Source organism: Nocardia sp. NPDC059240 (assembly GCF_042753865.1).
In the GTDB taxonomy this organism is placed as follows: domain Bacteria; phylum Actinomycetota; class Actinomycetes; order Mycobacteriales; family Mycobacteriaceae; genus Nocardia.
This window is the reverse complement of sequence record NZ_JBHZAC010000019.1, coordinates 1-112,848: the sequence shown is the minus strand read 5'-3', so window position 1 is coordinate 112,848 and position 112,848 is coordinate 1. Positions and strand designations below refer to the sequence as shown.

Sequence of the window (112,848 nt, the reverse complement as noted above, 5' to 3'; positions counted from 1 at the left end):
AAGCGCGGCCTTCGGGCCACTGTCGGCAGGGTGGCCGGATCACGAGACTTACAGCCATGACGAACACGATCGATGCCGCGGCCACCACCCTCGAAGTCCTCCACATCGGCGGGCCCACTGTGCGATTCGAGTACGGGGACCTCACCTGGCTGACCGATCCCACGTTCGACGAGCCGGGCGACTACCCCGGGCCGGTGACGCTGTACAAGCTGACCGGGCCCGCTGTGCCGGTGGTCGAGATCGGGGCGATCGATGTGGTGTTGCTGTCGCACGATCAGCATGCGGACAATCTCGATGCCGCCGGGCGGGCGCTGCTGCCGTCCGTCGAGCACGTGCTCTCGACACCCGACGCCGCCGGGCGTCTGGAAGGGGTTCGGGGGCTGGCGAACTGGGAGTCGGTGCGGATCGGGGCGGTGACCGTGACCGGGGTGCCCGCGTTGCACGGGCCGGAGGGGTGTGAGCGGTTCACCGGTGTGGTCACCGGGTTCGTGTTGCAGGCCGACGGGCTGCCGACGGTGTACGTGTCGGGTGACAATGCCTCGGTCGAATACGTGCAGCAGATCGCGGAGCGCATCGGTCGCATCGATATCGCCATCCTCAATGTCGGTGCGGCCAACACCGACCGTTTCGGTGACCACGACCTGACTCTCAACGGCCGCACCGCCGTCCACGCCTCCGAGGCGCTCGGCAACGCCGTGATAGTGCCCGTGCACGCCGAGGGGTGGGCGCACTTCTCCGAGCACCTCGACTACCTGACCCACCGCTTCTCGGTCGCCGACCGCACCCACCTGCTGCGCATTCCGGCTCCGGGGCAGGTGCTGGCGATCACCGTGGCGTCTTGAGCGTCGTCGCCGGGGCAGTTGCTATGGGATAGCGTGATTCGAAAACGCGTCGTGGCGGTCGTGGCGGCGCGGGCCGCCCAGGACGACGATGGCGGTATGAGAATCGGGGTTCCACGGGAGGTCAAGGAACAGGAGTATCGGGTCGCGCTCACCCCGGCCGGTGCCGGGGAGCTGGTGCGGCACGGGCACGAGGTGCTGATCGAGGTGGGTGCGGGGATCGGGTCTGGGTTCGCCGATGCCGACTTCGTCGCCGCCGGGGCCCGGATCGCGGCCACGCCGGAGGAGGTGTGGGGTACCGGCGAGCTGGTGTTGAAGGTGAAAGAACCCATTGCGGAGGAGTATTCGCGGATGCGGGCGGGGCAGGTGCTGTTCACCTTCCTGCACCTGGCCGCGTCCCGGGAATGCACGGACGCGATCTTGGGCTCCGGGATCACAGCGATCGCCTACGAGACTGTGCGCGCGGTCGACGGCTCGCTGCCGTTGCTCGCGCCCATGAGCGAGGTGGCGGGCAAGCTCGGCAGCCAGGTGGGCGCGTACCACCTGATGTCGCCGCAGGGCGGTGCCGGACTGTTGCTGGGCGGGGTGCCGGGAGTGCGGCCCGCCGATGTCACGGTGCTCGGCGGTGGGGTCGCGGGCAGCAATGCGGCGGCGGTCGCGGCGGGTATGGGGGCGCGAGTCACCGTGCTGGACACCAATATCGCGCGACTGCGTCAACTCGACGAACGGTTCGGCGGGCGGGTCACGACGCTGGGCTCCAATGCCGCCGAGGTCGAGAAGGCGGTGCTGGCAGCGGATCTGGTGATCGGGTCGGTCCTGGTGCCGGGTGCGCGCGCACCGAAGCTGGTGTCCGATGCGCTGGTCGCCCATATGCGGCCGGGCTCGGTGCTGGTCGACATCGCCATCGACCAGGGCGGGTGCTTCCAGGGGTCGCATCCCACCACGCACGCGAATCCGACGTTCCGCGTGGCGGATTCACTGTTCTACTGCGTGGCCAATATGCCCGGGGCGGTGCCGCACACCTCCACTGTGGCGCTCACCAATGTCACGCTGCCGTACGCCCGCGCCATCGCGGATCTCGGCTGGGCGGGTGCCTGCGCGGCGGATCCGGGACTGGCGCAAGGGCTCACGGCCGACGGTGGGCGGCTGTACTCGGCCGAGGTGGCCGCCGCGCACGGGCTGCGGCCGGTCACCCGCGTCGCCTCCTGACCGTTCGAATACCGCGGGCCCGCAACCGAGAGTGGTTGCGGGCCCGCTACCGAAGGCGGTCGAGTGCTCAGCTTTCTGTGCTCAGGCGTCGGGCTGGGTCTCGCCCAGCGCCCAGTCCGGATCGGCGTCGTCGGGCAGGTGGATCTTGTCCGGATTGCGGACCACGTCGATCTTGGTGATGCGGCCGTCGTCGATGGTGAAGGAGAAGACACCGGTGTTCTTGCCGTCGAACACCACGAGTCCGGGCTGCCCGTTGACCAGCACCGAACGGCCCCAACCGCCACCGACCTTCGAGGAGTACGCGAGGAAGCCGAGCAGGGTCCGGGCCACCGTGTCCGCGCCGTGCATCGGATGGCGGAAGGCGTTGACCTTGCCGCCGCCGTCGGCGGTGAAGGTGACATTCGAATCGAGCAGGCCGAGCAGGGCGCTCATATCACCGGAACGCCAGGCGACGGCGAAGGCGGACACCACCTTCTCGTGCTCGTCGGCGCTGGCCGGGAAACGGGGCGTGCCGTTCTCCACGTGTTTGCGGGCGCGTGAGGCCAATTGGCGCACGGCGGCCGGGGTGCGGCCGACCACCTCGGCGACCTCCGGTCCGGTCATGCCGAATACGTCCTGCAGTACGAAGGCGGTGCGCTCGGCCGGGGACAGCGATTCCAGCACCACCAGCAGGGCGGTGGTGACGCGCTCGTCCTGGGAGATGCGGTCGGCCGGATCGTCCCAGGTGGTGATCTCCGGCTCCGGAAGCCATTCGCCCACATACTGTTCCCGCCGCGCCCGCGCCGACCCGAGATGATCGAGCGCGAGGCGGCCGGTGACGGTGGTCAGCCAGGCGCGCAGATTCTCGATATCCGCACCCTCCGGACTGGTCTCGTAGTACCTGACCAGCCGCAGCCACGCCTCCTGCACCACATCGTCGGCATCGCTGAGACTCCCGAGCGTGCTGTAGGCGACCCGCCGCAGATAGCCCCGATGCTCCTCGAACCGCCGGGCCAGCTCGGCCTGATCGGGCTGGTTCCGCTCGTCACCACTCATCGCACCCTCGCTGCTCATCAATCCCGCCCGTGCTGGGCAAGCCACCTACCACCCCGACGAAATACCTCGCCGGACTGTGACATCCCGCCCCGAATCTATCGAAAACGACCGTCCAGTCGCGCAATATGTCCACCCGCAACGCGCCACGAACTCGACCTACCAGCCGCCGAGGAGGCCGGGGCGGAGCCACTGGAGGTCAGTCGGATCCTGCGGTGGGCGGCAAGATCCGGAAGGTGTCGGGGTGCGCGGAGGCCAGGGTGGTCAGCGGCGACGCAGGTAGGCGGCTATCGCCGCGGCGAGGGCGGTGGCGGCTTGGACGGCTTCCGAGAGGCGTACTGCGCGGCGCAGATCCGCTACTCGGGGCACCGGGCCGTCGCCGAGCGTGGGGCGCATCTCGACGCCGTGGCGGTACTCGGTCTTGCCGCCGAGCGTCACGCCGAGGGCGCCCGCCATGGATGCTTCCGCCACACCGGCATTCGGGCTCGGATGTTTGCCGGCATCCCGCCGCCACGCTCGCCAGGCGTCGGTGGGGCGGCCGCCGATCACGGGAGCCAGTGCGGTGGTGATGATTCCGCTGACCCGCGCGGGAGCCAGATTCGCCACATCATCGGTGCGCGCTGCCGCCCAGCCGAATCGGGTGTACCGCTCGTTGCGGTATCCGATCATCGCGTCGAGCGTGTTGATCGCCCGATACGCCAGCAGGCCGGGTACACCGGCGACCGCACCCCAGAACAGCGGCGCGACAGTCGCATCGGAGGTGTTCTCGGCGATCGACTCCAACGCGGCTCTGGCCAACCCGTCGGCGTCGAGTAGGTCAGGATCCCGCCCGCACAGCGAGGGCAGCAGCTCCCGCGCCCCGTCGAGATCCCCGGACTCCAGCCGATCCGCCATCTCCCGCCCGGTCTTGGCCAAAGTGGTGCCGCCCAGGACGGTCCAGGTGGTCGCGGCCGTCAGCAATACCTCCCCGAACGTGCGCGCCGACCCGCCGCCGGTGCCCCGGTCGATGCGGTTGCCGATGCGCCGCTCCCGAATTCGCCGAACCGTGCCAGGACGGCCCACCACCAGGCGGTGCAGGCCGAGCCCCAGCCCGACCGTCGCGCCGACCAGCACGACCTCGTGGATCACGCCCGCGACACGATCATCGCGATAGGTGAACTCCTCCACCCGCATGGCGGCCATCCCGAACCCGGCTACGGGGTGCCCGCGCCGCGGATCGCCGAGCACCCGGTCCATACCGAATCCGATCAGCAGCCCGGCCGCAGTAGCAGTCCCCATTCGCACCCGCCGAGGCTATCCGAGCCGCCCACGGCGACCCCGCCCCGCCACCATGCACTCACGTACACGCGTTCTCGCGAAATGCCTCCGCGAATGCATGTTCGTGGGCATCGGGCGCGGTCTGGCCGACCGTCAGAGGAGGTCGGTCGCGCGATCCCGCGACTGGGTGCACGACTCCTGGGATTCGACTCCGCCGATGCGTGCTCGCCGGAGGGCAAGCGAGCGCGGGGGGTCAGCGGCGGGTGCCGCCGTAGCGGTCGGCGAGGCGGGCCTCGTTGGTGGTCTGCTGCGGCTGGGGGGCTGGGTCGTTGGGCTTGGTTGCCGCGGCGGGTGCGGGTGTGGTGGTGGAGGGGGTCGGGGATTCGGGTTCGGCTGGGGTGGCGGGTTGGGCTGTGGCTTCGGCTTTTTCGCGGCGGCGGGCGCGGATTTCGGCCCAGACGAAGTACCCGAGGCCGAGGGGAGCCATCACACCGAAGGCCAGCCATTGCAGGCCGTAGGAGAGGTAGGGGCCGGCGTCGAGTTGGGGGAGGGGGTCGGGGGTGAAGGCGCCGGGCTGGCCGGCGTCGAGCTGCAGGTAGCCGCCGCGGCCGTCGGTGGGGATGGGGGTGAGGGGGACGCCGAGGACGGTGGCTTCCTGCTCGGTGTCGGTCGAATAGACCTGGCGGTAGCCCTCTTCCGTGGTGGGCGGCTTCTTCTCGATGATGCCCTCGGAGGCGCGGACCCGGGCCGCCACCTGCTGGGTGCCCGCGGGCGGGTCGGCGATGGTGGCGGGCGGGCGGGTGCCACCCTGGGCGGCGGCGAGTTGACCGCGATCGACCAGCAGGGTGCGTCCGTCATCGAGGCGGAAGGCGGCGAGCACGGTGTAGGCGGGCTGCCCGTCGAGGTGACGCAGCCGCACCAGCACGGTCGAATCCGGCACGTACGTACCGGTCGCGGTGACGCGCCGCCATTCGGTGTTCTTGCCGTTGCCCGACAGCATGGAGGTGATGTCGACCGGGTCGGCGTGCACCGAATTCGCGATGCGGTCATTGCGTTCGGAGGTGCGGGTGTTCTTACCCAGCTGCCACGGGGCCAGCACGGAGAAACACAGATACGCGAATCCGGCGACCACCACCGCGAGAATCAGCCAGCTGGGTCGAAACAGGAAGGTGAGACGCCGCAACAGTGCGGTGATCGAGCTCATGCGTCGCGGCCTCCGGCCTGTTCGTCGCCCGGTTCACCGAGCTGTTCGCGCACCCAGTCCAGCATGCCGGGCACGGCCGCCTCGATCTGCTCGCGCACCAATGCGAAATCGGACTGGTCGCCGTAATACGGATCGGGCACCGACCGCCCGTCGGACAGCGGATCGAAACTGCGCAGCAGCCGCCGCCGATCCGACGGCACCCCCATCCGGGCCAGCTCCCGCTCATGCCCGGTATCCAACGCCACCAGCAGATCCGCCGACCGATGCTCCGCCCCGATCACCGCCGCCGCATGCCCGGTCGGATACCCGTGCGCCCGCAACTCCCGATTCGTCCGTGAGTCCGCCTCGTCCCCCACATGCCAGCTCCCCGTCCCGGCACTGCTCACCCGCACCCGATCCGCCAGCCCGGCGCGCTCCAGATGCGCGGCGAAAATCTTCTCGGCCATCGGGGACCGGCAGATATTGCCGGTGCAGATGAAGGTCACATGCAGCTCGCCCACGACAGCCATTCTGTCCGGTGGGTGTCGGTGGCGGCCACGTAGGGTGGACGGCTGTGCCGGACGACACCGAATATCAGGATTTCGACGCTGCTGGGCTGCGGCATCACGGGGACGTGGATGCGCTGCCGGGCATGGTCGATTTCGCGGTGAACGTGCAGGGGAGTGCGCCGCCGGAGTGGTTGCGGGAGCGGTTGGCGGCGCGGCTGGGGGAGCTCGGGCGGTATCCGAGTGCGAGCGATGAGTGGGCGGCGCGGGTGGCCGTTGCGGCACGGCACGGGCGTTCGGCCGACGAGGTGCTGCTGCTGGCCGGGGTGGCGGAGGGGTTCGCCATGCTGCCGCGGCTGGGGTCCAGGCTGGCTGCGGTGATCCATCCTTCCTTCACCGAGCCGGAGTTGGCGTTGCGGGAGGGTGGGGTGCCGGTGACCCGCGTGGTGCTGGCGGCGCCGTACACGCTGGCGGGGGTCGTGGTACCCGAGGACGCGGATCTGGTCGTGGTCGGCAATCCCACCAATCCGACCTCGGTATTGCATGCGGCGGAGGATCTTCGGGCGTTGCGGCGACCCGGGCGGATCGTGGTCGTCGACGAGGCGTTCGCAGACGCGGTGCCTGGGGAGTCGGAATCCCTTGCTGGAGAGAGCTATCCGGACGTGCTGGTGTTCCGGAGTCTCACCAAGACGTGGGCGCTGGCCGGGCTGCGGTGCGGATACGTGCTCGGTGCGCCCGAACTGCTGGCGCGCTTGAATCAGGGGCGCGCGCACTGGCCGCTGGGCACCCTGCAGCTGGAAGCCATTGCGGCAGTGAGTGAACCGGCTGCCGTTGCCGACGCGCGGCGCAAGGCCGAGCGGATCTCGGTGGACCGGGCCGCCATGATTCCCCGGCTGCGGGCCCTCGGCATCGAGGTGCACGAGCCCGCGCACGGGCCGTTCCTGCTGATCCGGGTGCCGGATGCGGAATTGTTGCGAAAGCAGCTCGCGGACAAGGGGATCGCGGTGCGGCGCGGTGATACGTTCCCGGGACTGGATACCGGATACCTACGGCTGGCGGTGCGACCGGCGGCGGAGGTGGATGTGCTGGTCGCGGCCGTCCGCGACGTCGGTTTGTGAAACGCGGACCCGGGCGGGTGGGGGCGAGGGCGTGAGTCGGTGAGCGAGAAGGAGGTTCGATTGTGACGACGGTGCGGTTGGCGGATCTCATCGCGGCGCTGGATGCGGCGTACCCGCCCCGGCTGGCCGAATCGTGGGATTCGGTGGGGCTGGTGGCCGGTGACCCGGACGAACCGCTGTCGCGGGTGCTGTTCGCGGTCGACGCGACCGCGGCGGTGGTGGACGAGGCCGTCGAATGGGGCGCGCAGGCGCTGGTCGTGCACCATCCGCTGCTGCTGCGCGGCGTGGACACGGTGGCGGCGAGCACGCCGAAGGGTGCGCTGCTGCACAAGCTCATCCGCTCCGGCTGTGCCCTGTTCACCGCGCACACCAATGCCGATTCCGCCGATCCCGGCGTCTCGGATGCGCTGGCGCACGCCATCGGACTGACCGTCACCGGGCCGCTGGACCCGAAACCGCAGACCGCACTGGACAAATGGACGGTGGCGGTGCCGCTCACGCATTCCGGCGAGGTGCTCGACGCACTGTTCGCCGCGGGGGCCGGGGCGGGCCCGAAGTATTCCGATGCCGCCTGGACGGTCGCGGGCACCTCGCAGTTCCGGCCGCTGGACGGGGCGAACCCGGCGTCGGGCGCGATCGGTGAGCTGCACGAGGTCACCGAGGACCGGCTCGAAGTGGTGGCACCGCCGTCGCGTCGCGCGGCCGTGCTGGCGGCCCTGCACGCCGCGCATCCGTACGAGGAACCCGCCTATCACGTCACCGAGCGGGCCGGGCTGCCGTCGAGTCTGGGCATCGGCCGCATCGGTGAGCTGGCGGTCCCGGAAACCTTGCGCGAGTTCACCGCCCGGGTGCGGGCCGGACTGCCGGTCACCACCTGGGGTGTGCGGGCCGCGGGCGACCCGGACCGGATCGTCCGCACCGTCGCCGTGTGTGGTGGGGCGGGAGATTCGTTCCTGGGCAAGGTGTCTCGCCTCGGCGTCGACGCCTATGTCACCTCCGACCTGCGTCATCATCCCGCCGACGAGCATCTGCGCGCGGGCGGTCCGGCGCTGATCGACGCCGCGCACTGGGCCACCGAGTTCCCCTGGTGCGGACAGGCCGAAGGTGTGGTGCGCGCCGCACTTCCCGGCGTGGAAACCCGCGTCTCGACCGTCCGCACCGACCCGTGGACGCTCGGGGCGGCCGACGACTGCTGACTGTCGCGAGCGAATGTCCAGCTTGACGCCGGGTTGGCAAATTGGGTCCGCCGATGCGGGTACGGTGGGAGTCTTGAGTGCTCTCCCTGCCCCTCGGGGTTTCAGGGGCTTGCCCCTGAGAGTCTCGAGAGTTGAACCGTCCATAGCGTCCAGGAGACCTTCGCGTTGAATGCCGAACCATCGATCCAGGCCAAGCTGCTCGACCTCGCCGCCGTCGACGCCGAGCTGACGCGGATCGGGCATCGCCGCAAGGTGCTGCCCGAGCAGCAGGAAGTGGAGCGGCTCGAGGGTGAGCGCACCACTCGCAAGGACGCGGCGGTGAAGGTCGAGATCCAGATGGACGACCTGGACCGCGACATCCGCAAACTCGAAGGCGAGATCGAGGCCGTTCGCAAGCGTGAGGAACGCGACCGCGGCATGCTGACCGCCGGTTCGGTCGGCGCCAAGCAGCTCTCGGAGCTGCAGCACGAGCTGGGCAGCTTGGAACGCCGCCGCAAGGTTCTCGAAGACGACCTGCTCGAGGTGATGGAGCGGCGCGAAGCCGCGGCCGACAACCACTCCCACGCCGGCGCCAACCTGGATCAGGCCGAGACCGACCTGGTCGACGCCGAACGTCGTCGTGACGAGGCGCTCGCCGACCTGGCCGTCGCCCAGCAGCGCTGCGAGTCCGACCGCATCGCCCTCTCCGGCGGCTTCCCCGCCGACCTGCTCGCCGCCTACGACAAGCAGCGCACCTCCTACGGTGTCGGCGCGGCCCTGCTGCAGGCCCGCCGCTGCGGCGCCTGCCGCATCGAACTCGACCGCGGCGAGATCTCCCGCATCTCCCAGACCGCTCCGAACGTGGTCGTCCGCTGCCCCGAATGCAGCGCGATCCTGGTGCGCACCAAGCACTCCGGGCTCTGAGCCCCGCGCCGCACGATGGACGCGGCCACTCGACGAACCGCCGCCACGAATCCGGCGTGCGGCGGCGACGGAAGATCTACGCCGAGGGCGGAATGCTCGCGGTGGCGGAACACGATGATGCGATCGCTGTCCGGCGCAGCGGGCCGGATGCGGTTCGCTGTGGCATTCCGGACCGGCACGGAAGGTGAACAGCGTTGGTGGACATGGTGATCGTGGAGGCCGATGGTGGGTCGCGCGGGAATCCCGGGCCCGCCGGGTACGGGGCGGTGGTGTTCGACGCGGATCATGCGCGGGTGCTGGCCGAGCGGCGGGAGTTTCTGGGTGTCGCCACCAACAATGTTGCCGAATATCGCGGGCTGATCGCGGGTTTGGAGGCGGCGGCCGAGCTCGGGGCGCGTGAGGTGGCCGTGCGGATGGACTCCAAGCTGGTCGTCGAGCAGATGTCCGGGCGCTGGCAGGTCAAGCACGAGGCCATGATTCCGCTCGCCGACCGCGCCCGGCGGCTGGTCGCGGGCTTCGACCGCGTCAGCTTCACCTGGATTCCGCGCAAGGAGAACAAGCACGCGGACAAGCTCGCCAACGAGGCCATGGACGACGCGGGCACGGTCGGCGAAGTCCGCACCGCGCTGGCGGACGAACGCGCCGCTGCGACGGAGTCCGGTGCGTCGTCGGTGGCGAGCATCGAAAGCCGTTCGTCCGTCGGGGAGATCGCGGCCGCAGTTGCCGGTGGCGTGGTGGACAGCTCGGCGGCCGGGGGAGCGCAGGCGAGTGCTGTGCCCTCGCCGGGGTGGACCGGGGCGGTCGGGCGGCCGACGCGGCTGCTGTTGCTACGCCACGGGCAGACGGAACTCTCTGTACAGCGGCGGTATTCGGGGCGGGGTAATCCGCCGTTGACCGAGTTGGGGCGGGAGCAGGCGGGGAAGGCCGCGGAAATGCTTGCGGCCAAGGGCGGGATCGATGTGATCGTGTGTTCGCCGTTGGGGCGGGCGAAGGAGACGGCCGAGGCGGCGGGGCGGGCGCTCGGGCTGCCGGTGCGGGAGCTGCCCGGGTTGATCGAGACGGATTTCGGTGCCTGGGAAGGGATGTCGTTCCAGGAAGCCCGGGAACAGGATCCGGAGCTGCATGCGCGGTGGCTGGGCGACCCGTCGGTGCCCGCGCCCGGTGGCGAGAGTTTCGATCAGGTGCGGGAGCGGGTGGAGGCCACCCGCCGTGACCTGGTGGCGCTGCATCCGGGCGCGAATGTGCTTGTGGTCAGCCATGTCACGCCGATCAAGACGCTGCTGCAGCTCGCGCTGGGTGTGGGCCCGTCGCTGCTGTACCGGCTGCATCTGGATCTGGCGTCGCTGTCCATCGCGGAGTTCTATCCGGACGGCGGTTCTTCTGTCCGGCTCGCGAACGACACGTCGTACCTCTGACCGGGCAGGGGGCCGAAACCCCCTGCGCCCGAGGCTGCCCGGCTCAGGGGCGCAGCGTCGCCATCAAGAATTCGGTCTGGTCGTAGACGGCCTTCTCGAACCAGTCGTCGAAGTAGATGTCGAAGTGACCGATCGGGTAGCGCTTCACGGTCGCGTGCTTGGTGCGCTCGGCCGCCTTCAATGTCGGCCCGGCGGGTGCCACCGAGTCGTTGTCGCAGATCGCGTACAGCACAGGGGCTTTGATGTCCTTGACGTGCCGGGTGGGATTGTCGAACAGGGTCGACAAGCCGACGCGTGCGGCCACCTTGGGCCGGTACTGTGTGCTCTCCTCGGCGAGCCGCCCGAATCCGGCGGGCACGTCGGCGGCGCTCATGAGGGCGGCGGAGTGCTTCTTACCGGCCAGCCGGGCGGTGATGGGACGCCGAATGATCGGCCCCACAACCTGATCGGTGAGTGCGAGGGTGCCGGTGCGCAGCAGGCTGATCGGCCCCTTCGCCATGGCCGACGCCCGGCCGCTGGTGAACGGGCACTGCGCCACCACGGCGGCGATGTAGTGATCTTCCGGTGCGACGGCCAGCACGTGCCCGCCGCCGAAGGAACTGCCCCACAGTGCGATTCGAGTGGCGTCGATGCCGCGGATGGTGCGCGCGAACGCGATCGCCGCATGCCAGTCCTCGCGCTGCTTGGCGATATCGATCCGCTGCCGCGGCTCACCGCCGCTCGCCCCGAAATATCGATAGTCGAAGGCCAGACCCGCGATTCCCGCCGACGCGAAGCGCCGCGCATACCGGTCCAACCCCATTTCCCGGTCCGCCCCCAGCCCGTGACCCATGACCACCAGCGGGCGCGGTTTGGGCGGTCCATCGGGGAGATACAGCCATGCCGCGCACTGCTCGCCACCCGAAGGGAACCCCACCTCCACACGCTCCATAGGGGCCTACCGTACCCTGGTGGCCGCGGACGAGTCGGTCGGGCGGCCGCGGCGACGGGAACGGGCACGCTTGTGCCGCTGCCAGTCGCCGAGGAAAGTCCGGACTCCGGAGAGCAGGGCGGTTGCTAACGGCAACCCGGGGCAACCCGCGGGACAGTGCCACAGAGAAGAGACCGCCGGTGGGCCGCACTTCGCGAGAAGTGCACCGCCGGTAAGGGTGAAACGGTGCGGTAAGAGCGCACCAGCGTGCCGGGTGACCGGTGCGGCTCGGTAAACCCCGCCCGGAGCAAGGTCGAAGGTCGGACTCGCGAGAGTGCGACTGCGCAGGTGTCTGAGGGCTGCTCGCCCGAGCCTGCGGGTGGACCGCTCGAGGCACCCGGCAACGGTGTGTCCAGATGGATGGTCGCCACCCGGTGCTCGCACCGGGGACAGGATCCGGCTTACAGACCGACTCGTCCGCCTCGGGTCGTGTTGCGGGTTTGTTATGTCGTCGCCCGGGAGATCGTCCGGTGCCATGATGGAGGCACACCATCGGGTTTCCGGTGGCGCGGAAATACTTTCGCGGAGCGAACAATGGATGTTCTGTATCTGTTGATTGGGTGGTTGGCCGCCATCGTCGTCATAGCCGGGATCGCGTTGGCCTCGGGGGTTCGCGTTATCGCGCAGTACGAGCGGGGCGTGCTGTTGCGGCTGGGTCGGGTGCGGGCGGTGAAGGAGCCGGGGATGCGGCTCTTGATACCCGGGGTGGACAAGTTGCAGAAGGTTTCCATGCGGGTGGTCACCATGCCGGTGCCCGCGCAGGAGGGAATCACTCGCGACAATGTGACGGTCCGGGTGGACGCGGTCGTGTACTTCCGGGTGGTCGATCCGTTGCGCGCGATTATCGAGGTGCAGGACTATCTGTTCGCGGTGGCGCAGGTGGCGCAGACTTCGCTGCGGTCCATCATCGGCAAGAGCGAGCTGGATGATCTGCTGTCCAATCGGGAGCAGCTCAACAAGGGTCTCGAGATGATGATCGACAATCCGGCGCTGAGCTGGGGCGTGCACATCGATCGCGTGGAGATCAAGGATGTGGCGCTGCCGGATGCGTTGAAGCGCTCCATGTCTCGCCAGGCCGAGGCCGAACGCGAACGCCGCGCCCGCATCATCTCCGCCGAGGGCGAATTGCAGGCTTCCACCAAGCTGGCCGAGGCGGCAGCGAACATGGCCAAGGCGCCGGCCGCGCTGCAACTGCGCTTCCTGGAGACCGTGGTTCAGGTTGCGGCGGAGAAGAATTCGACCCTGGTGTTGCCGTTTCCCGTGGAGCTTCTCCGATTTCTGGAGCGTTCCACGCCGGCGCAGCCTGTCGAGGTCGAGCAGGAACAAGAGCAGGAACAGCAGCAGCAACAGCTCCCGGCCCCGCCGGTCGCCGCCCCGGCGGCCCTCGGCCCCGCCGAGTTGATGGCGCTGCTCGGCCGCCCCGGCGTCCAGGAGGCCCTGGCCGCCCTGGAACACCCGGTGGCACAGGCGAAGACGAACGCGTCCGGTGAGCCGGTCGCGGGCAAGGAGTCGGCGTAGCGCGGGCACCGGGTCCGGGCGCGGTCGGCGTTTGAGGATGAGGAAGTAAGTCATGGCGGGTGTGATTCAGCCGGCGGCCATCGTGATCTTTTTCGGGATCGCGTACGGATTCAAGTACTTCACGGCCAAGTTCCCGGGTGGACTGCGCGGTGAATAACGCGGCGGTTCGCCAGTAGAACCACTGCGGCGGGAGGGCGGCGTGAGCAACGCCGCTCTCCCGTTCGTGTGCACAGACCCCTCGGTTGGATGAGAATTGCGGTGCGCCATCCGGCGCGTGTCGGCGTGGCTCGGCGTGTCGAGCGGGTTATCTGCTCTGAACTAGCACCGAACGTGATCGACGTCATAAAGTGTTGCGCGTTGGAAAGTTCCGTTGCGGTCCGCAACGGGCGAAGGGCTCAACAAACGTCGGAAAGCAGGTCTCGTCTAAATGCGAATTGCTCGCAAACTGGCAGTCGGTGCGCTTCTTGCCGCTGCCGCTTCCGTTTCGGTTGTGCTGGGTTCCGGGTCCGCCTCCGCGGTCGCGGTGACCCCGCTGCCGGGTGGGGTGCAGGTCGATCTCACCCCGGCGGATACGCAGTGGGTTGCGCAGAACCATTTCGGGCAGGTTCTCGCCGGCCTGCCGCACCCCTCGGCCGCTTCGTTCGGTGAGGCGCTGGATTCGGCGGCGGCGTTGTCGTCGCAGTACCCGGATGGCCGGGTTGTTTTCACCGTGTACGGTCCGTTCAACGAGCTGAACGGCACCATGCTGGCCCTGCAGTAGGGTCAGCGGAACGCAGTGGAACTGCATCAGCGGATCGTCTCGGCGCCGGTGGATTTCGGCGCCGTTCGAACCGAATTCGGATTGGCCTCGGAGTATCCGCCCGGGGCCGTCTCGGAGGCCCGCGACGCGGCCGACGCGTTCGCGGGTTCCCGGGCCGATCGGCGGGAGATTCCGCTGGTCACCATCGATCCCCCCGGTGCCATGGATCTGGACCAGGCGCTGTACCTGGAACGCACCGCGACGGGATTCCTCCTCTATTACGCGATCGCCGACGTGGCCGCGCTGGTCGTTCCCGGCGGAGTGCTCGCGCGCGAATCCCTGGCCCGCGGCCAGACCTTCTACTTTCCCGACGGCACCGTGCCGCTGCACCCGACCGTGCTGTCGGAGGATCGCGCCAGCCTGCTGCCCGACGTGGACCGCCCGGCCGCCCTGTGGACCATCGAATGCGATGAGAATGCCGCGCCACTGCGCGCTTCGGTGACCCGCGCCCTGGTGCGTTCGCGCGCCCGCCTCGATTACACGACCGTGCAGGCCGACGCCGACGCCGGTCGCCTGCACCCCTCGATCGCCGCACTGCCCGAATTCGGCCGGCTGCGCATCGAGGCCGGAATTCGGCGCGGCGCGATCACCCTGCGCTTGCCCTCGCAGAGCGTTATTCGCGACGGCGAGCAAACCGGAATCGACCATTGGCAATTGGCGGTGGAACCGCGCACCGCCGCCGATGACTGGAACGAACAGGTCTCGCTGCTGACGGGCATGTGCGCGGCCGCAATCATGCTCGATGGCAATAACTCCGAGGCCACCGGCAAACTCGATCATGTGGGTTTGCTGCGCACCATGCCACAGCCCGCGCCGACGGCCGTCGACTCCATGCGCCGCACCGCGGCAGCACTCGGGGTGGCATGGCCGGCGACCGAATCCGCCGCCCGCATGCTGGCCACCCTGGACTGCAACACCCCGGCCGCCCTGGTGCTCATGTCCGAGGCCACCGGCCTGCTGCGCGGCGCGTCGTACACCATCCTCAACGGCCAGGCCCCGGATACTTTGCAGCACAGTGCGATCGGCGCACCGTACGCCCACGTCACCGCCCCGTTGCGCCGCCTGGCCGACCGCTACGCCACCGAGATCTGCCTGTCGCACTGCGCGAAAACCCCTGTCCCGCAGTGGGTTCTCGACGGCCTCGCCCCCGTGGCCGACACCATGCGCCGCACCGACGCCTTGGCGAACAAGGTCGAACGCGCCTGCGTCGACCTCACCGAAGCCACCATCCTCACCCCGCGCGTCGGCGCCGACTTCGACGCCGTAGTCCTCCGCGAGTCCACCGGCACCCGTCCCGCCGAAATCTTCATCGCCGACCCACCCGTCCTGGCCAAATGCACCGGCACCCCACCCGAAGGCCGTCACCTCCAGGTCCGCCTCACCACCGCCGACCCCGCCACCCGCACGGTCACCTTCGCGTATCAGCCCGAGGGGTAATCAAGATCAGGGAGCTCTCAGCGCGGAATTCTGTCCGACTTTCCGCAGTGAGAGCTCCCTGATCTTGTTGTCGGCTAGGTGGTTTCGGGCCGGAGGTTGCGGAGGTCGGCGAGGAGGTTCGGGTGGCGAGGCTGCCAGCCGAGGGCCTCGCGAGTGTGAGTGCTCGACGCGGGCTGATCGACGATGAAGATCTGGCCGAGGGGGCCGAAGGTCTCCGGCGGCACGGATTGCACCGGCAGTCCGAGCTGCTCGCCGATGACCGTCGCGATGTCGCGTACGGCGTCGCCTTCGTCAGCCACCGCGTGCCAGGCCGTACCGCCGGGTGCCTTCTCGAGAGCCAGCCGGAACAGCACAGCCGCGTCCAGTGCGTGCACGGCAGGCCAGCGCTGGTCACCCTCGCCCGGGTAGGCGACTATGCCGCTGCGCCGGGCGGCCTGGGTCAGCACTCCCGCGAAACCGCCCTCGCCATTGTTGTGCACGGTGCGCGGCAAGCGAATTGCCGCACTGCGCACGCCTTGTGAGGCGAGTGCCAGGAGGGCGTTGACCGAGCGGCCGCGACCGCCGACGGGGCCCTCCGTGGACGTCGGGTCGGTCTCGGTGGCGGCGCGCCCCGGCACGTACGGCGTGCCCGAGACCGTGATGAGCGGGCGGTCGCTGCCGAGCAGTTCCTCGCCCAGGGCGGCGATGGCCGCGCTCTCGTCCGCGACGCTCGCCGCCAGCGCCTCGGCACTGCTGAAGTCGTTGCTGAAGGCCAGGTGAATCACGCCGTCCGCCTTGGCCGCTCCGGCCCGCAGGACTGGCAGGTCGGTGAGATCGCCCCGCAGTGGTTCGGCCCCAGCGGCTTCGAGGGCAGCCGCGGACTTGTCGGAGCGGGCGAGGGCGACCACGGTGTGGCCGTTGCCCAGCAGTTCGGCGACCACCGCTGAGCCGATCAAACCGCTGCCGCCGGTAATGAATACGTGCATGACGCTCCCTCGAAAGTGATGGGACTCTTGTCCCATCACCATAGCAGTGATGGGACAAAGGTTCCATCACCTATTATGGCCATATGGCACGGTGGGAACCTGGAGCGCGGGAGCGGCTCGTCCTGGCTGCGGTGGACCTCTTCGCCGAACAGGGCTACGACGCGACGACGGTCGCGCAGATCGCCGAGCGCGCCGGCGTCACGAAGAGCACGTTCTTCCGGCACTTCCCGGACAAGCGCGAAATTCTGGTCGCCGGACAACAGGCGTTGTGCCGCCTGCTCACCGACGGCATCACCGAAGCGCCGGAGGGCGCGACCCCGCTCGACGCGGTCGCGGCCGGTCTGGAGCGGGCCTGCGGCGCCATGGGGCCGATGAATCGCGAGATCGGCGCGCGCCTCCAGGCCGCGATCGCCACCAATGTCGAACTACAGGAACGCGATGCGCTCAAGAGCGTAGGTCTCGCGGCCGCAATGACCGAATCCCTGTGCGCCCGCGGCGTTCCCGAGTCCATCGCCCACCTCGCCGCCGAACTCGGTGTCCTGGCCTTCAAGCAGGGCTACGCCCAATGGCTCGGCTCCGCCCCGGACGCCCCGCTGACCCCTTACGCGCTGACCGCCCTCGACGACCTCCGAACGGCAACCCGCGCACTCACCTGACCGCCCCCCTTGGCGGGCGACCCGCTGGCGAGGCCCAGTGCCTGCCTGAGTGCGGCCATGGTGGGAGTGTCATCGAAGCCGGGTGGCGAGGGGTGCGACCGGCGCGAGAGGCTGGGTGCGGGTCAAGGGGTGGGCAGCGCGCCGGGGCCGGGGGTCGGGTGGGTGTCGCGGGCGGTCAGGGGGCCGTGGTCATGAGCGCAGCGCAGTTCGACGTGAACGGCGGTGCCACAGTCGTTGTGTGCCACGACGACGGCCGGACCCGCGTCGTCGGCGAGGTAGGTGTCACCCCACTGCATGAGGGCGATCAGCGCGGGGAACAGGTCGCGGCCTTTGGTGGTGAGCCGATACTCCTGTCGCGCACGGGAATTCGGGTCCTGGTAGGTCTGGCGGTCCAGCAGGCCGTGGTCGACGAGGGTGGCCAAGCGGGCGGTGAGCAAGTTGCGGGCGATGCCGAGGTGGGCCTGGAACTCGGAGAAGCGGCGCACGCCGTAGAAGGCTTCACGCAGGACCAGCAGCGTCCATTTCTCGCCGACGATGGCCAGTGTGCGTGCGACCGAGCAGTTTTCGGCGCTGAAGGCGGCACGGTCGGCTGCGGCGGTCATGGTGATCATCCTATCGATCTGGGTTGTATTTCACTACTCAGCCCGGTAACGTCCGGATTCTAAGTTTAATTTCGAAACTCAGCCATGAACTGGAGACAGCCATGCCGATGCTCGACGCCTACATCCCCGCCGGCGCCCTGGACGAAACGGCCGAGAAGAACCTGCTCGCGACCCTGACGGACCTCCTGCTCCGGCACGAGGGCGCGGATCCGACGAACCCCGCCGCGCGCTCGATCGCCTGGGTATTCCTGCACCGCCCCGAGGCCGTGTACGTCGCGGGCGAACCCGCCGACCTGCCCCGCTACCGCTTCGTCGCCTCGGTCCCGCAGGGACAGTTCGACCCGGAACGCCGCGCGGCCATCGTGCGGGCCGTCACCGATGCCGTGCTCGACGCCGAACCCGCTGACCGCCCGCGCGATCCGGGCCGAATCTGGGTGTTCCCCACCGAGATTCCCGACGGCACCTGGGGTGGTGGCGGCCGCATCCATACCCTCGCCGATATCGCGACCCTCGTCACCGGCAACGCTGAGCAGGGGCGCGCCTACGCCGAAAAGCGTTTGGCCGCAGCGAAGGTGACCGTCGGTTAGGTCGAACTCGCCGTGCTGTTCGGCTACTGTCCGGCCAGCTTGGCGACGACCGGCGCGAACTTCTCCGCGAAGTCCGCGCCGAACACGAAGTAGGAGAAGCCCATCTCCTCGCGCCGCCGCTGGATTTCCTCCGCGGCGGCCGCGGGATCATCGGGCAGGACGGTCATGGCGTCCGCGGCGTGGAGTGCGGCGGTGTCGATACCGGGGCCCGCCATATGGGCCCCGACCTTAGTGCCGATGACGGGCACGGCGAGTGCCAGTTCGGCGTCGCTGTGGGCGCGGAATTCGCTTGTCAGCCGGGCGACTTCGGCGCGGGGCTGATCACCCAGCACGAAGGTGACGGTGTCGGCGACCTCGGCCGCCAGCGCCTGCGCTCTCGGGCCGATGACGGCCATGGCGACGGGTGTGTGCCGGTCGGGGCCGTCGTATTCGCGCAGGCGCGCGACGGTCTGCCGGATGTGCTCGAGCCGCTCGCTGGGGCGCGGCACGTCTGGCACGCCGTAGCCGCGCAACTCGTCCTCGATGCCGGGTCTGCCCGTGCCCATACCCATTTCGAAGCGGCCCTCGGTGAGTCGCGACAGTGAATGCGCCTCCCAGGCCGTCAGCCACGCCGGGCGGAACGGCGAGGCGTACACCCAGGTGCCCACGCGCAGGTCGGTCAGGGCGGCGGCGGTGGCCAGTAGGGGAGCGGGCGCGGGCTGCGTCAGTGGAAAGTCGGGCACCAGCAGCGTCGAGTAGCCGCCGTCCGCGATGCGGCGCACCCGATCTCGCCACGTCGCCACGTCGGTCATGAGCGGGGCCACGACCCCGAAGCGGAACGGCCTGGTCATATCCGGTCTCCTGTCTTTCGGTCCATCCGGAGAGTCGACGACGTGCCCACCCGAAAATCATCGCCCCGGGTACGAATCCGCGGAATTCCCTGTTGCGGTCGGCCTCGTCCACGCTATAGTACAAATGTCTTAAACATTTGTACTAGCAGGGGGGTTCGCCATGAAGGTCATCACCATCACCCGCACCACAACCGCTGCCCCGGAAGTCATCTGGGAGCTGTTCGCCAATCTCGAGGGTCGCACCCGCTGGGACGATGCGATCGAATCGATCGGCGGCGAATTCGGAATGGGCACCCGCGGCACCGTGAAGCTGAAGGGGCAGCCCGAGCGTACCTGGGAAATCATCGAATGTGTTCGCCCGCAGCGTTATACGGACCGCTTCTTCCTCCCGATGGGCGGGCGGATGGACTGGGTGCACAGCATCGAGGTCACCGAGACCGGGTGCGAGGTCACCTTCGACATCAGCGCCGGTGGCCCGACCGCGTTCATCCTGCGCCCGATCATGCGCGCGATCCTGTCGAAGGAACTCCCGCCGACCGTCGACAAGCTGGTCGCGGTGGCCGAGGCCAACTCGAGCGACCGGATCGGCTGACCGCGGCCGGTTCCGTACGGGCCGAGGTCAGGCGGGGGCGGATGTCTCCGGACGCCGGGACCGGCGGGCGGCGACCGAGGTGAAGGTTTCCCGATCGGCCAGGAAGCCTTCCAGCGCAAAGGTCGCCGCGCCGAGGCTGGAGGGGTTGTGGGGGAGGGTGTCGAGTTCGAGCGTGACGGCGGCGAAGGGTGCCGCCATGGCGTGGTGGGCGGCGGCGCGACGGGTCGCCTCCAGCAAGGGGGTACCGAGCTGGCGGGCGACCAGATCGCCGAAAACCATGCGGCGCGGGTTGAACAGGTTCACCAGATTGGCGACCGCGACGCCCAGGTATTGGCCGGTCCTGTCGATGACCGCCGTGGCGACCGGATCGTGCCGGGCCGCCGCGGCGGCCACCGCCGCGATGGTGGTCGCATCGTCGATTGCGAGAAGTTCACTGGCGGAATCGATCTCGCGCAGCGTGGCCGCGATGCCGGGGGCGCTGACATAGGCTTCGACGCAACCGTTGCGGCCGCACGTGCAGGCTCGGCCGTCGAGGACGAGATTCGTGTGCCCCCATTCGCCCGCGCTGTTGGTGACACCGCGATACAGCATGCCGTCGATCACCACGCCGATACCGACGCCCGCCCGCAGCGTGACGACGATCAGATCGTCGACATCGCGTCCCGCGCCGAACCACAGCTGCGCCGCGGTGCTGGCCTTGAGCGGATTGTCCAGGTACAGCGGATACGGAAGTCGCTGCTCCAGTAGGGTTTTGAGCGGTACGTCACGCCAGTGCCAGTACGGTGAGAACACCGAGGTCCCGGTTTCCGGCTCGACCAGGCCGGGCACGCTCAGGCCGATGCCGAGCAGCTTGCCGGCATCGCCGGGCACCGTGCCGAGGACCTCGCCGATGCCGTGCACGATGAGCTCGACGATGTCGGCCGGTGTGGTGGCGGCCGGATCGACGGGGATCTCACTCGACCGCAGCACCGTCATCGCCAGATCGAAAATGTCCACGTGGATGCTGGTTTCGGCGATATCGACGCCGATCAGCCGCCCGCGATCCGGGTTGATGGCCAGTTGCGCGCGCGGCCGCCCGATTCCGGGTGCCTCGTATCCGAGTTCGGCCAGCACCCCCACGTCCAGGAGTTCGGCGATCATATTGCCGACGGTCGCGAACGACAGCCCGGTGGCCTGTGCGATCTCCTGGCGGCTGGTGTGCCCGGCGGCGGCGTATACCGCCTGCAGCACACAGAACCTGTTGCGGCGCCGGATATCCCGCGCGGTCAGCTGGTACACGGCCCCGCCACTCCTTCTCGCTGTTGCCGCGAAGATACCGGAGCCCTTCGCGAATTTACTTCTCTCAACAGTATTTACAATAGTTATCCGAAGTCCTACTGTAACCGGCATCACTAGCGACGCCAACTGTGTGGCAGATCACCTAGGAGTCCTCATGTCCTGGACCCACCGACGCCGATGGACCAGCGCAATAGTTTGCGCGGCCGTCTTGACCCTGGCCGCCACCGCCTGCTCGTCCGGCAAGGATTCCGGCTCGAATACCGCGGGCCCGCAGCACGATACGGGTACGGTCAGCCTCGTCTACGCGCAGAAGCAGGGCGATCAGGAGTACTTCATCGGCGAGGCCGACGGCGCGAAGGCCAAGGCCAAGGAGCTCGGCGTCGACCTGAAGGTGGTCAACCTCGGCAATGACGCCAACAAGGCCGTGACCGAAGTGCAGAACGCGGTGAACCAGAAGGCCAACGGCGTCATCGTGGTGGTGCCGGATCCCTCGGTCGGCCCGCAGGTCGCGCAGTTGGCGAAGTCCGGTGGCGTCGCCCTGCTCACCTCCGACGACCAGGTCTGCACCAACGGCCCGGATCCGTCGTCGTGCGCCAAGGACAATCTGGTGCCGCGCGTCGGATTCAGTGGCACCCAAATGGGTACCGAGGTCGGCACCCGCGCGGGCCAGGACTTCAAGAAGCTGGGCTGGAAGCCGGAGGAGACCGCGATCGTCGACGCCTGGAAGCAGGACGTCACCGTCTGCACCGACCGGGTGAAGGCGAACGAGAAGGCGTTCAAGGACGCTTCGGGCGCGGATGTGAAGGTGATCGAGGTCGGCACCGACAACACGCCGTCGGACGCGCAGAACAAGATCTCCGCGACGGTGGCGGGCAATCGGTCGGTGAAGAACTGGATTGTCATGGGCTGCAATGACGAGAACGTCAGCGGTGGTGTCGCGGCCATCCAGAACGCCGGTTACGCCGCCGACAATGTGCTCGGGGTCGGCCTCGGCGCGTACCTGGCCTGCAAGGAATGGCGCGGCGGCAAGCCGACCGGGTTCAAGGCGGCGCTGTTCATCAATGGCAAGGACGTCGGTGCGCTGGCCGTGCAGACCATGGTCGACTACCTGAAGAACGGAAAGGCCATGCCCGCGGAGGCATTCGCGCCGACGCAGATGGTGGACGCGAGCAACTGGCAGCAGGCGGGCGTCACGTGCAGCTGACGGGACTGCGGGTCGCCGGGCTCGCCAAGGGCTTCGCCGGGGTGCCGGCGCTGCGCGAGGTGAGCCTGGACTTCCCGGCCGGCGTGGTGACCGCGTTGATGGGGGAGAACGGCGCGGGCAAGTCCACGCTCATCAAGATCCTCGGCGGCGACCATCGGCCCGACGGCGGAAGCCTCGAACTCGACGGGGTACCACTGGAATTGGCGAGTCCCGCCGATGCGCGGGTGGCCGGTATCCGGGTGATCGGCCAGGAGCCGGAGATCGTGCCGCACGTTTCGGTCGCGGAGAACGTTTATCTCGGTTCTCTCCCGCGCCGAGCCGGTCGACTGCTGGATCGTGCGGCGTTGCGCGCACGCATGCGTGCCGACCTGGAACGGCTCGGCTTCGACCGGGACCTCGACCCGGAGACGCTCGGCTCCAAACTGACTGCCGCGCAACGGCAACTGGTCGAGATCATGCGGGCGCTCACCACCGACGCCAAGGTCATCGCCTTCGACGAGCCCACCTCCTCGCTGTCGGATCACGAGACCGAATCGCTGTTCGCGCTGATCGGCCGCCTGCGTGACCGCGGACTCGCGGTGATCTACGTGTCGCATCGGATGCGGGAGATCTTCCAACTGGCCGACCGGGTGGCTGTACTACGCGACGGCGCGCTGGTCGGCGTGCGCGACACCGCCGACATCGACGAGCAGGAAATCGTGCGCATGATGGTCGGGCGCGACCTGTCGACGGTGTTCGCGCGCAAGCATTCCGAACTCGGGCGGGTGCTGCTCGAGGTGGACCGGGTCACCACCGACGACGTGCGGGACGTGAGCCTGCGGGTGCGGGCCGGTGAGGTGGTGGCGCTGGCCGGGCTGGTCGGCGCAGGCCGCTCCGAACTGGCCGGTGCGCTCGCCGGCGACCTGCCGATCCGGTCCGGGGAAGTGCGCATCGACGGCAAGCGGGTGCGATTGCGGCAACCGCGCGACGCGGTGCGGGCCGGAATGGGTTACGCGCCCGAGGAACGCAAGGCGCAGGCGCTGCTGCTGCATCGCGGTGTGCGCGACAATATCTCGCTGGCCATGCTGGATCGGCTGCGGCGTTGGCGGTTCATCCGCCGGGGCGCGGAACGTCAGCTCGCGCTCGAATACGTCGAATCCCTGCGGGTGCGAACACCTTCCATCGAGCAGGAGGTGCGCAAGCTCTCCGGCGGTAATCAGCAGAAGGTGGTGCTGGCGCGCTGGCTGGCCCGCAAACCCACGGTGCTGATCCTCGATGAGCCCACGCGCGGCGTCGACGTCGGCGCGAAGATCGAGATCTACCACGTCATCGAGGAATTGGCCTCCTCCGGTGTGGCGGTGCTGGTGATCTCCTCGGAGCTGCCCGAGGTGCTCGGGCTGGCCGACCGCATCGTCGTCATGCAGCAGGGCCGGGTCACCGGCGAACTCGACCGCGCCGACGCCACCGAAGAAGCGATCCTCGCCTTGGCCATGGCGAATGACCTGACCGCGCAGCGAACGTAGGAAGACATGACCGACCAGAGAATCGAATCGATCACCGACACACCGGTTTCCGCGCCACCGCCGGGATTCGCCCGCTACCTCGGCGGCCTGTCCACGCTCACCCCGGGAAAGGTGATCCGGGGCATCGGCACCGGCAATCTCAGCCTGATCGGCGCGCTGGTGGTGGTCGTGGCCATCTTCGCCTGGCTCAACGACGGGTATCTGGATCCCCGCAATATCGCCGGAATCGGCGACGCGGTCACGGTTTTCGGGCTGCTGGCCGTCGTGCAGACCGTGGTCATCATCTGCGGCGCGCTGGACATCTCGGTCGGCTCGCAGGCCGGGGTCGCCTCGGTGATCAGTGCCATGGCCTTCACCTCGGCGGGCAGCAACGCCTTCGTCGGCATGCTCGCCGCGGTCGGCGTCGGCCTGGTGCTGGGCCTGGCCAACGGTCTCATCATCGTTTACGGCCGCGTCAATCCGGTGATCGCGACGCTGGCCACGCTGGCCGCGTACAAGGGTCTCGCCCAGCTGATCTCGGGCGGCAAGGCACAGGGTTTCGTCCTCGACAACGATGTGTTCATCTTCCTGGCGCGCGGCAAGATCCTCGGGCTGCCGGTGCCGGTGATCGTCCTCGCCGTCGTCGCGTTGGGCGTGCACGTACTGCTCAAATACACCGATATCGGCCGCAATATCTACGCCATCGGCGGGAACGACACGGCCGCACGGCTTTCCGGCATCAACATCAACAAGTATCTGATCGCGGTCTACATGCTGGCCGGCGCGGTCGCCGCCATCGCGGGCATCATCCTCACCGCCCGCACCGGATCCGGCCAACCGGTCTCCGGCAGTGAAGGCCTCGAACTCAAGGCGATCACCGCCGCCGCGCTCGGCGGCTGCGCCCTCAAGGGCGGCAAGGGCACCGTCGGCGGCACCCTCCTCGCCGTCATCCTGCTCGGCGCGCTCGACAACGGCCTGAACGTAGTCGGCGTCAACACCTTCTGGCAGAACGTCGCCCAGGGCTCCCTCCTGGTCGCCGCCGTGGTCATCCAACAACGCCGCAGCGGCGAACGCGCCGTCGGCCTGCCGACCTAACCCCCGCCCGGAGCACCTGATGGACACTCTCACAGCACACGTGTGCGCACTCCCACCCGGCCGCCTCTGCGAAGGCCCGATCTGGGACCCGCGCACCCAGCACCTCCTCTGGGTCGACATTCGCGCAGGCCACATCCACCGCGCCACGTTGACCGATGCCACCCCGGGTCCGATGGATCGCGCGGCGCACCCCGACCTGGTCCTGCGCGACACGATCAGCCTCGAGCCACCCCTCAGCGCGGTGCTGCCGTGCGCTTCGGGCGGATTGCTGGTGGCAGTGGGTGACGCCATCTTCCGAATCGACGATGCACCCCGTCATTCCGGCGTGCCTTTGGCCGGAATCCACCCTGTGGCTATGGATCCCGGCCAAAAGCACGCCGGGATGACGAAGGGTAGCGACGCCGGGATGGCGGGTGCGGATAGGAGTGGGGTCGCCGAGCTTTTTGCGCGGGTGCCGCTGGCTGGGGACGGGGTGGGGAGTCGGCTCAATGACGCGAAGGTCGATCCGCGGGGGAGGCTGCTCGCGGGGACTATGGCGGAGGAAGGGGGCGTTGGTGGGTCTGCGCTCTATCGGGTTGATCCGGACGGAACTCTCAGCATGCTGCGGACCGGCGTCACGATCTCCAACGGCCTCGGGTGGAGTCCTGATGGGCGCACCCTCTATTACGCCGACAGCCCCACCCGTCGCGTGGATGCCTTCGACTACGACCTCGATTCCGGAACCATCGGTGCAGGAAGACCTTTCGCGTACTTCGCCGACGGCGACCCGGACGGGTTGACCGTGGATGCCGAGGGCAATGTCTGGGTGGCCGTGTGGGGTGCCGGTCAGGTGCGGGCCTTCGATCCGGACGGAACGCTTCGCACGACAGTCGAAGTCGGGCCCTCCCAGGTGTCGAGTTGCACCTTCGCCGGTCCCGACCTGGATGTTCTGGTCATCACCACGGCGGCGGAACGCGAGGCTGCCCGGGAACCTCACGCGGGCAGCCTGTTCACCTGCGTTCCCGGCGTGATCGGCCGCCCCGCGACACCGTTCGCCGACGAGAAGCTGGTTTTGGCAGATGAATGATGAGATATCGGGGGCCGCCGGATCGAGTGCGGCCCGCGCGGAGGTTCGGTCCGCTCTGCGGCTCGTGAGCTCCGGGGATGCGGCCCAGCGTGATTCGGGCCCGGATGACGCGACCGCGCCGGGCGCTTCGCCCGCGGATGTGCCCATGGGCGATCCGTTGCGGCCGGAGGTTCCGATCATCGCGATTCTGCGTGCGCCGAGGGCGGACCGTTTCGCGGCGGTGGCCGCGGTGCTGCACGAATCCGGCATTACGGCAGTGGAATTCACGCTGACCAGTGCGGGCGCGTTGGAGGCGGTTCAGGAGTGTGCGGGATTCGCGCATCGGATCGGGGTGGGGTCGGTGCTCAGCGCGGCGGATGCGGAACGGGCGGTGGAAGCGGGGGCCGCGTATCTGATCACGCCTGCTGTCATCGAAGAGGTGATCGCGGCGGGGCGGAGTCTCGGGGTGCCGGTGGTGTCGGGTGCGTTCACGCCCACCGAGATTCACCGGGCGTGGACGGCCGGGAGTCGCATGGTGAAGGTTTTTCCGGCCGCAGTGGGCGGGCCGGGGTATATCCGGGCGGTGCGTGCGCCGCTGCCCGAGATCCCGCTGGTGCCCACCGGCGGGGTCGGGCTCGACGAGGTTCGCGCGTATCTGGAGGCGGGGGCCGCGGCGCTGGGGATCGGTTCGCCGCTCATCGGGGACGCCTGTGCGGGTGGCGATCTCGATGCGCTGCGGGAGCGTGTTCGTATCTTGCGGGACCAGCTGTCATGAGGGGCGGACTGGTAACGCTCGGCGAGGCGCTCGGCGTGATCGCGGCCACCGACCCCGGTCCGCTCGCCCCCGGCGCGGGCATGCGGATGGACTTCGCCGGCGCGGAGGCGACCGTCGCGATCGGCGTGAGCCGGCTCGGCCACCGCAGCGCCTGGATCGGGAGTGTCGGCGCGGATGCGGTGGGCCGCATGATCTTCGATCGGCTGCGCGCCGAGCAGGTGGACCTCGCCGACTGCCGACTCGATCCGGACCTGCCGACCGCGCTGATGCTGCGGGAACGCCGCACCGCCGACCGGACCCGGGTCACCTACTACCGGCGTGGCCTGGCGGGCGCACACCTCTGCGTCGACCAGATCGACGCGGCCCGGATCACCGCCGCCGGGGTCCTGCACATCACGGGAATCACTCCCGCACTCAGTAATTCGGCGCGCGCCGCGGTCGATCTGGCCGTCGGGATCGCGGCCGACGCGGGTGTGCCGGTGTCCCTGGACGTCAACTATCGCAGTGCGCTGTGGACGCCCGCCGAGGCCGCCGCCGAGCTGGCGAAACTGGTGTCGCGCGCCGATATCCTCTTCGCCGGACTGGACGAAGCCGCCCTGCTGCTGTGGTTCGCCCGCCCGGACCTGGTGCCGGAAGACCTGGTCACGATCGCCGAATCGCTGGCGGCGCAAGGCCCTTCGGAGGTCGTGCTCAAACTCGGCTCCGACGGTGCGGCCGCCTGGTGCGACGGGGCATTACTACGCGAGGGTGCGGTACCGGTGACCGCCGTCGACCCGGTCGGGGCCGGGGACGCGTTCGTCGCCGGATACCTGGCCGGACTGCTCGACGGCGGATCCGTCTCGGAGCGTTTGCGATTGGCCGCACTCTGCGGCGCGTTCGCCGTCTCGGTGCCCGGCGACTGGGCGGGATTGCCCTATCGCGACGAGCTCGGGCTGCTCGACGGGGCCGACATTCAGCGATGAGCACGAAGGGGAAGAGCATGAGCCGGTTGACCGACAGGGTTGCCGTCGTCACCGGGGCGGCCTCGGGAATCGGGGCGGCCACGGCGTGGCGACTGGCGGCGGAGGGCGCGACGGTGGTGATCGCCGATATCGACGAGACCGCGGGACGCGAAGTGGCGGAAAAGATCCGGGCGACCGGCGCGCACGCCGAGTACCGGTGGTGCGATGTCACGCTCGAAGAGTCGTGGGAGGCATTGCGGACGCGGGTCAACGAACGGTTCGGCCCGGTGGATTTCCTGTGCAGCAACGCTTCCCGGCAGGCGATCATCCCGGCCCACGAGCTGAGCAGGCGGCAATGGGACGACGGGCTCGCGGTCAATCTCACCCCGCTGTTCCTGGGCGTGCGGACCTTCATCGACGATCTGCGCACCCGGCACGGCAGTGTCGTCGCCGTCTCCAGCGTGCACGCCCAGTTCGGGCTGCCCGGCTACCCGGTCTACGCCGCCGCCAAGGGCGGACTGACCGCACTGGTACGGCAGCTCGCGGTCGAGTACGGGCAGGACCGGGTGCGGGTCAACGCCGTCCTGCCCGGACCGATCCTCACGCCGGTCTGGGACGACGTGGATGCCGAAGGACGTCAATTATCCGCCCGCGCAACGGTTCTGGACCGTCTCGGCGCACCCGAGGAAGTGGCGGCCGCCATCGCCTTCCTCGCCTCCGACGACGCCTCCTTCATCACCGGCGCGAACCTGGTGGTGGACGGCGGCTGGAGCGTGCGAAAGGAATCCCGGTGAAGATCACCGCACTCACCACCTACCTGGTCGCGCCGCGCTGGTGCTTCCTGCGCATCGACACCGACGCGGGCATCACCGGCTGGGGCGAACCCGTCATCGAGGGCCGCGCCCACACGGTGGCCGCCGCCGTCGAGGAACTCTCCGACTACCTCGTCGGCGAGGATCCGGCGCGGATCGAGGCACACTGGCAGACCCTCACCAAGGGCGGCTTCTATCGCGGCGGCCCCATCCTGTCGAGCGCGGTCGCGGGCATCGATCAGGCGCTGTGGGACATCACCGGCAAGGCGCTCGGTGTACCCGTGTGGCAGCTGCTCGGCGGGGCGGTGCGCGACCGCATCCGCGTCTACAGCTGGATCGGCGGCGACCGGCCCGACGATGTGGCGGATGCCGCGCTGGAGCGAAAAGCCCAGGGCTTCACCGCGATCAAGATGAACGCGTCGGCGGAACTGGAACCCATCGACACCCCGCGCGCCACCCTCGGCATCGTCGAGCGGGTGGCCGCGGTGCGGGAGGCGGTCGGCGACGAGTTCGATATCGCCGTCGACTTCCACGGCCGGCTCTCGGTCGCCATGGCGCGACGGGTACTGCCGCTGCTCGAGCCGTACCTGCCGATGTTCGTGGAGGAACCGCTGGTACCGGAGGTGAGTGATCGGATCGGTGAGATCACCAGCGCCACCAGCATTCCCATCGCGACAGGCGAAAGGCTTTATTCGCGGTGGGATTTCCTGCCGGTGCTCGAACGCGGTGTGGCCGTGGTGCAACCGGATCTGTCCCATGCCGGCGGCATCTCCGAGGTCCGGCGCATCGCCGCGCTCGCCGAGGCCCGCGATATCGCGCTCGCCCCGCACTGCCCGCTCGGGCCGATCGCCTTGGCGGCCAGCCTGCAGGTCGGATTCGCGACCCCGAACCTGCTGATCCAGGAACAGAGCCTGGGCATCCACTACAACACCGGCTCCGACCTGCTCGACTACCTCGTCGACCGCACGGTTTTCGCCTACCGCGACGGCCATGCCGGGCTGCTCACCGCACCCGGACTGGGCATCGAGATCGACGCCGACGCCGTCGCCCGCGCGGCCGAGACCGGGCACCGCTGGCGGAACCCGGTCTGGCAGCGCAGGGACGGCTCGTTCGCCGAATGGTGATCAGCGCCCGATGGTTCAGCGCTGCGGGACCAGTGGGCGGAACTGATCCGTCGGGTGCTGGGTGGCGGCGGCTTCCGCACGCTCTCTGGCGATTTCCACCCGGTAGCCGACGACCACGGTGCTGACGAGCGCCGCCGCGATAATCCCTTCGGCGATGAAGAACGACGTGAAGTCGATGATCGACCCGATCGGCGCGCCACCCGGCACCGCATTGCGCAGCGGCACCAGCGCGAAAAGCAGTGCGCCCATCATGGATACGGCCGGGAACATCAGGCCGCGCTGCCCGGCCAGCACGTAGTAGCAGGCGATGGCGGCGGCCAGGGCCAGACCCAGCATCAGGATCATGATGAACACCGCGAACACCAGCGACGGCAGCGAACGGCTCGCATGCAGGGTCAGGTCGATGCCGTTGTCGGTGCTGTTCTCCGGCGACTCACTCACGGCGAACAAGGTCTCGCCGCTGGCGACGGTCGCCGCGGTCGGCAACGGCTTGTCGCCGCTGAACACATCGAAGGCCAGCACGGAGTCATAGGAGTCGAACGGGTAATCGGTGAGGGTGCCCTCCACCACGATCTTCACCTCGGCGGCGGAAATCGGTTCGCCCGCCTTGATTTTGATCGGGTCGGCCTTCAGCGCCGAGGTGTACAGCAGGGCGTCGGAGGCGAAGCGGCCGTTCTTGTCGGCGAGCGCGCCGCGCGGATTAGCCAGCACCTCGACGGTCGCGGTCTGGGTGGTCGGGTCGATCTTGCCGACCCAGATATTGAGGTCCACGCGATCCTTGACCGCGGCATTGCCGAAGGGATGCGAAGCCTCCGAACGGGTTCGGCCCACCTCGTAGGTGGACAGGGCGAGCACCAGACCCACGATGACGGCCGCCGCGATCGCGACCAGCCACAGCGGTCCGCGGCGTTTCTGCTGAATTCCGTGTTGCACGCCGCGAACCTATCGGCGCGCCGATCAACGATCGATCAGGAAGACATCAATTGCAGACCGAGAGGTCCGGGCTTGATCGAGAACTGATCGGGGCTTGATTTCCTGCGTGCTGTATTGGGTCCCATGGCTTTCCCGTACCCGAACCAACCGACCACGACATCTCCCGAGGCGGCCCAGCAGCGCAGCCTCGGCTACTTCATCTTCCTGAGCCGCTGGCTGCAGCTGCCGCTGTACCTCGGCCTGATCGTGGCGCAGGCCGCGTATGTGTGGCAATTCCTGCGCGAACTCTGGGATCTGGTGCACGGGCTGTTCTCCGACGGCAATGCCGAAACCAGCATCATGCTCGCGGTGCTGGGGCTGATCGACGTCGTCATGATCTCCAACCTGCTGATCATGGTGATCGTCGGCGGGTACGAGACCTTCGTATCGCGGCTGCGCATCGACGGGCACCCGGATCAGCCGGAATGGCTGGCCCAGGTGAACGCCAATGTGCTGAAGGTGAAGCTGGCCATGTCGATCGTCGGCATCTCCTCGATCCACCTGCTCAAGACCTTCATCAGCATCACCAACGACCCCAACCCGGGCGAGCACTCCGCCCGGTACCTGTGGCCGGTGATCATCCACCTGTCGTTCGTGTTCTCGGCGGTGCTGCTGGCCTGGATCGACCGCATCATGCCGCACGCCGCGCACCACCACGGCAACCACGAGAGCAACCACCACGAGAACGGTCATGAGACACCGGCTCCCGCGCTGCCCGCCCCGCACCCCGGCGCGTTCCAGAACCCGCATCCCGGCGGCTGGAGCAACGGCGACCCGGCGGCCGCGCGCAGCAACTAGGTGCAACCCGAGGGGCTGCGCTCAGCCCAGCGGGTGGTGGCGCAGGAATTCGGCGGCGGCCGGGTACTGCTCCAACGCCTTGGCCGCCGCCGCTTCCTCGGCGGCGCAGAGCCGTTCGTAGCCGGACTCGTCGGCGTGGGCGGCGTGGGTGCGCAGGGTCTGCAGGGATTCCACGGCGTCACGGTGATCGCCGAGGACGCCCTGCAGGCGCTTGGCCTTCTTACCGAGTTCGGTGGCGGGCTCGCCGAGTACGGCGGTGGCGGCCTCGGCCGAATAGCGCAATCGCTTGGCCGCCTTGCGAATATCGTGCAGGTGCTCGACCCGCTCCTCCTCGGTGAGGCTGGGTTCCTCCCGCACCAGCCGGCGCAGCTCGCGGAAATCGTGGCGCAGTACCTCGGCGAAAACGTGATCGGCCGGTTTGCGTGCCTCCGCCGGGCGCAGCGGGGCATCGGCGAGCATCCCGTGTAGTCGATCGAGCAGGTGACGGTAGCGGCGGCTGTCGAAGGAGTCCACCACGGCCCGATGCGCACCGGTGTAGAAACGCCGCTGCTCGGCCACCAGTTGGTCGCCGAAACCCTTTCGGGGCGCGGACTTCTCGCCCAGCGGCACCGTCTTCTCGTCGAACGGGGGCCCGGCGTCGCCGAGCAGCGCGGCGAAGCGTTCGGCCCGCACCTCGGCGTCGCGCGCCACCCCGAGCAGTCCGGCCAGCCAGCGCAATTCGTCGGTGATCTCACCGACGGGCTTGCGCCGCAGGATCCGGCGATAGGACTTCAGCACGCTGCGCAGTCGCCGGGTGGCCACCCGCATGGAATGCACCGAATCCGGAAGATCCTGGCGCACATCGGGTTCGGCTGTACACAGCCGGTCCACATCGGCGGCTACTGCGTCGACCAAGGCGGGACCGGCTGTGGTACTCATCTACGTCCTGTATTTGTCGGTGGCTTCCACCAGATGGTGGGTGATGCCGGGTTCGAGAGCGGCGTGACCGGCGTCGGGCACGATGTGCAATTCCGAAGCGGGCCAGGCCTTGTGCAGATCCCAGGCACTGGTCGCCGGGCACACCACGTCGTAGCGGCCCTGCACGATCACGCCGGGAATATGCGCGATGCGGTCGATATCGCGCAACAGCTGCCCCTCGTCGAGGAAGCCGTGATTGACGAAATAGTGGTTCTCGATGCGGGCGAAGGCCAGCGCGAACCGCGGGTCGGCGGTCTCGGCGACCCGATCCGGGTGCGGCAGCAGGGAACTCGTGGAACCCTCCCAGGTCGACCACGCGACGGCCGCGTCGGTGGCGAGGGCATCGTCGGAGGAGTGCAGCAGCCGGTGGTAGACCTCGACCAGGTCTTGCCCGCGTTCGGCTTCCGGCACCGGCGCCAGGAACTTCTCCCACTCATCGGGGTACACGTACCCCGCGGAGCCATTGTAATACCAATCGATTTCCTTGCGCCGCAACAGGAATATCCCGCGCAAGACCAATTCGGTGACCCGGTCCGGGTGTTTCTGAGCATAGCTCAGGGCCAGCGTCGAACCCCAGGAACCGCCGAACACCAGCCAGGCGTCGACGCCCAAATGCGTTCGCAGCCTTTCGATATCGGCGACCAGATGCCAGGTGGTGTTGTGCTCCAGGCTCGCCCCGTCGGCGATGTGCGGGGTGGACTTGCCGCAACCCCGCTGATCGAACACGACGATCTTGTACGCCTGCGGATCGAAGAACTGCCGGTGATACGGCGAGGTGCCGCCGCCCGGTCCGCCGTGCAGGAACACCGCGGGCTTGCCGTCCGGATTGCCGCTCACCTCGTAGTAGAGCGACTGGCCGTCACCGACCTCCAGCATGCCCTTCTCGTAGGGCTCGATCGGCGGGTACAGGGTCCGCATCAGCCGGCCACCAGCCCCGAGGCCAGATCCGGGATCTCGATCGCCTTGATCGCCTCGCTGCGCACATCCGGGCAGCTCTTGGTGGTGACCCGATCCACCACGCCGCGCTCGTTCGGCAGGAACAGGCCGTTCTGTGCCGCCCACTGGATGACGGTCGCGTTGAGCGAAACCTTGTCCATGGTCGGGGTCTGCACCCGCCAGTCCGACAGCTGCGGGCGCAGCAGGTCGCACAGCTGCTTGGCCTGATCATCGGTGACGTTCAAGCCCGCGCCGTTCGCGCCCGTGGTCGGCGCGCCACTGGTGCTCGGCACCGAGGTGGAGGTGAGCGGCGAGCCCGAGCCCTTCGGCTGCGTCGATCCGGTCGAGGAATTGTCCCCACAGGCCGCGACCAATGCGAGGGCGGCTACACCGGCGATCACCAGCGGCGCCCGTCGAACCCAGCGACTACTTCCACGATCCATGAACTTCCCTTTGGTCGATCCAGCTCGTTGGCTACCGAGTCTGCCACCAAAACCGGGTTGTGGACCGAGAAGGCAGGGGCCGAATACGTGTCGATAGCTGTCGGCTATCGTGGCCGCCGCCGAAAAACGCCCCCGCGACAATCCGCGAGGGCGTTCCTGTTCACGCTGCGACCGTGCCGATCAGTAGCTGTGTTCCGGACCCGGGAACACGCCGCGCCGCACCTCGTCCGCGTAAGTGGCTGCCGCGCTGCGCAACTGGCCACCGACATCGGCGAACTGCTTCACGAACTTGGCGGTCTTGCCGCCGGTGTAACCCACCATGTCCTGCCAGACCAGCACCTGCGCATCGCATTCCACGCCGGCGCCGATGCCGACGGTCGGAATGGTCAGCTTGCGGGTGACCTGCCCGGCCAGCTCGGCCGGCACCATCTCCATCACGACCGAGAACGCGCCCGCCTCCTGCACCGCGATGGCGTCGGCGATGAGCTGCTCGGCCCCGTCGCCACGGCCCTGCACCCGGAAGCCACCCAGCGTGTTGACACTCTGCGGGGTGAACCCGATGTGCGCCATCACCGGAATGCCCGCCGCGGTCAGCTTGTGAATGGTGTCGGCGACCCGCTCACCACCCTCGAGCTTCACCGCGTGCGCGCCCGCCTCCTTCATGAACCGCACGGCCGTGGCGAGTGCCTGCTCGGGAGAGGACTCGTAGCTGCCGAACGGCAGATCCGCCACCACCAGTGCATGCGGCGCACCCTTGACGACGCCTCGAACCAGCGGAATCAACTCGTCGATCGTGATCGCGACCGTGGTGTCGTAGCCGTACACCACATTCGCGGCCGAATCCCCGACCAGCAGCACCGGAATCCCGGCGTCTTCGAAAATCCGGGCCGTGGAGTAGTCGTACGCGGTGAGCATCGACCACCGCTCGCCCGCCTGCTTCATCTCCTGCAGATGCTGCACGCGGGTCTTCCGCTTAGCCGGAGCCTTGGCCGCCACAGCCCCATACACGGGCGTTTCCGCATCAGATACGGACATCATCGTCCCTCTTTCGTCGTTCCTCGAGGCCCGTCACCGGGTCCCCGGGTTGCTATGACGCCCCTCAGTCTGCCATTCGCCCCGCTCACCCCGGAGATGGAATTCCTCACATCGGCTATTGGACGCGTAGCTCCGCGGCGGGTGGGAGGCGGCGTTCGTCGGCGGGGGTGAGGCGCGGTAGGGAGAAACGGCAGAATTCGTCGGCCGCGTCGATGTTCAGCGGGGATTTGCCGAGCAGCGGCTGGAGGAGGGTGGGGACGGGGGCGCCGGGCCAGGTGTGGCCCATGCCGTGGATGGCCCAGGTTTCCACCCGGGTGCCGCCGACGCCGTCGCCGACCGCGCGGCGGGTCACCGCCAGATCGGTCGGGGCGGGGCCGGCGGGGTGCCGCTCGGCGGTCTCGATGCCGGTGCAGCGATTCGATGCGGCCCAGCGGCGGCCGGATTCGGTGAGCGAGAGGGTGCGGCCACGGAGTTCACCGTTCGGGCCACGCCGGCGCGAATGGCCGCCCCCGATCGGGACGATCCGGTCGGCCGTCCCGTTCATCAGTAAGGCCGAGACGGCGTGGGTCGGCCGCACGCCGGTCAGCGCGGCGGGCAATCCGCCCGCGACCGCGACGAAGGCGGACACCAGATCGGCGGCCTCCAAGGCCATCCGGTGAGCCATGAACGCGCCGTTGGAGATTCCGGCGACCAGCACCCCGTCATCGCGGGTGCCGCACTGTTCGGCGCACCACCATGAGATCGCGCGCAGAAAGGTGACGTCGTCGACACCGTTGCGGTCACCCGCCGACACCCCGCGCCCGTCGGCCCAGCCACCGCCGAACGCATCCGGATAGGCGACCGCGATCCCGTACCGGTCTACGCAGGCATCGAATCCGGTGCCGCGCCGCGCTCTCGCATCGGCGAACCGCTGCACCGGCCCGAGCACCGACGAGCGATTGCCGTGCAACACCACCACCAACGGCAGGTCAGCTCCCCGCTGGGCGGGCAATCGCAGCGCGAACGACCTCCGTCGCCCATCGACCTGCACTTCTATGTTCGCCATCGATCCCTGTTGTGATACGCGCAGGATGCCTCCGCAGTTCACTGACACATTACCGACGCCCACGACCGAAAATTCAATCGATTCAACAAAATTGGCCGACCGATTTCACCAGGCCGTCGAGCCGTACCGCGCACGCCGTCGCCGTCGACCCGGCGGCCACCCCCGCCACGGCGCGCAACCCGGTTCGCGCACATCGGGATTCGCGAGCGCCGGCGACAAACCGCGGGTGACCAAAACCGAGCGGCGGTACGCGTTGGCCGAGGAGTTGCGGGCCTACAGCCCCCGCCCCCGGTCGGCCCGGCAGCCGGCCGCGCGCTACGAGGTGACCCCGTGCACCATCGTGCGGGACATCGCCGCGCTCCAGCAGGCGGGAGTGCCGGTGGTCGCGGTCGCCGGGCCGGGCGGAAGTGGAGTCGGCTCGAGCATGATTCGGGTCGGCGGACCCGTACAGCCCCTGCGAGCCGTTCGTCATGATGATTCGATGGACAAACTCCTGGTGCTGGTCAACGGACTTCCGGGGTCGGGCAAGTCGACACTGGGGCGATCGCTTGCCCAGTCGTTGAATGCCCAGTTCCTATCGAAGGACGCCGTCAAGGAAGCGCTTGCGGCCTGTCTTGACGATGCCGCTGGACTGCGCGCGCTCGGCGGAATCGCGATGGAGACGGTTTGGGCGCTGGCGCAGGCGATCTCGGGCACGGTCGTCATCGACTCCTGGTGGTTCAAGCCGCGCGATCTTCACTTCGCCCGTACCGGAATCCGGAACAGCGGCGCATCGCACGCCGTCGAGATCTGGTGCGATGTCCCCGCCGACATCGCACGGGCTCGCTACGTGAGCCGAAACCGTCCGGCGTTCTACGAAGACCGGCAACGCCTCGCCGACAACTGGGACACGTGGGCCGCTCACGCCGCACCACTCGAGTTGACGGCCACCCTTGTTGTCGACACAAGCGGGCCGGTCGATTGCTCCCGTCTCGCCGACCAAATTCGTTTCACATCGAATTTGCGCCGTGGCATGAAGTAGGTTCGGCCGGAATCCGATTCAGCGATCAGGGGAGTGATGATGGCGCGGCTTGCGGTGGTCAGTGGTGGTGGGACCGGGATCGGGAAGGCGGTGGCGCGGCGGCTGGCGGCCGACGGCGTGGACGTGATTATCGTCGGGCGGCGGGCGGGGGTGCTGGAAACTGCTGCCAAGGAGATCAATTCGAGTGTCGGGGCTGAACGGGTGACCACCGCCACCGCCGATCTCACCGAGCCCCAGCAGGTTCGGGCTGTCGTCGAGACGATCGCGGCGGCCGGGCCCGTGGATGTGCTGGTCAACAATGCCGGTACCAGCCTGGCGTTCGATCCGGCCGACCTGGACAACCTGGCGGCCGTCTATACCGAGACCTTTCGGTTGAACGTGCTCACCGCGGTGCTGTTGACCGAAGCGCTGGTGCCGCATATGGCGGCGCCGGGTGGGCGGATCGTTGCGGTGAGCTCGATCGCGGGTCTGCGTGGGTCCGGCCCCTACGGGGCCGCGAAGGCGGCGCTGCACGGGTGGGCGTTGGGGTTGGCGCAACAGGTTGCGCCGCAAGGCATCACCGTCAATGTGGTGGCTCCCGGGTTCGTGCCCGATACCGAGTTCTGGACCGGACGGTTGACTCCGGAGCTGGTGGCCGACCGGGCCGCACAGATTCCGCTGGGTCGCGCCGGAACACCCGAGGATGTGGCTGCGGGGATCGCCCATCTCACCTCGGCGGAGGCGGGATGGACGACCGGGCAGATTCTGCAGATCAACGGGGGAGCCGTGCTCGGTCGCGGCTGAGCGAGATCGGCTAGCCGACGGGGCCCTTGGCGAGTTTGACTTGGGCCGACTGGTTCTGGCCCGTCGGGTCGATCCATTTCAGGGTGACGGTGTCGCCCGGGTGGTGCTGGTCCATGGTGGCGGTGAGATCGGTGGCCGAGGTGACGGTGTGGTCGTCGACCGCGGTGATGGTGTCGCGGGCTTGCAGGCCGAGCTGGTCGGCGGGCCCGCCCTGCACCACGCCGCGGATCTGCGCGCCGCCGGTGGTGGAGGTGACCGAGACGCCGATGAAGGCGGTGTCACCGATGTGGATGACATCGGTGGACTGGCCCGCCTGGATCTTCTTGGCGACCGTCAGCGCCTTGTTGATCGGAATGGCGAAGCCTTGCCCGCCACCGTTGTTGAAACGGAAGCCCTTGGACGCGGCGGTGTCCATGCCGATGACCTGACCGGCCGAATTGACCAGCGGCCCACCGGAATCGCCGGGTTCGATATTGGCGGCGATCTGGATGAGACCGGTGAGCTGCTCGGAGCTGCCACTGGAATCGTCACTGGCGGTGATGGCCTGATCGAGAGCGGTCACCTTGCCCGCGGCGGCGGTCGGCGTGCCGCGGCCGCCCGCATTGCCGACCCCGACCACCGGATCGCCGACACCCACCTTGCTGGAATCGCCGAGCGGCGCGGTCTGCAGACCGGACGCTCCGGTCAGCTTGATGACGGCCATATCCTCGCTGCGGTCGAAGCCGAGCACCACGGCGTCATAGGTCTGCCCGTTGCCCAGATCGGTGACCGAGATCTTGGTCGCGCCTTCCACCACATGGTTGTTGGTGAGCACGATCCCGTCCGAACTCAGGACGATGCCGGTGCCGGCACCCTCCCCGTTCGCCAGGCCGAGCTCGGTATTGACGTCCACGATGCCCGGCACCACGGTCTGCGCGGCCGCGTCGAGATCGGCTGCGGGCGTGCTGAAGTCGATCGGCTGACTCTGCGTCACCTGCCCCGGCGACTGCGCGACCGGATTGCCGGGCACCAGCGTGTTCGGCCCGCAGGCCACCAGGCCCAGGGTGGCGGCCAGTGCCACGGCAGCGGCCGCAGCGGCCCGAATGGTGCGTGAGCGCGTCGAACCCGCGGCGGAGCGGTCCGGCGACTGTGGTTGCACGTTCATGACGTCCCTCATAAGTAGAGCCCCCAGTTGCTTCCATTAAGCATGCGGTTTCTGAGAGCGGCCTGGGGACTAACCGTGTGAACACCCACGTACCGCGTGGAGTCGGCTCCGAACCTCTAGCGTCGCAGTTCCGTGCCATCGGTCAGGTCGCGCGGCGATCGGTGACGTTGCGCACAGGCGCGCGAGCCGCGATGTAAACGGAGATGTATATGAGCAGCGGTGGAAGGGGTGCGAGGGTGGATTCACGGGGATGGCACGATCGTGGCATGGCGTTGATGCGAACCGGCCGGGTCGTGCTCTTGGTGACGACGTTGGCGATGACCGCGGCTGCGTGCACCAGCGTGGTCGACGGCAAGCCCACCTCGAGCACCCCGGTGGGCATGGATACTTTCTACAATCAGCAGCTCACCTGGGGCAGCTGTACCGATTACGGCCAAAGCGACGACGACGTCCCGAAGGGCACCGAGTGCGCCCGGGTGACCGTCCCGGTCGATTACGCCAACCCGAACGGCGCCACCGCCAAGATCGCGATCTCGCGAGTCAAGGCCTCCGGCAAGAAGATCGGCTCGCTGCTGCTCAATCCGGGCGGCCCCGGCGTCACCGGTCTGAACATGGTCACGGTGGGTGACAACACCAAGCTGGCCGAACAGTTCGACCGCATCGGCTTCGACCCGCGCGGTGTCGGCGCGTCGCAGCCGTCCATCCAGTGCATGACCGCGGCCGAGGACGACGCCCAGCGCGCCGAACCCAACAAGGACAACTCGCCCGCCGGCATCGCGGCCAACGAGGCCGAGGCCAAGGACTTCGCGAACAAGTGCGTCACGCGCACCGGCAAGGACTTCCTCGCCCACGTCGGTACCCGGGAAGTCGTGCAGGACATGGACGTCATCCGTGGCGTGCTGGGTGACGCGAAGCTGACCTACCTGGGCTACTCCTACGGCACCCGCCTCGGCTACTCCTACGCCGAGAAGTTCCCCGATCACGTGCGGGCCCTGGTGCTCGACGGCGCGCTGAAGCCGGATCAGGATCCGCTCAAGGAATCCCTGGGCCAGGCCGAGGCCTTCCAGAAGACGTTCGAGGACTACGCGGCCAACTGCGCGCAGACCGAGAAGACCAACTGCCCGCTCGGTGACGATCCGAAGCAGGCCACCGACAAGTTCCGCGCCCTGATCAATCCGCTGTGGGACAAGCCCGTTCCCACCCAGGACCCGCGCGGCCTGCCTTACGGCGATGCCATCACCGGTGTCCAGCAGGCGCTCTACTCGCAGCGGCTGTGGAAGGCCCTGACCAAGGGCCTGCGCGAGGTGCAGCAGGGCAGCGGCGACACCCTGCTGGCGCTGGCCGACATGTACAACGGCCGCCACGACGACGGCTCCTACGACAACAGCTCCGACGCGTTCAACGCCATTCGCTGCGTGGACGATCCGGCCATCACCGACCGGGCCGTCACCGCCAAACAGGACGCCGACTTCCGCCGCGTCGCCCCCTTCCGCGACGACGGCCACGGCAGCAATGCCGCGCCGCTGGAGCTGTGCGCCTTCTGGCCGGTCCCGAATACCAGCACGCCCCACGTGCTTTCGATCCAGGGCCTGCCCGCGACCGTCGTCATCTCCACCACCGACGACCCGGCCACCCCGTACCAGTCCGGTGTGGACCTGGCCAAGCAGCTGGGCGCGGACCTGATCACCTTCAAGGGCTCTCAACACACCGTGTCGTTGCAGGGAAACAAGTGCGTCGACGATCCGGTGGTCTCCTACCTCATCGACCTGAAAGAGCCCGCCAAGGGCCTCACTTGCTGAGGCCCCGCGGGGGTGAGGTAGATGAAGCCCGACGCGCCCGAACGACTTGGTCCATCCATGTAACACGGATTTAACTCCCGGCCCCTACAGTCGCGGACATGGACCGTCAGAAGGAATTCGTCCTCCGCACGCTCGAAGAGCGCGATATCCGCTTCGTGCGACTGTGGTTCACCGATGTCCTGGGCTATCTGAAGTCCGTAGCGATCGCGCCCGCCGAGCTGGAGGGCGCGTTCGAAGAAGGAATCGGCTTCGACGGATCGGCCATCGAAGGGTTTGCCCGGGTCTCCGAGGCGGACATGGTGGCCAAGCCGGACCCCTCCACCTTCCAGGTGCTGCCGTGGTCCACGTCGAAGGGGCATCAGCACTCCGCGCGCATGTTCTGCGATATCGCCATGCCGGACGGTTCGCCGTCCTGGGCGGATCCGCGGCACGTGCTGCGGCGTCAGCTGAACAAGGCTGCTGACCTGGGCTTCAGCTGCTACGTGCACCCGGAGATCGAGTTCTTCCTGTTGAAGCCGGGCCCGCACGACGGCTCGCAGCCGATCCCGGCCGACAATGGCGGCTTCTTCGATCAGGCCGTGCACGACGAGGCCCCGAACTTCCGCCGCCACGCCATCGACTCGCTGGAATCCATGGGCATTTCCGTGGAATTCAGCCACCACGAGGGTGCGCCGGGCCAGCAGGAGATCGACCTGCGCTACGCCGACGCGCTGTCCATGGCCGACAACGTGATGACCTTCCGCTACCTGATCAAGGAAGTGGCGATCGACGAGGGCGTGCGGGCTTCCTTCATGCCCAAGCCGTTCGCCGATCACCCGGGTTCGGCCATGCACACCCACATGTCGCTGTTCGAGGGTGAGCAGAACGCCTTCGCCGACCCGGACGACCCGGACAACCTGTCGGAGACGGCACGCGCCTTCATCGCGGGCATCCTCGAGCACGCGCACGAGATCTCCGCGATCACCAACCAGTGGGTGAACTCCTACAAGCGCCTGGTGCACGGCGGCGAGGCCCCGACGGCCGCCTCCTGGGGCCGCTCGAATCGCTCTGCGCTGGTGCGGGTTCCGATGTACACCCCGAACAAGGCGGCCTCGCGTCGCGTCGAGATCCGCAGCCCTGACAGCGCCTGCAACCCGTACCTGACCTTCGCGGTGCTGCTGGCCGCCGGTCTGCGCGGGATCGAGAAGGGGTACACGCTGCCGCCGGAGGCCGAGGACGACGTGTGGTCGCTGACGTCGGCCGAGCGTCGCGCCATGGGCTTCCGTGAGCTGCCCGCGTCGCTGGACGAGGCGCTGAAGAACATGGAGAAGTCCGAACTGGTCGCCGAGACCCTGGGCGAGCACGTCTTCGACTTCTTCCTGCGCAACAAGCGCCGCGAGTGGGCGGGCTACCGCAACCAGGTGACGCCCTACGAGCTCAAGGAATACCTCGGGCTGTAATTGCTTCGACGGCTGTAAACGCTTCGACGCCAACGGGCCGCGATCACTTCGGTGATCGCGGCCCGTTCGCGTACCGGGAGCTATTCGGACGGGCGATAGCGTTCCAGCAGGTGGACGTGCCGGGGTTCGAGCTCCTCGAGGGTGCTGACACCGAGTAGCCGCATAATCCGCACCAGCTGCGTGCGCAGGATCTCGATCGCCCGATCCACACCAGCCTCGCCGCCCGCCATCAGGCCGTAGAGATAGGCGCGGCCGATGAGGGTGAAGCGCGCGCCGAGCGCGATCGCGGCGACGATATCGGCGCCGTGCAGGATGCCGGTGTCGAGATGGATCTCCAGGTCCGCACCGACCTCCCGGACCACCCGCGGCAACAGGTGCAGCGGCACCGGAGCCCGATCGAGTTGGCGGCCACCGTGATTGGACAGCACGATGCCGTCCACGCCCAGCGCGGCCAGCCGCTTGGCGTCGGCCACCGTCTGCACGCCCTTCACCAGTACCCGGCCGGGCCACTGTGCCCGCACCCAGGCCAGATCGTCGAAATCGACGGTGGGGTCGAACATGGAGTCCAGCAGTTCGGCGACGGTGCCGGACCAGCGGTCCAGGGAGGCGAAGGCCAGCGGTTCGGTGGTCAGGAAGTCCCACCACCACCAAGGCTTTCGCAGCGCGTCGAGTGCGCCGGTGGCGGTGATGGACGGCGGCACGGTCATGCCGTTGCGGACATCGCGCAGTCGATTGCCCGCCACCGGCACGTCGACCGTGACGACGAGGGTGTCGAATCCGGCCTTCGCGGCCCGCTCGACCAGCGCGATGGAGCGATCGCGGTCTTTCCACATGTAGAGCTGGAACCAGTTGCGCGCGCCGGGATCCGTTGCCGCCGCGATGTCTTCGATGGCGGTGGTGCCCATGGTGGACAGGGTGAACGGGATGCCCGCCCGCTGCGCGGCGCGTGCGCCCGCGATCTCACCCGCGGTGTGCATCATGCGGGTGAAGCCGGTGGGTGCGATGCCGAACGGCAGCCGCGCGGAACCGCCGAGAACGGTGGTGGCGGTATCGGTGTCGGCAACGTTGCGCAGGATCTCCGGGCGGAACTCGATGTCGCGGAACGCCTGCCGGGCCCGCTCGAGGCCGATCTCGGCGTCCGCTGCCCCGTCGGTGTAGTCGAAGGCCACCTTGGGCGTGCGTTTGCGCGCGAGTTCGCGCAGGTCCCAGATGGTCTGCGCGCGTGCGAGTTGCCGTGCTCGCCCGCCGAAGGGGCGCTCGAACTTCAGCAGGGGAGTCAGGTCGCGGGCCTTCGGGATTCTGCGTTCGGTCACCGTTCGATACTTTCCACGACCTCGGGGGTGCGCAAGCGCAGCGAATGCATGCCGCCGTCCACCTCCAACATCGTTCCGGCGGTGGAGGATGCGCGCGGGCTCGCCAGATAGAGCACGGCGGCGGCGACCTCCTCGGCGGTGACCAGTCGCCCGTGCGGCTGGCGGGCGCGCAGGGCCGCCAGTTCGGCGGCCGGATCCTCGGCGGCGGCGAGTAGTCGCTGGACCCAAGGGGTGTCGACGGTTCCGGGGTTGACGCAGTTGACACGGATGCCCTCGGCCAGGTGGTCGGCGGCCATGGCGCGGGTGAGGGCCAGGATCGCGCCCTTGCTGGCGCTGTAGGCGACGCGGTTGGGCAGGCCGGTGGTGGCGGCGATGGAGCAGGTGTGCACGATGGCCGCGGCGGGGGAGCGGCGCAGGTGCGGCAGTGCGGCGCGGGAAACCCGCACCGCGCCCAGCACATTCACCTCGAGGACCTGCCGCCATTCGGTGTCGGTGGTGTCCTCGACGGTGCCCTGCGCGCCGATGCCCGCATTGTTGATCACGATATCGAGGCGGCCGAAGGCGGCCACAGCGGCGGCGACGGCGGCGCGCACCGAATCATCGTCGGCCACATCGCAGTTCAGGGCGGGTCCGTCGGGCACGGCGGGGCCGGGATTCAGGTCGAGGACCGCGACGCGTGCGCCTGCGGCGCGCAGGGCTGCGGTGACGGCCCGGCCGATGCCCGATCCACCTCCGGTCACGACCGCGGCGAGTCCATCCAGCTCCGGGGGTTCCATGGCCACCTCACGATATTGGTCCGATGTTTGGCCTCCCGAACCTAGCATCGCGAATCGAATGATCGCTTGAATATTGCTCGTATTAGCCATGACTCGAGTTTTGGCAAACTCGTTGCGCGTACAGACATCGGATGTATAGTCGTGATCCAGATCACTGGCAGATGGGAAACTGCATGGTACGAATCACCGCGTTGGACACCCACGATGTCCGGTTCCCCACGTCGACGCAATTGGACGGCTCGGACGCGATGAATCCGGATCCGGACTATTCGGCGGCCTACGCGATCCTGCGCACCGACGACCCGGCCGGCCCGCAAGGGCACGGTTTCGTGTTCACCATCGGCCGCGGCAACGAGGTGCAGCAGGTCGCCATCGACGCGCTCGGACACCTGGTGGTGGGCCGCCGGGTCGACGAGATCATCGGCGATCTGGGCGGATTCGCGCGCGAGCTCACGGGTGATTCCCAATTGCGCTGGCTGGGGCCGGAAAAGGGCGTCATGCACATGGCGATCGGCGCGGTTGTCAATGCCGCCTGGGATCTGGCCGCCAAGTACGCCCGGAAACCGCTGTGGCAGTTGATTTCCGAGCTGTCACCCGAACAGATCGTCGATCTGATCGACTTCCGCTACCTGACCGACGCGCTGTCTCCGGACGAAGCCTTGGACATCCTGCGCCGCTCCGAATCCGGTCGCGCCGAGCGCACGGCGCACCTGCTGGACGCCGGATACCCGGCCTACACCACCTCGGCGGGCTGGCTCGGCTACTCCGACGACAAGCTGGCGCGGCTGGCCCGCGAGGCCGTCGCCGACGGCTTCCGCACCATCAAGATCAAGGTGGGCCGCGATGTGGACGAGGATCTGCGCCGGGTGAAGATCGCCCGCGACGCCGTCGGCCCGGGCATCGGGCTGGCCGTGGACGCCAATCAGCGTTGGGGCGTCGACGAAGCGGCGGACTGGATTTCGCGGCTCGCGCCGGCCGGGCTGGCCTGGGTGGAGGAGCCGACCAGCCCCGACGACATCCTCGGTCACGCGGAGATCCGCCGCCGTGTCGCCGGGACGCCCATCTCCACCGGTGAGCACGGGCAGAACCGGATCCTGTTCAAGCAGCTGCTGCAGGCGGGCGCGGTGGACATCCTGCAGATCGACGCCACCCGGGTCGGCGGGGTGAACGAGAATCTGGCGATCCTGTTGCTGGCGGCCAAGTTCGGGATCCCGGTCGTCCCGCACGCGGGCGGGGTGGGGTTGTGCGAACTCGTGCAGCACCTCGCGATGATCGACTATGTGGCCGTCTCCGGCACCATGGCCGAGCGCGCCATCGAATACGTGGACCACCTGCATGAGCACTTCCGCGATCCGGTGCGGGTGGCCGACGGCCGCTATCTCGCCCCGCGCGCACCGGGTTTCAGTGCCGAGATGCGGCCCGAGACCCTGCGCGACTACCGCTATCCCACCGGCGCGGCCTGGCGGTCCCCGGTCGAACTCGCACCCATGCAACAGGCTTCGGCAGTACAGGTTTCGGCGAAGGAGCTCGAAAACTCATGAACACCAGGATCATCGGTGCGGCGCTGGCAGCCGTGCTCGTCGTGGCCGCGGCGGCGGCCTGTTCGCGCGAATCGACCGGCGGATCGGGCGCACCCGCCGCCGTGAATGTCGGCAACGGGGCGGCCGACGGCGTACTGGTCGGGGCCGATCAGCCCCGCTCGGACACCGACTTCTGGAGCGCCTACGCCGGATACCTCGGGCCGAAGGCCGCGGCCGCGGGGGTGAAGCTGGAGAACACCAGCTCCGACAATGACGCCAACCGGCTCAAATCGAATGTGGACACGCTGCTGGCCAAAAACGTGAAGTCCCTCATCATGGCCCCGCAGGACACCGCCGCGGTGAAACCGGCGTTGACCGCTGCGGCCGCCAAGAACGTGCCGGTGGTCAGCGTGGACACCCGGCCCGACGCGGGCGGGGCCTTCATGGTGGTGCGCGCGGATAATCGCGCGTACGGCACCAACGCCTGCGTGTATCTCGGCGAAACCCTGCACGGCGCGGGCAAAGTCGTGGAGTTCCAGGGTGATTTGAGTTCCATCAACGGCCGCGACCGCTCGCAGGCCTTCGCCGACTGCATGCGCACGCGGTACTCGGGCATCAAGGTGATCGAGATCCCCACCGACTGGAAGGCAGATCGGGCGGTCTCGGGTCTGCAGGACAAGCTGCTCACCGATTCCGATATCAACGGCATCTACATGCAGGCGGGCGGCGCGTTCCTGCAGTCCACGCTCGCCCTGCTGCAGCGCAGCGGCAAATTGGTGAAAGCCGGTCAGCCCGGCCACATCACGATCGTCTCCAATGACGGCATCAAGGCCGAGCTCGATGCCATCGACAACGGCGATATCGACGCCACCGTCTCCCAACCCGCAGATCTCTACGCGCAGTACGCCGTCTACTACGCCAAGGCCGCCACCGAGGGCCGCAAGTTCGTGCCCGGTCCCACCGACCACGGCTCGGTCATCGTCGACGCCGGCAACGGCCAGCTCGAGGATCAACTGCCCGCGCCGGTGGTGACCAAGAACGGCGGCAAGGTCGGGGACATGGTCACGGTGGCCAGCAACGATCCCGGTCTGTGGGGCCGGGGCCACTGAGCCGGCGACGGCCGAGGCAAGGGGACCGATGGAAGCAATGGGACCGATGACGGAAACAGCGGCAGCCGAAGCGGATTCGGGCGAGACCGCGGTGGCGGAGGCGATCGGCGTCTCCAAGCGATTCGGCCGCACCCTCGCCCTGGACCGGGTCGGCCTGCGGGTGACGGCCGGGCGCACCCACGCACTGGTCGGCCGCAACGGCGCCGGGAAGTCGACGCTGGTGTCGATCCTGACCGGGCTCGCACCTGCCGATGAGGGGCAGGTGCGCTTCCGGGGCGAGCCCGCACCACCGACCGCCGACCGCGACGCCTGGCGGTCCCGCGTGGCGTGCGTCTACCAGCATTCGACCATCATTCCGGACCTGACCGTTGCGGAGAATCTCTTCATCAATCGCCAGGGCTTCGGCGGCCGGATCGTGCGCTGGCGTGCCGTGCGCGAGCGGGCGCGGGAACTGCTCGACACCTGGTCGGTGCCGGTCGCGGAAGACACACCGGCTCGGGAGCTTTCGGTCGAGCACCGGCAACTGGTGGAGATAGCGCGATCCCTGTCCTACGGTGCCCGATTCATCATCCTGGACGAGCCGACCGCACAACTGGACGGCCCGGCCATCCGCAGGCTCTTCGAGCGTATGCGGGATCTGCAGGCGCAGGGCGTGACGTTCCTGTTCATCTCGCACCACCTGGACGAGACCTACGAAATCTGTTCCGACGTCACGGTTTTCCGAGATGCCCGCCATATCGTCACCGCGTCGGTGGCCGACCTCGGCAAGCGGGAGTTGATTGCCGCCATGACCGGGGAATCGACGGGCTCGGATCGGACGGTCGAGCGGCCCGCCGCCGACCCGGCCGCTGAGCCGTCTCTGCGGGTCGAGAAGCTCACCCGCACCGGCGAATTCGGCGACATCGGGTTCGAGGTGCGGCCGGGGGAGATTGTCGGGCTGGCCGGAGGCGGCTCCAGCGGACGTGTGGAGGTAGCGGAGACGATTGTCGGATTACGTTCCACGACAAGTGGATTCGTGCGAGCCGGGAATCGCACCCTGCGCCGGGGCGGTGTACCCGCGGCCCTGGCCGCGGGCATCGGGTTCGTGCCCCGCGACCGGCACGACGAGGGCCTGGTGCTGTCGATGAGCGTCGCCGACAATGCCACCCTCACCGTCCCGCGCCGCCTGGGCCGGTTCGGGCTGCTGTCGCGGCGGAGCCGGGACGCACTGGTGCGCACCGCGATCGCCGAGCTGGATATCAAGGCCGACAGCCCGGAACAAGGCGTGGCGGAATTGTCGGGCGGCAATCAGCAGAAGGTGGTGTTCGCCCGCGCGCTGGCCACCGCACCGAAGGTCCTGGTGCTCATCACGCCGACCGCCGGCGTGGACGTGCGCTCCAAACAGACCCTGCGCGCGGTAGTCCGCGCCGCCGCCGATCGCGGCACAGCAGTGCTGGTGGCCTCCGACGAGATCGACGACCTACGCGACTGCGACCGGGTACTAGTCCTGGTCCAGGGCGCCCTGACCGCCGAATTCGGAAAGGGCTGGGACGACCGCGAACTCGTCGCCGCCATGGAAGGAATGGCATGAGCACGACCGGAACCGAATCGGTGACCGCGGCGATCGACTCGGCGACGCCCGCGGGCGTGGCGTCGCGGCGGGAGCGAAGGCCGTTGCGCTGGAGTTCGTTACGGGACTTCCTGCTGGTGCCGCCGATCCTGCTGGTGCTGGTGGTCGGGTATTTCATCGACACCAGTTTCGTCTCGTCGGCCAACCTGGTGAATGTGCTCACCAGCATGAGCGGCATCTCGTTGCTGGTGTTGGCCGAGGTGTTGGTGCTGGTGGTGGGGCGGATGGATCTCTCGCTGGAGTCGACCTTCGGTCTTGCGCCGGGCGTGGCGATCTGGGTGACCATGGGCACCGCCAAGGTGGGCGCGTTCACGTGGGCTTCGCCGTGGATGGCCATTCCGCTCGCGCTGCTCACCGGGCTGGTGGTGGGGCTGGTCAACGGGCTGCTGATCGTGCGGTTCGGGCTCAACGGGTTCATCGTGACGCTGGCCATGCTGATCGCGCTGCGCGGGCTGCTGACCTTCCTCACCGGTGGGTTCACCCTGACCAAGATCCCGGAGTCGGTGGAATGGCTGGGCAATGCCCGGGTCGCCGGGGTGCCGGTGAACATCGTTGTCTGCCTGCTGCTTTTCGCGCTGGGCTACCTGCTGCTCAACTACACCACCGCGGGGCGGGCGCTCTATGCCGTGGGTGGCAACGAGGCCGCCGCGCGGGCCGCGGGCATCCGCACGGATCGGGTCGTCATTGCGGTGCTGGTGATCGCCGGCGGGCTGGCGGCGGTGGGCGGGCTGATCTATACGGGGCAGTTCGCCAGCGTCCAGGTCAGTCAGGGCGACGGGATGATCTTCAATGTCTTCGCGGCCTGCGTGATCGGCGGCGTATCGCTCAATGGCGGACGCGGGTCGGTGCTGGGCGCGTTCTTCGGCATCGCGATCCTCACGCTCATCCAGAAGCTGCTGTCCTACGGCGGGGTCAGTGCGGACTCGCTGAAATTCATCAATGGCGCGCTGATCCTGGTGGCCCTGGTCATCACCCGGATCGCCGGTGGCCGCCGACAGGAGTGATATGCGAATCGCCTTGCACACCAGGCTGAAACCCGGCTGTGAAGCCGACTACGAGGGCGCTCACCGGGCCGTGCCCGCGGAACTGGTCGCCGCCATTCGCGCGGCCGGGGCCGGCGGGTGGACGATCTGGCGCAGCGGGCTGGACCTGTTCCACGTCATAGACTGCGACAGCTACGACAAGCTGCTCGGTGAACTCGCCGGACTGCCGGTGAACATCGAATGGCAGCGGTACATGGGGTCGTTTCTCGCTGTCCCGCACGACTATTCGGACGGCGATGCCGAGTTGCCGGTGGTCTGGGATCTCGGGCGGGAGTCCGGCGATGCGTAGTCGATCGGCCGCCCGGACGCCGGCACTCACAATTCCCGGCCTGCCCGGCGTCGTCCTCGGCGGTGCGGGATACGCGGGGCTGTTCCGGCCGGTGGGAGCGGCGGCCGCCCGCGAGGCGCTGAACAACGCCTGGCAGACCGGAATTCGAGCCTTCGACACCGCGCCGCACTACGGCGCGGGACTGGGGGAGGAGCGGCTGCGGCCTTTCCTGCGGGGACGTGAGCGCGCCGACTACTGGGTGTGCACCAAGGTCGGCAGGCTGCTGCACGACGATCCGCTCGCCGTCGACGGCACGGACGGGTTCTACGGAACGCCGAAACGCTCACGGCGCAGGGACTATTCGGCGCTGGGTGTACGCCGGTCGCTCACGGATTCGCTGGCGCGCCTCGGCGTCGAGCACGTGGACATGCTGCTCGTACACGACCCCGAGGACTACCTGGAACAGGCGCTGAGATCGGCCGTGCCGGAAATGGTCCGCATGCGCGAGCAGGGACTGACCGCCGGGATCGGCGTGGGCGTCAACACCGTCGAGACCGCGCTGCGTTTCGTGCGCGAGGCCCCGATCGATTGCGTGCTCATCGCCGGGCGCTACACCCTGCTGGACCGGCGTGCCGAAGCCGAGCTGCTCCCGGAATGCGCGCGCCGCGGTATCGCCGTCCTGGCAGGTGGTGTGCTCAACAGCGGCATCCTCGCGGATCCGCGGTCCCGCACCACCTTCGACTACCAGGACGCCGAATCCCAGGTGCTCGCCCGGGCACGAGACATGGCTCGGGTGTGCGCCGATTACGGCGTCCCGCTGCGTGCCGCCGCGATGCAATTCCCCCGGCGTCACTCCGCCGTCACCGCCGTCGTGCTCGGTGCAGGCACCGCCACTGAGATTGCCGACAGCCTCCTCATGCTGAATACGCCTGTGCCCGAGCAACTTTGGCACGACCTCGGATGCGCGTGAGTGGCAGCGTGGGTGCGACGGGCAGCAGTGGCTCAACCGGCCGCGCGGGCAAGCCATTCCATGACGCCCGCGACATGGGCGAGGGCGCGGGCGTGCGCCAGGTCCGGGTCGTGGGCGGCAATGGCGTCGCAGATGCCGCGGTGCTCGGCGACGGTGCGCTCGAACGCGCCCTCCTCGGTGACGCCGCGCCAGATGCGGGCCCGGGTGGTGGGCATGGACAGCGAATCCAGCAGGGAGGCAAGGACCTTGTTGCCCGACGCGGTAGCGATGGCCGCGTGGAAGCTCAGATCCAGGGCGAGCAGATCGGTGACCGAGGAACTGGCGGGGGGCTCGGCCAGGGTGCGCAGGTGCTCGATCTCGGGTTCGGACATGCGCTGGGCGGCCAGGGCGGTCGCGGCGGGTTCCAGGATGCGGCGCACCCCGAGGATGTCGAGCACCGAATCGTCCTGGTGGAATTCGAGCAGGAAGCTCATGGCGTCCAGCAGCGAATTCGGTTCCAGGCTGGACACGTACGTGCCGTCGCCCTGACGCACGTCCAGGATGCGCACCAGCGACAACGCCCGCACCGCCTCGCGCAGCGAATTGCGCGACACCCCCAGTTCGGCGGCGAGATCGGCCTCCCGGGGCAGTCGCGAACCGGGCCGCAGATCGCCGGAGACGATCTTGGCCTTGATTCGCGCTATCGCGTCGTCGGTGACCGACAAAACCGATTCCCCACTTTCCGAGACAGGACTGCATGCCTCCGATGACTGTAGACGCTCACGTGCATATCTGGGACATCGACGGAGGAAAGTTCGACGTCGAATACGACTGGCTCACAAATACATCGGATGTCTTGTTCCGGACCTACACCCTCGATGACCTCGAACCACAACTGCCCGAATTCGAGGTCGACGCACTCGTGCTGGTGCAGGCCGCCGACTCGCTCGCCGAAACTCGCGCCCTGATCGACGCCGCCGAGCGCGCGCCCCTCCCGACCGCCGTCGTCGGCTGGCTGCCGCTGCACGACCCCGTCTGCACCGCCGCGGAACTGGATCGCCCACCGCATCCGGCGCTGGTCGGCGTCCGGCACATGATCCACCGGGACCCGGACCCGGCATGGCTGCTGCGCCAGGAGGTTTCGGAGAGCCTGGCGCTCATCGCTGAGGCCGGGCTGGTCTTCGACGCGGTCGCCGAACGCCCCGATCTGGTGGCGCAGATTCCGGTGGTCGCGGCGGCACACCCCACGCTCACGATCGTCCTCGATCATCTGGGCAAACCGCCGATCGCCGAACGCGGCCGGCAGCCGTGGGCCGATCTGCTGGCGCAGGCGGCGGCATGCCCGAATGTGGTGGCAAAACTCTCCGGCCTGGCCACGGCCTCCGCGCCGGGCTTCAGCGCCGCGGACTGGCAGCCCTACGTCGATCACGCGCTGGCGGTGTTCGGGCCGGAACGGATTCTCGCGGGCGGGGACTGGCCGTTCACGCTCACCGCCGCGTCGTATCGCACGGTGTGGCAAACCACGTTGGACACGTTGACCGCGCTGTCTCCTGCCGACCGCGCAGCTGTGCTGTCGGAGACCGCGCGCCGGATCTACCGGCTGCCCTGATCGACCCGAAAGAACTGCCCTGATCGACCCCGACGAATCCGAGGACATGAATGAAACTGCAGCGCGTGGGAGAACCCGGCCGGGAACGGCCGATCCTGGTCGGCGAGGACGGGCATGCTCATGACCTGACGCCCCTGACCTCCGATATCGACGGCGACTTCCTGGCGGGCGGCGGAATCGCCGCCGCCGCAACCGCACTCGCCGCCGGTCGGCTGCCTCGTATCGACATCACCGGCCGCCGCGTCGGCGCGCCGGTCGCGCGCCCCGGAGCGGTCTGGTGCATCGGCATGAACTACGCCGCGCACGCTGCCGAATCAGGGTCCTTGCCGCCCGAGCAGCCCGTCGTCTTCTTCAAGACCCCCAATACCGTGGTGGGCCCGTACGACGATGTCCTCATCCCGCGCGGTTCGGATCGCACCGACTGGGAGGTGGAGCTCGCGGTGGTGATCGGTGCGCGCGCCCGCTACCTCGACTCGCCCGACGAGGCGTGGAAGTGCATCGCCGGGTACACCATCTCCAACGATGTCTCCGAGCGTCGCTTCCAGCTCGAGGAGTCCGGTGGTCAATGGTCCAAGGGCAAGTGCTGCGAGACCTTCAACCCGCTGGGCCCGGCCCTCGTCCCGGCCGCCGAGCTCGATCCGAAGGACCTGCGGCTGCGCTCCTTCGTCAACGGCGAGCCGCGGCAGGACTCCAGCACCGCCGATCTGATCTTCGACGTCGCGTACCTGGTCTGGCACCTGTCGCAGTTCGCGGTGCTGGAACCCGGTGACATCCTCAATACCGGCACTCCCGAGGGCGTCGCCCTCTCCGGCCGCTTTCCCTATCTGTGCCCCGGCGATGTCGTCGAGCTGGAGATCGAGGGCATCGGCCGCATGCGCCAGCGCGTCCAGGCCGTGAACCTGCCGTAGCGAAGCGGAGGCAGATTGGACACAGTGTCTGGTTTGGGAGGGATGGGCGGCACGTCCGATCAACCTGACCTGTAATTTGAAGGAATGGTTCGGCCACCGACGTCTCGTTCCGCTGTTCCCGGTGTCGGACGGCTCGGTTTGCTCGAGCCGTCGGCTGCCGACTCTCTGCGAGAGTTGGCCTGGGACAACGTCGACAGTGTTCCCCTGCTGTGGGCGCTGTCGCGTTCCCCCGACGCCGATCTGGCGCTGCTGACCCTGATCCGGCTGCGCGAGCAACTTGGGAATGATTGGGCCGCACTGGATTACGAGCTGCGGCGTAATACGGCGCTGCGCGGGCGGCTGCTCGCCCTGATCGGGTCGTCGAGCGCGTTCGCCGATCACCTGGTCGCCGACCCGCCGGCCTGGCAGCTGCTGAAGCGGCCGAAGCTGCCGCCGCGCGAGGAACTGCTCGCCGATCTGCTCGAGGCGGTCAAGGCGGAGGCCGAGATCGGGCCGCACGCCGGGCCCATGCTGTACCGCGCCCAGGTGTCCGGGCCCGAGGCGATTGCCCTGCTGCGCAAGCGGTATCGCGATCAGCTCATGCTGCTGGCCGCCATCGACCTGGCCGCCACCGTCGAGAACGAACCCGTGCTGCCGTATCAGCAGGTGGGGCAGCACCTCACCGATCTGGCCGATGTGGCGTTGACCGCGGCGCTGTCGGTGGCCGTGGCCCGGGTCTGCGTGGATCGGGAGGTGCCCGCGCGGCTGGCCGTCATCGCCATGGGCAAATGCGGTGCGCGGGAACTCAATTACGTCTCCGACGTGGATGTCATCTTCGTCGCCGAACCCGCCGACACCACCGCCACCCGGCTGGCCGCCGAGATGATGAGCGTCGGCAGCGCCGCCTTCTTCGAGATCGACGCGGCGCTGCGGCCGGAGGGCAAGGCCGGGGCGCTGGTGCGCACCCTGGACTCGCATATCGCCTACTACAAGCGCTGGGCGCGGACCTGGGAGTTCCAGGCGCTGCTCAAGATGCGGCCCGCCACCGGCGATCTGGAGCTCGGGCAGCAGTACCGCGAGGCATTGATGCCGATGGTGTGGGCGGCCTCCGAACGGCCCGACTTCGTGGCCGACGTGCAGGCCATGCGGCGGCGCGTCGAAGACCTGGTGCCCGCCGACCTGCGTGAACGCGAACTCAAACTGGGGCACGGCAGTCTGCGCGATGTCGAATTCGCCGTGCAGCTGCTGCAATTGGTGCACGGCAAGGCCGACGAATCGCTGCATGTGCAGGGCACCGTCGAGGCGCTCACCGCGCTCGCCGACGGCGGCTACGTGGGCCGCGACGACGCCGCCAACCTCACCGCCTCCTACGAATTCCTGCGGCTGCTCGAACACCGCCTGCAGTTGCAGCGGCTCAAGCGCACCCACACCCTGCCCGCCCCCGAGGACGAGGAGGGCATGCGCTGGCTGGCGCGGGCCGCGCACATGCGACCCGACGGGCGGCAGGACGCGGTCGGCGTCCTGACCAGCGAGATCAAACGCAATGCGGTGCGGGTGCGGCGGTTGCACGCCAAACTCTTCTACCGGCCGCTGCTGGAATCGGTGGCGCGCATCGACGCCGACAATCTGCGGCTCAGCCCCGAAGCGGCGATCCGGCAGCTGGCGGCGCTGGGGTACGTGGCCCCGGAGAACGCGCTCGGACACCTGAAGGCATTGACCGGGGAGGTGGGGCGTAAGGGCCGGATTCAGGCGCTGCTACTGCCGACCCTGCTCGAATGGCTCGGTGAGACACCGAATCCCGATGCGGGCCTGCTCGCTTACCGGCGGGTGTCCGAAGGGCTCGACAACGAGATCTGGTTCCTGCGCGAACTGCGCGACGAAGGGGCCATCGCGCAACGGCTGATGATTGTGCTCGGCTCCTCGGCGTACCTGCCGGACCTGTTGATCAACGCGCCCGAAACCATTCGCATGTACGCCGACGGACCGGACGGGCCGCTGCTGCTGGCCACCCAGCCCTCGGATGTACATCGCGGAATCCTCTCCGGCGCAGGACGATACGACGATCCGAAACGCGCGGTCGCGACCGCACGCTCACTGCGCCGTCACGAACTCGCCCGCGTCGCCTCCGCCGACGTCCTCGGCATGCTGGACGTGCCGCAGGTGTGCGAGGCGCTGTCCTCGGTGTGGATCGCCACCCTGGAAGCCTCGCTGCAGGCCGTGATTCGCGCCAGCGAGGCCGAACTCGGCAGGCCCGCGCCCGCCGACTTCGCCGTCATCGGGATGGGCCGCCTCGGCGGCATGGAACTCGGCTACGGCTCCGACGCGGACGTGCTGTTCGTCTGCGATCCGCGCCCCGGCGAGGACGAGACCGTCGCCGTGAAATGGGCGATCAGCGTCGCCGAACAGGTCCAGCGCCTACTGGGCGCGCCGAGCACCGACCCGCCGCTGCAGGTCGACGCCGGCCTGCGCCCCGAGGGCCGCAACGGCGCCCTCGTCCGCACCCTCGCCGCCTACGCCTCCTACTACGAGCACTGGGCCCAATCCTGGGAAGTCCAGGCCCTACTCCGCGCCCACCAGGTAGCCGGTGACCGCGAACTCGGAATCCGCTTCCTGCGCACCATAGATCCCATCCGCTACCCCGAGGGCGGCATGTCCCCCGACGGCGTCCGCGAAATTCGCCGCATCAAGGCCCGAGTCGACTCCGAACGCCTCCCCCGCGGCGCCAACCCCGCCACCCACACCAAACTCGGCCGCGGCGGCCTCGCGGACATCGAATGGACCGTCCAACTCCTCCAGCTCCAACACGCCCACGAGGTCCTCGAACTCCACAACACCTCCACCCTCGAATCCCTCGACGCCATCGAACGAGCCGAACTAATCGACACCGCCGACGCGGCTCTCCTCCGCGACGCCTGGCTGACAGCCACCAAGGCCCGCAACGCCCTGGTCCTGGTCCGAGGCAAACCCGCCGACCAACTCCCCGGCCCCGGCACCCTCCTCTCGGCCATAGCCCGAGTAGCAGGCTGGCCCACCGACGACGGCAGCGAATTCCTAGACCACTACATGCGCGTAACCCGCCGAGCCAAAACCGTCGTAGAACGAGTCTTCGGCGGCGAATAACCCGCCGACTGGCACATTCTGAAGCCCAAAACCGGACAAACCTCACCAGAATGTGCCACTCGGCGATGGGGGCGATGCCTTCTTTCCGTCAGAATGCACTGGTGCAGAGGCATTCTCGGGTCGCTCCTCGTGATGGAGACATCCGATTGCCGAGCGCGGCGATGCCCGGGGCGGGCCGCCGAGTGGCACAGTCTGGCGCCGAAACCGGGCAAATCCCCTCCAGGATGTGCCACTCGGTGACGGGCGGTGCCCGGGGTGGGCGGCGGGACTTCGGCTCCGATGCTGGGTGAGACGCGGGAAGTCGTCGGCGAATAGCCTGCCACTTGGTGATTGGGCCGTGGAGACTCTGGGCGGGGATCAGTCGTTGTTGTCGGGTAGTGGAGTGAGGTCGTATCGGGCGGCGGGGATTTCGGCTCCGAGGGTGGGTGGGACGCATGGGGGTGGGGCGCCGAGGAGTTCGGCTTGGCGGTCTCGGATGAGCCAGGCGGGGGAGCGGTGGAGGAGATCGGAGTCGCTTGCGGGGCGGCTGCCGGGCGCGAACATGCCGGGTGGTGTCGCCGAGGTGGCGGTGTCCGTGAGCGGGCCCGTGGGAGTTCGGGGCTGCGTGAGGGTTTCGGGATTGGCAGGTCCCGGGTAGCTGCGACCCGGGACGGGGTCGCTGCGGGCGGGGTCGGGGAAGGCGGGGCCGGGGGTGGGGTTGACGAGGTTGGGGCGTGGCCATTCGGTGGCCGGTTTGGCAGCGGGCGTCGGCCGTCCGGTCGGGGCGGGTGGGGCGGCGTCGGGATTGACGGCGGCGGGGCGGGTTTCGATGGCGTCCTGGGGTGGAGTGGATTTCTGCTGATCGGCCCCGATCGCGCGGTTCGAGGTTCGCCCAGCGGAGTAACCAGAATCGGCGGTTAGGGTGGCGGGGCTTGGAATGTTTTGTGCGGCGGCTGGTTCGGGGGCGGCCGGTCGTTCGGGCTGTGCGGTGCTCGGCACGTTTCGGGCGTCGGTGGCCGGGAGCGTGGTGGCTGGTGCGTACGTCTTCAGGTCCGAAGAGGCTGGGCTGCTGCCGCTCTCGGCCTGCCGTTCGCGGTCGGCATCGACGGCTGCCCGAGTCATCACGTTGAAGGCGGGGATTCCTGCTCCGGCAGGTGGATAGATCGGGGTGTAGTTGGCGTCCAGGGCAGCCAGGGCGATTTGGCGGAGTTCTTCTCGGATGTTCGGGGAGGCTTGGGGCAGGGGTGGGGGGACGGTTTTGCGGAGGGCTTCGGCGCCGTAGGCGGCGGCGAGGATGCGGTGGCCGGTGCTGGTGGCGATTTCGGCGAGGTCGGTGGCTTCGGTGACGAAGCGGCGGGCGGCGGTGTCGGCGGCGTCGGCCATTTCGCCGGACATGCCTTCGGAGAGGGCGTTCTGGACTGTGGCGTGCAGGGTGGTGAGGGCGCCGAACACGCTGTCGGCGAGGGTTACCCAGACCTCGGAGGCGCGATGCATGTCGCCGGGGTTCATTGCTTGGACGCGGTCGTGGATCTGCTGGTGCGTGAACGCGGAGAACTGTTCCAGGTGGTGGATGTAGTCCGGGTCCAGGCCGCGTTCGGCGATGCGTGATTGCTCGTGTTCGGCACCCGATTGGCTCATTCTCGCCCTGCGCCGCAATGCTTCCGGATCCATCGACGTCCTCCCCCTACCCGGCCTCTGCATCCTTGGACGCCGGGTAGGGGGAGCGGGTTCCCGTGGTGGTCAGCCGAAATACCAGTGGCGGCCGATGGTCCAGCCTAGGAAGCGGCGGCCGGAGCCGTCGCGTGCGAGTCCGGTCGGGGTGAAGCGGCCGCCGTCCAGGATGTGGGCGAGGCCGTCGATGACCGGGGTCAGGCGTGGGGTGGAATGCTTTGTCAGCCAGGCGAGTTGGTTGCGCTGGACTTCGGGGTCGCAGTAGCTGAGCAGGAAGAGGGCCTGACGCCAGGCGTAGGCGGCGTTCTTCACCGCGATGAGGGCTGTGTGCCAGTCGGCGGGCTGGTTCAGGCGTTGAACGAGCCATACGAGGTTCCGGTGCGCGAGTTGCGGTGCGGTTTCCCGCAATCGGGATTCCAGGTCCAGGGCGTCGACGAGGACGGCCAGGTTGTGGGTGGTCAGGATCTGGCTCTGCTCGAGCAGCGCGCCGTTGCGGGCGACGTAGTTCTCGCCGGTCCCGGCCTCGTTGGCGCGGCGGGCGCAGAGTTCGGTGAAGTCGGCCGCGGTGGCCTTGCCCCAGCGGATCTCGGTGCGGACGTTGGTGTTCCAGTCGGCGACCGTGGGCAGGTCGTAGTAGCGCTGGTAGAGGGTGCCTTCCAGGGTGCGGCTCGCGACCATGGCTGCCGCGCGCCACTTTTCGGTGAAGGTGCCCTGGAAGATGTCGGCCGCCACTTCCTCGACCAGCGGCAAATGCAATTCGGCCTGCTGGGAGAGCGTGTGGAATTCGCTGACCAGCGGGTTCGGCACGACCGCCTCGGGAAAGGACCCGATCGTCAGCAAGGTCGTCTGCCGCAACAGCATCCGCGCGGCTTCCACCGACCCGCCAGGCTGACCGTCCGGAGCCTTGGTACGCAGGGCATGCATAGCTGTCACCCAGGGCAATTCGTCGATTCGTACCTGTCCCCGGAGTCGCAGCAGGAGGAGGCTGCGACGGCGGCGGAACGCCGTGTACACCTGCTCGTAGAGGCTCGCGGCGTCCGGGTCGGTGAAATCGGCGGCCAGCAGGCGGGAGGTGAGTTGTGGGAGCACCGCCGCCAGAACGTCGCCGGAGCCGATGATGCCGCGCCGGATCAGCTCGTCGGGCGAAGCCTCCAGAGCGCGGATCGCTTTGTCCTGTAAATGCGGCGGGAACTCGGTGCCATCGGGAATCTCGGCCGTGCCGCCGCGCCGGGTGCCGACCCTGTCGTCCGCGCCGATCGGCGTCGTCACCGGCTCCAGCGAGGGCAGCCCGCCGTCGGAGGGGAAGCGGTCCAGGCGATTCGCGAGCACGGTGGCGAGATCGCGGTACAACGGCGCGGCGATGGTGGCGAGCTGCTCGCCACGGGCGGATTCCCTTGCGGCACCGCCGGGTTCGCCGTGCCGGGTCAGCGTGTTGGCGAGGGCGAGGCGGACCCGCCCGGCCTGCTGAGTGGTCAGCAGCCGGTCGCCGATCCCGTTGTGCTTGTCCGGGACGGTGAGCAGCGCTTCGTACAGCCGGGTGAAATTGCTCCGGCGATGGGCATGGCGGCCCCGGAACCCGAACTCGTCGCGGGCGACCGCGAAATCCTTCAGCCAACGGGCACGTTCGCCCAACCAGTGCGCGGGCCGGACCGCGCCGGGATGATCGCCGGTCACCGCACCGGTCGAATCCAGGCGCGGCAGGTCACCGTCGACGGTGGCGCACCACAGCGCGACCAGGCGGTCGTAGAGCGGCGTCCACACCTCGAGGGTGGTCCGCATGAGCGTCAACTGCTCCGGGGTACGCACCGCGCGCAGGGCGTCGGCGGCCTGGCCGACCGACGCCACCCGCACCAGCGCGCCGCCGGGCCGGGCCACCGGATCGAAGGTGGGTGTGAAGCGCAGCCGCGAGAAGTACGGCCGCAGTTCCGCGATCAGATCGAGGGCCTGCTCGGGAAAACCCCTGTCCAGCAACAGCACAACGGTCAGGAGCGCGGCATGCTCGGGAATGTCGATCCGATAGTGGCCGGTGCGCAGGGCTTCCCGCAGTTCGGCCTGTCCGGCGTCGCCGAGATACCAGAGGTTGAGGCGCTCGCGCGGGTTGCTGCCCGGCACCTGCGCGGGTAGTGCCGCATATCGCCGTGCCTCATCTTCGGTCAATGGCGCTTCGGAGACCCCACGGCCCGTGGCGAATCCGCCGTGCGCGACCTCGAGTGTCACCCACACGGGCAGGTCGGCGACCGGCGTGCGGCTGCCGACCCGGACCCGTCCGGTGTTCAGGCCGTCGAGCACCGTGCGCCACCGTTGCGCCTTGGCCTCGGCGCGCTTCCGGTCGGCCCTGTTCGCGTCGGCCCGCGTGATCGCGGTCAGCGCACGCGACAGCTGACCCGTCGCATACCGCTGTGGGCCGCCGCTGAAAGCCTGATCGGACAAGGAAACTCCTGATTGCATCGGAAGACCTGGTCGCGAGAATCGAACTCGCGCCCTCCCGGTCTCGAGCCGGGTGCTCTGCCGCTGAGCTAGACCAGGATTGGCATGGAGGCGGGATTCGAACCCGCGCCCTCCCGGTTAAGAGCCGGGTGATCTACCGCTGATCTACTCCATGTCGGCGTCCGGATCGTAGCCGCAATCACGCGAAATGCGCACGGGCATTTCGGTCTCAACGTTTGCGGGCCTGCAGGGTGTAGGACAACGGGAGGCGTTCGCGGTGTTCGAGCAGCCGCCATTCGCCGTCCTCCCCGCACTCCATCCGGCCGGGCAGTGCCTCCCACGGCACGCTGTCGTGCTCGATGAGCTGGGTGAGATTCAGGTCGGCCTGCAACAGCGCCTCCACGATTTCACCGAGGCCGTGATTCCATTCCTGGGTGGTCGTGTGTTCGACGACGGAATCCGTTGCCACATAGGTGTTCTCATCGGAGAACTCGGTCGGGTCGGGGGTCTCGAAATAGGGGTAGCCGATGGTGAGCGCATCGGTCCGGTTCTCGTCGATCGACCAGAGCACCGGATGACCCTCGCGAATGAACAGCAGCCCACCCGGGCGCAGTAGACCGGCCACCGTCTCGGCCCAGCGATGAATGTCCGGAAGCCAGCACAGCGCACCGATACCGGTGTATACCAGATCGAATTTCGCCGAGCCGAGCACGGATACGGCGTCGTAGACCTCGGCCTCGACGAAATCGATGGGCGTGGACGAGGTTTCGGCGATCTTGTGGGCTTCGGCCAGCGACACGGAGGAGAAGTCGAGGCCGGTCATGGTCGCGCCGAGGCGTGCCAGCGAGAGGGTGTCGGTACCGATGTGGCATTGCAGGTGGACGCCGCGCAGGCCGCGAATATCCCCCAGGCGTGGCACATCGAAGCGGACCACCTGGCTGAGGAAGGACGGGTCGTTGCGGAAGCTTTCCACGGCGTAGTCGCCGGATCCGGCGTGCAGGGGAGCCCGGTCGTCCCAGTTCGCGCGGTTTACTCGGCGATAGTCGCTCATGATTGTCGACTGTGCCACGGAATGGGTGACGCTCCCAGCTGATTTTCCGGCTGCGTGTCGTGAACGGCACGCCGAATCGGGGTGTTTCGTGCGCATTCTCCTTGCGAGACCGGGGACTCGGGGCGATCTCCGGATGGATACTCGGTGCAGGCGGTACGCGGGAGGCATGATGGGGACATCGCGGGTGCGGTCGGCGCTGGCCGTCATGCTTATCGTGGCGGCGGTGGCGCTCACCGGCTGCGCCAGTGTGAAAGCCCCGGCCGCGCAGGGTGTTTCGGCTCCGGTCACCACCAACCCGTGGGAGTTGGCCGGACAGGCCACCGCCACCGGTCCCAGCGGCCCGCGCCCGGGTGTGCCCGACGCCGATCTCACCGCCGAGAACGGCGACGGCGGCAGCATCGACAAGCTCGCCCTCGATGCCATCTCCGATATCGCCGACTATTGGAAAGGTCAGTACGCCAAGACTTTTCCCGGCACGTTCACCCCGGTAACCCGCTTCATCTCCTGGGACTCCACCGCGTCGCGCGCCCAGGCCGTGGAGTTCTGCCGCAGCAGCACCTTTCAGGAGGTGAACGCCGCCTACTGCACCGTCGACAAGACCATCGGCTGGGATCGCGGCACCCTGCTGCCGGAACTGGTGCGCAAGTTCGGGCCCATGGCGGTAGTCATGGTGTTGGCCCACGAGTACGGGCATTCGGTGCAGGCGCAGGCCAGGCTCAACGGCCTGCTCACCGCCGGTGTGGTGCGGGAACAGCAGGCCGACTGCTTCGCCGGGGTGTTCCTGCGTGCGGTGGCGGAAGGCAATTCGCGGCACTTCACCCTCAACACCACCGACGGGCTCAACGGGGTGCTGGCCGCCGTCATCTCCTTCCGCGATCGGGAACCCGGCACGGGTCAGGACGAGCACGGGACCGCGTTCGAACGGGTCACGGCCGTGCAGATCGGTTACACCGACGGCGCGACCGGCTGCGCCGGCATCACCCGGGCCGAACTGCAGAAGCGGCGCGGCACCCTGCCCACCAGTTTTCAACCGGGAGACAAGGAACGGCAGCTCCCCGTCGACCAACCGGACCTGGCGTTGATCGCCGCATCGCTGGCGAAGAATTACCCGATCCAACCGCAACCGGCCTTCGACTACGCCGGTGTCAGCCGCGGCTGCCCGAATGTGACCGTCACCCAACCGGTTTCGTACTGCCCGAGCGCGAATGTCATCGGCACCGACGTCCCGGCCCTGGCGAAACGGGCCGTCGCCGGGGACAAAGGCGACCTGTTGTCCGCCATGGTCGCCGGCGACTACAACGCCTTCATCGTCTTCGTCTCGCGCTACATGCTTGCGGTGCAACAGAATCGGCAGCTGACCATTACCGGCGCGGAGACCGCTGGCCTGCGGGCCGCCTGCTTCTCCGGCGCGTACAGCACCAAGCTCAGTCAGCCCGGCAGCGACCTGCAACTCACCGCCACCGACCTCGACGCCGCCATCTCCGGCCTGCTGTCGGACGGTCTCGCCGCCGCCGACGTCGACGGAAACATCGTGCCCAGCGGCTTCGTCCGCCTCGAGGCGTTCCGCACCGGCGTCCTCGACGGCGAGAACGCCTGCCTCAGCGCCTACCGGTAGCTCAGGCGGTGGGAATATGCGCCTCGACCCAGTGGGTCAGGTCGGAGATGACCTTGTCCTGCTCGGGCTCGTTGTAGATCTCGTGGTAGAGGCCGTCGTAGCGGATGACGGTCTTGTCCTTGGACGCCGCGCCCTGATCCACCAGATCGGTGCCGGTGGGTGAGGCGAGCCCGTCGGCCGTGCCGTGCTGCACCAGCAGTGGGGCGGTGAGGCGATCGAGGTGGGCCTTGACGTAGTCGCCCGCGCGCAGCATCTCCCCGGCGGTGCGAGCCGGGACGCCGCCGTGATGCACCAGCGGGTCCTCGTCGTACGCCTTGACCACCGCGGGATCCCGGCTGACCAACGTCGAATCCAGCTTGATCACAGGCAGATTCGGCAGGAACCGCGACACCAGCGGCGCGGCCAGCCGCTGCACGGCGTTGCCCGCCGCGATATCGATCGCCGGGGCGGACAGCACGACGCCGTTCACCTCCGGCTGATCGCGGACCGCGAAATAGGCGGTGGTCAGTCCGCCCATGCTGTGTCCGATCACGAAGCTCGGCAGCCCCGGATGCCGTCCGGTCGCGGTGGCGAGCAGGGTGCGGACATTGTCGGCGGCGGTGTCGAGCGAGCCGATATTCGCCCGCGGGCCCTCGGATTTGCCGTGCCCGGTGTGGTCGAGGGCGTAAACGGCGACACCGGAATCGGTGAGCCGTTGCGCGACATGCGTATAGCGGCCCGAATGTTCGGCGTACCCGTGCACGATCACCGCGACGGCACGCGGTTCACCGTCGGGCAGCCACGCCTGCCAGAACACGCGGCCACCCGCGCCCTGGAACTCGCCGGTCTCGGTGCGGGTCATCGGTCCTCCATTCGGAACGGGCACGAGAATCAGGCACAGCCTCGCATGATTCAGCCACAGCCTCCCACGAATCAGGCAAAGCGTGCGAGACGGTCGATCAGCAGGCGATTGAAGCGGATCAGGCGCGCGTAGTCGATGCGGGAGATCCGTTCATCGGTGCCGTGGATGCGCTCCAGATCGGCGGCCCTGAGCACGATCGGGGAGAAATTGCAGCGGGTGGCGACGAGATCGTCGTAGTGCCGGGAATCGGTCGCGCCCGGGACGACCCCTACGGTGACCGCGACGCCCGGCACCACCTCGCGCGCCAGCTCGGCGACCAGCTCGAAGTCCGGTCCCGCGACCGGATCGGCCGAGGGTTCGGAGGCGACGCCGTCCAATTCGATGCGGACCTCCTTGTCGCGCACCACCTTCCGGCAGTGCGCCAGCACATCCGCCACCGAATCACCGGGCAGGATACGGAAATTCACCAGCGCCTCGGCCCGCTGCGGCAGCACGTTCGGCTTCACCCCGCCCTTGATGACGGTCGGTGCGGTGGTGGTGCGCACCAGCGCCTCGGTGGTCGGCCGCGCGGCCAGTACCCGGGCCGCCACCGGACCCGCCACATGCACCAACCCCAGCAGGGTCCGCCGCGGCTCGGAGACGAATTGCCGGACCCGCAACAGCATGTCGACGGCGACCGGCGTCAACCGCAGCGGGAACGGATGATCCTGGATCCGCGCCACCGCCCGCGCCAGGCGACCCACCGCGGTCTGCCGTCCCGGCATGGACGAATGCCCGCCCACATCCGACACCGACAGGCGTACCGTCGCGAATCCCTTCTCGCCCACCATGATCGTGGCCACCGGCGCGTCGATCCCGTCGGCCACACCGGCGGTGATCACGCCGCCCTCGTCCAGCAGCAGCCGGGCCCGCACTCCGGCTTCGCGCAGCCGCTGCGCCATCCGCGCCGCGCCCTCGGTGCCGAAGACCTCCTCGTCGTGCCCGAACGCGAGATACATGCTCGCAGCGGGATGCACGCCATCGGCCAGGGCCTGCTCGACCGCTTCCAGGATGGCCAGCACCCGGCACTTGTCGTCCATGGCCCCACGACCCCAGACGAATTCGTCGTCCACCACACCGGCGAACGGGGGATGGGTCCAGCCGTCGAGATCGTCGACGGGCACGACGTCCATGTGCGCCAACAGGATCGCGGCGACCGGCTCCGACGTACCCGCGTCGCCGCTGCCCGCCCAGCGGTACAACCGGCTGTGCCCGAACGTCTCCCAGGTCAGGCGGGAGTGCACGAGCGGGAACGATTGTTCGAGATGGTCGATGAGGCGCTCGAACTCGGTGTCGTCGATGAGCGCGCGGTCCTCGTGGGAGACGGTTCGGCAGCGTACTGCGGCGGCGAGGCGTTCGGCGGTGACGGCATCGACGGCGGGACCACCGATGGGGCCGACGGCCGGGTCCTCGGTCGACGAGGTCCGCGTCATGGTGGTCAACCGCCCAACCTGGCAGGGAAGTTCACGGTCACAGTGGCATTGTTCACCACATCCGCGGGCAGCATGAGCGACTTCTCGTTTCGCCATTTCGGAATCGAATCGCCGGCTTCGCCGGGCAGGTCGGGGGTGCGGATCGTGCCCAGCAGCGGGAGATGCAATTGCGCGGCGGTGACGGTGACGGGGGCGAAGGCCGGGGGATGCGCCCAGACATCGTCGACCACATCGGTGACGCGGACACCGATGCGGTGGCCCGCAGGAATCGGCCAGTCCTGGCCGAGTAGCCGGACCTGCGCGGTGGGCGTCACCGGTGCGATGCCGCGGGTGATGACGGTCGCGCGATTGTCGGGGGCGATGTCGTAGACCTCGACGGCGACACTCGCCGTGGCCGGACCGTCCAGGCCGAGCGTGACGGTCGGCGTGCCCGCGACGTGCTGATCCTGTTCCAGCGGCTGGGAGACGGTCCAGATCTCCCGGTCCGCGCCGGGCAGCAGGCCGCGATCGTTGTAGCGGCCCGTGCGCAGGTCGATGTCCAGGGCCCGGCTGTCGGCGGGCGGCCACGCCGTCTCCGAACGCCAGCGGCCGTCGAACTGGCCGACAGTGATGCGCGGGCCGGTGTTCACGTCCTTGCCCGCCACCTGCTTGTCGAAGAAGGCCAGCAGTTCCGAAGAGAATTGCGACGCACCGCATTTCTCCGTGCAGTCCCGATGCCCCCACTGCCCGAACCAGGCCTTGTGCGCACCGGGGCCGAGGCTGTTCCACATCTGGAAGACCCGGTCGGGTTTGGTGTTGTAGTCGACGAAACCCTGGCCCAGGAACAGCGGAATGGTGTTGCCGCGCAACTTCTCCACCAGGTCACGGTCACGCCACCACGCGGAATTCGCGTCGTGGTCGGTGGTTTCGGCCAGGTAGTTGGCGTAGCAGGCCGGATCGATCTCGGCGGCATTCGCCTTGTACTCGGCCGAATCCGACGGATGCGCGGGCGTCGACGCGATCAGCAGATGCTCGAGGCCCGCGAGATCACCTGGCCGCACCCCGCTCTCACTGATCGGCTTGAGCGAGAACTTCCACGCGATGCCCTGCATGTAGAGGTAGGCGTTGGGATCCACCACCGGCTCGAACGCGGCCACCGCCGCCAGACCCGCCGGCTTCTCGGCCAGCCCCATGAGCCCGGTCCACGCCTCGTACGAGACGCCGTTCAACCCGACCTTCCCGGTCGACCACGATTGTCCCGCGGCCCATTCCACGGCCGTCTTCACATCCGAGCGTTCGCCCGGCCCACCGAAGTCCGGGCAGCCGTTCGAGCCGCCGAAGCCGCGCAGATCCACGATCACGTAGGTGTATCCGGCCTGCAGGAACAGTGAGATCGGCAGATCGTCGGTGTCGGGTCCACCCTTGATGTGCGGGTCGGTCAGATGCGCGAGGTGCGCCCGGTACGGGCTGACGGTCATGATCACCGGGGTGCGCACATCGTCGGCGACACCGGGCGGCCGCAGCACATCCGCGTGCAGACTGGTCCCGTCCGGGGCGGTGATGAACTCCTCGCGCCACTGATACTGCGGCTCGGCACCCGCTTGCCCCGGCACCGTCACGACCCCCACCACGAGTAGCGCGCCGACCAGGGCACGCCACAACACCATCCGCATAGACACCATTTGACCTTGGTGGTTCGTCCCGCCGCGAACCAGCCCCAGGAACCGGGGTGCCCGCCACGCCCGCCGCTCCGAGATCGGGGGCCCGCATCCGGCACACAGGTGGTTACGATCGGGAGGTCGGGACCAACTCGTCGGAATGAGCGGGTTCATGGTCGAACCAGACGAAGACGGTACGCAGCCTGACCTGCGGATAGGAGTCGCCGCGGAGTTGGCCGCGGCGGGACTCGACGATGCGAGCGAAATCGGGCGCGGGGGTTTCGGAGTCGTCTACCGGTGCGTCGAGCATTCCCTGGATCGGCTGGTCGCGGTGAAGGTGCTCGACACCCGGTCGAATGACGAGGAACGGGCGCGGTTCCTCCGCGAACAGCGGGCGCTGGGCCGCTTCGGCGGGCATCCGCACATCGTCCAGGTGCTGTCGGCCGATGTCACCGTCACCGGACGGCCATATCTGGTGATGCCGTTCTACGCGCTCGGGTCACTGCGGGAGCGGATCCGGGACCGGGGGCCGCTGCCCTGGCAGGAGGTGCTGTCGATCGGGGTGAAGATCGCCGGTGCGCTGGCCGCCGCGCACGCGCGCGGGATCGTGCACCGCGATGTGAATCCGGCCAATATCCTGCTCTCCGACTACGGCGAGCCGCTGCTCAGCGATTTCGGGATCGCCCGTGTCACCGGGGTTTTCGAGACCTCGAACGGACTCATCGCCGGAACGCCCGCCTTCACCGCGCCCGAGGTGCTGCGCGGCGCCGAACCCGCCGCGGCGGCCGACATCTACAGCCTGGGCGCGACACTGTTCTGCCTGCTCACCGGGCACGCCGCCTTCGAACGCCGGGCGGGGGAGTCGATGGTCGCGCAGTTCGTGCGGATCACCTCCGAACCGGTACCCGACCTGCGCGACAGCGAGGTGCCCGCACTGCTGTGCGCGGCGCTGGAAGCGGCCATGGCGCACGATCCCGCCGAGCGGCCGGGCACGGCACGCGAATTCGGCGATCGGCTGCGCAATATCGAATTCGTGACGGGTCTCGCGGTCGACTCCATGGCGCTGCCCGCCGCGGACACGCCGGTCGCGGTCGCGCCACCCGTGCCCGTGCTGGCGTCGGCGCTCGCCCCGGCGATGGCCGCGTCACCCTCGAGCCGCTACCGGCCGCCGAGCACGACACGGCAGCCCGTGCAACGGCGACGGCTGCTCGACCGGCTGGCGGCGGGACCCGTCCGGCGGTTGGTGCTGATCCACGGACCGGCCGGGTTCGGTAAGAGCACGCTCGCCTCGGAGTGGGTGAACATGCTTGCCGCCCAAGGTGTTCGAGTCGCCTGGCTGAGCGTGGACGACGATGACGACCATGTCGTGTGGTTCCTGTCGCACGTGGTGGCGGCCATCCGCAACGCCCACCCGGCCATCACGGCCGATCTCGAACGACTGCTGGAAGAGCACGCCAGCGATGCCGCGCGGCGGGTCCTGACCACCCTCATCGACGAGATCCACCGGGCCGGTGAACCGGTGGCGCTGGTCATCGACGACTGGCATCGGGTGACGAGCGCGGCGACCATCGCGGCGATGGAGTACCTGCTCGACCACGGCTGCCATCACCTGCGGTTGATCGTCACCAGCCGCAACCGCACCGGACTTCCACTGGGGCGCATGCGGGTTCGCGACGACCTCGACGAGATCGACGAGACCGCACTGCGATTCGACGACGCCGAAACCGCCGAATTCCTCGCCGACACCAGCGGGCTCACCCTCGCCGCCGCCGAGGTCGAGCGGCTGCGCGCCTCGACCGAAGGCTGGGCGGCCGCACTGCAATTGGCCTCGATGTCGCTACGCGACCGCGACGATCCGGGCGCGTACATCGACCAGATCTCCGGACGGCACTACGCCATCGGGGAATATCTGATGGAGAACGTGGTCGACACCCTCGAACCCGAACTGCTCGAATTCGTCATGCGGACCTCCGTCGCCGAACGCCTCAACGGCGACCTCGCCGAGGCGCTGACCGGGGTGAGCCACGGCCAGGACATGCTCGAACAGGTGCGGCAGCGAGATCTGTTCCTGCGCAGCATCGATGACGATCTGCGCTGGTTCCGCTACCACACGCTGTTCGCCGAATTCCTGCGCGACCGCCTCATCCGGCTGCATCCGGGACTGCTGGAAGAACTGCACCTGACCGCCGCGGACTGGTTCGCCGGACACGACATGCTCACCGAGGCAGTCGATCACCTGCTGGCCGCGGGCGAACCCCGCCGCGCCGTCGACCTCGTCGTCGAGCAGGGCGAACGATTGATGGAACAGTCCCGCATGGGAACACTGCTCGGCCTGGCGGCCAAACTGCCCGGCTCGCTCAGTGATTCGAACTCGCGGCTACAGGTGCAGATCGCCTGGGCGAACGTCGCCATGCAGCGCCCGACCGCCGCCGCGACCGCCTTGGCGCGCGCCGAGACAGCGTTGGCAGCACCGCACCGGGACGGCACAACCGCCGCCGAGGATGCCGCCGCCGTCGAGCTCGAGGTGCGGTTGGTGGGTACCGCCCTCGGATTCGCCACCGACCAGACCATGGTGCTGGCACCGGACCTGGTGGCGGTCCGGGACTCGGTGCGGCCCTTCATGGCTCACGGGCTGGCCGTCGGGGCGATGATCTCGGCGCTGTACCGCTTCGACTTCGACGAGGTGCATCGCTGGCATCGGTGGATCGAACCGTTCCGCGACCGGGTACGCGGACCGTTCGGCGCGATCTACTGCGACTGCATCGACGGCAGCGCCGGCTACGAACAGCTCGACATCGGCCGGGCCGAGACCCGGTTCCGCACTGCGCTGGGCGGCGCGCTGCAAACCGGCGGGCAATCACAGGCCACCCGCCTGGCCAGCGCGTTGCTCGGCGAATTGCTGTACGAGAAGGGGCAGTTCATCGAGGCCGAGGAACTGCTCGCCGGTGGGATGGGCGTCGAAGGCGGCGCGGTCGAATTCCTGATGGCCGGCTACGGCGTCGGCGCGCGCCTGGCCGCCGTGCGCGGCGATCTCGACACCATGCACGAGCGCCTGGACGAGGGCACCAAGCTCGCCACGAACCTGCACCTGCCCCGCCTGGCCGCCCGAATCGTCAACGAACGCATCCGATTGGGCCTGCCCATCGCCGACACCGACCGCCGCGACCTCGAAAACCTCGAGCCCTACCGCGCCCACCCGGACGCCCCGTCGGCGGTGGCGGCCGAACTCGACCAGGATTCCGCGATCCGGCTACTCCTCCTGGCCGGAACCGAAACCGCTGCCGCGCAAGCATGTTCGCGGGCAGAGCGGCTCGTGGAAATCGTCGGAACCCAGCCCCGCCCGCGCGCACTACTGAACGCCGAACTCCTCTACGGATGCTGCCTATCGGCATCCGGCCGCGTCGCGGAGGCCGTGACCATCCTGGAACCGACGCTGACCCGATGTGCCGGGCAGGGCCTGGTCCGCCTGGTCGTCGACACCGGCCGCCAACTGCACCCGGTGATCGAGACCCTGTACGGCGCAACGACATCGAACCAGCACCTGGTCAGAGTCTTCCTCCGCCAGGTGCTCACCGAGTTCGAAGGCGTGCTGCCCGCTAAACGGGACGCAGGTTGATCATCTTGCGCAGCCGCGCGCGGTCGCGTTCCAGCTTGCGGGCCTCGTAGGCGATGGGGAAGTAGCGGACCCGCTCGGGGAGACGGGGGACGGTCCGGCCGATGACAAATCCCAGAACCCGCAGAGCGCGTTCATCATTCGCGGTCCATTCCAGGCCGAGCTTGTCACGCAGAATGTCGGGAGTGGTGCCGACGGTGAAGAAATACTGGAGCCAGCCGATCGGCTGGGTCGCGACCCGCCACACCGGATGCAGCGGTGCGGGAATCTGCTTGGGCGGGGCAATATTCCGGATGACCTTCAGATAGTCATACGCGACATTTGTAGGTACCAGATGATTTTCGACCTGTCCCTCGAACCACGGCACCCAATCGGCATAGGTGGCGGGAATTTCCTTGGGAGCCACGGAGAAATTGCGCATCAGTTGCACCACCTCCTGGTAGTACGACTCCTTGTCCGCCTCGCTCAACTTCTCGCTGGAGAAGTATTTATTGCCCTCGGTGAATGCGTAGATGGCGGTATGCAGCACCCACGCCCACGGCCCGGAGGACAGCGCCCGGTGCTTCACGCCCTGCGCGTCAGTTGAATTCAGGGTGGTGTGCATCTTGCGCAGCCGATCGGCTTCGGCGAGCGCTTCCTCGCCGCCGTAGATCCACATCATCACCGAGGCGATACTGCGTGCCGCGCGCCCGAGCGCATCGGTGCGAAAGGTGGAGTGCTCGTCCACGACCGCGGCGATGCTGGGTTCCATCGTCTGCAACAGAAATGCCGACCCGGCCGTCAAGGAGAAGGTGACGAGCCCGGTGTCCTCCCACATCCGGCTGCCGGGCCCGAACGGGCGGCGTTCGGGGCGTGCACCTGCGGTTCCATGGTCGAGTGCGACGGCGGCGGTCATGGCGGATCTCCTTTGATCGACCTCCCCATCGGCATGCCAGGCGCCGACAGGATGAGAGAGTAACTACCAAATCTTCTCATCATGTCGGCGCTGTGGCAACGCTGTCAGCAGGTGGGCAGGTGAGGGCCGCTCCCGCAGTGGTATTCCCACATGTCGGGCACGTCGGAGGCGGGTACCGAGGTTCCGATGGCGAAGCCGATCCCGCCGCCGATCAACAGCCCGGCGAGCATGCCGACCGGGACCGTGATGATGGCCAGCACGCCCATCCCGACCAGGCCGAGCAGTCCGGCGAACGCGCCGATGGCGAAGCCGACGGCACCGCCGATCGCGGCACCGATCTGCTGGTTGACCTGGCGCTGCGAGACCCAGCCGTCGATCGGCTGCGCGCTGAGGTGGGTGTCGGTCCGGCCGACCTCGGCCGCCAGCGCGATGGTGCCCTGGGAAGTGGTCAGGCTGAACGGGATTTCCCCGATCCGAGTACCCGTCGCATCGGTGACCTCGATACCGGTGCCGGTCGCGGTGAAGTGGCCGCCGTCGAGGTCGACGGTGACCTCGTTCGAATCGGCGACCTGTGAAACGGTAAAGGCCACACCGTGATCGGTGCCGGTGATCGACACCGGCGTCGCGGTCGGCGCGGGCGCGTCTGCCTGAGCCGGAGCGGTGGCGATGGCTGTGGCCGCGGCAGTGAATGCGGCAGTCGCCAGAAACTTCTTGAAATGCATCGTATCTCTTTCCGACGCAAAGGAGCTCGCGTCGGTCGGTGAACCTAACAGCAATTCCGCGACAATCCATAACCCGCATCGCCGAAATAGGCACCGCTGTATCGGTCACCGTATCGGTCATATTCTCGTGTTGATCCCATTGGTGGGAACTGGTAGAAATCCAACCCGGCGGCAGAGGTTTGCCGCTCCCCTTCGGGGGAGTTCGAGGGGGATTCACGTGTATCGGCAGTTGGTATTGGCCGCGCTGGTAATGGTCAGCGGAATCGGCTGTGGCGCAAGCCGACAGCCCGCATCGCCGGCCGACAAATTCTGGATGACGGTGCCGCAGGACGGCGAACAGCACACGCAAGTGCTGCAACGCACCCGCAAGATCGATATGTGCGCCCTCATTCCCCGTGACGCACTCGCACAGGTGGCGCCGGTGCTCGAGGTGAACAACCCGGGTCCGAGCTCGTGCAGTGCGGCCCTGACCGTCTCGACGACCATGATGACCTCCATCGGCCTGGATTGGGGCGCCGACGTGAGCGGGACCCCGCGGCCCGGTGACTCGCCGGAACTCACCTATTCGCCCGACGGGACAACCATCGGGACGAATCGGCAGACCTGCCTCGCATTCGGCAGCTTTCCCGCGGGCGCGTCATTGTGGCTCACGGTGCAGGCACCGCAGGACACCGAGCCCTGCGCGGTTGCCAAGAAGCTGTTGCCCGGCGCGGTGCGACGGTGGATGGCCGAACCGCCGCAAGGGAGTTCCGCGGATACGAAGCCGTCGAAGCTGCTGGGAATGGACCCCTGCGAGATCGCGACCCGGCTGGGCGCGCAGCCCAGCCAGGCGCCGGCGCAGCCGGGCAGCTTGTGGCGGTGCGCATTCCGGTATCGGGACCACGACGTCTCCGTGGCATACGACTACGGCCAGGAAAAGGTCATGGCACAGGACGGCACCGTCGTGCAGACCGGTTCGCGGACGATCTATCACTCCAATCTCCCGCTCGGTCCTGCCGATTGGTCGTACGAGGCCGCGGTAGGTCCGACCACCGGCACGCCAACCCCGATGGCTTGGCTCGGTAGCTATGTGCCCGTAGTGAAGGTCGTCGCCGAGTCCGATGACAGCGGTGAAGTCGGTGCCGACTTGATGCGCCAGACATTGGCGTTGTTTCCATGAGGTTGTCTCTCACGCCAACCGGCTGAAGACGTAGAAATGCGAAAAGCCGGATGGTGTGGACCGACCGGGTAACCCGGTCCACGCCATCCGGCATTTCTGACCCGCCGCCGGGTGAGTTCGGCTTCCGGGCGCGCGGCTTGGCATGGTCGCCGCGCGCGCCGGGTGGCGGGCTTTACGTCGTTCGATCCTGGATCAAAAAATCGAACGGCGGTCTTGGGTGTGACTACGTCACTGTGTTCACAGTGACTAGGTCACGATGCGCAGCGGGTGCTCGATGAGCTCCTTGAGCTGCTGCAGGAACTTGGCCGCGACGGCACCGTCGATGGAACGGTGGTCGGCCGACAGGGTCACGCGCAGGATCTTGCGGGAGACGACCTTTTCGCCGTCCAGCTTCAGCTCGTCCTGGGCCGCGCCGACCGCGAGGATCGCGGACTCCGGCGGGTTGATGACGGCGGTGAACTGTTCGATGCCGAACATGCCCAGGTTGGAGATGGTGAAGGTGCCGCCGGACATGTCCTCGCCCTTGAGCTTCCGGTCGCGGGCGCGGCCGGCCTTGTCGCGGCCCTCGGCGGCGATGGCGGACACGGACTTGCGGTCGGCGTCGTGGATGACGGGGACGAACAGGCCCGCGTCGGTGGCCACGGCGATGCCGATGTTGATCGCCTTGTGCCGCAGCAGCTTGTCGCCCGCGAAGGAGACGTTGACCGACGAGTCCAGGCGCAGCGTGGTGGCGACCGCCTTGACCAGCAGGTCGTTGACGCTGACCTTGCCGGAGCCGGTCTCCTCGAGGGTCTTGTTGATCTGCACGCGGAAGGCGAGCAGCTCGGTCACATCGATCGCACTGGTGAGATAGATGTGCGGGGCCTGCTGCTTGGACTCGGTCAGGCGCTGGGCGGAGACACGCTGGATGGTGGTCAGCGGGATCTCGTCGTAGTCGCCGGTCGCGGGGGCGACGGCGGCCGGGGCGACGGCAGGAGCCGGAGCGGCGGCGGGCGCGGCGACCGGAGCGGCTGTGCTGCTCGCGGTTTCGACATCCTGCTTGGTGACCCGGCCGTTGGGGCCGGTGCCGGTCACACCGTTGATATCGACGCCCAGTTCCTTGGCGACCTTGCGGGCCAGCGGGGAAGTCCGCTTGCGCTCGCCGGGCTCGGTGGAAACAGGCTCGGCGGCAACCGCAGGAGCGTTGCCGACGGCCGGAGCCGAAACAGCCGGTGCCGCAACGGGAGCCGGGGCAGCAGCGGCCGGGGCCGCAGCGGGTGCGGCGGCCGGAGCGGCGGAGGACCCGCTGCCGTCGCCGAGCATGGCGATCGGCTCACCGATGGCGACGGTGGTGCCGGGCTCGGCGATGATCGACTCGAGGATGCCGTCCTCGTACGCCTCGAGCTCCATGAGCGCCTTGTCGGTCTCGATCTCGGCGATGATCTCGCCGGCCTTGACCTGGTCGCCGACCTGCTTGAGCCAGGCCGCGACGACGCCCTCCTCCATGGTGTCGGAGAGCCGGGGCATGGTTACTTCAGACATGGTTCCTTCCGGTTCTCAGCGACGCTTGCCGACGGCGGCAAGGGTTTCGAGGGCGGCCTTGTAGAGCGATTCCGGCGACGGGAGCGCCAACTTCTCGAGCGGCTTGGCGTAGGGCAGCGGCACCTCGGCCATGGCCACGCGGCGCACGGGGGCGTCGAGGTAGTCGAACGCGCCGTCGGAGATGGACGCCGCGACCTCCGCACCGATGCCGTAGGTCAGCCAGTCGTCCTCGCCGATGACGGCGCAACCGGTCTTCTTGACCGACTTCACGATGGTGTCGCGGTCCAGGGGGCGCAGGCTGCGCAGGTCGACGACCTCCGCCGAGATGCCCTCGGCGGCAAGCTTTTCGGCGACCTGGGTGCAGACGTTCGCCATCCGCGAGTAGCCGATCAGCGTGATGTCGGTGCCCTCGCGGGTGACCGCGGCCTTGCCGATCTCGGCGGCCGGAAGATCGTCCGGCACTTCGCCCTTGGTGTTGTAGAGCGACAGGTTCTCGAGGAAGAGCACCGGGTCGTCGTCCTCGATGGCGGCCTTCAGCAGCGCCTTCGCGTCGGCGGGGGTGGCGGGCGCGACGACTTTGAGGCCGGGCACGAACGCGTAGTACAGCTCGATGTTCTGCGAGTGCGTCGCGCCGAGCTGCTGGCCACCGCCGCCGGGGGTGCGGATGACCATCGGCACGGAGGTCTGACCGCCGAACATGCCGTAGATCTTGGCGGCGTGATTGACGATCTGGTCCAGCGCCAGCAGCGAGAAGTTGATCGTCATGATCTCGACGACCGGGCGCAGGCCCAGCATGGCGGCACCGATGGCCGCGCCGACGAAACCTTCTTCGGCGATCGGGGTGTCGCGCACCCGCTTCTCGCCGAATTCCTGCAGGAGCCCTGCGGTGATCTTGTAAGAGCCTTCGAAAACGCCGATCTCTTCTCCGATGAGGAAGACATCGTCGTCGCGCTGCATCTCCTCGCGGAGGGTCTCGCGCAGCGCTTCACGGTAGGTCATGACAGCCACGGTGATGTCCTTAGGTGAAGAGCGGATCGCCGGGCAGGCGATGGGAATCGCCCGCGACCGGGGTCGCGTAGTTGTAATCGAACAGGGTGGCCGGGTCCGGATGCGGGGACTGATCGGCGAAATCGACGGCCTCGACGACGCGGGCCTTCACGTCGGCCTCGATGGCGGCGGCCGAATCCTCGCTCAGCACACCGGCTTCGAGGAGACGGTTGTGCCACAGCACGATCGGGTCGTGCGCGACGGCGGTGGAGACGGCGTCCTCGGCGCGGTACTTGGCCGGGTCGACGACCGAGTGGCCCTTGAGCCGGTAGGAGACGGCCTCGAGCAGGGCGGGCTTGCCCTCGCGACGGGCGGTCTCGATCAGGTCGGAGGCCACCTCGCGCACGGCCAGCACATCGGTGCCGTCCACGCGCTCACCGCGCATGCGGTAGGAGGAGGCGCGCTTCCACAGATCCGGTTCGGCGGAAGACTTTTCGACGGTGGTGCCCATGCCGGTCTGGTTGTTGATCACCAGGAACACGACGGGCAGGTTCCACAGCGCCGCGATGTTGAGCGACTCGTGGAAGGCACCGATGTTGGTGGTGCCCTCACCCATCTGGCACACGACGACGTCATCGCCGCCGCGGTAGTCGATGGCCAGCGCGGCACCGACTGCGAGGGGAACCTGGCCGCCGACAATGGCGTAACCGCCGAGCAGACGAGTCGCGGTGTCGTACATGTGCATCGACCCGCCCCAGCCCTTGGAGGTGCCGGTGGAGCGGCCGTACAACTCGGCCATGACGCGGCCGGGCTCGATGCCCTTGGCCAGCGCGTACCCGTGCTCGCGGTAGTTGGTGAACAGGTAGTCGGTGGGACGCATGGCGCGGCCGACACCGACGACGGTGGCTTCCTCACCCAGGTTCAGGTGGCAGTAGCCGCCGATCTTGGCCTGCTGGTAGCCCTGCGCGGTGCGCTCCTCGAAACGCCGGATGAACAGCATCTCGGTGTAGAGCGACAGCAGGTCGTTGGCGTCCGTGCCGCCGAAATCCGCTCCACCCAAAAGGGTTTCGGCGGTGTTCTCCAGCGACGCGGCTACGTCGGCGGCCTTCGGGGCCTTGCGCGGCGACTTGCGCGGCGCGGCGGTGGTGGTGGTCACGATGGAACTCCTCAACGCTTCCGGGGCGGCGCGACGTGAACGGGCAGGCCCAGCCCGACCAGGGCGGCCTCCATCCCGATCTCGCCGAGGGTGGGGTGGGCGTGAATGGTCTCGGCCAGCTCGTCGAGGGTCGCCTCCAGCGAGATCGCCAGGGCCCCTTCGGTAATGAGATCCGAGGCCGACGGGCCGATGATGTGCACGCCGAGCACCTCGCCGTGCTTCTTGCCCGCGACGATCTTGAGGAAGCCCTCCTGATCGCCGAAGGACTTGGCCCGGCCCAGCGCCGCGAACGGGAACTTGGCGGCGACGATGTCGTGGCCCGCGGCCTTGGCGGCATCCTCGGTCAGACCGACGCTGGCGATCTCCGGGTGGGTGAAGGTCGCGGCCGGGATGACGTTGTAGTCGATGTGCGCCGCGATGCCCGCGATGGTGTCCGAGGCGACCAGGCCCTGATGCGAGGCGACGTGCGCGAGCAGCGCCTTGCCGGTCACATCGCCGATCGCGTAGACGTGCTCGACGCCGGTGCGCAGGTGCTCGTCGACCGGGATGAAACCCCGTGCGTCGGTAGCGATTCCGGCGACATCCAGGCCCAGCCCGGCCGTATTGGGGCGGCGGCCGACGCCGACCAGCACCACATCGGCGGGCAGTTCCTGTGGCTTCGCGCCACCCACGGTGACGGACAGGCCGTTGTCGCCCTGCGCGATACCGGTGACGGTGGCACCGGTCAGCACCTTGATGCCGCGCTTGGTGAACGAGCGCACCAGCGCGGTGCCGATCTCCTTGTCCTCCAACGGAACCAGGCGATCCTGCATCTCCACCACGGTGACATCCGCACCGAACTCGTGGAACAGGTTGGCCCACTCCGCGCCGACGGCACTGCCGCCGATGACGACCAGACGCTTGGGGACCTCGGTCAGACCGAACGCGCCGTCGGAGGTGATGACACCCGGCAGATCCGCGCCCGGGATCGGGAGCACGGCCGGGACCGAACCGGTCGCGACGATGACATCCTTCGCGCTCACGGTGCGGACGGCGTTCGCGGTCGGGGCGGCGGCGTAGCGCGGGCCACCCTCGAAGATCGGCGACGGACCGGCCTCGACGACCTCGACGGTCGTGGGCGAGGTGAAGCGCGCGTGACCCTCGATGATGGTCACGCCATTGGCCTTCAGCAGGCCCGCGACGCCATCGGTCAGTTCCTTGACGATGCCGTCCTTGCGGTTGCGCACCGCGGCGTAGTCGAAGCGCAGGTTATCGGCGTAGATCCCGAAGTCCGCGGCATGCGCGACGGTGTGGAAGACCTCGGCGGAACGCAGCATCGCCTTGGTCGGGATGCAGCCCCAGTTCAGGCAGACCCCGCCCGGGCGTTCCTTCTCCACCAGGCCCACATTCAGGCCCCGCTGAGCGGCCCGGATGGCGGCCACATAACCGCCCGGGCCGCCGCCGATCACCAATAGATCGAATTCCGGCACTCGTGGTGCTCCTCATCTCGATGTACTCACAGACCCAGCCATCGGTTGTGATGCGGGTCATTGCGATCGAGTCTGTCGGTCACCAATTGCACAATCAATGCACTGGAAGCCCATATATGACAGAGTTCGACTGGGCGCAGAGCACAATTAGTACCCGCCGGTAGTGGGCGTTCGGGGGCTTGTCAGCGGGCCCCGAATACGTCAATCTCGCGTGGTTCCAGGCAGTTCCAGCGCGGCCAGCGCGAGGGAAAGTTCCACGTAGGACCGCTGCCCCTCCAGCTGCCGGCCGAGCAGCAGCGAGATGCGCTGCAACCGGTTGATGACCGTGTTGCGATGGCAGTGCAGGATCGGCGCGGCATTCGCGGCCGAGCAGTTCTCGGCCAGCCAGACCGCCAGCGTCCGCAGCAGAATGTCGCGCTCCTTCGGCGGCAACTCCAGCACCGGACCGAGCGAACGGGTCACCAGCAGATCGGTGAGATCGGGGGAGCGCAGCAGCAGCGCCTCCGGGTAACGCTCATCCAGCGAGACCAGCAGACCCTGCGGATCGCCGGAGACCGTGTCCAGGGCCAGCACCGCCAGCGCGTGCCCGGTGTCGACGCCCGCCAGACCGGGCACCGGCGGCGAGACACCCGCCCGGCCGCGAATCAATGGCCGAATCTGTTGCAGCACAGCCGAAGCCTCGCGATGCTCCAGCGACACCAGACCGACCGTGGAATCCACCCGGTCGTGCCACACCGAGCGAATACCCGACACTCCCAGCGCCGTCTCCGCGCCCATGTGCAGCGGCGGCCCGCCCTCACCCCGCGCGACGACCACCAGATACGCGCCGTTCGGCGGCAGATTCAACTCCCGGCCCGCCCGCGCCGCGAAGGTGGCGTCATGGGCGCGGCCCGCCAGCAGATCCTCGATCAGTGAATGCCTGCGGCGTTCATCGCTGCGCACCCGATCCAGTTCGGCGGTGCGGTAGGAGGCGACCAGCGCCGAGGACATGCCGTCGACCACCGCCCACATCACCGAACCGACCTCGCGGATCTCACTCGGCCCGATGTCATCGGCCTTGTCCAGCAGCGCTTCCCACACGATCTGCCCGCCCAGCCGGAAGGTGCGCAGCATCGCCTCCAGCGGTACACCCTGCTCGGCGCGGCGGCGGCCGATGGCGGCGGCCACGTCATCGCCGTCCGGATCCGGTGCCTGCCCGCGCAGCAATTCCAGAATCCGCGTCAGATACCGGCGGCAGCCGTCCCGCAAATCCGCGCGCGGCACCGCCGTGTAATCCGTCCACTCCGGATTGTCGGTGGCGATCGCCGCCATCAGCCGCGTGGTCAGCTCCGGCACCTCGGCCTGGCACGCGGCAGCCAGCCGCTGCGTACCGAGCGTCGGTACCGGATGCCTGGGAGCCGCCATGCCCCTCAACCTACGCCGGGCCATCAGCCCTTCCTCCGTACGACCCGCCCCGCCCGAGGCGGCGGTCAGCGGGATTCGATGCCGCCGAGGACCGGTTTGATGTCGAGAATGGGGGTGCCGTCGATGGCTTCCAGTCCGGCCACGCCGAGGACATTGCCGGTGACCGAGGTCAAGGTGACCTCGTGCAGGCCGATGGGGTTGGGGCGGTCCGGGGAGCGGGTGGCGAAGACGCCCGTGGGGGTGCGGGTGCGGTCGCCGCGCGGATGGACCGCGAGGGTGTCGCGGCGGCCCGCGTGTAGCCAGGTGAGCAGGATGACCTGCATGCCCGGTTCCAGATCGGCGGCGGCGGGCACGAAATCGGGGGCCAGCAACACCTCGGCGGCGGGCGCGTCCTCATCGGGCTGGCGGGGCGCGCCGGCGCGGTCGGTCAGCGGGGAGCGGACCCAGCCGACCGGGCGCACCTCGAAATGATCGGGGCTGCTGGAGAATTCCGAGGACAAGGCAGTCAGTTCCTTCCAACGCGAGGATCGGGCGGCCGGGCCGGACCACCGCCAAGGAATCGTAAATCCGCGGCGGGGAATCTTGCGCCCGCAGCGGGAATGCGATGTGCTGAACGGACGGTTGCCCGAAGAGTGCCGCCCGCACCCATCGGTGCGCCATTATTCACGGAAGATTAACGGCCACAACGGCGCTCGATTGGCAGAATGGGTTGCCGGATGGCCATGGATTTCGAGGGGAGTGCAATGAACGCAATATCGCGTTTGCGGGAATTCCTTGTCCGGCAGGCGTTCACGCCCGCCGAGAATGATCGGCGCTTGCTGGCGAGCACCCCGCTCTGCGTGCTCGGTCCCGCCCCCACCCCCTGACGGCGGTCGGCCGAATACCGGAAACCGCGGCGGTTACACCAGTCGACACCGCCGCGGTTTCCGCTGATCGGACTGGGCGGCAGGATATTTCACGCCACCCGTCATTTGACGGCGTATGATCGGCCACGATGGGCACCCGGGGTCAGAGCGAGCGCGTAGTGACAACCGACTGGGACGTGTTTGTTCACGCACTGGCCGGCTGCCTCGCGAAACTGCCCTCCCGCGCCACTCTGATCCTCGTCGCTTCCGGAAATCGCTACGCTCAGATCCAGCAGTTCGACATCAAACTCTCCCTCGAACTCACCGGCAATTACTATCTCGCCGAACCGATTTCCGACGCCGCCGCACAACGATTACAAACCCTCGGCTGGACCGCCCCCGATGCCCGCCACGACATCGAGAACTGGCAGCGCACCCTGTTCTGCCCGATCCCGCGCAGTGGCCTGGAAGACCTCGCCCGCTCGGTAGCCATCGGCCTGCACGAGGCGCTCGGCGTCGCCGCCCCCGAAGACCTCCACGCCACCGGCTGGTCCGATCCCAACGGCCACCTGGACCTCTCCGAGCTGGCCGCTCTCACCCGCTGATCACCTGATTCGGGGCCCCGATCCGAAATGGACAGGGGCGCAACCCGTCCTGCTGTCAGGTTTCGAAAACGTTTGACATCTAATCGTTCGATATCTAACGTTAGGTCTCGTTGGTCAGACGAATGGGAGAGAAAATGGATACCCAGGATCAGGTGCGCGACCTCTGCCGGCGCTGGGCCGCGGCCGAACAGCTCGAAGACGTTGCCGCACTGGATGAGATGTCCGTGGCGGACTTCGCCGTGGTCGGGCCCGCCGGGTTCGTGCTCGACAAGGCCGCCTGGCTGGACCGCTACCGCACCGGTGTCCTCCGGACCCGATCGATGGTCTGGCAGGACGAGGTCGCCGTCCGCGACTACGGCGACGCCGCCATCGCGATCGGCCGATACGTCCAGCAGGCCGAATATCAGGGCAACCCCGCCGACGGCAGGTTCCGAAGCACGCACTTCGCCGTCCTGCGGGACGGCCGATGGCTGCTGGCCGGACTGCATCTGAGTACGAGCGTCGGACCCTAGCGGCGCAAAACCGCCGAGGTAGTTTGAGGGAATGCCAAGACCCACCGGAACACCCGTCGGCCTAGCGCTGGCCCGCACCGCGAAGACGGTCGGCCGGGCCTTCGACAGCACGCTGGCCGCCGCGGGCGGTTCGATGCCGGTCTGGCTGATCCTGCTGACCTTGAAAACGCAGAACCTCGGCAATCAGCGGGAACTGGCGAAGGCGGTCGGCATCGAAGGCGCCACCCTCACCCATCACCTCAATGCGATGGAAGGCGACGGGCTGGTGATCCGCCGCCGGGACCCCGCCAACCGCCGGGTGCACCAGGTGGAACTCACCGAGAGCGGTGAAAGCCTGTTCCGCCGCTTGGCCGGGGCCGCCACCGCCCACGATCAGCGGCTGCGCGCCGGACTCAGTGACGACGAGATCAGCGTGCTCACCGATCTCCTCGACCGCATGCAGCACAACATGAATCCACCGATCGCCCCCTGACCTGCGGCGCAAGGTCACTCGGGCATCGGTTCTCTCGAAGCGAAGTGGAGTGACCATGAATGCCGCGATGACCGAGAAGCTGGTCCGGTTCCAGCAGCCCGAGAAGGCGATGCCCTATCTGAACGGCCTCGACGAGGCGCGCGTCGCCGGGCTCTTCGGGCTCGAACCGGGTGAATACCGGGACCTGCGTGCGGGATTCACGCAGCAGGCCCGCAACGCCGCCGAGGAACTGCTGGCCGATGCCGAGCTGGCCGCACAGGTGGATCGGCTGCCGTTCACGCCCGGCAGCAAGGTGCTCGCGCTGGGGGAGAGCTCCACGGCGGATCGCCTGTCCTGGTTCGAGATCCTGCGGGAACTACTGGCACTGCGCCGACCCGGCGACGCCATTACGCTGATCAATGCGGCCGTAAGCGGTTGCACCACAACGCAGGCGCTGACCACGCTGCCCCGGCTCGGCTACGAGCGCCCCGATTGGGTGCTGTGCCAGCTCGGAGCCAACGACGCCCAGCGGCTGGGCGCGGCCCGGACAAGGCTGGTCAGCGCGACCGAAACGGCCCGCAATCTGTTGTTGCTGCGCGACCGCACCCTCGAACTCACCTCCGCACGGTGGGTCTGGCTCACCCCGACCGCGGTAGACGAGGCCCGCGCCGCCACCTTCCCGCACTTCGCGAATGCCGGAATCGTTTGGGCCACAGCGGATATGGCGGAGACCGCGAGCCTGCTGGCCGACCAGCCGGAACCCATGGTCGACGCCCTGTCGGTCACCGAGCCGCTGCCCGGTGCAGAACTGCATCTCGACGACGGCGTGCACCTGACCATCGACGGCCAACTCGCCGTCGTGGTCGAGGTGGTAGCGACACTGGCCCAGCTCTCCTAGCGCCTGCTAGAGCAGAAGCAGCGCCGTCAACAGTGCGCAGCAGGCCATTTCGATCATGCCCACCCGGGCCGGACGCAGCGCGCGACCCGGCAGCAGTGCGGCCCGCGCCAGGTACACGGCGAATGCCACGAACAGCAACGGCTGCAACCAGGCGGCGACGGCCAGTGCGAACAGGTGATAGACGATCGAGGCGCGATAGTAATCCCGATTGCCACGCTCGCGGATCATCGTCTTCACATAGAACACCGTGCCCGCGAAATACAGCAGGCAGGCCACAGCAGGCCGCCAGCCGTCCGTGAGTGCGCCACCACCCAAATATGCTGACACCAGCAGCATTCCGCACGCCGGAACCACCGCCACCAGGCCGTTGACCAGCGCCCGCTCGTCATTGCGCCACGCGAACCAGAGATTCACCGCGAAAAATGGAGCCATCGCGGAAGGGGCCAACACCAGCCAGGGGTGCGTGAGCGCCAGTCCCGCACCGATCACGACCAAGGCCGCGCCGAAGGTCAGCAACGGACGCAGGTGGCGGCGCGGGGCCTTCGGATTGCGCGAAATATGACGCAGTCGCAGGTACTGCTCCAGGTGGAAGGCGGTCATGTAGCCGAGCAACCACGCCAGCAGCAGCGGCAGATGCGCCCACGTCGGGTGCCCCAGCCACATCCCGACCAGGAACGGCACCGCCAACATCGCCCAGGCCCCATGCTGATTCGGCAGCCAGCGGCGCAACTGCTTGCGTACGGCCTTCGACCGGTCGGGAGCAGCGGTGGCGGACTCGACGGACACCCTCAAATCGTAGGGCGAGCCGCGGCCGCTGGGCCTGTGTGTTCAAACCCGCGGCACGCGGCCGTATTACGGATCACGCGTCCGGGGGCTCAGCCCACGAAGTTGTGGTGCAGTTTCAGGATGGTCCCGGCATCCAGGCCGAGACCCTTGGACAGATATTTACCGAAGTCGCCGTACTGCTGCTTCATCTGAGCGACGGCGACATCCAGGTACTCATCGCTGACGATCTGCAACGGAATCAGCAGATCCGGATTCTGCATGATCCCAGCCGCTTTCAACTGCGCCCGCAGCGCGGCATCCGACGCGGCACGGTACTGATTCGACAGCAGGTAATCCTGCCGCGCGACGCTCTCCGGCACCCCCACCGCCTGCAACAGCACATACGTCATCCAGCCGGTACGGTCCTTGCCCGAGGTGCAGTGGTACAGAATCGCCCCCGGCGCGGCCGCCACATCCTTGATGGTCTGCGCGAACTTCGCCGTCGCATCCGCGCTCAAGAAATTGGTGTACGCGTTCTTCATGATCTGCTCGGCCTTACCGTCCCCGAGCAACGCCTGCTGCTGCACCGGATCCTTCGACCCGATCGCCTGCGCCGTCTTCAAATAGATCCCGCCGTCGTCGATGGGTCGCGACACCGCGGTCACGCCCGCGGGCAACTTGTCCGCGCCCAAACCCTGTACCTCCGGGGCAGTCCGGAAGTCGACCACGGTCTGAATCCCCAGAGTCCCGAGCTTCTGCACATCCGCATCGGTCAACTTCCCGAGCGCATCCGACCGAATCACCTTCCCGGCCTGCGTCGAATCCCCGGTATAGGTGGCATACCCGCCCACATCCCGCACATTCACCGCCCCCTGCAAGGTGATCTGCGTGGCCTCCTGTCGCATGGGAATCGGCGCGGCCACGGCCGCCCCCATCCCGAGGCCCGCCACCGTGGTAGCGATCATCGCGAGAACTGAAATACGAAGTCGTGCAAAATGTTTGATTTTCACAGCCCCGGACGTTAGGGCGACTTACGCCCCTACCGCAGACCTACCCACGCACCCTCCCGCCCACCGAACCTGACACCCCATCCACCGGGACACCCGCTGGACTCGAAATCGAATCACCCTGTTCCCCAGTAATTCTCGCGCAACCCTGCTATTCGCTGCGATGCGACTCGGACTCCAGGATCTCCTTCAACAGCTGCAGGTCCTTCCGGTTCACCTGGCGCATGGCGGGTTCCATCAGCGGGGTGGCGAAGCGGGAGAACCCGGTGGGCTCGCCGCGATTGCGCAGCGTCACCCTGGTTCCGCCCAGCGCAGTGTCCTCGAACGAATACGTGGTCTCCATCGGAAACGGCCCGTCGGCGGTCCGCATCACCAGCCGCCGCCCGACCTCGAACTCGACCACCTCATAGGTGTAGGCCAGCGACCGCCCGAGAAACTGCGCCCGGAACGCCATGCGCGACCCCACCCCCAACGGCCCGGTGGTCTCCACCTCGACCGAGGCGATGTTCCGGTACCACTCGGTCGCATTCGACGGATCCATCACGAACCCGGCCACCAACTCCCGCGGCCGATCGATATCAATGCTGGTCACAACATCGACGGACATGAACCGATCGTAGGTGAGCCACCCCGGAAACGGGCGGAGCCCCACCCGCCGAGGCGGATGGGGCTCCGAGAGCGCTTGCGCTACATCGACTTAGACGTCGAAGTACAGCTCGAACTCGTAGGGGTGCGGCCGCAGGTTCACGGGCGCGATCTCCTGGGTGCGCTTGATGTCGATCCAGGTCTCGATCAGGTCCTCGGTGAACACGCCACCCTCGGTGAGGTAGTCGTGGTCGTCCTCGAGGCGGTCGATGACCGACGCCAGCGAGGTGGGGGCCTGCGGGATGTTCTTGGCCTCCTCGGGCGGCAGCTCGTAGAGGTCCTTGTCGACCGGAGCAAGCGGCTCGATCTTGCGCTTGATGCCGTCGATGCCGGCCATCAGCATGGCGGCGAACGCCAGGTACGGGTTACCCGAGGAGTCAGGCGCGCGGAACTCGATGCGCTTGGCCTTCGGGTTGGAACCGGTCACCGGGATGCGCACGGCAGCCGAGCGGTTGCGCTGCGAGTACACCAGGTTGATGGGGGCCTCGTAGCCCGGCACCAGACGGTGGTACGAGTTGACGGTCGGGTTGGTGAACGCCAGCAGCGACGGGGCGTGGTGCAGGATGCCGCCGATGTAGTGACGCGCCAGATCCGACAGGCCCGCGTAGCCGGCCTCGTCGTGGAACAGCGGCTTGCCGTCCTTCCACAGCGACTGGTGGGCGTGCATGCCCGAGCCGTTGTCGCCGAAGAGCGGCTTCGGCATGAAGGTAACGGTCTTACCCTCCTGCCACGCGGTGTTCTTCACGATGTACTTGAACAGCTGCAGATCATCCGCGGCACCCAGCAGGGTGTTGAAGCGGTAGTTGATCTCGGCCTGACCGGCGGTGCCGACCTCGTGGTGGCCGCGCTCCAGCTCGAAGCCCGCGTTCTGCAGGTTGGTCGAGATCTTGTCGCGCAGGTCGACGTAGTGGTCGTACGGGGCAACCGGGAAGTAACCACCCTTGTTGCGGACCTTGTAACCACGGTTCGGGGTGCCGTCGGCGTTGTACTCCGCGCCGGTGTTCCAGGAACCGGAGATCGAGTCGATCTCGTAGAACGCGCCGTTCATCGCCGAGTCGTAGCGAATCGAGTCGAAGATGTAGAACTCGGCCTCGGCACCGAAGTAGCAGGTGTCGGCGATGCCGGTCGAACGCAAGTACTCTTCGGCCTTGCGCGCGATGTTGCGCGGGTCGCGGGAGTACGCCTCGCGGGTGAACGGGTCGTGCACGAAGAAGTTCAGGTTCAGCGTCTTCGCGGCACGGAACGGGTCCAGGCGGGCGGTGCTGTAATCGGGCAGCAGCAGCATGTCCGACTCGTCGATCGACTGGAAGCCACGAACGGACGAACCGTCGAACGCCAGACCCTCTTCGGCGAGATCAGCGGTGAACGCCTTCGCCGGGATCGAGAAGTGCTGCTGCACACCGGGGAGGTCGGTGAAGCGAACGTCTACATATTCGACCTCCTCCTCCTTGATGTACTTGATGACCTCGTCGGCCGTGCTGAACGCCACTTAGTACTCCTTACGGATCGGTTCCCAGCCAGTGGTGACTGCATGGGTTCGTCGCGACCACACGGTATGGACGCGGTGTTTCCCTGCAATCAAGGCTGTGTTTCGCCAGTGTTACACGCACTGCTGGCCGGGGGTTCGGCGGTGCCCCCGGCTTCACGAAGACTCCGCAGCGGTCGCCGAGCAATGCTCGACCAGCACCGACATCCTGCCATTGAGCAGCCGGAACTGACTGTTAAGACTCTGAAAAGTTAGGGGCCTTACCGAGCCGGACCGGGCGATCGTGAGAATCCTCACCGCCCCGCATCCACCTGGCAAATGGGTATGCCGGTCGATTGCGGGCCGACTCGGAAACGGGCGAAACGGTAGGCCGAACCCATATATGAAAGCGTTCCGGCGACTCGAACAGCGACGTCGAGCGCGATGGGTCGACGAAGGTTTGCGAAAGATTGCCTATTGGCTGGTATCCCGTACCGCTCGGCGCGTGGATACCTCTTGTATGCTGCGGAAATCTTCCAACTGAAGTTCTGGAACATGATCCTAGAGGGTAGCTATGACGGCGCTCGAGGTAACCCCCGACAATCTCCGCAAGCTCGCCGGCGGCCTGGCTCTGCTGCCGAAGGACATCAACGACATGGTGGCGCTGGGCGCTCAGCCCGTGGCCGACGTTTTGAAGGGCTCCGGGGTCGGCACGGCGCTCGGTCGTTCCGACGGTATCGATACCACCGCCCGTGCCGTGCTCGAGGCCCGGTTCAATACATTCTCGGGGCTGCTGGTCCTGTCGGCCGACAAGTACAACAACCATGACGAGGATGTCGCCGACCGGTTGAACGCGGTGGCGGATCTGAACTCCGGAACTCCGGGCAAGAAGTAGAGGCGCGTACTCATGGCGACTCCGGCAGTAGTTCTGGCCTGGGATCTTTCCGGACTTCCCGGCGTCGCGGCGAACGCGACCGCAGCCGCGGACACCATCATCAAATCCGCCGACACCATGCACACGGCCATCCATGACGACCTCGCCTGGAAGGGCAAGGCCGGCGACGCGGCCCGAGGCAAAGCGGACAAGGAGCAACAGCAGATGCGGGCCGTGGCTACCGCCTACGACCATCTCGCGACTGCCTGTACCGGTGCCTACGACGCTATGAATCAACCCTTGGCGGACCTGAAGTCGATCTTCGCGAATTACGTCGCGCCGCCGGTGGTGGTTCACGATGACTGGAGTGTGACCGGGATCGAGAACCCGGATTCCGAGGCAGGCATTCAACTCGCCCGCATCCCGGGTCTGGCCGACGCCCTGCTCGCGGCCGACCTTGCCTGGGGCATGAAGATACTGACGGCCAACGACGAGATCTCCTCGATGGCACCGGGTTCGGCGTTGTCGGCTGAGACGGCCATGATCCAGAGAATCAAGAAAGAGGACACGAACGCGATCTCGGACGCGATCGCGGCCAATCCGACGTCGTTCTGGAAACCGGATATACCAGGCATGACTGCCGCCTCGGTCGTGGGAGGCATGACCGAAGCGACACGCATGGGACTGGAATCGGCGGCGCGGGAAGCCGGCGACACCACCGTGTTGAAGTGGGTGGAGAACTGGGGCAAGTCCGCCACCGAAACAGGGATCACGAAGGAAATGAGCTCGGGCCTGAGCCATTTCGGAATCTACGGCAACCTCATCGGGACGATCCCCGCCATCGCCAACGACATCAGAGACGGCGAGATGGACCCGACCAAGGCCGTTGTGACCGAGGTGGGCGGTGCCGAGATCGGTCTGGTCTCCGGCGGGATGGTGGGCGGCTTCCTTGCCGGAGCGATGGAAGGTACGGCTCTCGGGACCGCCGTGCCCGGCGTGGGCAATGCGGTCGGATTCGTCGTGGGCGGCGCTGTCGGCGCCCTCGCGGCATACGGCGGCTCGAAGGGTTTGCAATGGCTGTGGGACAGGTGAATCCAATGGACGATGCGTCGACGACGTCGGTATTTCCGCAGGTGCCCCGGACCCGGGAATGGCCGGTCCGGCAACCCAAGACGGCGGTGAGAGCCGTATGGGTCGTTCTTGCCACCCTCTTCGGCCTGTTGGCGGTGGTCGCCGTCCTGATCGGAATCGACAGCGGTGTGCGCGAAGGACATTCGGCGACGGCAGTCGGCGCCTTCGGCTGTGCGCTCATGTTCGCCGGTGCCGGGATGCTCGCCGTGACGATGGCATGGTCGCCCGCCCGGGCGGGACGCTCGGCGGTGCAACACCACGTCGATCCCTCCCGCGGGGCTGGTGTCCGGCTGCGGGGTCGAGGGACACCGCTGGGTGTGTACATGGTCTATCTGGTGTTGGCGGGTGGAGCGGCCTATGGCATTTCGTCATGGGTGCAGTGGAAACACGACCAGGGCGATGACCTGCTTCCGGCCGGGAGGAACAACTCGGGCGGCGCCACTTTTCTACTGGTCTGCGGGGTCGTGGCCCTGCTGAGTATCGCGGTGATCGCCGTCATCATGCATTGGCAGATGTCCGTTGAGCTCTACCCCGAGGGTGTCCGTCGTCTGGTGCCGCTGCCGTTCGGAGCCTCGCAGGATCTCTACCTCGCATGGGACGAGATCGGCTCGGTTTCGGTTGGCGAATTCCGGGCCTCGGCCCAATCGAATCCGATGCCGACCATCGATCTGCAGCTGAAGACCCCGCGCCCTCCTGAGCACAAACGGCTCGACGCTCCGGAACGGGTTGCGCTGCCCGTTTACGCGTTGGCCGCCGACCGCGGCACGGTGCTCGCGATCGTGCGGTTTCTCTCGGCCAACAGCGACTACCGGGCCCTCCTCGCCCGCACGGACGCACCGACCTGGTTCGTTCCACCGGTCGATCACCACCCGTCCGGCGGTCCGATCTCGTGACAGCCGAAGCGAACTCCTCGATCCCCACCGTCGCTGAATACCTGGCCGCGGTCGACGCCCGCTACGAACCGATCACCGCCGAATCCGAGGAAATGCCGGCGATCAACTGCTTCGCCCCGCAGGGCTGGCAGCGTGTTTCCCGACAGGTGTTCCCGCACGCTTTCGGGGTCTGGGCGCAACCCGTGCAACCCGGATCGAACTGGGCCGACAACGCCACCCTGCTGGTCGGCCGCCTCACTGGCGCCATCGACCCGATGACCCTGATCCGCTGCACCGCCACCGACTCCCGGCGCATGCCTCAGTGGCACGAAATCAATTATGAAACAGGCACTTTCGATGGATTTCCGTCGGCGGCGATCACCGGGACCTATGTCGTCGAGGCTTACAGGTTCTGGTCGCACACTCGCTACCTCCTCGTGCGTTCCCGAGCCGGATGCTTCTGGATTCAGCTGACCACGACCGCACGAGCTCGAACCGATGCGGCACCACCGCCGACCACGAAGTTGATCGTGCGAATACCACCCGGAGCCGAATTCACCGCCGATCACGAGACAACCGGGTAACGGCCCGGAAACCCGGCAAGCGCCGGGCGGACCCATCAATGGCCGCGTCCTCGAGACCGGACCGGCAGGGGTGCGGGAGCGGCCGGTGGGCGGCGCTTAAGGTGGGGGCATGGCACGCATCACCGGCTCATGGCTGTCCGGACCGAACGCTGAATCCGGAGACAACCCGGCCGGTGAGTATCAGGGCAAGGAACTGGGACTGCCGCAGTCGGGGGCGGGGGCGCTCGCGCCGTTTACGCGTCGCGTCGTGGCGATTCTGGTGGACTGGTTCATCTCTATGGGCTTGGCCGCGATCATCGTGCGGCCGGATGCCGCCAAGATCATCTCGAAGATGACGATTCCCAAGGGGCAGCAGCCGCCGTCGCACTTCGAGGTCATCACGCAGGCGCTGTCGACGCCGACGCTGGCGGTGTGGTTCGTGCTCGGGATCGCGGCGGTGACGCTGTTCGGGTTCACGCCGGGGCAGTACTTCCTGAAGCTGCGGGTGAGTCGGGTTGATGTGGAGGCGCCGGTCGGGTTCGTGCGGGCGCTGGCTCGGCAGTTGATCCTGCTGTTCGTGATTCCCGCGCTGTTCACCGACTCCGACGGTCGCGGTATGCACGATCGCGCTACGGGCACCGCGCTGGTCTACAGCCGCTGAGTCATCCCGACGCTGACCCACCTCGCTGCTGAGCTGCCCGCACGCTGAGCGGCCGCCTCACGAAAACCTCACGCCCGTTGTTATGGAATTTCGACGCGGGCCGATTCGAATGTATGAACTCGCGCCGAGTCGGCCCGGATTCCTGCCGTTACCTGCGATGCTGTTGGCTAAGCGTGTGGTGAGACGTTGCCGAATGTTCACCGTTGTTTGCTTTCGATCGGTATGGTGGCGGCGATTTGCCGTGAAGTACCGATAAGTCGGTTCCACGGCAGGTAGCTGTTGTTGTGCTGATGGAGGATCCATGGTCGAGGACTACAGGGCGGCCGCGCGGAGATTCAGCCGGCGGTCCCTGTTCGCGACCACCGGATTGCTGGGTCTGGCCGCTGCGGGCGCCGCGGTGAGCGCGGGCGTCAACGCTGCGGTCGACACCGATGAAGTGAAACGCACCCTGAGTGGCGGTGAGCTCGGCAAGACAGTGCTCGGGGTCAATCCGATCATCCGCACCGAACGCGTCTACTCCGCGGCCCGCGGCCGTCAGGTGGATCTGGTGACAATCCTGCCGCCCGGGGTCCCCACCGAGAACCTGCCGATCTCCTTGCTGCTGCACGGACTGCACGGCAACGCCCACACCGCGGCCGTCGGCAATATCGCCGACCTGCTCGCCGCCGGTGTCGCCTCCAAGCTGTCCCCGGCCTTCGGCTTCGTCGCCCTCGACGGCGGCGACAACTACTGGCACGACCACGGCACCGGCGACGACCCGATGTCCATGCTGGTCAACGAGGTTCCCGGCTGGCTGGCCCAGCGTCGCCTGGGCGGCCCCGACGGTCTGCCCGCCGCGGTCACCGGCACGTCCATGGGCGGTTTCGGGGCCTACGTCTACGCCCGCCGCCGCTTCGAGCAGGGTCGCCCGCTGAACGCGGTCGCCACCATGTCGCCGGGCCTGCTCACCTCGTGGACCGAGATGGCCAAGCGCAACGCGTTCATCAACGCCGACCAGTGGGCCGCGCTGGACCCGCTGCGCAACTTCGACAAACTGGGCCCGGCTCCCATCGGTCTGTGGTGCGGCGACCGTGACCGTTTCATCGACGGCTGCCGTCGCTTCATCGCGACCGCTCGCCCAGAGGTCGGCCTCATCACCCCCGGCGGCCACACCGACGAGTACTGGTCCACCGTCACCCCCGACGTGATCCGCTTCCTCTCCCGCCACATCGCCTGACCGCTGCCCGAAAGGCCCGATTCCGGGATACGCCCCGGCGTAGTCTGGCCCGGAGCGCGTTCCGTCGCAGCGGAGGAGTGGTCGGATGACTGGCTTTTCGCCCGGGTTCCAAGGACGCCCCCGTCCCCAGAGTGACCGATTACCGCCCGGCCAATACCTGGTCGAGGACTTCCCGGTGCTTTCGGCGGGCCCCACCCCGCGCGTGAACCTCGATCGCTGGCAGTTCACCATCACCAACGAGACCGGCCGCCAATACGCCTGGAGCTGGCCGCAATTGATGTCGCTGCGGCAGGAACGCCCGCACGTCGACATCCACTGCGTCACCCGTTGGTCCAAACTCGACACCGACTGGCAGGGCATCTCCCTCGACAGCCTCCTCGAAACCGTCGAAACCCAGGCCGAATACGCGCTCATCTCCAGCCACGGCGGCTACACCACCAACCTCCCGCTGGAGGATCTCCTGGACGGTCGCGCCTGGATCGTGCACACCTTCGGCGGCCAGGACCTGCACCCCGAACACGGCGGCCCCGCCCGCCTGCTGGTACCGCACCTCTACTTCTGGAAATCGGCCAAGTGGGTCAAGGGCATCCACCTCTTCGACCAGGACGAGCTCGGCTTCTGGGAGGCCGCCGGCTACCACAGCTACGGCGACCCCTGGCGCGAACAGCGCTACCAGGACGACTGATGCGCTGGCAGCCCGCCGAACTAGTCGCCACCCGCACCGAATCCGCCTCGGCCCGCACCCTGGTGCTGCGCGTCGACGGCTGGCCCGGCCACCGCCCCGGCCAGCACCTCGACGTCCGCCTCACCGCGCCGGACGGCTATCACGCCGAACGCAGCTACTCCCTGGCCGCACCCGCCGACGGCGATCACATCGAAATCACCGTCCAGCGCGTGCGAGACGGCGAAGTGTCCGGCTACCTGGTCGACGTGTTTCCGGTGGGCGCGTTCATCGAAGTCCGCGGCCCCGTCGGCGGCTGGTTCGTCTGGACCCCCGAGACCGGCGGCCCCGCCGTCCTCATCGCGGGCGGGTCCGGCATCGTCCCGCTCGCCGCCATGCTGCGCGCCCGCCGAAAAGCCGCCAACACCAGCCCTTTCCGGCTGCTGTACTCGGTCCGCACGCCCGACGATCTGCTCTACGCCGACGAACTAGCGGAACTCCGCCGCGCCACCCTCGCATCGACCGTGGACCCCGCCGGCCAGGTCTGCTACCTCGAAAACCCCGAATCCGACGAGGACATCGAACTCTTCGTCGCCTACACCCGCACCGCTCCTTCCCCGCCCGACGCTCTCGCCCGCACCGCCGCCACCGACTCGCGTCCGCCTGGCCGTCTCACCCGCACCGAGATCGCCCGCCTGGCCCTGCCACCGTCACCCACGGTGACCTGCTACGTCTGCGGCCCCACCGCATTCGTCGAATTCGCCGCCGACGCTCTGGTTTCCGCGGGCCACGCCCCCGCCATGATCCGCACCGAACGTTTCGGCCCCACCGGAGGCTGACCATGCCCACCCCCTACACCTACGCCGCCGCCCTCCCCGACGACCACTACCTGGACGGCAACGCCCTGGCCGGTCTCCTCTCCGAGATCCTCCCCGGCGACCCCACCCTCCACGAATGCCGCTGCCCCACCTGCGGTTCCACCGAACCCCTTGCCCGAGCCCTCGTCTACCCGAACTGTCCCGGCACGGTAATCCGCTGCCCCCACTGCGCAGCAGTCATGCTCCAACTAACCACCACCCCCACCGCCACCCACCTGACCTTCACCGCCCAAACCACCCTCCACCTCCCCAAATAGCCGTCGAGTGGCACATTTTGGAGCCTGATTCGGACAAACCCCCTCCAGAATGTGCCACTCGACGAACCCGGGAAATGAGAAGGCCCGCGTCGGAAGACGCGGGCCTCGGGGGAGCTGGGGATCAGCGGCGGCGGATGCTGCGCTGGACGCCGCGCATCTTCGCGCCGTTGGGGAGCGGGCCCTTCGGGAGGGCCGGGCCGCCGCGGGTGGCGAGCGCCGAGAGACGGCCTTCGATGAGGTCCATGCGCTTGGTGTCGATATTGCGGGGGAGCTTGGTCAGGTAGCGCTGCAGGTCCCTGATGGCGACCTGATCCTTCTCGTTGCCGATGACGACGTCGTAGATCGGGGTGTCGCCGACGAGGCGGGAGACCTTCTTCTTCTCCTGTGCCAGCAGCGACTTCACGCGCTGCGGGGAGCCCTCGGCCACCAGGATCACGCCGGGCAGGCCGACCACGCGATGCACCGCGTCGAGCTGGGTGGTGGCGGCGACACCGGGGGTGACACGCCACTTGCCCTGTAGGTTGTCCAAAACCCAAGCGGCCGCACCGGCCTGGCCCTCGGCCTTGGCGTACACGTTCTTCTGGACGCGGCGGCCGAAGATGATGAAGGCGGCGAGCGCGCCCAGCAGCAGGCCGATCGGCAGCAGGAACCACTGCATGCCGAAGATGAACCCGATCACCAGGAACAGCACGGTCACGCCGACGAAGGCGCCGATCATCAGCGGCAGCAGGAGCTTGTCTTCCTTGCGCTGCATCTGGAACGCCTGCCAGAGCTGCTGGCGACGCTCCTTCGACGCCTGCCTGCGCGCCGCCTTCGCCGCGGCCTTCGCTTCCTTCGACGGATTACCGCCCTTGCCTGCTGCCATACCGTCCAGCTTAGTGGCCGGGTACGCCCGGTTCGCGACGGGATCACCAGCGTGGTGAGCGGGCGCGTGCGGATGTGTCACAGCGGGACGGGGGTGCGGGCTATGTCTCATCCGGGAGGGGCCCCTTTGTAGAAGCCCGCTTGGATCTGTTCTGCTGGATATAACCAGTGCCGAACGAAAGGGATCGGAAGGACATGCGGTCGACGGACCACTGGCCCGCCTCCGCCGGTCACCGACCCCGGCTGCCCGGCGCGGCCGCGCTCCTGGTGGGCGTATTCACCCTGGTGGCGTGCACCTCGCACGGATTGGCCACCGAACCGGCCGCGGCCTCCGCGAGCGCCGCGACCGGCAGTGTCGCGCAATCACTTCCGCGTTCGGCGGCACTGCTGTTCTCCGAGGCCGTGGTGCTGTCCCCGGCCGAGGCCCGCGCGCTGCTCGACACCCTCCCGGTGCAGGGCCGCGCACCCAAGACCGGCTACGCGCGCAACCAGTTCGGCGAAACCTGGACCGATGACGTCGATGTCGCAGGCGGCCACAACGGCTGCGACACCCGTAATGACATCCTCGGCCGCGACCTCATCGACCCGGCGTTCAAGCCCGGCACCCGCGATTGTGTAGTGCTCTCGGGCACCCTCGGCGACCCGTACACGGGCAAGTCCATCGATTTCGTGCGTGGTCAGGACACCTCGCACCGAGTACAGATCGATCACGTGGTCGCGTTGTCGGACGCCTGGCAGAAGGGCGCGCAGCAACTGAGCCCGCGCGAACGCGCCAACCTCGCCAACGACCCCCGCAACCTGCTCGCCGTCGACGGCCCCGCCAACCAGCAGAAGGGCGCGAGCGACGCCGCCTCCTGGCTGCCGCCCGACAAGACCTACCGGTGCACCTATGTGGCCAAGCAGATCACGGTGAAATCCGCCTATTCCCTGTGGGTTACACAGGGGGAGAAGGACGCCATGATCCGCGTCCTCGACGGCTGCACCCCCTGATCCCCTCAAACCTGTTGTTCACCAATGAATGGAGTGAAAGAGATGAAGAAGGTTCTGGCCACCATCGGCCTGACCACCGCCACCGCCGCCACCCTGATCGCGGTGACCGCAACCCAGGCCCACGCGGATAACGACACGGCCCCGGCCACTTTCCGGACCGCCCCGGCCGAGATCCCCCTCGCCCCGTCCGACATCCCCGCCGACCCGGCCGCGATTCCCGCCGTCCCGGCCGCGACCACCGCCCGCGATCTCCTCGCGGGTGCGGGCCTCGTGGTACCCGCCGCCGACGTCTACTACAAGAACTGCACCGAGGCGCGTGACGCCGGTGCCGCCCCGATCCGCAAGGGCGAGCCCGGCTACCGCCCGGCCCTCGACCGCGACAACGACGGCGTGGCCTGCGAATAGCGAGATCAGTTGGCGGTCTTGGTCTTTTCGCGCATCGAGTCCGCCATCTGGGCGGGCATGGCTTCGTGGCGGGCGTAGGCGCGGGTGAAGGTGGCGCCGCCGTGGGCCAGGGAGCGTAGGTCGATGGCGTAGCGGCTGAGTTCGAGTTCGGGGACTTCGGCGCGGATCATGGTGCGGCCCAGGCCTACCGGTTCGGTGCCGAGCACGCGGCCGCGGCGGCTGGAGAGGTCGCCGAGTACCGGGCCTACGTATTCGTCCGAAACCACTACTCGCACTGCGGAGATCGGTTCGAGGAGGCTGATGCGGGCGGTTCCGGCGGCCTCGCGCAACGCCAGCGCACCGGCCATCTGGAAGGCGGCGTCGGAGGAGTCGACGGAGTGCGCCTTGCCGTCGAAGAGGGTCACCCGCACGTCCACCAGCGGGTAGCCCGCGGCCACACCCTTGACGGCCTGGGCGCGCACGCCTTTCTCGACCGACGGAATGAACTGGCGCGGAACGACTCCGCCCACCACCTTGTCGACGAATTCGATGCCGGAGCCCTCCGGGAGCGGCGCGACCTCGATCTCGCAGATCGCGTACTGGCCGTGGCCGCCGGACTGTTTGACGTGCCGCCCCTTGGCGGAAGCCGAGGTGGCGAAGGTTTCCCGCAATGCCACCTTGTGGTCGATCACGTCGACCTGCACCCCGAAGCGGGAGCGCAGCCGTTCCAGCGCCACTTCACGATGCGCCTCACCCAGGCACCACAGCACGAGCTGATGGGTATCGGCATTCTGTTCCAGCCGCACCGTCGGATCCTCGGCGACCAGCCGCGCCAGCCCTTGCGAGAGCTTGTCCTCATCGGCCTTGCTGTGCGCCTTGATGGCCACCGGCAGCAGCGGATCCGGCATCGACCAGGGTTCGATGATGAGCGGACAGTCCTTGGCGGACAACGTATCCCCGGTCTCGGCCCGCGACAGCTTGCTCACGCACACGATGTCCCCGGCAATGGCCTGCGGCAGCGGCCGCTGCTGCTTGCCGAACGGCGCGGACACCCCGCCGACGCGTTCGTCGGCATCGTGATTCCCGGTCTCGGCGGGCCCGTGCCCGCATACGTGCACGGTGTCGTCGGCGTGCAGGGTGCCGGAGAACACCCGCACCAGCGACATCCGCCCCACATACGGGTCGGAGGCGGTGCGGATCACCTCGGCCGCCAAGGGCGCGGTGGGATCGCAGGCGAGAGCGGCGGACTTGCCGCCCGAACCGGTCGCGAAGACGGGATGCTCTGCGGGCGTGGGGAATCCGCGCGTGATCAGATCGAGGATCTCGACCGTGCCCAGCCCCTGCCGCGCGCCTTCCGGCGGCGGGGCGGCGATCAGCACCGGATGGAAACTGCCGCGCGCCACCGCCTTCTCCAGATCGGCGACCACGGTGGCGAGGTCGATCTCCTCGCCGCCGAGGTAGCGGTCCATGAGCGATTCGTCCTCGCTCTCGGCGATGATGCCTTCGAGCAGCCGCCCGCGCGCTTCCTCCATCTGCTCCCGCTGTTCCTCGGAGACAGGCGTTTCCGTGCGTTCCCCGGTCGCATAGTCGTAGACGTGCTCGGTGAGCAGGTCGATCAACCCGGTCACTGGCCGATGCCCGTCGGCGGCTTTCGGCCCATACACCGGAAGATGCAGCGGCAGTATAGATTCCGACCGACCACCGCCGAGGATCTCCCGGCAGGTGTCGTTCATGTCCTCGAAATCGGCTCGCGCGGTGTCCAAATGGGTGAGCACGATGGCGCGCGGCATCCCGACGTGCGCGCATTCATCCCACAGTGCCAGCGTCGCCCCGCTGACACCTTCCACCCCCGCGGCGGACGAGAGTATGAAAAGGGCCGCGTCCGCTGCTCGCAGACCGGCCCTGAGTTCTCCCACGAAATCCGCGTATCCGGGGGTATCGAGGAGATTGACTTTGAGGTGGTCCCATCCCATCGGCACCACCGAGAGTTGGACCGACCGATGTTGTCGCTGCTCGATATCGTCGTAATCCGAGACACAGGTCCCGTCCTCCACCCGCCCCGCCCGGGGCACGGCCCCCGCGGCCACGGCCAACGCCTCCACCAGCGTGGTCTTACCCGACCCACTGTGGCCGACCAGCACCACATTCCGTATGTCGTCCGGCCTTTCGGCCACAACTACCCTGCCGTTGACACCCTGCGACAACGTCGTTCGCTCGACCATGGCTCGCTCCGGTGGGTCGATGAAAGCGGTCCTTCGAGCTTCCCACCAGCGGCGCACACTCGTCCACGAATCGACCGAACCGATTTGTACGACGCGCCGCCACCGCCCGTTCACCTGAGGCAACACGCCCACGGGCTGATCAGCAGGGTGTACATTCGTGCTGTCACGAAAGTGATGGCGGGGAGGATGGAGCGCCGCGGTTACGACGCCCCATCTGAGTGGGTCACCTTAGCCCAGCATCCGCCGGACCAAGATGGTGATCACCCCGGCAACTGTGGCCGTTGTTGCTGCAACAACCCAGTTGACCGGGGAACCACATTTACGGTGTTTCGCCTCGCGACGATGTTTCGCCATCCCCACCCACCTCCTTCCTGGGCGCGGCTCAGACCAGGCTCGATCGAGTAATCAAGCCACCGCCCCTCGGAAGGAAGTGGGCTCACAGTATGCGAATCCCTTGATGGAAGTGCTTGAATCGCAGGCAATTTGCGTTCGCAGACGGCGCGGCGGAAATTGGTGTGTCGCAAATACGGAAAGGCTCGGACATTTCGTCCGGGTCTTCCTATTTGTCTGCTTATTGCAGGTGAATTCGCTTATGCCCCTGTGGAACCGAACCGGGCCAGCACGCTGTTGGCCTCCTGGGCGGCCGAGCCTTCCTGCGCCAGGTGCAGCATCTCCGGGGAGATCTCGCGGCCGTGGTGGCGCATGGCCTGGGCGTAGAGGCGGCCGGCGCGGTAGGAGGAGCGGACCAGCGGGCCGGCCATGACTCCGGCGAAGCCCATTTCCTCGGCGGCCTTGGAGTGCTCGACGAACTCCTCCGGCTTCACCCAGCGGTCGACCGGGTGGTGGCGGGGGGAGGGGCGCAGGTACTGGGTGATGGTGATGATGTCGCAGCCTGCCTCATGCAGGTCGCGCAGTGCCTCGGTGATTTCCTCGGGGGTCTCGCCCATGCCGAGGATGAGATTGGACTTGGTGACCAGTCCGGCCTCACGTGCGGCGGTGATGACGGCCAGCGAGCGTTCGTAGCGGAACGCGGGACGGATGCGTTTGAACACGCGCGGCACCGTCTCCAGGTTGTGCGCCAGCACTTCCGGCCGCGACGAGAACACCTCGGCCAACTGCTCGGGCACCGCGTTGAAGTCCGGGATCAGCAGCTCGACACCGGTGTTCGGGTTGAGCGCCTTGATGGCGCGGACGGTCTCCGCGTACAGCCACGCGCCGCCGTCCTCGAGATCGTCGCGGGCGACGCCGGTGATGGTCGAGTAGCGCAGTCCCATGGCCTGCACTGATTCCGCCACACGCCGCGGCTCGTCACGATCCAGCGCGGCGGGCTTGCCGGTGTCGATCTGGCAGAAGTCGCAGCGTCGCGTGCACTGCTCGCCGCCGATCAGGAAGGTGGCCTCGCGGTCTTCCCAGCATTCGAAGATGTTGGGACACCCGGCTTCCTCGCAGACCGTGTGCAGCCCTTCGCGTTTCACGAGACCCTTGAGTTCGGTGTACTCGGGACCCATGGTCGCGCGGGTGCGGATCCAGGAGGGTTTGCGCTCGATCGGGGTCTCGGCGTTGCGCGCCTCGATGCGGAGCAGTTTGCGGCCATTGGGTGCGGACGCGCTGGTAGGTGTCGGGTTGTCGACGGAGGTCACTTTGTTCACCCTACGCTCGTGATCATGCGCGCTCGGCGGGCACTGCGGCGGGCACCACCGGGAGCTGATCGGTCATGGCCGCGGGCAGCGGCTCGGGGCATTCGGCGGCGCTCGTGGCGCAGCGCGAGATGGCGTGGTCGGTCACCTTCAGGTCGCCGTCGAGGGCGCGCGCGATGGCGTCGGCGACCAGCGGCCGCACCTCGTCCACGGTGACATCGCGGCGGAGCTCACGGCTGAGCGTGGTGACGCCCGCGTCGCGGATGCCGCACGGCACGATGGCGTTGAAACCGTCCAGGCTGGAATCGCAGTTGAGCGAGATCCCGTGCAGGGTGACGCCGCGCTGCACGCGCACGCCGATGGCCGCGACCTTGCGTTCGGGCAGGAATTCCGATTTCGGCACCCACACGCCCGAACGGCCTTCCACCCGACCGGTTTCCAGCCCGAGCTGTGCGCAGACGGCGATCAGGGCTTCCTCGAGGCGGCGCACGTACGCGACCACGTCGACCGGTTCGGCCAGCCGCACGATCGGGTAGCCCACCAGTTGCCCCGGCCCGTGCCAGGTGATCTTCCCGCCCCGATCGACCTCGATGACCGGGCTGCCGTCCATGGGCAGATCCTGCGGTTCGGTGCGTCGTCCGGCGGTGTAGACGAAGGGATGTTCGAGCAGCAGCAGCCGGTCTTGTCCGATTCCGTCGGCGCGTTCGGCGGCGATTCGCCGCTGCAACTCCCAGGCTTGCTGGTAATCGATGAGGCCCAGATTCTCCACGGCGAGGGGTGTGCCGTCGAAGCGGGCGGATACCGCACGGGGTAACGGTGCGGTGGCCGTACTCTCACTCACGACTGCGACGTTACCCCTCCGTCGAGGACGCGCTGCATGAGCGTCAGGTCCATCCAGCGCCCGAACTTGAGCCCGACTTCCGGCAGCTGCCCGACGATCGCGAAGCCGAATTTCTCGTGCAGTGCGATCGACGTGCGGTTACTCGACTCGATCGCCGCGATCATGGTGTGCACGTCCGAATGCTCGGCCCGCTCGAGCAGCGCGGTCATCAGCGCCGTGGCGACTCCGCGCCGCTGGAATATATCTGACACGTACACCGAATTCTCGACCGAGAAACGGTAGCCGGACTTCGGCCGGAACTGCCCGTAGCTGGCATACCCGGCCACAGCGCCGTCGATCTCGGCCACCAGCACCGGATGCCCGACCCCGGTCCGCGCCGCGAACCACGCCTTGCGCTCGTCCAGATCGGCGAGCTCGGTATCCCAGATGGCAGTGGTCTCGGCGATGGCGTTGTTGTGGATCACCAGGATCTCCGGTAGATCACTCTCCCGCGCATCCCTGATCAGCAGCTCGGACGATTGATTGGTCACCGGCTAACGGTATCGACGACCCCGGTGTGACGTGCACCGCGCTCACTGTGACATCCGCCGCGACGCCTGGTCCTCCTCGCGCACGGCGCGACTCCTCGTCAGTACACCGTGGCGCGATGTTCGTCCACCCCGCCCGCCGTCACCTCGATCCGCCCTGCATCCGGCCGGAATCCACTTGTGGCGGTGCGAGATTCGGCCCGCTGGCAGCCGCGCTGACGAGCAGGGACGATAGGGCGGCCGCGATGGTAGGCAGGTTGGTGAGGCGGGTCGCCGGGAGTGGCCGCAGGCTGTTGGCGAGGTCGGCCGGGGTGGGATCGCGAACAGATCGAGTCAGCCGGAATGGCCGAGCGTGGCGGCCAGCGCGGCACCGATGGTCGGGTGCTGGAACTGGTATCCGGCCTCTTCCAATGCGGTGGGAATCGCCCGGGGGCCGTGCAGGATCGCCTCTTCCGCGAATTCGCCGACGGCGGCGCGCAGAGCGAACGCCGGGACCATCAACGGTGTCGGCCGGTGCATGACACGACCGAGCGCCCGGGTGAACTCCGCGTTGGTGACCGGCGCGGGACCGACCATATTGACTGGGCCGGAAAGGTTTTCGTGGGTGAGCGCATAGGTGATCGCTCCCACCTCGTCCTCGAGCGAGATCCACGGGACGTACTGCCGACCGCTGCCTAATCGGCCGCCGAGGCCGAGATAGTAAAGGGGGTAAAGCATTCCGAGCATGCCGCCGTGCCGCGCCAGTACCACCGCCGAACGCAGCAGCACGGTGCGCACGCCGGCGTCGGCGGCCAGTTCGGTGGCGGCCTCCCAGTCGGCGCACAGCCGCGCCAGGAATCCTGTTCCGGCGGGGGAGGTTTCGGTGACGACCCGGTCCCCGCCGTCGCCGCCGTAGTAGTGCACGCCGCTGGCATTGATCAGCGTCGGCACTTCCGCGGCCGCGACCGCGGCGGCTAGCACGTCGGTCGGGACGATGCGGCTGTCGCGCAGCTCCTGCTTGTAGCTGCCGTTCCAGCGCCGCCGCCCGATGCTCGCACCGCAGAGATTCACCACGGCGTCGGCATCACGCAGCGCGCGCTCGTCCAGATGGGAACGGACCGGGTCCCAGGTGAATTCGTCGCGGGCGTGGACGGGACGGCGCACCAGGCGAATGACCTGGTGCTCGTCGCGGCGCAGGGCCGCGACGAGCGCCGTCCCGATCAAGCCGGAGGATCCGGCGACCACGACCTTCATGCGACTACAGGCCGAGGTCGCCCTCGAACGCCGCCTCTTCCAGTCGGTGCTTGATCGTGGTCACGAAGCGACCCGCGTCGGCACCGTCGATGAGGCGGTGATCGTAGGTGAGCGGCAGGTAGGCCATCGAACGGATGCCGATGAACTCGTTGCCGTCATCGGTGATCACCATGGGGCGACGCACGATCGCGCCGGTGCCCAGCTCGGCGGCCTGCGGCGGCACCAGGATCGGGGTGTCGAACAGCGCGCCGTTCGAGCCGATGTTGGTGATGGTGAAGGTGCCGTTGGCCAGCTCGTCCGGCTTCAGGCCGCCGGTGCGCGCCCGGTTGGCGATATCGGCGATGGCGCGAGCCAGGCCCGCCAGCGACAGGTCGTTGGCGTTGTGGATGATCGGCGAGAGCAGACCCTGCTCGGTGTCGACCGCGATACCCAGGTTGACCACCGAGTGGTAGGTGATCTCCTTGGTGTCGGAGTTGTAGGACGCGTTGATGTTCGGGTGCACGGCCAACGCCTCGATGACGGCCTTGGCGTAGAACGGCAGGTACGTGAGGTTCACGCCCTCCCGCTGCTTGAACGCGGCCTTGGCGCGGTTGCGCAGGGACGCGATCTTGGTCATGTCGACCTCGTGCACCTGGGTCAGCTGCGCGGTGGTCTGCAGCGATTCCAGCGTCTTGGTCGCGGTGATCTGCCGGATGCGGGTGGCCTTCTGGACCGTGCCCGGCAGGTGCGACAGCGACGGACGCGGCGCGGCAGCAGCGGCCGGGGCAGCCGGAGCGGCCGCGGGCGCGGCAGCGGCGGGCGCCGGGGCCGGAGCCTTCTTGGCCTCCGCGGCGGCGAGCACATCCTGCTTGCGGATGCGGCCGCCGACACCGGAACCACTCAGGGCGGCGAGGTCAACGTTGTTCTCCGCGGCCAGCTTTCGCACCAGCGGGGTCACGTAGGGGCCACCGTTGGTGGAGGGCTCGTCGGCCGGGGTGGCCGCGGCCGGAACCACGGCGGGCTTGGGCGCCGGAGCCGGAGCCGGGGCGGGCGCGGGAGCCGGGGCAGGAGCCGCAGCGGCCGGCGCGGGAGCCGGGGCCGGAGCGGGCGCAGGGGCGGGAGCCGGGGCAGGCGCGGCCGCGGCGACACCGCTGCCGATCACACCCAGCTGACCGCCGACGGCGATCACGTCATCCTCCTGCGCGGAGATCTCGAGCAGCGTGCCCGCGACCGGCGAGGGGATCTCGGTGTCGACCTTGTCGGTGGACACCTCCAGCAGCGGCTCGTCCACGGCCACCGCGTCGCCGACCTGCTTGAGCCAGCGGGTGACGGTGCCCTCGGTCACGGACTCACCGAGTTCGGGCATCTTGACCGGGGTGCCGGAGGCGGCAGCGGCCGGTGCGGGCGCGGCGGGCGCCGCGGCCGGAGCGGCGGCAACCGGCTGCGGGGCCGGGGCGGGAGCGGGGGCCGGCGCGGGCGCCGGGGCGGGTGCGGCGGCGGGGGCCGGAGCGGCTGCGGGAGCCGGAGCGGAACCGGCCTCACCGATCACGCCGAGTTCGCCACCGACCTCGACCACATCGTCCTCACGGGCGACGATCTTCACGAGAACGCCTGCGGTGGGGGACGGGATCTCGGTGTCGACCTTGTCGGTGGAGACCTCGAGAAGCGGCTCGTCGACCTCGACCGTGTCTCCTTCCTGCTTCAGCCACCTGGTGACGGTGCCCTCGGTGACGCTCTCACCAAGAGCCGGCATCTGGACGGAGAAGGTCATGTCCGTCTACTCCTCTGACTGCTCGTCGGGTTAAACAGTTCGTCTCTCCGCGGGCGTGGCATCGCGGGTCGCGATGTCGTCCCGACGGCCACCGAACATTCAGTGGCACCGGAGATCCGTAATGGTTCTTGTTCCAATCACCCATCCTTGCACTTGCCCGGGTGCGGCGTGTCACAGGGCGGCGGTTGTGCCGACCTCTCCGTGTCGCGATCCCCCGGGTGAGTTCGGGATGTCCCTGGCGTGAGCCAGGATTGACGGGATGGCATGAGACGTATCACGTTTGCGTGCGGCGCGGGCGCCCGGGGTGCCGGTGGATGGGAGTCGCGATCCGCGCCGGGCGGTTGCGGTCGGCTAGCTGAGAACACGACGCGACGCCCGCCGGCCGGGTGGCCGGGGGCGTCGCGGGGGAGCGGTCGATCGATCGGTCCTGACGGTCAGTCGAGGGCCTTCAGGATGTCGGCGGCTTCGGCGCGCTTGCGGTAGTCGCCGTCGATGTGGGCGAAGCGGATGCGACGGTCGGTGCCGATGACGTAGGTGGCCGGGACCGGGAGCCGCCATCCGATGTGCGACAGATCATTTCCGACCGCGTGGTAGTTGTCGCGGATACCCGGATCGATGGTGAAGACGAGCCCGTACTCGTCGGCCACTCGATTGCTCGGATCCGACAGCACCTCGAATTTCAGCGCGTGCTTCTCGGCGAGGCTGAGCGAATTGTCCGGCGTCTCCGGGGACAGTGCCACCAATCGTGCTCCGCGCGCGGTGATCTCGTCGAGCGCCGACTGCAGGGTGGCCAGCTGCAGATTGCAGTACGGGCACCATGCGCCCCGGTAGAACGCCAGCACGACCGGCCCGTCCGCCAGTGCCGTGCCGAGTGAGAAGGTCCGCCCGGTGGCGTCGACGGCCGTGAAATCGGGCGCGATCTCACCCACCCGTAGGGCCTTCTGCCCGGCCTCGGTGAGACTCTCGGCCTCACCGTCGAACCGCTTCAGTATCGCCTCGGGGGCCTGCGTGAAGAGCTGTTCACGCATGCCCGTTACCTGCTCGGAATAGCTTTTTGTCATGAATCCAGGCTAAGGACAACCGGTTTCGCGGCCCATGGCCCGAACTCGCGGATCTATTGCAGATCGTCTCATATCATGAGTGAGTGGATGTTCTCACCGATGTACTCGCCGCGACCAAGGTGGGCGGTGCGGTCACCGCCCAGTTGACCGCTTTCGCCCCCTGGGGTGTCCGGCTCGACGACATGCCGAAGGCCGCGTTCCACGCCGTCGCCTACGGCACCTGCTGGCTGCGCGCCCCCGACGGCACGCCGATCCAGATGGGCGCGGGCGATTTCATCCTGTTGCCCAGCGGTGCGGGGCATCGCCTCTCCAGCGGCCCGGACACGGCGGTGATCCCTTTCGAGGAGGTCGAGGTGTCGGTGGGCACCCGCCATCTCCAGATCCCCGGTTCGGGCGCGGAAACCCGGTTGATCTGCGGCGCATACCGATACGAGACGAAACCGGCTCATCCGCTGATGCGGCTGCTGCCGCAGGTCGTCCACCTGCCGGCCGATCACACCGCCGCGGGCCGGGAACTGGCCGACACGCTCCAGTTGCTGGCCACCGAGCTCGCCGTCGAGCGTCCCGGCGGTCAAACCGTCACCGAGCGCCTCGTCGACGTCCTGCTCGTCCAGGCCCTGCGCCTCTGGACCGCCCGCAACCCCGAGTCCGGCGCGTCCTGGCTCGCGGCCCTCCGTGACCCCGAAATCGCCAGCACCATCTCCCTGCTGCACGAATCCCCCTCCCACCCATGGACGATCGAGGAACTGGCCGCCCGAGTCGGAGTCTCCCGCGCCACTCTCGCCCGCCGCTTCACCGCCCTCGTCGGCGAACCCCCGCTGGCCTACCTGTCGCGCTGGCGCATGGACCTCGCCGCCCGCCGACTCCGCCACACCTCGGAACCCCTGCCCGTTATCGCTCGAAGCGTCGGCTACACCTCCGAATTCGCCTTCTCCCGAGCCTTCAAACGCACCCACGGCGAGCCGCCCGCCACCTACCGCAGCACGCATCGCCCCTGACCGTCGCCGGTCACCGCCGTTGTCCGTCAGGCGGCCTGAGCTGGGCCTGAGGAGTCGCTGTGGGGCTGCTTAGGAGTTGATCGCGGGAGTTGCGGTCGCTTGTCCGAGTGGCACTATCGAAGTATCCGGCGTTGTTTTCCGTGGGCCGGAGAGGAGGTTGCCGGTATGGGTTTGATGGACCTGTTCGGGCGCAGCGGGACCGGTCGTCGCGGCGACGCCGACCCCGAGGACATGCAGCATCTCATCGCGTGGACCCGAAGCCATTACGGCGTCGAGGCTTTCGTAGAGCCCCGCACCACGGTGTCGGACGTCTCGGTCATCCTGGTCGCCCACGACGGCGCGTGGACCCGCCGCGTTGTCGGCGAACGCGGCGCGCAACGCCTTTCGTCCACCCTCGGCATCCCGGTCTACGACGCCCGCCGCGTCGGCTACCCCCAACGCCTCCGCGACTACGAATCCCGCCGCCGCATCCTGGAACGCCGCACCGCCCAGGACTTCTGACCAGATTGCGAACAGAGACGCCCGCCCCGCGATATCGCGGGGCGGACGTCGTTGTCAGGCGGTGTTGCCAGTCGGCCGTCGTTGTCAGGCGGTCCAGCTCGCGGTGGAGTGCCGAGTGGTGTGGCTCGCCACAGCGACCGCCGCCAATAGGACGGTGGCCACCCCGAGCGCGGCGGGAGCCGCGTGGTGCACGACCAGTGCAGCACCGATGCCCGCACCGCCGAACATGGCGGCGATCGGCACCAACCGCCGCCCGACCCGGCTGCCGGACCCGCCCGCAGGCGCACTGTCGGCGGCAATCCCGGTCAGCGTCAAGGTCAGCACGGTCGTCGTCAGGTCCGGCACCGCGAGGGCGCGAGCGGTCGCGTTCTGCAGCCCCAACCCGAGCCCCAGAAATACGATCAGCACCGTGAGCGACCAGCCGTGATATGGGCGCGGCGCGACCATCGCCGTCACGAAAGCTGCCGCGACCAAACCCAATTCGACCCAGGTGGCCGCATTCAAATGCCGCCCGCGATGCACCCCCAGCCGCGCGTGTACCCGCCCGCCGGCCAGCGCCCCGACCAGGAACGCGACCACCGCCAGTAGCAGCGCCCACCAGACGAATCCGGGCGCGCCGCCCAGCGCGAACCCCGAGAACACCACATTGCCGGTCATATTCGCGACCAGCACATGCCCGAGCTGGAGATAACTGAACGCATCCACCAACCCGGTGACGACAGTCAAGGCCAGCAACAGCGGCGGCAACGGCCCGTGCGGGTGCCCCGCAGGCGGCACGATCAGCCGGACCGCGTCCGCCACATGCTCTCTCATCGACCCACCACCGGATTCCGTTCGCATTCGACGATTCTGACGCCTGGTAGCGACGTCGCCGACCACCTGGGGCATCGAGTCGGAGATCTGTCATGGACGCTTCGCGCGCGAGTGAGGCGCCTGCCCGTGCGACAGGAATCGCGTGCCAGTGCGCCGGAAATCCTCTGCCCACGCGATCGGAGACGCCCACCAGCGCGACGGGAAACGCCCGCCTCCACAGGTGTGCGGGGCGGGCGTATCCGGCAGCGAACGGCCGCTATTCGGCGGCGATGTCCTCGAGGGTGGTGATCAGGGTGCGGACCGGGACGCCGGTGCCGCCCTTACCGATGTAGCCGAATGGGCCACCGGTGTTGTAGGCCGGGCCGGCGACGTCGAGGTGTGCCCACTGGACGTTCTCGGGGACGAATTCCTTGAGGAACAGTCCGGCGGAGAGCATGCCGCCCCAGCGGTGCGGCGCGACGTTCGCCAGGTCGGCGATCTTGGAGTTGATGTCGGCGCGGAGTTCGGCGGGAAGCGGCATGGCCCAGGCGTTCTCGCCGATCGACTGGGAGATGCGCGCGACGCGGTCGCGGAACGCGTCGGTGCCCATGACGCCCGGGGTGCGGGTGCCGAGGGCGACCATCTGCGCGCCGGTCAGGGTCGCGACGTCGATGAGGTACTCGGGGGAGTCCTCGCCCGCGCGCACGATGGCGTCGGCCAGGATGAGCCGACCTTCGGCGTCGGTGTTGATGACCTCGACGGTGGTGCCGCCGTACTGGGTGAGCACGTCGCCGGGCCGCTGCGCGGTCGCCGACGGCATGTTTTCGGCCATCGGCACGGTGGCGATCACGGTGATCGGCAGGCTCAGTCGCGCGGCCAGGAGGGTGGTGGCGATGACCGCCGCCGCGCCGCCCATATCGGAGGTCATGTTCTCCATGCCCGCCGCGGGCTTGATGGAGATGCCGCCGGTATCGAAGGTGATGCCCTTACCGATCAACGCCACCTTGCGATCACCACCGGAGTAGGTGATGCGGATCAGCCGCGGCGGCCGCGAGGACCCCTTGCCGACGCCGAGAATGCCGCCGTAGCCCTGGGTTTCGAGTTCCTTCTCGTCGAGAATCTCCACCTGCAGTCCGGCGGCTTTGGCCAATTCGGCTGCGCGGTTGGCGAATTCGCCCGGGTACAGGTCGCTGGGCGGGGTGTTCACGAAATCCCGTGCGGTGGCGACGGCTTCGGCGATGGCCTGCGCGCGGAAGAGTTCCTCTTCCCCGGCTTCCGGTGCGGGAACCAGGAATTCGACCCGCTGGACCGGCTGATCGTCGGCCTTCGGCGCGGACTTGGCCGACTTGAACGTGGTGAACTGGTAGGCGCCCAGGTAGAAGCCCTCGGCCGCCGCACCCAGATCCAGTCCGGACAGGGTGGTGACCGCGGTCGCGACTCCGGTCAGCGCGCGCCCGGCCGCACCGGCCGACTTGCGCACCTGCTCGGCGTCCACCTTGTCGGCCGCACCGAGCCCGACCGCCAGCACGAAATCCACACCCAGCCCGGCGGGCGCCGGCACCCGGGTGATCTCCTCACCCTTACCCTTGGCCCCGACCGCCCGCACCGCGCTCAGCAGTGCCGCCCGGGTGTCCGCGTCGAGTACGTCGGAGAAGGCGTCGGCGGGCGCGATAACGGGCCCATCGTCCGACGAGGTGAGTCCGATGACGAGCACATCGGCGTCCCCGATGCCCTCGGTGCGTACCAGTTCCGGTCCGAGCGAACGATCTGCAACAGCTGTCATAACAGCCCACGTTACTGGGCCGCCCGGTACGCAGCCGGTTGGGCCGCGCTCGCGTCAACAGTCACTGACGCCCGGTTCACCCGGTTCCCGGCCTTTCCTGATGCACGCGGAAATACCCTGGATTTCGACACCGCCGTCGGGCATGACTGCGCGGTGTTCCCACCCTCCGGTGCCCGCTTTTCCCATGGGTGCGCAGGAGGTCTCCAGTGGCGAAGGCGAAGTTTCAGCGGACGAAGCCGCACGTCAACGTTGGCACGATCGGCCATATCGACCACGGCAAGACGACTCTCACCGCGGCGATCACCAGGGTCCTGCACAGCCAACATCCGGACTTGAACCCGTACACGCCCTTCGAGGCCATCGACAAGGCCCCCGAGGAGCGGCAGCGCGGCATCACCATTTCCATCGCCCACGTCGAATACCAAACGGAGAACCGGCATTACGCACACGTCGATTGCCCCGGTCACGCCGACTACATCAAGAACATGATCACCGGTGCAGCCCAGATGGACGGCGCGATCCTGGTGGTCGCCGCCACCGACGGCCCGATGCCGCAGACCAAGGAGCACGTCATCCTGGCGCGGCAGGTCGGGGTGCCGAAAATGGTGGTGGCGCTGAACAAGTGCGACATGGTCGAGGACGAGGAGATCCTGGAGCTGGTCGAGCTCGAGGTGAGCGATCTGCTCAGCGAATACGAATTCGACGGTGACAACACGCCTATCGTCCGCGTCTCCGCCTATCAGGCACTGGAGAATCCGACCGGCGAGTGGGGCGCGAACATCACCGAACTGCTGGCCGCCGTCGACTCCTGGATCGACACTCCCACCCGCGAGGTGGAGAAACCGTTCCTCATGCCCATCGAGGACGTCTTCACCATCACCGGCCGCGGCACCGTCGTCACCGGCCGTATCGAGCGTGGCGTGCTCAAGGTGAATGCCGAGGTCGAGATCGTCGGCATCCGCACCAAGACCACCAAGACCACGGTCACCGGCATCGAGATGTTCCGGAAACTCCTCGATGAGGGCCAGGCCGGCGAGAATGTCGGCCTGCTGCTGCGCGGCATCAAACGCGAGGACGTGGAACGCGGCCAGTGCGTCATCAAACCGGGTTCGGTCACCCCGCACACCCAGTTCGAGGGTCAGGCCTACATCCTGTCGAAGGAGGAGGGCGGCCGCCACACCCCCTTCTTCAACAACTACCGCCCCCAGTTCTACTTCCGCACAACGGATGTCACCGGGGTGGTGACTCTCCCGACCGAAGTCGAGATGGTCCTCCCCGGCGACAACGTCTCGATGGCAGTGGTGTTGATCCAGCCCATCGCCATGGAGGTCGGCCTCAAGTTCGCGATCCGTGAGGGCGGACGCACAGTCGGCGCGGGCCAGATCACAAAGATCATCAAATAGCCGGGCTCAGCCCATCTCTTCGAGGGACTTGCCCTTGGTCTCGGGAACCCACTTGAGCACGAACGGGATCGAGAGCAGCGCGAAGGCGGTGTAGATGACGTAGGTACCCGACAGATTCCAGTCGGCGAGGCTCGGGAAGCTGGCGGTGATGACCCAGTTGGCGATCCACTGTGCCGACGCCGCCACACCGAGCGCGGCCGCGCGCAGCTTGTTGGGGAACATCTCGCCCAGCAGCACCCACACCACGACACCCCACGACAGGGCGAAGAACAGCACGAACACATGCGCGGAGACGAGCGCGGTAATGCCTTGCGCGTGCGGCAGGGTCACATTGCTGCCGGACCCGGTCTTGGCCGAGAACGCCCACGCCTCCAGGCCGAGTGCGATGGCCATGCCCGCGGATCCGATGAGCGCCAACGGTTTCCGCCCGATCCGGTCGACCAGCACCATGGCGATCACGGTGCCGACGATGTTGATGATCGAGGTCGTAAAGGAGTAGAAGAACGAGCTGGACGGGTCGATGCCGACGGACTGCCACAGCGTCGCGGAGTAGTAGAAGACCACGTTGATGCCGACCAGCTGCTGGAATACCGACAGGCCGATGCCGATCCACACCACCGGTAGGAACCCGCGCTTGCCCAGCAGGTCCCGGAAGGTCGAGCGGTGCTCGCTGTGCATCGCCTCCTGGATCTCGGCCACCCGGGCATCGAGATCACCGTGGTCGCCCTCGACCTCGGTGAGCACCTCTTTCGCCTTGTCGATCTTCCCGACAGAGATGAGGTAGCGCGGCGACTCGGGAATGGTGAAGGAGAACATCCCGTACAGCGCCGCCGGCACCACCATCACGCCGAGCATCCACTGCCAGGCTTCCAATCCGCCGATGTGCCCGCGCTGCTCACTGCCCGCCATCTTGAGGATCGCGAAGTTCACCAGCTGCGAGACCGCGATACCGGTGACGATGGCCGCCTGCTGGAACGAGGCGAGCCGGCCGCGATAGGCGGGCGGCGAGACTTCCGCGATGTAGGCGGGCCCGATCACCGACGCCATACCGATGCCGATGCCGCCGATGACTCGCCACATGGCCAGATCCCACAGCGCGAACGGCAGCGCCGACCCGATGGCACTACAGGTAAAGAGTGTCGCCGCGATCCGCATGACCCAGATTCGACCGATCCGGTCCGCGATGCGCCCCGCGATCGCCGCACCGACCGCGCAGCCGATCAAGGCGATGGCCACCACCTGCGCGAGGGTCGCCGACCCGATGTCGTACCGATCCCGGATCGCCTCGACCGCACCGTTGATGACGGAACTGTCGTATCCGAACAGGAATCCGCCCATGGCTGCCGCGGCGGTAATGAAAACGACGTAGACCAGGCCGTCCGCCCCGCCCGTCTGGTCGCCGGGTGTTCGCGATCCCACCGATGAATTCACGCAGACTCCTTCGTCTCGCCCCGTATTCCCGTGTCGACCCGCATTTCGACAATTGTTGCCGCCCGGATGCTTGTCAACGGGCATGCAACGCCGGTCCTCCGTGGCCTCGTTGGCCTGCCTGCCGGTCGCGTGTCATCGCCTGTTCATCGATACCCCTACAAAACCGCAGGTAGAGAGGCGATTTGACTTTGCATCAACGCAACCCGTAACTTATTCCAGGTCAGAGCGACACGGACACCGACCCGGAGCCCCAAGGGCCTGGGAAACGAGGTTGTACGAGGAGCGCCTGATGATCGTGAAAGCTTCACCTGATCGGCGGATTTGGTTCTGCTGCGAGGGTTGAGCTAAGCTTCACAAGCAACAAACAAGCAGCCTCACCGACAAGCCGGTTCAAACCGGGGATGTTGGTGTGTGCGTGTGTTCTTTGAGAACTCAATAGTGTGTCGATGAATGTCAGTGCCAAATATTTTTATTTGGTTCCGGCCATTCTCACCCCCGTGAGAGTGTGTCGGACATTTAGTCAGCAAATACTTTTGCTGGCGTTTGATTTTGCCAAGGTTTT

Annotated in this window: 104 protein-coding genes, 2 tRNA genes and 1 other RNA gene; 57 read left to right on the top strand and 50 right to left on the bottom strand. The window is 67.9% G+C overall.

Translation table 11 applies throughout. The annotated features are described in order from the left end of the window. The first annotated feature begins 56 nt into the window (after window positions 1–56). On the top strand, window positions 57–842 hold the full coding sequence (locus tag ACFXHA_RS42975; protein ID WP_379366777.1) for an MBL fold metallo-hydrolase: 786 nt from the start codon (window positions 57–59) through the stop codon (window positions 840–842). 96 nt (window positions 843–938) lie between these two features. Further along, on the top strand, window positions 939–2,048 hold the full coding sequence (gene ald, locus ACFXHA_RS42970) for an alanine dehydrogenase (protein ID WP_379366802.1): 1,110 nt from the start codon (window positions 939–941) through the stop codon (window positions 2,046–2,048). An 81-nt stretch (window positions 2,049–2,129) separates the two neighbouring features. On the opposite strand, the gene sigJ is transcribed toward ald, so the two are convergent. From sigJ to ACFXHA_RS42950, 4 genes are all read right to left on the bottom strand, one after another. After that, window positions 2,130–3,101: an RNA polymerase sigma factor SigJ gene (gene sigJ, locus ACFXHA_RS42965; protein WP_379366775.1), complete on the bottom strand. Its 972-nt coding sequence runs from the start codon at window positions 3,099–3,101 to the stop codon at window positions 2,130–2,132. A gap of 243 nt (window positions 3,102–3,344) precedes the next feature. Beyond that, window positions 3,345–4,358: a cobalamin biosynthesis protein gene (locus tag ACFXHA_RS42960; protein ID WP_379366773.1), complete on the bottom strand. Its 1,014-nt coding sequence runs from the start codon at window positions 4,356–4,358 to the stop codon at window positions 3,345–3,347. A gap of 232 nt (window positions 4,359–4,590) precedes the next feature. Continuing rightward, entirely contained in the window at window positions 4,591–5,520 is a 930-nt protein-coding gene (locus tag ACFXHA_RS42955) for an SURF1 family protein (protein ID WP_379366800.1), read from the bottom strand. A 17-nt stretch (window positions 5,521–5,537) separates the two neighbouring features. Then, window positions 5,538–6,050 carry a low molecular weight protein-tyrosine-phosphatase gene (locus ACFXHA_RS42950; RefSeq protein WP_379366771.1) on the bottom strand — a complete coding sequence of 171 codons (513 nt, stop codon included), beginning with the start codon at window positions 6,048–6,050 and terminating at the stop codon, window positions 5,538–5,540. A 44-nt stretch (window positions 6,051–6,094) separates the two neighbouring features. Between ACFXHA_RS42950 and cobC the strand changes: the two genes are divergently transcribed. From cobC to ACFXHA_RS42930, 4 genes are all read left to right on the top strand, one after another. After that, the gene (gene cobC, locus ACFXHA_RS42945) at window positions 6,095–7,144 is read left to right on the top strand and encodes an Rv2231c family pyridoxal phosphate-dependent protein CobC (protein WP_379366769.1); all 1,050 of its coding nucleotides are present in this window, start codon (window positions 6,095–6,097) and stop codon (window positions 7,142–7,144) included. Between the two features lie 62 nt (window positions 7,145–7,206). Next, window positions 7,207–8,340, top strand: coding sequence for a Nif3-like dinuclear metal center hexameric protein (locus tag ACFXHA_RS42940; RefSeq protein WP_379366767.1), 1,134 nt, complete (start codon window positions 7,207–7,209; stop codon window positions 8,338–8,340). Window positions 8,341–8,505: 165 nt separating this feature from the next. Further along, window positions 8,506–9,243, top strand: a complete 738-nt coding sequence (locus ACFXHA_RS42935) for a zinc ribbon domain-containing protein (protein WP_379366765.1) — start codon at window positions 8,506–8,508, stop codon at window positions 9,241–9,243. Window positions 9,244–9,446: 203 nt separating this feature from the next. Beyond that, a complete protein-coding gene (locus tag ACFXHA_RS42930; protein ID WP_379366798.1) occupies window positions 9,447–10,658 on the top strand; it encodes a bifunctional RNase H/acid phosphatase in 1,212 nt (403 codons plus the stop codon). Window positions 10,659–10,701: 43 nt separating this feature from the next. On the opposite strand, the gene ACFXHA_RS42925 is transcribed toward ACFXHA_RS42930, so the two are convergent. After that, window positions 10,702–11,589: an alpha/beta hydrolase gene (locus ACFXHA_RS42925; RefSeq protein ID WP_379366763.1), complete on the bottom strand. Its 888-nt coding sequence runs from the start codon at window positions 11,587–11,589 to the stop codon at window positions 10,702–10,704. A gap of 30 nt (window positions 11,590–11,619) precedes the next feature. Between ACFXHA_RS42925 and rnpB the strand changes: the two genes are divergently transcribed. From rnpB to ACFXHA_RS42905, 4 genes are all read left to right on the top strand, one after another. After that, window positions 11,620–12,048, top strand: an RNA gene (gene rnpB, locus ACFXHA_RS42920) — RNase P RNA component class A. 114 nt (window positions 12,049–12,162) lie between these two features. After that, on the top strand, window positions 12,163–13,146 hold the full coding sequence (locus ACFXHA_RS42915) for an SPFH domain-containing protein (RefSeq protein ID WP_379366761.1): 984 nt from the start codon (window positions 12,163–12,165) through the stop codon (window positions 13,144–13,146). Between the two features lie 427 nt (window positions 13,147–13,573). Next, window positions 13,574–13,906, top strand: a complete 333-nt coding sequence (locus tag ACFXHA_RS42910) for a hypothetical protein (RefSeq protein ID WP_379366759.1) — start codon at window positions 13,574–13,576, stop codon at window positions 13,904–13,906. 15 nt (window positions 13,907–13,921) lie between these two features. Further along, on the top strand, window positions 13,922–15,382 hold the full coding sequence (locus tag ACFXHA_RS42905) for an RNB domain-containing ribonuclease (RefSeq protein WP_379366757.1): 1,461 nt from the start codon (window positions 13,922–13,924) through the stop codon (window positions 15,380–15,382). 74 nt (window positions 15,383–15,456) lie between these two features. Here ACFXHA_RS42905 and ACFXHA_RS42900 read toward each other — a convergent pair whose 3' ends face one another. Then, the gene (locus ACFXHA_RS42900) at window positions 15,457–16,347 is read right to left on the bottom strand and encodes an SDR family oxidoreductase (protein ID WP_379366756.1); all 891 of its coding nucleotides are present in this window, start codon (window positions 16,345–16,347) and stop codon (window positions 15,457–15,459) included. 83 nt (window positions 16,348–16,430) lie between these two features. On the opposite strand from ACFXHA_RS42900, the gene ACFXHA_RS42895 reads away from it, so the two are divergent. Continuing rightward, the gene (locus ACFXHA_RS42895; protein WP_379366754.1) at window positions 16,431–17,003 is read left to right on the top strand and encodes a TetR/AcrR family transcriptional regulator; all 573 of its coding nucleotides are present in this window, start codon (window positions 16,431–16,433) and stop codon (window positions 17,001–17,003) included. A 122-nt stretch (window positions 17,004–17,125) separates the two neighbouring features. Here the strand turns inward: ACFXHA_RS42895 and ACFXHA_RS42890 are convergent, their stop codons facing one another. Further along, the gene (locus ACFXHA_RS42890) at window positions 17,126–17,605 is read right to left on the bottom strand and encodes a winged helix-turn-helix transcriptional regulator (protein WP_379366753.1); all 480 of its coding nucleotides are present in this window, start codon (window positions 17,603–17,605) and stop codon (window positions 17,126–17,128) included. Window positions 17,606–17,706: 101 nt separating this feature from the next. Here ACFXHA_RS42890 and ACFXHA_RS42885 point away from each other — a divergent pair, with 101 nt between their 5' ends. Further along, window positions 17,707–18,192: a 4-oxalocrotonate tautomerase family protein gene (locus ACFXHA_RS42885; RefSeq protein ID WP_379366752.1), complete on the top strand. Its 486-nt coding sequence runs from the start codon at window positions 17,707–17,709 to the stop codon at window positions 18,190–18,192. Between the two features lie 23 nt (window positions 18,193–18,215). Here the strand turns inward: ACFXHA_RS42885 and ACFXHA_RS42880 are convergent, their stop codons facing one another. After that, entirely contained in the window at window positions 18,216–19,022 is an 807-nt protein-coding gene (locus ACFXHA_RS42880; protein WP_379366751.1) for an LLM class flavin-dependent oxidoreductase, read from the bottom strand. A gap of 160 nt (window positions 19,023–19,182) precedes the next feature. Between ACFXHA_RS42880 and ACFXHA_RS42875 the strand changes: the two genes are divergently transcribed. Then, on the top strand, window positions 19,183–19,614 hold the full coding sequence (locus tag ACFXHA_RS42875; RefSeq protein WP_379366749.1) for an SRPBCC family protein: 432 nt from the start codon (window positions 19,183–19,185) through the stop codon (window positions 19,612–19,614). A gap of 27 nt (window positions 19,615–19,641) precedes the next feature. On the opposite strand, the gene ACFXHA_RS42870 is transcribed toward ACFXHA_RS42875, so the two are convergent. Continuing rightward, window positions 19,642–20,892: an ROK family protein gene (locus ACFXHA_RS42870; protein ID WP_379366747.1), complete on the bottom strand. Its 1,251-nt coding sequence runs from the start codon at window positions 20,890–20,892 to the stop codon at window positions 19,642–19,644. A gap of 154 nt (window positions 20,893–21,046) precedes the next feature. Here ACFXHA_RS42870 and ACFXHA_RS42865 point away from each other — a divergent pair, with 154 nt between their 5' ends. The 8 genes from ACFXHA_RS42865 to dgoD are packed head-to-tail and all read left to right on the top strand — an operon-like array spanning window position 21,047 to window position 29,369. Beyond that, window positions 21,047–22,096, top strand: coding sequence for a substrate-binding domain-containing protein (locus ACFXHA_RS42865; RefSeq protein ID WP_379366746.1), 1,050 nt, complete (start codon window positions 21,047–21,049; stop codon window positions 22,094–22,096). Further along, window positions 22,087–23,598, top strand: coding sequence for a sugar ABC transporter ATP-binding protein (locus ACFXHA_RS42860; RefSeq protein WP_379366744.1), 1,512 nt, complete (start codon window positions 22,087–22,089; stop codon window positions 23,596–23,598). Before ACFXHA_RS42865 ends, ACFXHA_RS42860 begins: the two co-directional genes overlap by 10 nt. A gap of 6 nt (window positions 23,599–23,604) precedes the next feature. Next, window positions 23,605–24,672 carry an ABC transporter permease gene (locus ACFXHA_RS42855; RefSeq protein WP_379366742.1) on the top strand — a complete coding sequence of 356 codons (1,068 nt, stop codon included), beginning with the start codon at window positions 23,605–23,607 and terminating at the stop codon, window positions 24,670–24,672. A gap of 19 nt (window positions 24,673–24,691) precedes the next feature. After that, window positions 24,692–25,738 (top strand): SMP-30/gluconolactonase/LRE family protein, encoded by a 1,047-nt coding sequence (locus tag ACFXHA_RS42850; protein ID WP_379366740.1) that lies wholly within the window; start codon window positions 24,692–24,694, stop codon window positions 25,736–25,738. Continuing rightward, on the top strand, window positions 25,731–26,492 hold the full coding sequence (locus ACFXHA_RS42845; protein ID WP_379366738.1) for a bifunctional 4-hydroxy-2-oxoglutarate aldolase/2-dehydro-3-deoxy-phosphogluconate aldolase: 762 nt from the start codon (window positions 25,731–25,733) through the stop codon (window positions 26,490–26,492). The genes ACFXHA_RS42850 and ACFXHA_RS42845 overlap by 8 nt, the downstream gene beginning before the upstream one ends. Continuing rightward, complete coding sequence (locus tag ACFXHA_RS42840) at window positions 26,489–27,454, top strand: sugar kinase (protein ID WP_379366736.1); 966 nt, start codon at window positions 26,489–26,491, stop codon at window positions 27,452–27,454. The genes ACFXHA_RS42845 and ACFXHA_RS42840 overlap by 4 nt, the downstream gene beginning before the upstream one ends. A gap of 17 nt (window positions 27,455–27,471) precedes the next feature. Further along, window positions 27,472–28,227: an SDR family NAD(P)-dependent oxidoreductase gene (locus tag ACFXHA_RS42835; RefSeq protein ID WP_379366734.1), complete on the top strand. Its 756-nt coding sequence runs from the start codon at window positions 27,472–27,474 to the stop codon at window positions 28,225–28,227. Continuing rightward, on the top strand, window positions 28,224–29,369 hold the full coding sequence (gene dgoD, locus ACFXHA_RS42830) for a galactonate dehydratase (RefSeq protein WP_379366732.1): 1,146 nt from the start codon (window positions 28,224–28,226) through the stop codon (window positions 29,367–29,369). The genes ACFXHA_RS42835 and dgoD overlap by 4 nt, the downstream gene beginning before the upstream one ends. Window positions 29,370–29,384: 15 nt before the next feature. Here dgoD and ACFXHA_RS42825 read toward each other — a convergent pair whose 3' ends face one another. Then, window positions 29,385–30,302 (bottom strand): DUF4436 family protein, encoded by a 918-nt coding sequence (locus ACFXHA_RS42825; protein WP_379366730.1) that lies wholly within the window; start codon window positions 30,300–30,302, stop codon window positions 29,385–29,387. Between the two features lie 123 nt (window positions 30,303–30,425). Here ACFXHA_RS42825 and ACFXHA_RS42820 point away from each other — a divergent pair, with 123 nt between their 5' ends. Beyond that, entirely contained in the window at window positions 30,426–31,139 is a 714-nt protein-coding gene (locus tag ACFXHA_RS42820) for a TIGR00645 family protein (RefSeq protein ID WP_379366728.1), read from the top strand. A gap of 21 nt (window positions 31,140–31,160) precedes the next feature. Here ACFXHA_RS42820 and ACFXHA_RS42815 read toward each other — a convergent pair whose 3' ends face one another. From ACFXHA_RS42815 to ACFXHA_RS42795, 5 genes are all read right to left on the bottom strand, one after another. Continuing rightward, complete coding sequence (locus tag ACFXHA_RS42815) at window positions 31,161–32,057, bottom strand: CHAD domain-containing protein (protein ID WP_379366726.1); 897 nt, start codon at window positions 32,055–32,057, stop codon at window positions 31,161–31,163. Beyond that, the gene (pip, locus tag ACFXHA_RS42810; protein ID WP_379366724.1) at window positions 32,058–33,014 is read right to left on the bottom strand and encodes a prolyl aminopeptidase; all 957 of its coding nucleotides are present in this window, start codon (window positions 33,012–33,014) and stop codon (window positions 32,058–32,060) included. It abuts the gene before it with no gap. Further along, the gene (locus tag ACFXHA_RS42805) at window positions 33,014–33,475 is read right to left on the bottom strand and encodes a hypothetical protein (RefSeq protein ID WP_379366722.1); all 462 of its coding nucleotides are present in this window, start codon (window positions 33,473–33,475) and stop codon (window positions 33,014–33,016) included. Before ACFXHA_RS42805 ends, pip begins: the two co-directional genes overlap by 1 nt. 180 nt (window positions 33,476–33,655) lie before the next feature. After that, window positions 33,656–34,510, bottom strand: a complete 855-nt coding sequence (gene panB, locus ACFXHA_RS42800) for a 3-methyl-2-oxobutanoate hydroxymethyltransferase (protein WP_379366720.1) — start codon at window positions 34,508–34,510, stop codon at window positions 33,656–33,658. A gap of 115 nt (window positions 34,511–34,625) precedes the next feature. Further along, window positions 34,626–35,555 (bottom strand): alpha/beta hydrolase family esterase, encoded by a 930-nt coding sequence (locus ACFXHA_RS42795; RefSeq protein WP_379366718.1) that lies wholly within the window; start codon window positions 35,553–35,555, stop codon window positions 34,626–34,628. Here ACFXHA_RS42795 and ACFXHA_RS42790 point away from each other — a divergent pair. Both ACFXHA_RS42790 and ACFXHA_RS42785 read left to right on the top strand, forming a co-directional pair. Continuing rightward, on the top strand, window positions 35,545–36,576 hold the full coding sequence (locus tag ACFXHA_RS42790; protein ID WP_379366716.1) for an AAA family ATPase: 1,032 nt from the start codon (window positions 35,545–35,547) through the stop codon (window positions 36,574–36,576). The genes ACFXHA_RS42795 and ACFXHA_RS42790 overlap by 11 nt on opposite strands. Window positions 36,577–36,615: 39 nt before the next feature. Further along, complete coding sequence (locus ACFXHA_RS42785) at window positions 36,616–37,359, top strand: SDR family NAD(P)-dependent oxidoreductase (RefSeq protein ID WP_379366714.1); 744 nt, start codon at window positions 36,616–36,618, stop codon at window positions 37,357–37,359. A 10-nt stretch (window positions 37,360–37,369) separates the two neighbouring features. Here the strand turns inward: ACFXHA_RS42785 and ACFXHA_RS42780 are convergent, their stop codons facing one another. Further along, on the bottom strand, window positions 37,370–38,503 hold the full coding sequence (locus tag ACFXHA_RS42780; RefSeq protein ID WP_379366712.1) for a S1C family serine protease: 1,134 nt from the start codon (window positions 38,501–38,503) through the stop codon (window positions 37,370–37,372). Window positions 38,504–38,769: 266 nt separating this feature from the next. Here ACFXHA_RS42780 and ACFXHA_RS42775 point away from each other — a divergent pair, with 266 nt between their 5' ends. Next, entirely contained in the window at window positions 38,770–40,302 is a 1,533-nt protein-coding gene (locus ACFXHA_RS42775; RefSeq protein ID WP_379366710.1) for an alpha/beta hydrolase, read from the top strand. 98 nt (window positions 40,303–40,400) lie between these two features. After that, window positions 40,401–41,741 (top strand): type I glutamate--ammonia ligase, encoded by a 1,341-nt coding sequence (gene glnA, locus ACFXHA_RS42770; protein WP_379366708.1) that lies wholly within the window; start codon window positions 40,401–40,403, stop codon window positions 41,739–41,741. Window positions 41,742–41,821: 80 nt separating this feature from the next. Here the strand turns inward: glnA (ACFXHA_RS42770) and ACFXHA_RS42765 are convergent, their stop codons facing one another. Then, the gene (locus ACFXHA_RS42765) at window positions 41,822–43,054 is read right to left on the bottom strand and encodes an alpha-hydroxy-acid oxidizing protein (RefSeq protein ID WP_379366706.1); all 1,233 of its coding nucleotides are present in this window, start codon (window positions 43,052–43,054) and stop codon (window positions 41,822–41,824) included. Beyond that, window positions 43,051–43,830 carry an SDR family NAD(P)-dependent oxidoreductase gene (locus ACFXHA_RS42760; protein ID WP_379366796.1) on the bottom strand — a complete coding sequence of 260 codons (780 nt, stop codon included), beginning with the start codon at window positions 43,828–43,830 and terminating at the stop codon, window positions 43,051–43,053. The genes ACFXHA_RS42765 and ACFXHA_RS42760 overlap by 4 nt, the downstream gene beginning before the upstream one ends. A gap of 173 nt (window positions 43,831–44,003) precedes the next feature. Here ACFXHA_RS42760 and ACFXHA_RS42755 point away from each other — a divergent pair, with 173 nt between their 5' ends. Genes ACFXHA_RS42755 through ACFXHA_RS42730 form a run of 6 tightly spaced genes read left to right on the top strand, consistent with a single transcriptional unit; the run spans window position 44,004 to window position 50,349 of the window. After that, window positions 44,004–45,371, top strand: a complete 1,368-nt coding sequence (locus ACFXHA_RS42755; protein ID WP_379366704.1) for an enolase C-terminal domain-like protein — start codon at window positions 44,004–44,006, stop codon at window positions 45,369–45,371. Next, entirely contained in the window at window positions 45,368–46,459 is a 1,092-nt protein-coding gene (locus tag ACFXHA_RS42750; protein WP_379366702.1) for a sugar ABC transporter substrate-binding protein, read from the top strand. The genes ACFXHA_RS42755 and ACFXHA_RS42750 overlap by 4 nt, the downstream gene beginning before the upstream one ends. A 46-nt stretch (window positions 46,460–46,505) precedes the next feature. Continuing rightward, window positions 46,506–48,029, top strand: a complete 1,524-nt coding sequence (locus tag ACFXHA_RS42745) for a sugar ABC transporter ATP-binding protein (protein WP_379366700.1) — start codon at window positions 46,506–46,508, stop codon at window positions 48,027–48,029. Further along, on the top strand, window positions 48,026–49,072 hold the full coding sequence (locus ACFXHA_RS42740) for an ABC transporter permease (protein WP_379366698.1): 1,047 nt from the start codon (window positions 48,026–48,028) through the stop codon (window positions 49,070–49,072). The genes ACFXHA_RS42745 and ACFXHA_RS42740 overlap by 4 nt, the downstream gene beginning before the upstream one ends. A gap of 1 nt (window position 49,073) precedes the next feature. Then, window positions 49,074–49,400 carry an L-rhamnose mutarotase gene (locus ACFXHA_RS42735; RefSeq protein ID WP_379366696.1) on the top strand — a complete coding sequence of 109 codons (327 nt, stop codon included), beginning with the start codon at window positions 49,074–49,076 and terminating at the stop codon, window positions 49,398–49,400. Beyond that, complete coding sequence (locus ACFXHA_RS42730; protein ID WP_379366694.1) at window positions 49,393–50,349, top strand: aldo/keto reductase; 957 nt, start codon at window positions 49,393–49,395, stop codon at window positions 50,347–50,349. The genes ACFXHA_RS42735 and ACFXHA_RS42730 overlap by 8 nt, the downstream gene beginning before the upstream one ends. Before the next feature lie 32 nt (window positions 50,350–50,381). Here the strand turns inward: ACFXHA_RS42730 and ACFXHA_RS42725 are convergent, their stop codons facing one another. Further along, window positions 50,382–51,053 carry a FadR/GntR family transcriptional regulator gene (locus tag ACFXHA_RS42725; RefSeq protein ID WP_379366693.1) on the bottom strand — a complete coding sequence of 224 codons (672 nt, stop codon included), beginning with the start codon at window positions 51,051–51,053 and terminating at the stop codon, window positions 50,382–50,384. A gap of 41 nt (window positions 51,054–51,094) precedes the next feature. Here ACFXHA_RS42725 and ACFXHA_RS42720 point away from each other — a divergent pair, with 41 nt between their 5' ends. The 3 genes from ACFXHA_RS42720 to ACFXHA_RS42710 all read left to right on the top strand — a co-directional run bounded on the left by ACFXHA_RS42720 (window position 51,095) and on the right by ACFXHA_RS42710 (window position 55,944). Continuing rightward, complete coding sequence (locus tag ACFXHA_RS42720) at window positions 51,095–51,937, top strand: amidohydrolase family protein (protein WP_379366691.1); 843 nt, start codon at window positions 51,095–51,097, stop codon at window positions 51,935–51,937. 50 nt (window positions 51,938–51,987) lie between these two features. After that, window positions 51,988–52,845 carry a fumarylacetoacetate hydrolase family protein gene (locus ACFXHA_RS42715; RefSeq protein ID WP_379366689.1) on the top strand — a complete coding sequence of 286 codons (858 nt, stop codon included), beginning with the start codon at window positions 51,988–51,990 and terminating at the stop codon, window positions 52,843–52,845. 84 nt (window positions 52,846–52,929) lie between these two features. Further along, on the top strand, window positions 52,930–55,944 hold the full coding sequence (locus ACFXHA_RS42710) for a bifunctional [glutamine synthetase] adenylyltransferase/[glutamine synthetase]-adenylyl-L-tyrosine phosphorylase (protein ID WP_379366687.1): 3,015 nt from the start codon (window positions 52,930–52,932) through the stop codon (window positions 55,942–55,944). Window positions 55,945–56,301: 357 nt separating this feature from the next. On the opposite strand, the gene ACFXHA_RS42705 is transcribed toward ACFXHA_RS42710, so the two are convergent. The 5 genes from ACFXHA_RS42705 to ACFXHA_RS42685 form a co-directional block, all read right to left on the bottom strand. Next, complete coding sequence (locus ACFXHA_RS42705) at window positions 56,302–57,561, bottom strand: hypothetical protein (RefSeq protein ID WP_379366685.1); 1,260 nt, start codon at window positions 57,559–57,561, stop codon at window positions 56,302–56,304. A gap of 102 nt (window positions 57,562–57,663) precedes the next feature. Beyond that, window positions 57,664–60,024, bottom strand: a complete 2,361-nt coding sequence (locus ACFXHA_RS42700; protein WP_379366683.1) for a hypothetical protein — start codon at window positions 60,022–60,024, stop codon at window positions 57,664–57,666. Window positions 60,025–60,048: 24 nt separating this feature from the next. Beyond that, window positions 60,049–60,120 (bottom strand) — tRNA-Ser (locus ACFXHA_RS42695). A 4-nt stretch (window positions 60,121–60,124) separates the two neighbouring features. After that, window positions 60,125–60,196, bottom strand: a tRNA-Lys gene (locus ACFXHA_RS42690). A gap of 54 nt (window positions 60,197–60,250) precedes the next feature. Next, window positions 60,251–61,072, bottom strand: a complete 822-nt coding sequence (locus tag ACFXHA_RS42685; RefSeq protein WP_379366681.1) for a class I SAM-dependent methyltransferase — start codon at window positions 61,070–61,072, stop codon at window positions 60,251–60,253. Window positions 61,073–61,241: 169 nt separating this feature from the next. Here ACFXHA_RS42685 and ACFXHA_RS42680 point away from each other — a divergent pair, with 169 nt between their 5' ends. Beyond that, window positions 61,242–62,687, top strand: coding sequence for a metallopeptidase (locus ACFXHA_RS42680; protein ID WP_379366679.1), 1,446 nt, complete (start codon window positions 61,242–61,244; stop codon window positions 62,685–62,687). Between the two features lies 1 nt (window position 62,688). Here the strand turns inward: ACFXHA_RS42680 and ACFXHA_RS42675 are convergent, their stop codons facing one another. The 3 genes from ACFXHA_RS42675 to ACFXHA_RS42665 form a co-directional block, all read right to left on the bottom strand. Further along, window positions 62,689–63,528 carry an alpha/beta hydrolase gene (locus ACFXHA_RS42675; RefSeq protein ID WP_379366677.1) on the bottom strand — a complete coding sequence of 280 codons (840 nt, stop codon included), beginning with the start codon at window positions 63,526–63,528 and terminating at the stop codon, window positions 62,689–62,691. 71 nt (window positions 63,529–63,599) lie between these two features. Next, window positions 63,600–65,000 carry a M20/M25/M40 family metallo-hydrolase gene (locus tag ACFXHA_RS42670; RefSeq protein WP_379366794.1) on the bottom strand — a complete coding sequence of 467 codons (1,401 nt, stop codon included), beginning with the start codon at window positions 64,998–65,000 and terminating at the stop codon, window positions 63,600–63,602. A gap of 5 nt (window positions 65,001–65,005) precedes the next feature. Then, window positions 65,006–66,652, bottom strand: coding sequence for a CocE/NonD family hydrolase (locus ACFXHA_RS42665; RefSeq protein ID WP_379366675.1), 1,647 nt, complete (start codon window positions 66,650–66,652; stop codon window positions 65,006–65,008). Window positions 66,653–66,809: 157 nt separating this feature from the next. Here ACFXHA_RS42665 and ACFXHA_RS42660 point away from each other — a divergent pair, with 157 nt between their 5' ends. Continuing rightward, the gene (locus tag ACFXHA_RS42660) at window positions 66,810–70,253 is read left to right on the top strand and encodes a protein kinase (RefSeq protein ID WP_379366673.1); all 3,444 of its coding nucleotides are present in this window, start codon (window positions 66,810–66,812) and stop codon (window positions 70,251–70,253) included. Here ACFXHA_RS42660 and ACFXHA_RS42655 read toward each other — a convergent pair. Both ACFXHA_RS42655 and ACFXHA_RS42650 read right to left on the bottom strand, forming a co-directional pair. Continuing rightward, complete coding sequence (locus tag ACFXHA_RS42655; protein WP_379366671.1) at window positions 70,234–71,145, bottom strand: oxygenase MpaB family protein; 912 nt, start codon at window positions 71,143–71,145, stop codon at window positions 70,234–70,236. The genes ACFXHA_RS42660 and ACFXHA_RS42655 overlap by 20 nt on opposite strands. 104 nt (window positions 71,146–71,249) lie before the next feature. After that, complete coding sequence (locus tag ACFXHA_RS42650; protein ID WP_379366669.1) at window positions 71,250–71,867, bottom strand: hypothetical protein; 618 nt, start codon at window positions 71,865–71,867, stop codon at window positions 71,250–71,252. 313 nt (window positions 71,868–72,180) lie between these two features. Between ACFXHA_RS42650 and ACFXHA_RS42645 the strand changes: the two genes are divergently transcribed. Next, the gene (locus tag ACFXHA_RS42645) at window positions 72,181–73,026 is read left to right on the top strand and encodes a hypothetical protein (protein WP_379366667.1); all 846 of its coding nucleotides are present in this window, start codon (window positions 72,181–72,183) and stop codon (window positions 73,024–73,026) included. 246 nt (window positions 73,027–73,272) lie between these two features. Here the strand turns inward: ACFXHA_RS42645 and ACFXHA_RS42640 are convergent, their stop codons facing one another. From ACFXHA_RS42640 to tsaA, 6 genes are all read right to left on the bottom strand, one after another. Further along, on the bottom strand, window positions 73,273–74,547 hold the full coding sequence (locus ACFXHA_RS42640) for a dihydrolipoamide acetyltransferase family protein (RefSeq protein ID WP_379366666.1): 1,275 nt from the start codon (window positions 74,545–74,547) through the stop codon (window positions 73,273–73,275). A gap of 15 nt (window positions 74,548–74,562) precedes the next feature. Beyond that, the gene (locus tag ACFXHA_RS42635; RefSeq protein WP_379366664.1) at window positions 74,563–75,546 is read right to left on the bottom strand and encodes an alpha-ketoacid dehydrogenase subunit beta; all 984 of its coding nucleotides are present in this window, start codon (window positions 75,544–75,546) and stop codon (window positions 74,563–74,565) included. Between the two features lie 19 nt (window positions 75,547–75,565). Then, window positions 75,566–76,690, bottom strand: coding sequence for a pyruvate dehydrogenase (acetyl-transferring) E1 component subunit alpha (gene pdhA, locus ACFXHA_RS42630; RefSeq protein ID WP_379366663.1), 1,125 nt, complete (start codon window positions 76,688–76,690; stop codon window positions 75,566–75,568). An 11-nt stretch (window positions 76,691–76,701) separates the two neighbouring features. Further along, window positions 76,702–78,159, bottom strand: coding sequence for a dihydrolipoyl dehydrogenase (lpdA, locus tag ACFXHA_RS42625; protein WP_379366661.1), 1,458 nt, complete (start codon window positions 78,157–78,159; stop codon window positions 76,702–76,704). A 201-nt stretch (window positions 78,160–78,360) separates the two neighbouring features. Continuing rightward, window positions 78,361–79,563: a PucR family transcriptional regulator gene (locus ACFXHA_RS42620; protein ID WP_379366660.1), complete on the bottom strand. Its 1,203-nt coding sequence runs from the start codon at window positions 79,561–79,563 to the stop codon at window positions 78,361–78,363. A gap of 65 nt (window positions 79,564–79,628) precedes the next feature. After that, window positions 79,629–80,063 carry a tRNA (N6-threonylcarbamoyladenosine(37)-N6)-methyltransferase TrmO gene (gene tsaA / locus ACFXHA_RS42615; RefSeq protein ID WP_379366658.1) on the bottom strand — a complete coding sequence of 145 codons (435 nt, stop codon included), beginning with the start codon at window positions 80,061–80,063 and terminating at the stop codon, window positions 79,629–79,631. 243 nt (window positions 80,064–80,306) lie between these two features. Between tsaA and ACFXHA_RS42610 the strand changes: the two genes are divergently transcribed. The 5 genes from ACFXHA_RS42610 (at window position 80,307) to ACFXHA_RS42590 (ending at window position 82,874) form a co-directional block, all read left to right on the top strand. Next, window positions 80,307–80,429, top strand: coding sequence for a hypothetical protein (locus ACFXHA_RS42610; protein ID WP_379366656.1), 123 nt, complete (start codon window positions 80,307–80,309; stop codon window positions 80,427–80,429). 128 nt (window positions 80,430–80,557) lie between these two features. Next, on the top strand, window positions 80,558–81,013 hold the full coding sequence (locus ACFXHA_RS42605; RefSeq protein ID WP_379366655.1) for a hypothetical protein: 456 nt from the start codon (window positions 80,558–80,560) through the stop codon (window positions 81,011–81,013). Between the two features lie 134 nt (window positions 81,014–81,147). Beyond that, window positions 81,148–81,525, top strand: a complete 378-nt coding sequence (locus ACFXHA_RS42600) for a nuclear transport factor 2 family protein (protein ID WP_379366653.1) — start codon at window positions 81,148–81,150, stop codon at window positions 81,523–81,525. A 31-nt stretch (window positions 81,526–81,556) separates the two neighbouring features. Continuing rightward, window positions 81,557–81,997, top strand: coding sequence for a MarR family winged helix-turn-helix transcriptional regulator (locus ACFXHA_RS42595; protein WP_379366651.1), 441 nt, complete (start codon window positions 81,557–81,559; stop codon window positions 81,995–81,997). A 55-nt stretch (window positions 81,998–82,052) separates the two neighbouring features. After that, window positions 82,053–82,874: an SGNH/GDSL hydrolase family protein gene (locus ACFXHA_RS42590; RefSeq protein WP_379366649.1), complete on the top strand. Its 822-nt coding sequence runs from the start codon at window positions 82,053–82,055 to the stop codon at window positions 82,872–82,874. A 6-nt stretch (window positions 82,875–82,880) separates the two neighbouring features. Here ACFXHA_RS42590 and ACFXHA_RS42585 read toward each other — a convergent pair whose 3' ends face one another. From ACFXHA_RS42585 to glnA (ACFXHA_RS42570), 4 genes are all read right to left on the bottom strand, one after another. Then, window positions 82,881–83,660, bottom strand: coding sequence for a YwiC-like family protein (locus tag ACFXHA_RS42585; RefSeq protein ID WP_379366647.1), 780 nt, complete (start codon window positions 83,658–83,660; stop codon window positions 82,881–82,883). 89 nt (window positions 83,661–83,749) lie between these two features. Further along, window positions 83,750–84,604: a tyrosine-protein phosphatase gene (locus ACFXHA_RS42580; RefSeq protein WP_379366645.1), complete on the bottom strand. Its 855-nt coding sequence runs from the start codon at window positions 84,602–84,604 to the stop codon at window positions 83,750–83,752. 193 nt (window positions 84,605–84,797) lie between these two features. After that, window positions 84,798–85,253, bottom strand: a complete 456-nt coding sequence (locus tag ACFXHA_RS42575; RefSeq protein WP_379366644.1) for an SRPBCC family protein — start codon at window positions 85,251–85,253, stop codon at window positions 84,798–84,800. Between the two features lie 90 nt (window positions 85,254–85,343). Then, window positions 85,344–86,780, bottom strand: a complete 1,437-nt coding sequence (glnA, locus tag ACFXHA_RS42570; protein WP_379366643.1) for a type I glutamate--ammonia ligase — start codon at window positions 86,778–86,780, stop codon at window positions 85,344–85,346. Between the two features lie 550 nt (window positions 86,781–87,330). Between glnA (ACFXHA_RS42570) and ACFXHA_RS42565 the strand changes: the two genes are divergently transcribed. From ACFXHA_RS42565 to ACFXHA_RS42525, 9 genes are all read left to right on the top strand, one after another. Then, complete coding sequence (locus ACFXHA_RS42565; RefSeq protein ID WP_379366641.1) at window positions 87,331–87,651, top strand: hypothetical protein; 321 nt, start codon at window positions 87,331–87,333, stop codon at window positions 87,649–87,651. A 12-nt stretch (window positions 87,652–87,663) separates the two neighbouring features. Then, window positions 87,664–88,722 carry a hypothetical protein gene (locus ACFXHA_RS42560; RefSeq protein ID WP_379366640.1) on the top strand — a complete coding sequence of 353 codons (1,059 nt, stop codon included), beginning with the start codon at window positions 87,664–87,666 and terminating at the stop codon, window positions 88,720–88,722. Between the two features lie 5 nt (window positions 88,723–88,727). Next, complete coding sequence (locus tag ACFXHA_RS42555; protein ID WP_379366638.1) at window positions 88,728–89,654, top strand: hypothetical protein; 927 nt, start codon at window positions 88,728–88,730, stop codon at window positions 89,652–89,654. Beyond that, window positions 89,651–90,217 (top strand): LpqN/LpqT family lipoprotein, encoded by a 567-nt coding sequence (locus tag ACFXHA_RS42550; protein ID WP_379366636.1) that lies wholly within the window; start codon window positions 89,651–89,653, stop codon window positions 90,215–90,217. Before ACFXHA_RS42555 ends, ACFXHA_RS42550 begins: the two co-directional genes overlap by 4 nt. A 109-nt stretch (window positions 90,218–90,326) precedes the next feature. Continuing rightward, window positions 90,327–90,857: an RDD family protein gene (locus ACFXHA_RS42545; RefSeq protein ID WP_379366634.1), complete on the top strand. Its 531-nt coding sequence runs from the start codon at window positions 90,327–90,329 to the stop codon at window positions 90,855–90,857. A gap of 301 nt (window positions 90,858–91,158) precedes the next feature. Next, window positions 91,159–92,073, top strand: coding sequence for an alpha/beta hydrolase (locus ACFXHA_RS42540; RefSeq protein ID WP_379366632.1), 915 nt, complete (start codon window positions 91,159–91,161; stop codon window positions 92,071–92,073). 85 nt (window positions 92,074–92,158) lie between these two features. Continuing rightward, window positions 92,159–92,758, top strand: coding sequence for a molybdopterin-dependent oxidoreductase (locus tag ACFXHA_RS42535; protein ID WP_379366630.1), 600 nt, complete (start codon window positions 92,159–92,161; stop codon window positions 92,756–92,758). After that, a complete protein-coding gene (locus ACFXHA_RS42530; RefSeq protein WP_379366628.1) occupies window positions 92,758–93,573 on the top strand; it encodes a ferredoxin reductase in 816 nt (271 codons plus the stop codon). Before ACFXHA_RS42535 ends, ACFXHA_RS42530 begins: the two co-directional genes overlap by 1 nt. Window positions 93,574–93,575: 2 nt before the next feature. Continuing rightward, entirely contained in the window at window positions 93,576–93,869 is a 294-nt protein-coding gene (locus ACFXHA_RS42525) for a DUF6510 family protein (protein WP_379366627.1), read from the top strand. A gap of 121 nt (window positions 93,870–93,990) precedes the next feature. Here ACFXHA_RS42525 and ACFXHA_RS42520 read toward each other — a convergent pair whose 3' ends face one another. Then, window positions 93,991–94,734: a DUF4191 domain-containing protein gene (locus ACFXHA_RS42520; RefSeq protein WP_379366625.1), complete on the bottom strand. Its 744-nt coding sequence runs from the start codon at window positions 94,732–94,734 to the stop codon at window positions 93,991–93,993. A 194-nt stretch (window positions 94,735–94,928) separates the two neighbouring features. Here ACFXHA_RS42520 and ACFXHA_RS42515 point away from each other — a divergent pair, with 194 nt between their 5' ends. Then, complete coding sequence (locus tag ACFXHA_RS42515; RefSeq protein ID WP_379366623.1) at window positions 94,929–95,723, top strand: HNH endonuclease family protein; 795 nt, start codon at window positions 94,929–94,931, stop codon at window positions 95,721–95,723. 42 nt (window positions 95,724–95,765) lie between these two features. Next, window positions 95,766–96,128 carry an excalibur calcium-binding domain-containing protein gene (locus ACFXHA_RS42510; protein WP_379366621.1) on the top strand — a complete coding sequence of 121 codons (363 nt, stop codon included), beginning with the start codon at window positions 95,766–95,768 and terminating at the stop codon, window positions 96,126–96,128. Between the two features lie 5 nt (window positions 96,129–96,133). Here ACFXHA_RS42510 and ACFXHA_RS42505 read toward each other — a convergent pair whose 3' ends face one another. The 7 genes from ACFXHA_RS42505 to ACFXHA_RS42475 all read right to left on the bottom strand — a co-directional run bounded on the left by ACFXHA_RS42505 (window position 96,134) and on the right by ACFXHA_RS42475 (window position 105,378). Further along, window positions 96,134–98,329 carry an elongation factor G-like protein EF-G2 gene (locus ACFXHA_RS42505; RefSeq protein WP_379366619.1) on the bottom strand — a complete coding sequence of 732 codons (2,196 nt, stop codon included), beginning with the start codon at window positions 98,327–98,329 and terminating at the stop codon, window positions 96,134–96,136. 590 nt (window positions 98,330–98,919) lie between these two features. Continuing rightward, the gene (gene lipA / locus ACFXHA_RS42500) at window positions 98,920–99,969 is read right to left on the bottom strand and encodes a lipoyl synthase (protein ID WP_379366617.1); all 1,050 of its coding nucleotides are present in this window, start codon (window positions 99,967–99,969) and stop codon (window positions 98,920–98,922) included. Between the two features lie 22 nt (window positions 99,970–99,991). Continuing rightward, the gene (gene lipB, locus ACFXHA_RS42495; RefSeq protein WP_379366615.1) at window positions 99,992–100,807 is read right to left on the bottom strand and encodes a lipoyl(octanoyl) transferase LipB; all 816 of its coding nucleotides are present in this window, start codon (window positions 100,805–100,807) and stop codon (window positions 99,992–99,994) included. Beyond that, window positions 100,804–101,316 carry a GNAT family N-acetyltransferase gene (locus ACFXHA_RS42490; RefSeq protein ID WP_379366792.1) on the bottom strand — a complete coding sequence of 171 codons (513 nt, stop codon included), beginning with the start codon at window positions 101,314–101,316 and terminating at the stop codon, window positions 100,804–100,806. The genes lipB and ACFXHA_RS42490 overlap by 4 nt, the downstream gene beginning before the upstream one ends. Window positions 101,317–101,667: 351 nt before the next feature. Further along, the gene (locus ACFXHA_RS42485) at window positions 101,668–102,567 is read right to left on the bottom strand and encodes a TIGR01777 family oxidoreductase (RefSeq protein WP_379366613.1); all 900 of its coding nucleotides are present in this window, start codon (window positions 102,565–102,567) and stop codon (window positions 101,668–101,670) included. Between the two features lie 4 nt (window positions 102,568–102,571). Beyond that, window positions 102,572–104,317, bottom strand: a complete 1,746-nt coding sequence (gene sucB, locus ACFXHA_RS42480; RefSeq protein ID WP_379366611.1) for a 2-oxoglutarate dehydrogenase, E2 component, dihydrolipoamide succinyltransferase — start codon at window positions 104,315–104,317, stop codon at window positions 102,572–102,574. A gap of 434 nt (window positions 104,318–104,751) precedes the next feature. Continuing rightward, the gene (locus tag ACFXHA_RS42475) at window positions 104,752–105,378 is read right to left on the bottom strand and encodes a peroxiredoxin-like family protein (protein ID WP_379366609.1); all 627 of its coding nucleotides are present in this window, start codon (window positions 105,376–105,378) and stop codon (window positions 104,752–104,754) included. A gap of 83 nt (window positions 105,379–105,461) precedes the next feature. Here ACFXHA_RS42475 and ACFXHA_RS42470 point away from each other — a divergent pair, with 83 nt between their 5' ends. Together ACFXHA_RS42470 and ACFXHA_RS42465 are read left to right on the top strand one after the other, a co-directional pair. Beyond that, window positions 105,462–106,376, top strand: a complete 915-nt coding sequence (locus ACFXHA_RS42470; RefSeq protein ID WP_379366607.1) for an AraC family transcriptional regulator — start codon at window positions 105,462–105,464, stop codon at window positions 106,374–106,376. 165 nt (window positions 106,377–106,541) lie between these two features. Further along, window positions 106,542–106,877: an oxidoreductase gene (locus tag ACFXHA_RS42465; protein WP_379366605.1), complete on the top strand. Its 336-nt coding sequence runs from the start codon at window positions 106,542–106,544 to the stop codon at window positions 106,875–106,877. Between the two features lie 84 nt (window positions 106,878–106,961). Here ACFXHA_RS42465 and ACFXHA_RS42460 read toward each other — a convergent pair whose 3' ends face one another. Further along, entirely contained in the window at window positions 106,962–107,690 is a 729-nt protein-coding gene (locus ACFXHA_RS42460; RefSeq protein ID WP_379366603.1) for a YoaK family protein, read from the bottom strand. Window positions 107,691–107,946: 256 nt separating this feature from the next. Continuing rightward, the gene (locus ACFXHA_RS42455; protein WP_379366602.1) at window positions 107,947–109,452 is read right to left on the bottom strand and encodes a leucyl aminopeptidase; all 1,506 of its coding nucleotides are present in this window, start codon (window positions 109,450–109,452) and stop codon (window positions 107,947–107,949) included. Between the two features lie 206 nt (window positions 109,453–109,658). Here ACFXHA_RS42455 and tuf point away from each other — a divergent pair, with 206 nt between their 5' ends. After that, window positions 109,659–110,855 (top strand): elongation factor Tu, encoded by a 1,197-nt coding sequence (gene tuf, locus ACFXHA_RS42450; protein WP_379366600.1) that lies wholly within the window; start codon window positions 109,659–109,661, stop codon window positions 110,853–110,855. Between the two features lie 6 nt (window positions 110,856–110,861). Here tuf and ACFXHA_RS42445 read toward each other — a convergent pair whose 3' ends face one another. Continuing rightward, a complete protein-coding gene (locus ACFXHA_RS42445; RefSeq protein ID WP_379366598.1) occupies window positions 110,862–112,286 on the bottom strand; it encodes a sugar porter family MFS transporter in 1,425 nt (474 codons plus the stop codon). Window positions 112,287–112,848 lie beyond the last annotated feature (562 nt).

Bases quoted from the DNA above. Each gene is read 5' to 3' on its own strand.
- ACFXHA_RS42730 (WP_379366694.1), top strand. From the start codon at position 49,393: ATGCGTAGTCGATCGGCCGCCCGGACGCCGGCACTCACAATTCCCGGC.
- ACFXHA_RS42875 (WP_379366749.1), top strand. From the start codon at position 19,183: ATGAAGGTCATCACCATCACCCGCACCACAACCGCTGCCCCGGAAGTC.
- ACFXHA_RS42610 (WP_379366656.1), top strand. From the start codon at position 80,307: ATGAACGCAATATCGCGTTTGCGGGAATTCCTTGTCCGGCAGGCGTTC.
- ACFXHA_RS42455 (WP_379366602.1), bottom strand. From the start codon at position 109,452: ATGACAGCTGTTGCAGATCGTTCGCTCGGACCGGAACTGGTACGCACC.
- ACFXHA_RS42865 (WP_379366746.1), top strand. From the start codon at position 21,047: ATGTCCTGGACCCACCGACGCCGATGGACCAGCGCAATAGTTTGCGCG.
- ACFXHA_RS42735 (WP_379366696.1), top strand. From the start codon at position 49,074: ATGCGAATCGCCTTGCACACCAGGCTGAAACCCGGCTGTGAAGCCGAC.
- ACFXHA_RS42740 (WP_379366698.1), top strand. From the start codon at position 48,026: ATGAGCACGACCGGAACCGAATCGGTGACCGCGGCGATCGACTCGGCG.
- ACFXHA_RS42820 (WP_379366728.1), top strand. From the start codon at position 30,426: ATGGCTTTCCCGTACCCGAACCAACCGACCACGACATCTCCCGAGGCG.
- ACFXHA_RS42750 (WP_379366702.1), top strand. From the start codon at position 45,368: ATGAACACCAGGATCATCGGTGCGGCGCTGGCAGCCGTGCTCGTCGTG.
- ACFXHA_RS42620 (WP_379366660.1), bottom strand. From the start codon at position 79,563: ATGGCGGCTCCCAGGCATCCGGTACCGACGCTCGGTACGCAGCGGCTG.
- ACFXHA_RS42540 (WP_379366632.1), top strand. From the start codon at position 91,159: ATGGTCGAGGACTACAGGGCGGCCGCGCGGAGATTCAGCCGGCGGTCC.
- ACFXHA_RS42635 (WP_379366664.1), bottom strand. From the start codon at position 75,546: ATGACCTACCGTGAAGCGCTGCGCGAGACCCTCCGCGAGGAGATGCAG.
- ACFXHA_RS42845 (WP_379366738.1), top strand. From the start codon at position 25,731: ATGAATGATGAGATATCGGGGGCCGCCGGATCGAGTGCGGCCCGCGCG.
- ACFXHA_RS42680 (WP_379366679.1), top strand. From the start codon at position 61,242: ATGGGGACATCGCGGGTGCGGTCGGCGCTGGCCGTCATGCTTATCGTG.
- ACFXHA_RS42560 (WP_379366640.1), top strand. From the start codon at position 87,664: ATGGCGACTCCGGCAGTAGTTCTGGCCTGGGATCTTTCCGGACTTCCC.
- ACFXHA_RS42775 (WP_379366710.1), top strand. From the start codon at position 38,770: ATGGCGTTGATGCGAACCGGCCGGGTCGTGCTCTTGGTGACGACGTTG.
- ACFXHA_RS42505 (WP_379366619.1), bottom strand. From the start codon at position 98,329: ATGGTCGAGCGAACGACGTTGTCGCAGGGTGTCAACGGCAGGGTAGTT.
- ACFXHA_RS42960 (WP_379366773.1), bottom strand. From the start codon at position 4,358: ATGGGGACTGCTACTGCGGCCGGGCTGCTGATCGGATTCGGTATGGAC.
- ACFXHA_RS42460 (WP_379366603.1), bottom strand. From the start codon at position 107,690: ATGAGAGAGCATGTGGCGGACGCGGTCCGGCTGATCGTGCCGCCTGCG.
- ACFXHA_RS42755 (WP_379366704.1), top strand. From the start codon at position 44,004: ATGGTACGAATCACCGCGTTGGACACCCACGATGTCCGGTTCCCCACG.
- sucB (WP_379366611.1), bottom strand. From the start codon at position 104,317: ATGACCTTCTCCGTCCAGATGCCGGCTCTTGGTGAGAGCGTCACCGAG.
- ACFXHA_RS42850 (WP_379366740.1), top strand. From the start codon at position 24,692: ATGGACACTCTCACAGCACACGTGTGCGCACTCCCACCCGGCCGCCTC.
- ACFXHA_RS42900 (WP_379366756.1), bottom strand. From the start codon at position 16,347: ATGCACGTATTCATTACCGGCGGCAGCGGTTTGATCGGCTCAGCGGTG.
- ACFXHA_RS42545 (WP_379366634.1), top strand. From the start codon at position 90,327: ATGGCACGCATCACCGGCTCATGGCTGTCCGGACCGAACGCTGAATCC.
- ACFXHA_RS42745 (WP_379366700.1), top strand. From the start codon at position 46,506: ATGACGGAAACAGCGGCAGCCGAAGCGGATTCGGGCGAGACCGCGGTG.
- ACFXHA_RS42475 (WP_379366609.1), bottom strand. From the start codon at position 105,378: ATGACAAAAAGCTATTCCGAGCAGGTAACGGGCATGCGTGAACAGCTC.
- ACFXHA_RS42595 (WP_379366651.1), top strand. From the start codon at position 81,557: ATGCCAAGACCCACCGGAACACCCGTCGGCCTAGCGCTGGCCCGCACC.
- ACFXHA_RS42805 (WP_379366722.1), bottom strand. From the start codon at position 33,475: ATGGATCGTGGAAGTAGTCGCTGGGTTCGACGGGCGCCGCTGGTGATC.
- ACFXHA_RS42915 (WP_379366761.1), top strand. From the start codon at position 12,163: ATGGATGTTCTGTATCTGTTGATTGGGTGGTTGGCCGCCATCGTCGTC.
- panB (WP_379366720.1), bottom strand. From the start codon at position 34,510: ATGTCCGTATCTGATGCGGAAACGCCCGTGTATGGGGCTGTGGCGGCC.
- ACFXHA_RS42880 (WP_379366751.1), bottom strand. From the start codon at position 19,022: ATGACCAGGCCGTTCCGCTTCGGGGTCGTGGCCCCGCTCATGACCGAC.
- ACFXHA_RS42655 (WP_379366671.1), bottom strand. From the start codon at position 71,145: ATGACCGCCGCCGTCGCACTCGACCATGGAACCGCAGGTGCACGCCCC.
- ACFXHA_RS42605 (WP_379366655.1), top strand. From the start codon at position 80,558: ATGGGCACCCGGGGTCAGAGCGAGCGCGTAGTGACAACCGACTGGGAC.
- ACFXHA_RS42485 (WP_379366613.1), bottom strand. From the start codon at position 102,567: ATGAAGGTCGTGGTCGCCGGATCCTCCGGCTTGATCGGGACGGCGCTC.
- ACFXHA_RS42520 (WP_379366625.1), bottom strand. From the start codon at position 94,734: ATGGCAGCAGGCAAGGGCGGTAATCCGTCGAAGGAAGCGAAGGCCGCG.
- ACFXHA_RS42930 (WP_379366798.1), top strand. From the start codon at position 9,447: ATGGTGATCGTGGAGGCCGATGGTGGGTCGCGCGGGAATCCCGGGCCC.
- ACFXHA_RS42640 (WP_379366666.1), bottom strand. From the start codon at position 74,547: ATGTCTGAAGTAACCATGCCCCGGCTCTCCGACACCATGGAGGAGGGC.
- ACFXHA_RS42760 (WP_379366796.1), bottom strand. From the start codon at position 43,830: ATGGAACCCCCGGAGCTGGATGGACTCGCCGCGGTCGTGACCGGAGGT.
- ACFXHA_RS42840 (WP_379366736.1), top strand. From the start codon at position 26,489: ATGAGGGGCGGACTGGTAACGCTCGGCGAGGCGCTCGGCGTGATCGCG.
- ACFXHA_RS42465 (WP_379366605.1), top strand. From the start codon at position 106,542: ATGGGTTTGATGGACCTGTTCGGGCGCAGCGGGACCGGTCGTCGCGGC.
- ACFXHA_RS42815 (WP_379366726.1), bottom strand. From the start codon at position 32,057: ATGAGTACCACAGCCGGTCCCGCCTTGGTCGACGCAGTAGCCGCCGAT.
- ACFXHA_RS42530 (WP_379366628.1), top strand. From the start codon at position 92,758: ATGCGCTGGCAGCCCGCCGAACTAGTCGCCACCCGCACCGAATCCGCC.
- glnA (WP_379366708.1), top strand. From the start codon at position 40,401: ATGGACCGTCAGAAGGAATTCGTCCTCCGCACGCTCGAAGAGCGCGAT.
- sigJ (WP_379366775.1), bottom strand. From the start codon at position 3,101: ATGAGCAGCGAGGGTGCGATGAGTGGTGACGAGCGGAACCAGCCCGAT.
- ACFXHA_RS42600 (WP_379366653.1), top strand. From the start codon at position 81,148: ATGGATACCCAGGATCAGGTGCGCGACCTCTGCCGGCGCTGGGCCGCG.
- ACFXHA_RS42895 (WP_379366754.1), top strand. From the start codon at position 16,431: ATGGCACGGTGGGAACCTGGAGCGCGGGAGCGGCTCGTCCTGGCTGCG.
- ACFXHA_RS42510 (WP_379366621.1), top strand. From the start codon at position 95,766: ATGAAGAAGGTTCTGGCCACCATCGGCCTGACCACCGCCACCGCCGCC.
- ACFXHA_RS42710 (WP_379366687.1), top strand. From the start codon at position 52,930: ATGGTTCGGCCACCGACGTCTCGTTCCGCTGTTCCCGGTGTCGGACGG.
- ACFXHA_RS42835 (WP_379366734.1), top strand. From the start codon at position 27,472: ATGAGCCGGTTGACCGACAGGGTTGCCGTCGTCACCGGGGCGGCCTCG.
- ACFXHA_RS42910 (WP_379366759.1), top strand. From the start codon at position 13,574: ATGCGAATTGCTCGCAAACTGGCAGTCGGTGCGCTTCTTGCCGCTGCC.
- ACFXHA_RS42665 (WP_379366675.1), bottom strand. From the start codon at position 66,652: ATGCGGATGGTGTTGTGGCGTGCCCTGGTCGGCGCGCTACTCGTGGTG.
- ACFXHA_RS42590 (WP_379366649.1), top strand. From the start codon at position 82,053: ATGAATGCCGCGATGACCGAGAAGCTGGTCCGGTTCCAGCAGCCCGAG.
- ACFXHA_RS42720 (WP_379366691.1), top strand. From the start codon at position 51,095: ATGACTGTAGACGCTCACGTGCATATCTGGGACATCGACGGAGGAAAG.
- ACFXHA_RS42555 (WP_379366638.1), top strand. From the start codon at position 88,728: ATGGACGATGCGTCGACGACGTCGGTATTTCCGCAGGTGCCCCGGACC.
- ald (WP_379366802.1), top strand. From the start codon at position 939: ATGAGAATCGGGGTTCCACGGGAGGTCAAGGAACAGGAGTATCGGGTC.
- ACFXHA_RS42780 (WP_379366712.1), bottom strand. From the start codon at position 38,503: ATGAACGTGCAACCACAGTCGCCGGACCGCTCCGCCGCGGGTTCGACG.
- ACFXHA_RS42975 (WP_379366777.1), top strand. From the start codon at position 57: ATGACGAACACGATCGATGCCGCGGCCACCACCCTCGAAGTCCTCCAC.
- ACFXHA_RS42515 (WP_379366623.1), top strand. From the start codon at position 94,929: ATGCGGTCGACGGACCACTGGCCCGCCTCCGCCGGTCACCGACCCCGG.
- ACFXHA_RS42575 (WP_379366644.1), bottom strand. From the start codon at position 85,253: ATGTCCGTCGATGTTGTGACCAGCATTGATATCGATCGGCCGCGGGAG.
- ACFXHA_RS42685 (WP_379366681.1), bottom strand. From the start codon at position 61,072: ATGAGCGACTATCGCCGAGTAAACCGCGCGAACTGGGACGACCGGGCT.
- ACFXHA_RS42925 (WP_379366763.1), bottom strand. From the start codon at position 11,589: ATGGAGCGTGTGGAGGTGGGGTTCCCTTCGGGTGGCGAGCAGTGCGCG.
- ACFXHA_RS42795 (WP_379366718.1), bottom strand. From the start codon at position 35,555: ATGGCGAACATAGAAGTGCAGGTCGATGGGCGACGGAGGTCGTTCGCG.
- ACFXHA_RS42785 (WP_379366714.1), top strand. From the start codon at position 36,616: ATGGCGCGGCTTGCGGTGGTCAGTGGTGGTGGGACCGGGATCGGGAAG.
- ACFXHA_RS42670 (WP_379366794.1), bottom strand. From the start codon at position 65,000: ATGACGCGGACCTCGTCGACCGAGGACCCGGCCGTCGGCCCCATCGGT.
- ACFXHA_RS42950 (WP_379366771.1), bottom strand. From the start codon at position 6,050: ATGGCTGTCGTGGGCGAGCTGCATGTGACCTTCATCTGCACCGGCAAT.
- pip (WP_379366724.1), bottom strand. From the start codon at position 33,014: ATGCGGACCCTGTACCCGCCGATCGAGCCCTACGAGAAGGGCATGCTG.
- ACFXHA_RS42650 (WP_379366669.1), bottom strand. From the start codon at position 71,867: ATGCATTTCAAGAAGTTTCTGGCGACTGCCGCATTCACTGCCGCGGCC.
- ACFXHA_RS42675 (WP_379366677.1), bottom strand. From the start codon at position 63,528: ATGACCCGCACCGAGACCGGCGAGTTCCAGGGCGCGGGTGGCCGCGTG.
- ACFXHA_RS42705 (WP_379366685.1), bottom strand. From the start codon at position 57,561: ATGAGCCAATCGGGTGCCGAACACGAGCAATCACGCATCGCCGAACGC.
- ACFXHA_RS42535 (WP_379366630.1), top strand. From the start codon at position 92,159: ATGACTGGCTTTTCGCCCGGGTTCCAAGGACGCCCCCGTCCCCAGAGT.
- ACFXHA_RS42645 (WP_379366667.1), top strand. From the start codon at position 72,181: ATGACGGTGCCGCAGGACGGCGAACAGCACACGCAAGTGCTGCAACGC.
- ACFXHA_RS42855 (WP_379366742.1), top strand. From the start codon at position 23,605: ATGACCGACCAGAGAATCGAATCGATCACCGACACACCGGTTTCCGCG.
- ACFXHA_RS42790 (WP_379366716.1), top strand. From the start codon at position 35,545: ATGTTCGCCATCGATCCCTGTTGTGATACGCGCAGGATGCCTCCGCAG.
- ACFXHA_RS42660 (WP_379366673.1), top strand. From the start codon at position 66,810: ATGGTCGAACCAGACGAAGACGGTACGCAGCCTGACCTGCGGATAGGA.
- ACFXHA_RS42580 (WP_379366645.1), bottom strand. From the start codon at position 84,604: ATGATCGCTACCACGGTGGCGGGCCTCGGGATGGGGGCGGCCGTGGCC.
- ACFXHA_RS42525 (WP_379366627.1), top strand. From the start codon at position 93,576: ATGCCCACCCCCTACACCTACGCCGCCGCCCTCCCCGACGACCACTAC.
- ACFXHA_RS42715 (WP_379366689.1), top strand. From the start codon at position 51,988: ATGAAACTGCAGCGCGTGGGAGAACCCGGCCGGGAACGGCCGATCCTG.
- ACFXHA_RS42565 (WP_379366641.1), top strand. From the start codon at position 87,331: ATGACGGCGCTCGAGGTAACCCCCGACAATCTCCGCAAGCTCGCCGGC.
- ACFXHA_RS42890 (WP_379366753.1), bottom strand. From the start codon at position 17,605: ATGACCGCCGCAGCCGACCGTGCCGCCTTCAGCGCCGAAAACTGCTCG.
- ACFXHA_RS42885 (WP_379366752.1), top strand. From the start codon at position 17,707: ATGCCGATGCTCGACGCCTACATCCCCGCCGGCGCCCTGGACGAAACG.